Source organism: Flavonifractor sp. An306, assembly GCF_002159455.1.
GTDB lineage: Bacteria > Bacillota > Clostridia > Oscillospirales > Oscillospiraceae > Flavonifractor.
In genome coordinates, this window is sequence record NZ_NFIQ01000002.1 from 1 (window position 1) to 110,464 (window position 110,464).

Genomic DNA, 110,464 nt, shown 5'->3' on the forward strand with positions numbered 1-110,464 from the left:
GAACATGAAGCACCTGGAGGCCGCCGTTGAGGATGCCTCCATTGCTGGCTGACTTCATTCATTCCAGGGTCTGCAAACCAATTTGCGCAAAATCCTTGACACTACCTGACCTTCGGTCGGTCTTGACACGACCGACCTTCATGGTCGATGCATTGAAAACGATTTTAGACGGGCTATTCCGTTTGTTCCGTACCGGTAGTGCCCCTGGGAGTTCAGTTTGATTCCCTATGAGATGGCGTACTCCGATGCTTTCTGCTTTCAATCTTAATTGACTCAAAGGCGAGACTGGCTGAGAGATAAGCGTTTTTAATAATTTCCAATTGGTGGGGAAGTATATCGTGACTACATCAATAAATCCAAATAGGCATCTTGCTTGTTGATAAGCAAAACCACTTAAAGTAGTTCTTTTAAAGCAAGATTAATACGCTTCCTTTCAATATTAATTTCAATTATTTTAACAGAGATTGCTTGCCCTACATGGAATAATGTAGTCAGGTGTTCTCTTGGCAGAAATTCGTGTGATATATTGCTTATGTGAAGTAATCCTTTGTAGTTTCCGCTCTCACCAAAGCTGACAAAAACACCATAAGGAACAACTCCTGAAACAACTACATCTACACAGTCACCAACATGATAATCGTCTGCAATAAACGAATCCCACCAGAGGGGTACATTCGTTTGATTAAGTATGTTGCCCCCATTTTGTGATTCAATTAATTTGATTTTTCTTGTCAACTTCTCATGTGTTTGCTTAGCTTGGATTGCAAAATGTGATATGAATCGTCCAAAAGAGAATTCACAAATTTCTATACCAAAGTTTAGTTTTGCAATGTCTTCTGCATCAAACTCAATACATGCTTTCGATGTCTGAACAAGGCCCATTTGAACAGCATGCTTTACGCCTGGACGCAGTTTCTCAAACTTGTCTTCAATGGCTCCAAACAATTCTTTGCCAAATTCATTTATGGTTTGACTTAATTGCATTTTTCGTTTTGCAACTGAATCATAGCTGCGCAAATTCATGTCATAATATGTACAGTAGCTTGTTCCTAATGCAAAAAATTGCAAATTCTGTGGCGATGTTTTCTTATGACCATTGGCCTTGCTAAAGAATTGTCTAATAAAGTTCACTGCATCAGACTTACGATCCTCTTGTTGCCATAAATATTCAACATATTGATGGGCAATGTGTGCGTCATCTTTAAATAGAGGCAAATATTCGTAAACCAGTTCACTCGCCATCTTAGGATTCAAGTCATGAATAGTGAGATAACTTGCAGCATTCACCAAAGCCTGTCTGCGCAATTTAATAGGACACTTTTTTAGATTTAATACTCGCCTATATTTCCCAATTATTTCCTCTATATTTCCAGTAATTCTGGACTGGTCCGCCTCCTGAAGCATAGCTTCTTCAATTGTCACACTGATTTCTTTTCCACCCAAACTTTCAATTAGTCCTCTTATTGCTTCTTTTTGCGGTTCACCCAAATGGGAATATCTATCCTGCATGATTGACAACAGTTCTTGCGCATATACGCGTCCGTGGGTATCATTATAATGTTCAATAACTAATTGATTTACCAACTCATCTACTGCAGATTCAAATTTGTCATCATCAAGGATTTCCTTTTGTAATACATACCTTAACATGTCAAAGCGGAACAAAAGATCATCATTTACAACAGCAGGAATCGTTGCAAAGACTGTCTTTGCCGTTTCCGTAAGATAGTAAAAAACTCTGCCGTACAAAAAATCTTGGGCATCCGAGCCGCTATGTAGCGAAGAAAATATTGTGTCTTGCATCCCATTTTGCATATACAGATACGCAAACTGATAAATAAAAATGGGGCGTCCATTTGTGGCTGCCAACACCTTCTCTGGAATTCCTCTTTTTGTAAGCTCTTTCTTGAGCGTTCCGCTCAGTTCAGGACACTTCGAATCAATAATCCCTTGTAAGAAAGTACAAGTTGCTGTTATATCAAGTTCACCTGTTGGGATTGGTGTTCCTATGGATAAACGCAAATTCCGTGTAGTAAGAATAACTTTATGGTGATTGATATCTAAGTCTTTTAAGAATTCGCTAATTTTTTTCTTTTCTTCGTCCCGAAACGTTTCATAGTCATCAATTACTATGAGAAGTTTACCTGTATACTCTTTGATTAATTTTTCAGGTTCTTGCAATTTGCCATCTTCAAACTGGAATACTAAATCCGGATAAACGGTATGGATAACAGTTTCAATGATTTCACTATACCGCCGAACATACTTTGAACTGTTCTGTATGATTTTCCCCGTTATCGGGTTATATATACGGTCCTTAGCGGTAACAAAGACGATATATGAGAAGTGCATTTCCTTGCTACAAAAAAGTTGTTGGCAGACATACTGAATGCATGCAGTTTTTCCGACTCCGCCATGCCCCCATAAAGTGGCAGATACGTTCGATTTGTTTTTAAGCAAAAAATTCCAAACGATTTTTGAAAAACCAACATCTTGATACGTCTGATAATTGCACTCGAACCGATTCATCACGGTTCCGTTCATACCTACTTCTCGATACTCATCACACTCGCTATAACGCGCAAATTCGGAATAAATAACATATTCCTCCTGCGTATTACCAAACAGCGGACAGAGTTTAATTTGACCTGTTAATGAGTCGCTCAGAGTACTAAATACATATTCTTGAAAATCCACTCCATTTCGCTTCAGTGTGATGAATGGCGATAGTTTGTGATATTTGTTATCAATTTGAATATAGGTTCTTGGGAACTCCTCCTCATGAGGAAATGCTTCTTTAGGGCATACCCACCGACTCTTCTGCCCGGTTATATCAATGCGAATCCCATAATACTGGTGTTGGTCGCTCTTTTCCACATAAATCAGAGAGTGCTCATCTTTAAGAAGTGAAATTGAATTTATCAATCCATCGTAGAAAGGGGTTAGAACACCAATCAAATCTGAAGATAATGCATACCCATGACCTATCTTTACATTTCGTACTCCAGGGTAATCTGCAATTAACGATCGAGATTTTTTGTTTTGTAATACTTCCTTTTTCTTATCCAGCAATGTAATGGCTGATACAACATCCCCAATCGTCATACGATCAAAACTTGCGGCAATCCGTTTGCGGTCGTCAATTAGCAAACTATCGCCATTTTTATTCCACAAAAGACCAACAAGAAGAAAAAGTGAGTATTCAACACTTTTCCTAAGAGATACAATATACTCGTAACTGTCTTCGTCACAAATTGCGAGATCATTATTTATATGATTAAGAATATAGTCCATGTACCCAACTCCTTACCTCATAAAGTACATTTTCATTATAACCTTATTACAACTCACACGCAAGCAAAGACAACTCATTTCTACAAACGCTCATTTGTGGTTGACAACACATGAGCGACGGAGCAGTTCCTTTTCATGGGCATTAATCAGCACATGGATTATATACAAGAAAAATATTGAGATCAGTTATCTAAGCTACGACACATTATGTTTCCAAGCTCAAAATACTGCGTCCACTTTGGCCAAGCAGCAAATAAACAAGGTTTCCGGAAAACAGGAAAAACTGCAGGGGGTAGCTGCCCATCCAGCATTTTTATCAAACCATACACCGCAGTCCGTGGGCAGAAAACTTACCACCTTGCGAGAGCGTACGGTTCGCATCCGTAAGGTCGTCGGTTCGATCCCGATTAGGTCCACCACACTCGGGAGATCTCAAAACGAGATCTCCCGAGTTTTTTCATGCTTTCAGGATGCACGATAGTACACACTCTTGTCCCCTTCCGGATGCAGGAAGTCGAAGAACTGTGTGACACTGATTTTGAATTCCACTTCGATTTCAAAGTTCCTCCCGATATTCACCCGCTCAATGAGCTGCCGCAGGATCATCTTCTTTCCCTCGATACTACTCCCCGCATACAGGTCGGCCCAGGACATAATCTTGTCATACTCCTTTTGGACGGCAACGGCAGAACTCTTCAGATCAGCCGCTTTTTCCTTGGCCTGTTCCAACTCCTGGGCCAGCGCCGCCAGCTTGCTTCGGGTGTCTTCTATCATCTCGCCGAGGATGTCCGCTCCAAAACTGCCAGTCCCATTGATGGTTTTGATGATCTCTTTCTTGTAGCTCTCCAGCTCTCGTTCTGCGGCAGCATGGAGTTTCTCCAGATTGGCCACCGAACTGTTTGCCAGTTTGAGTTCTTTTTCCCGCTGCTTTTGAATGAGCTGGCTCCTGGGTGCAGTCTTCATACGCTCAAAGAGTTGGATGACGATTTTATCAATAATGCCGTCCAGTTTCTCACCGGAGTATCCGGTCTGACCGTCACAGTCCTGAGGATGGCGAATCTTGTAATGGCAGGCGTAGCGGATATGGGTTTCCCGTTTGGGCTCACCCTTGGCTCTTCTGCCGCTGCTGGTGGTCAGCACCAGTTTGGAACCACAGTGGGCGCAGTAGACCATCCCGGAGAGCAGCGCCTTCCCCTTGGAGTTAAAGGGCACTTCATTGTTCTGGTGCTCATAAATGCAGAGAGAAGATCGACGATCCGATCCTCACGCAGCACGGGTTCTTCTCTGCTGTCCGAAACCAACTCCCACACATTTTCCTCGCTGCGTCGAAGCTCCAGCTCCCGGTATTCGATGTCCCGGCCTACGCAGGTCAGTCTGGCTCTGCCGCTGCCCCGCTTTTCTTCCACCAGAGTGAAGCTGGAATCCACCGCGCCGCTGATGGCGGTGGTGCCGGAGATCCGATGGAACACATCCTCCGCCTTTTCCTTGCGCAGATGGTGGATGAGCAGGATGGCAATAGTTCAGCAGTTTGTCGATATGATCATCCATCTTAAGCTCTCTGAGAACAATCTCTCTGAGCCCTCAATTCCCGGCAACCGTCCCTACAAGAAAGCCGGTGGCGCCGGTCTGGTGCCCAAGCCCACAAAAGAGTGTGTCCGCTGCGGCGTATGCGCGCAGTCCTGTCCCGTTCAGGCGATCGACAAGGAGGATCCGAAAAAGGTGGATGATAAGGCGTGCATCTCCTGTATGCGCTGCATCTGCGTATGTCCCCGCACCGCCCGCAAGGCAAATGCATTATGTCCATCCTCATTGGTCAGCGTCTTATCCGCTCCAAGTTCCAGCAAAAAGCGGCACGCCTCGCTTTTCCCGCACCTAGCGGCATAGATCAGCGGGGTCCTTCCCTCCCGATCCGTCCCGTCCAGCTCAGCGCCCTGGTCGTACAACAGACGGATGATATCCCTGTTCCCTGCCTGACAGGCCATATGCAGCGCCATGCGGCTCTGATTGTCCGCGATGGACGCATCCGCCCCCGCATCCAGCAAAAGCTTTACAATATCCCGGGATCCCTTGGCACTGGCGTAATACAGAGGCGTAGCCCCCTGTGCGTCGCGTTTGTCGAGCTGGATCCCGCCCTTCTTCAAAAACGCCTGCACGACCCCCTTCTGCCCATTCTTGCAGGCGGTCAGCAGCATATTATCAAGATTCACCGGCATGATGATTCCTCCCCTATCTCCTTATTCCATGTACGGAAGCAGCAGCTTGACCAGAGGAGTGTTGTCCCGCTCTACCGCATAGTCCATCGCTGTTTTGCCGGACAGGTTGACCGCGTTGGCGTCCGGTTCTCCAAAGTCCAGCATCAGTTCCGTCATCGCCACTGCGTCATGGAGGGCCTCCTGGCATGCCGCATAGTGCAGCGCCGTATTCCCCTGCACATCCCGCAGCGTCACATCCGCCCCGGCCTCCAGAAGCGCTGTCTGTACCTCTTCCATTGTCCGGAAATTACTTGTGCATGACAACATCAACGGCGTCTGCCCCGCGTCGTTTTTCCGGTTCACGTCCGCCCCCAGACGGATGGCTTCCTCTACTACCATATCAATCACACTGTCTCTGCCCGAGCCTCTGCCATTCTGGGAAGCGCACGCCAGCCCCAGCAGGCAGTCATCCTGGTCGTTCAGGCTGCTGTCCAGGTCAAAGCCGTACTGCACCAGGAGCTCCACCAGCTGTTCTGCCAACCTGTCCCGGTAAAGATTCCGCGGCGCATGTATCATGATCTGCGGGCTGAACAGCGCCACGATGGGCTGCTCCCCCGCTCCATTCTTCTGAGCGGGATCCGCCCCCAGCTCCAGCAACAGCGAGGCCATGGGGATGTCACAGGTCTGACAGGCCACCGCCAGCGGAGAAAGTCCCTCAAAGGATTCCTGCTCGCTGATGGCGTTGAGATCCTCTCCCATAGCCACCAGCGCACGTACCGCCACTTCATCGCTCTTACGCACCGCCTGATGGAGCGTCATGCCACCCGCCGCAATTTTTTCCTCGCCCTCCGAAGAATGCTCCTCATCCGGAGAATAGCTGCCGTCCAGCAGGGCCGCCAGTTTTTTTGCGCCCGCACGCACCGCCAGCTTGTGGGCCGTCTCCAGCATGTCGTTTTCCGCCTCCGGATCCACTCCTGCATCCATGAGAATCACGGCACATCGGAACAAATCTTCCAGCTCTTCCTCAATCCTCTTTTTCCGCCGCTCCAGTTCCTCCATGGAAATCGGGCTGCGCATCTTGACCGGCAGAGAGTCCTCCCTGCCCTTCTCCTCGATCTCCTCGTCTACACGTTCCAGGTCCTGCAGCGGATTGTAGCAGGCCTGTGCAATCAGGTGCAGTCCCGTATCTCCATTTTGGTTGGTCTTGTTCAGCCTCACACCCCGCTCTGCCAGCGCACGCAAAAACTCCTTGTTGCCCGCCTCCGCGGCATAGTGATAGCAGAACATCCCATTAGAATCCCGGCGCAGCGCGCTCCCTCCGCCATCGAGAAGGGCCTGGGCCGTCCGGTAAATGTCCCCCTCCCTTGGAAGATAATTGCACGAAAAACCTTTCTTCGCCAAAAGGAACAGTGGAAGCTCGCCATACCTGGACGCCTGGTTCGGGTTCAGGCCCTGCTCCAGCAGCCAGGCCACCGCCTCCGGGTGGGCATTCTGGCTTGCAATATGTAGCAGATTGACGTCGCCGTAACCCTCCGCCTTTTCATTGAGTTCGCACTCCTGATACATGGGGAAGATGGTCTCAGGATCCGCATCTCTTTGGTAAGCTTTCCATACTTGCATGATATCCATGTTTAAGTCTCCTTTTCTGAGATCTGACGCAATGCCTTTTCTACATTTTCAAAGCGCTTTCCCTGCAGCGAGGCCACCAGAGTCCTGACCCGTGCTCCGTCGTTCAGCTGCGCACAAAGATCAATCATCAGCCGCAGGATTCGCTCCCGCGCATACGCAGGCAAACAGACAGCCTCCGCCTCCCGCATGGGAAAACGATACTGCGCCTGCGCACACTGTCGTTCATATAAAATGCGCAGGACCTCCGCCTCGCCGGAGGGCTTCTCCAGTTCCCTTTTTCCGCTCTTTAGGCAGGAAAGGGCCTTTTCCAGGCAGGAAATCGCCTTCTCCCTCTGACCTGCCTGTTCCAGACAAAGCGCCTGGTTATAGAACAGGGGGGCTGTCCGATTCCCGGCCGCAGACAGGCGCAGCAGCAGACGAAAGCTCTCCGCCCTGGCGCCCTGCTCATACAGAACGCAGGCAAGCGCCATCACAGTTTCTTCTTCCGTTTGGAGTGTTGGGGCCGTCTCAATCAGCATACCATCCACCTCCCCTTCTGTCGTTACATGATCTGCATATTGCGACTTTATTTGATATTATAACCCTGCTGCACCTATATTGTCCATATATGGTGGATTCTTCGTGCATTGGGGATTGGTGAGTTCAAACCGCTCATCTATATTTTTTTCGCCCCACTCACACATCAGTTCCAGAATCGTCTCCAAAGATCGCCCCTTCGGAGTAATGGAATATTCCACCCTCGGGGGTACCTCAGCGTACGCTGTGCGTGCAATCAGGCCGTCGTTTTCCAGCTCCCGGAGCTGATTGGTAAGGGTGCGCTGGGAAATCTGGGTAAGGGTGCGCATCAACTCGCTGAAGCGCTGGGTTCCATTTTCAATCAGGCTTTCCAGGATCAGCGGCTTGCACTTCCCACCAATCACTTTCAAAGTAACTTCCATTTCACAGGTCACTCGTATCTTCTCCATACGTCTCTCCCATAGTGAAATTGATTTCACCTTCTAAGAAAATTGTGCGTACTTGTCCTGCTAAAGTCAAACCGATATAATGCAAGTATACCTAATTTCAATTGTTTTGCAAGATAGCATACTTGACAGGAGGACAAGATGGAATACAGGACATTGGGCCGTACCGGCCTGCGGGTCAGCGAAATCGGTCTGGGCGGCGAGTGGTTCAACGGCCTAACCGCTCAGGAGAGTGCCGCCATTGTAGACGCGGCGCAGGAAAAAGGCATCAACTATATCGATATTTTCATGCCCCAGGCCCCTACCCGCAGTCATCTGGGGCTTGCCCTGGAGGGTCGCCGGGAGCAGTTCATCCTTCAGGGACATCTGTGCACCGTATTTGAGGACGGGCAGTATACCCGCACCCGGGACATCGAAAAAACCAAACGGTCCTTTGAGGACCTGCTGGAACGTCTGCACACCGACTATATTGATGTGGGCATGATTCACTATGTAGACAGCGAGGAGGATTTTCGTACCGTCTTTGAAGGCCCTGTCCTGGCTTACGCCAAGGAACTGAAGCAAATCGGTGTGATCCGCCACATCGGCATGAGCTCCCATAATCCTCATATCGCTCTGAAGGCCGTGGAGAGCGGGATTGTGGATGTGCTGATGTTCAGCATCAACCCCGCTTATGATATGGAAAGCGCCGAGACAGACATCTATGACCTGATGGAATTCAAGGGCATGGAGAAAGGCGGTCTGGTGGTGGATGAGGCGCGGCAGCGGCTGTACTCCGCCTGTGAAGCGGCCGAGGTGGCCATCACCGTTATGAAGCCGCTGGGGGCGGGTACCCTTCTAAAGGCGGAAAGCTCCCCCTTCGGCGTGGCCCTGACAGTCCCCCAGTGTATCCAATACTGCCTGGACCGCAACGGCGTCAAGGTAGTCATTGTGGGCTGCCACACGGTAGAGGAGGTGCTGGAGGCGGCTAAATACTATGACACGCCCGCACCGGAGCGGAGCTATGCTCATGTTTTCAGCGCTGGAAACGCCATCCACATGACCGGCCGCTGTATGTACTGCAACCACTGCCAGCCCTGTCCCGCCCATATTGATATTGCCGCCGTGACCAAATTTCTGGACCTGGCCGCCCAGCAGGATTCCGTGCCCGAGACTGTGGCACAGCACTATTGGTCCCTCTCCGCCACGGCAGACGACTGCCTGATGTGTGGCAAGTGCGAACCAAATTGCCCCTTTGGCGTAAAGATCCGAGACAATATGGCACGGGCCAGAACAATGTTTGCGCATTCCAGGAAAAGATAACCATATATGCCGGAAACGGATTATCCGGCACTTGCGCCTTTCGCTCCATGTTTCCCTTGCATAGAGTCAGTTTCGTGGTATAATAGAGATACCAGTTGAATTGATCTGGAAAGGAGGTGCAGAATATGACTGGTCTATATGGAGTCACTTGGGGCTCATCCAGTGTCTATTGGGGGCAATCGTCTCCTGTTGGACAGCAGGGACGGCTCACAGGCGTGTCCCGTACACAGCCTCAGGCCTCGGACCAGCCGGTGACCCCGGTGACTGCCACTCCTGCCGTGAGCCGGGAGCAGCCCAGCGCCGTTACACTGACCGGCAGTGCTCTCCCCAATTATCGGGAGGGCGCTGATCCCGCCGAGATGGCGGTACGCGGCCGCATTCAGTATCTCAGCCCGGAGGAACTGGACGCTGAAGTGGAGAAATCCAAATCCGCCCAGGAGGTCATGGAGGAGGGCGAGTGCCAGACCTGCAAGGAGCGGAAGTACCAGGACGGCTCCAACGATCCCGGGGTGTCCTTCAAAACTCCCACCAATGTGGCGCCGGAGCAGGCGGCTGCGGCTGTCCGAGGCCACGAGCAAGAGCACGTGGTCCGGGAACAGGCCAAGGCTCAGCGTGAGGGACGTGAGGTGGTGTCCCAGTCCGTTACTTATCACACGGCAATCTGTCCGGAGTGCGGCAAGGCCTATGTGTCCGGCGGCACCACCCGTACCACCACCCGGGCCGCTCAGGAGCAGCCGGTTCTCGACCCCACCCGTCAGGGCAGACAGACTCCCTTCTTTGCCGTCGCTTGAACAAAAATCCCTATCGATTGATAGGGATTTTTGCTTTTTAGTGCGGAACAACATTCCAATATCAGGATTTAATTACATTATTTTTATTTTTTGTGACGCAGACAGGAGCAGACGGGTGCAAATGATAAAACCGATTCACCCCGCTCCATGATATAATGAGACACACATATTTTAGGCGTTTCGGCAGCAGGAGGAATTCTATGTCCCAGATTTATATGGAGCAGCAGAAACGACGCCAGCAGGCCCAGCCCGCCTCCCTGTCCTCGGCGGTTGGACAGTCCTTGGAGCATTCGGCTGAAACCCTTCCGCCGGAGCTGTTGGCCAACGTTGACGCAGTACAGAATGTGAAACCCCACACCGGCAGAGAACTTCACCTGGATGAAAGCATGTCTGCCCGGATGCAGGCTCAGTTCGGCATCCGCATGGACCAGGTAGAACTGCGGGAATCTTCCCAGGCGGCAGAGATGGACGCAAAGGCCTTTGCCAAGGGCAACGTGGTTCAGTTTGCGCCCGGGCAGTTCCGGCCGGATACGCTGGAGGGCCAGCACCTGATCCAGCACGAACTGGCCCACGTCGCCCAGCAGGCCCGGGGCGGTGTCCAGTCCGACGTCCCCGGCCTCAATGTCAATGCGGACGAGGGACTGGAACACCAAGCCGACATGGGCAGCATATCCGCCGGAATGGGCGCTCCCGCCTCCCTCAGCGGGATCAGCGCCGACGCCGCGCCGGTACAGGGTGTATTCGGCGGAATCAAAAGCTGGTTCCAGAAAGCCAAGCGCTCCTACCGGGCTGGCAAGCGGATGGCCCAGAAGGATGCCGAGGTCAAGCAGCTGCTCCAGGAGCAGGAAGGCGAGCAGGATGAAATGGTAGCCGCCATGAAGCGCGGCGGATACAGCGACGAGGAAATTCAGGCCCAGATCATGTTCCAGCGGGTCAACCGATCGGATGAACGTGCGGATCGCTTCCTGAGCTCCCTGAACGAAATGATGGTCTCCCCCGAAATGGAGGCTTTGGAGACAGAGAGTGAATTAGGCAACAAATACGCCCGCCTTGGCCGTGGCGCAATGAGGGAGAGCACCCGCAAACGGCGCTTCCAGCGGGAGGAGCATCTGCGCAACAATGTGCTGGCGGACCACGCCTACACCCAGCAGGCGGAGCAGGTAGCGGACCAGATGGCCTCCGACGCCGTCGTAAAACAGGCGCAGTACGACCCATCGGGCATGAGCACCGTGATAAACGCCATTAAGGGCAGGGCTTACGCAGGCATCAACCAGAATTCGGTGGGCCAGGATGTGGGTTCCGGCAACCGCTTTGTCTTCATGCGGGGAAACGATAAGGGCCTGAAGAACTATTTTGCCATGTTGAAAAAGGCGGGGGCGGGAACCAATCAGTCCATGCTCCAGCCCCTCGCCGCCGGGCTGGAGAGCCTGCCGGATACCAAATACAGCGAAAGCACCGGCGATGAACGAGCGGCCTATAACAACCAAGCACTGGGAGATTTTGACACCTATCTGGCCTCCGCCGCTCAGGACGAACATATGATGGATGCCCTCCGGCAGTCCGCTGACTTTTACTCAGGGCTAGGAGAGTACGATGCGGAGAAAAATCCCGGCGGCATGGTGGGCGGCCGAGAGGAGGCCCTGCACCGTGGTCTGAACGACATGCTGCTACGCAGCTTTTTTCCCGCCGTGATGACTAATCCTGAGGTGAACGCCAATGCCAACAAGGGCAAAGTGCTGAGCCGCGCCAACGCCATGATGAAGCTACAGACCAGCGCTCTGGCCCAGTCCCTGGGAGGCCAGGGGGACTACAGTGAACAGGAGCTAGCCATGCGCAGTAAGCTACAAAAATTCTACCAGGATACCGGGCTGATGCCGGCGCCGCCCACTCAGCAAGCCGCGGCGGCAGTACCGGAGCCTGAACCGGAGATTGCTCCGGAACAGCTGAGTTTTCAGCAGAAACGCCGACTGTACGGCGGCTGAGTAAAGTAAACGCCGCTCTGTGACCCAATCAACTCGGATCACAGAGAGGCGTTTTTTGTTTTTGCTTCATCTGGTATGCCGTATATGACTATGTTTACACATCCAGCCGTATATACTGCGTCTGCCCACTGAGGAGTTCCCTTAATTCAAAAATTGTCCCGGTAAGCAGATCTTTTTTCTGCAGGATGACCACAGAATCATGAAATACCGGCAGAAGCAGCTCCTCCGTCTCCAGTACGAAGTCAAAGGCCGTACAGAGAACCTGACACTTCTCCTCCCCTGCCGGACCGGCAGTCATTCCGTCATTGGAAATATGTACCTGCAGCTGCTCTCGCCCTTGCCATGCCGCTTTTTCCCGCAGCAGCCGCTCCGCCTCCCGGTCAAAGGGATTTACTCTTTCCCGTTTCCGAAACACCAGCGCGGCAAGTCCAATCCCTATGGCGGCAAGTCCCAGAGGCAGCCATCTGCCCAGCTGCTCAGGGCTGCGCGCCGCCCCCAGACAAAGCAGGACGCCCACAATCAAATCCAGAACGCCCAGCAGCATCCGCTTGCTCCGCCAAAGGCCCACCGTGCCTGCCCCGAAGCCCACGGCGCCCACGATCAGAGGAAAGGTCAGCTCTTGCGGCGCCATCAGTCCGGGCATCAGAAGAAACACGCCCAAGCCCCAGTTCATCAGCCCCAGTAATCCTCGGTGCCGCTTTTGTCTCCTCCCCCCTGACTGCGATGAGCTTCCCGCACCATTGAGCTTGTCCGTCAGCTTCCACATCCTGGGACACCGCTGCCGGGATACCAGCTCCACCCGCTTTTCCAGCGCACGGCTCACCTGAGGCCGCAGATGGGCTGCGTCCAAAGGCGTGAACTGAAAGGTAAAGCGCTGTTCCAAGGATTGCACCTCCTTGTTAAAATCATATTCTGCCCTTTGATTGGCTAACAGTATAGCATAACCTTTTGCAGATAATCTATCTTTTTTCTTAAACTTCCGAATGTGTTGCAAACTCCTGGTAGTTCCGATATCATGGGTTCCAGAACGACTTTAAGTTTTGGAGGTACACCATGAAAAAATCCGCGCTTTTTGTCCCGGTGCTTGTCTGCTTTGGTCTGCTGGCCGGCTGCACCGGTCAGCCTCAGGCCAGCAAGCGGGACAGCATCCCATTCACCCAGGGGCAGCTCTATGCCGCAGCCTATCTGGGCTATCAGCAGATAGACGATCTGAATTACTATGTGGAGCAGTATCTGGACAGCGACCAAATTCCGGTACACTATCTTTCGGACGGCGACTACTATCTGGTGATCCCCCGCTACTCCGGCATGAAGCTGGCCCTGTATCACAATGACATAGAGACCCTCGAGCCAACCTTGCTCTATGAGGACCCCGACTGCCAGCCTTTCATCCTCCAGTGTAATGCCAGCGATATTTTTGCCGACGCCACCATTTCCCTCACATATGGAGAGGAGACGGCGGAGTTCTCCCCTTTTATCTCTCTGAAAGACGGTTCGGTGGAAATCGGAGACCAGGGGCTGGATCTGACACGGAGCACCGAGACACAGCAGACAGAGCCATAGCCTACAATCCCCATCACAAAACAGGGACCGGCCACAACGGGCCGGCCCCTGTTTTGCCTATTATGCGCTGGCTTCAAACTGCGCGTTGTACAGTCCGGCGTAAAAACCGCCCTTTTCCAGCAGCTCCTGATGGGTACCCTGCTCCACAATGTCGCCGTCCTTCATCACCAGAATCAGATCGGCCTCCTTGATGGTGGAAAGCTGGTGGGCAATGACGAAGGAGGTACGGCCCTTCATCAGGTTATTCATGGCGGCCTGGATCAGGTGCTCTGTCCGGGTATCCACCGAAGAGGTGGCCTCGTCCAGAATCAAAATCCGGTTGTCTGCCAGTATGGCCCTGGCAATGGTAAGCAGCTGCTTCTGCCCCTGAGACACGTTGGAGGCATCCTCATTCAGCTCCATCTGATAGCCGCCGGGCAAAGTCTGGATAAAGTGATGGACATGGGCCGCCTTGGCGGCGGCGATCACCTCCTCGTCGGTGGCGTCCAGACGGCCATAGCGGATATTCTCCATAATGGTGCCTTTGAACAGCCAGGTATCCTGGAGTACCATGCCGAAGGCCTCCCGCAGCTTGGTACGGTTGAACTCCCGCACGTTGTGGCCATCCACCCGGATGGCCCCGGCGTCCACGTCGTAGAACCGCATCAGCAGCTTGACCATGGTGGTCTTGCCCGCCCCGGTGGGACCCACAATGGCCACCATCTGTCCTGGCTCCACCTTTGCGGAGAAATCATGGATAATCGTCTTTTCCGGCACATAGCCGAATTTCACATGGTCAAACTCCACCGCCCCGGTGAGCTGCTCGGCGGGCACCGGGCAGGTATCGGTCTGTTCCTCTTCCTCTTCTGCCAAAAACTCAAATACACGCTCGGCGGCGGCAGCCATGGACTGGAGCATGTTGGACACCTGGGCAATCTGGGTCACCGGCTGGGTGAACTGCCGCAGATACTGGATAAAGGCCTGAATATCCCCCACGGTGATGGCCCCCGCCACCGCCAGCATGGAACCGGACACCGCTACCGCCACGTAGCCCAGATTGCCTACAAAGGTCATGATGGGCTGCATCATGCCGGAGAGAAACTGACTCAGCCAGGCCGACTTGAAGAGCACAGCATTGGTCTGGTCAAACTCCCGAATCACTTCCTCTTCCCGGTTGAAGGCCCGCACCACGCTGTGGCCGGAGTAGGTCTCCTCCACCTGTCCGTTGATTTTGCCCAGATACTTCTGCTGCGCCACAAAGTATTTCTGGCTGTGCTTCACCACCAGCATCACCAGCCCCGCCGACACCGGCAGGATCACCAGGGCAATCAGGGTCATCAGCGGCGAGATGGTGAGCATCATCACCAGCACACCGATCAGGGTGGTTACCGAGGTGATCAGGGTGGTCACCGAGGTGATCAGGGTGGTCACCGACTGGTTCAGGCTCTGGCCCAGGGTATCCACATCGTTGGTAATGCGGGAGAGCACCTCGCCCACGGTGCGGGACTCAAAGTACTTCATGGGCATCCGGTGGATCTTTTCTGAGATATCCCGCCGCAAACCGTAGCAGGTCTTTTGGGTAACCCCGCTCATGATCCAGCCCTGGAGCAGGGAAAAGCCGGCACTGATGAGATAGAGCACGATCAGCAGCCCCAGAATGCGGCCAATTTTGCCGAAGTCAATGCCTCCAACTCCCTGTACCTTGGACACCAGGCCGGTAAAAATCTCCGTGGTGGCCTGGGAGAGCACCTTTGGCCCCACAATATTGAATATGGTGGAGCACACGGCGAAGATCCCCACCAGGGCCAGCTGGAGCTTGAAGGTTCCCATATGAGACAACAATTTTTTGATAGTGCCTTTGAAATCCTTGGCCTTTTCACCGGGCACCCCGGGTCCCCGGTGGCCCATAGGTCCCCGGGGACCCGGGGCGGTATGACGCTCACTCATGCGCCTGCACCTCCCAATTCCGCTTCTGAAAGCTGGCTTCTGGCGATCTCCTGATAGGTGGGACAGTTGGCCATCAGTTCCTCATGGGTACCGATACCCGCCACCTTGCCCTCGTCCAGCACAATGATCTGCTGGGCGTGGAGGATGGTGGAGATCCGCTGGGCCACAATGATGACGGCAGCATCCTTCACCTGCTGGCTCAGCGCCCGGCGCAGAGCGGCATCGGTCTTGTAGTCCAGGGCGGAGAAGGAGTCGTCAAACAGATATACCTTTGGATTTTTGGCAATAGCTCGGGCGATGGATAACCGCTGCTTCTGACCGCCCGACACGTTGCCCCCTCCCTGTGCAATGGGGGACTGATAGCCCTCCGGCTTGGCCTCGATAAAGTCGCTTGCCTGGGCAATAGCCGCGGCCTGACGCATGGCCTGATCGGTGATGTCCGCCCCGCCGAACTTCAGATTGCTCTCAATGGTGCCCGAGAAGAGCACCCCCTTCTGGGGAACATACCCCAGCAGGCTGTGGAGCTTGTGGAGGGACAGTTCCCGAATATCCACGCCGTCAATGGTGATGCGGCCGTAGCTCACATCAAAGAACCGCGGAATCAGATTGAGGAGGGTGGATTTGCCGCTGCCGGTGGAGCCGATGATGGCGGTGGTCTCCCCTGGCCTGGCGGTGAAGGAGATGTGCTCCAGCACGTCGGCCTGAGCATCAGGGTAGCGGAAGGACACATCCTCAAAGCACACCTGCCCCCGCCACTCCTCGTTGCTCGTATCCCGGTTCTTGCCGGGCTCCGGGTCGTGAATGGTCACCTGGGTATCCAGCACCTCCTGGATCCGCTTGGCGGACACACCCGCCCGGGGCAGCATGATGGATACCACCGAGATCATCAAAAAGGCCATGACAATCTGCATGGTATAGGTGATGAAGGCAATCATATCTCCCACCTGCATGGTACCCAGATCCACCCCGTGGGCCCCCGCCCACACAATGAGCACCGAGATGCCGTTCATAATCAGCATCATCACGGGCATCATCATGGACATGGTGCGGTTGGTAAACAGCTGGGTGCTCATCAGGTCCCGATTGGCCTTGTCAAAGCGTTTTTCCTCGTACGCCTCCCGGCTGAAGGCCCGGATTACGCTCAGGCCAGTGAGAATTTCCCGGGAAACCAGGTTTACCCGGTCAATAAGGTTCTGCATCTTCTTGAACTTAGGCATAGCCACCGCCATCAGCACTACGATAAGCGCCAGAAGCACACCCACCGCCACAGCGATGATCCAGCCCATGCCGGTGCGGGTGGTTGCCACCCGGACAATGCCTCCGATGCCGATAATAGGGGCATAGAGCACCAGCCGCAGCAGCATGACCACCACCATCTGAATCTGCTGGATATCGTTGGTGGACCGGGTGATCAGTGAGGCGGTGGAGAACCGGTCTATCTCCGCATTGGAAAAGGACACCACCTTGCGGAACACCTGGCCCCGCAGCTCCATGCCCACGCTGGCCGCCACCCGGGAGGCCAGCATACCCGCCGTGATGGCGGCGGCCACCATCAGCAGGGTCAGCGCCAGCATTTTGCCGCCGGTGGTCAGCAGATAGTGCTGCTGAAGGGCGTCCAAATCCACGCCCAGCGCCTGGTACTCCTGCCGGACAAACAAAATGGCCATCTGACCGGTCATGGTCTCAGCGGCGGCGCCGTACTGTCCGGTCATTGCCTCCATCTGCGCCATAAGCTGAGATTGAACGGCCTGGCGGCCCGTCTGCTCCGCCTGCTGAACCAAGGCGGCTGGGTCTACCCCCTGCTGCCCCATCTGGTAGAGAGCCACCATGGGCAGGCTCAGCATCTCATCCAGGCGGTCAAGTGTATCCTTGTCCCTCACCGCCAGCGTGTAAACCCCATTTCCGTCAGAGGTGTAAGCCTCCCGGAGGACTGCCTCGTCCTCATCGCTCAAAAACAGCGTCAGAGCCTCCAGAGTGCTCTCCCGCATCTGCTCCGGGGTTACCCGCTCCACACCGCTCTGCTGGATCCCCACATCCACGATGTCCGATGTGTACCGGGGCAGCGTCAGGTCGCAATAGGCCTGTACACACAGCAGCGCCAGAATCAGCACCACCATCCCCACATGTTTTTTCAAATATCGCAGGATATTCAGCATACCCGTTCCTCCTTACTCCAGCGGCATTCTGTCCCGCTCTTCCAAAACGGCCTCCGTCAGCTGGTCCAGCTGAGCCGTCAGCCCGCGCAGGGCGTCCTCCCCCATGCGCTGGGCCACCCGGCGGGCCAGTTCCTCCATCTGTCGCCGGCTGGCCTCCAGCAAGCGTTGTCCGCCCTCTGTCAGTACCACATAGGTGGTACGCCGGTCCCTGGGATTGGTCCTGCGCTGGAGCAGCTCCTTCTCCTCCAATTTCCGCAGGGTGCGGGACACCGCCGGAGGAGATGCATGGGTACACTCCATCAGCGCGGAGACATATACACCCCCAGCTTCCGGTTCCTCCGCCAGCCTGCGCTGAACCAGCTGCAGCATCCAGTATTCCCCCATGGGCAGCCCGCCCATAGGCAGGCTCTGACGGACCTGTGCCAGCCGCCGCAAAGCCCCGCCCAGCTGTTCCACCAGATCTTCTTCCATATTTATTGTCCTCCATCAATTATTAACTTAGTTATCTATTAACGCATTGCACATATTACAACGTCCTTGCCCGGAAGTCAAGGTAATTTTCGCCGTAAAATTGTAAACACTTTGTGAAGGAGGAAAACAGAAAACCTCCGGCAGAGCGCCCATGGGCGCTCTGCCGGAGGTTTTCCGCTGTGTTTTATTCGGTCTTGGTAATGGCGGTGATCACAGGGTAAGTCCCATCCACGCCCAGCTCCCCGGTGTAGGACACGTCCACCCTGTCACCCTCGGTAAAGCCGTCCATTGTAATGCCCTCGCCATACTCCATAGTTTGATACTCCCCGTCATCGGTGAGCAAAACCAGATAGTTGTCAATCCGATTGATCACACCATGGACCACTTTGCTCTCCGTTTTTTCCTCCGTGACAGTGGGCTGACTGCTGGCAGGAGGCTGGTTCGTTCCGCCTCCCTTGGCGCCGCATCCGGTCAGGGACAGGCCCGCCATCATCAGGGCCAGGGCTATACAAGCAATTCGTTTCATGATATGTTACCTTCCTTTTTTCTGATTTATGGCTGTGCTTGCCGCTGGAACTCCTCCGGCGGCTCTATTCCGGCTGTCTGGTAAAAGGCAAATACTCTGTCCCAGTCCACCGTTTCCTCATAGTCCTGAAGCAATCCTGCCAGTCCCCGCAGCATGGTGTCCCGCTCCTCATCGCTGGCATTTGCAAAATGGTGGTCCATAAAGTCCAGTACAGGCTCCACCCGGTCTGACTGAAGCAGCAGCTGATAATACTGGTTCAAAAAGCAGCTGCTCTCATAGGCCTCCATGGTGGGAAAACACACCGGCACATTGTTGCCCGTGCGTGCCTCCACAATCACGTCTCCCTGCAGCGTGAGCCGCCGGGCCTCCGCCTGCTCCATAGTCGCCTCCTGCCCAAACTCCAGGAAAAATTTCCCCTGATCATCCCGCAGAACCCGGGCGCCAGAAGCGTTATAGCGGCTGGCCGCCTGCTGGAACCCATCCGCATCAAAGGACAGGGTCCGCACAGAGTAAACCGTATCCAGCTGGATCTCCGCTGGGGTAAGCGCAATCACCAGGCTGCCGGGGTCCCGGTACTCCTGAATCTGCACGTCGGCATCGCTCTCCAGCTCCAGCTGTATCGACGTGGTATCGCCGGTGCTGGTGGGCAGCTGACAGACAGACTTGATGTATTGGCTGGTATCTCTGGCCCGGGAAATCTCCGAGAGAACCTCAACCCCGTCTGTTCCAGGCATTGTAATGGTGATTGTCTTGGGATAGGAAGCAAACTCCACCTGATACAGTGCCGCGTCCTCCTGCCGGAATTCCAGCCGGATTTGCTCCCTGTCGCCGCTGCGCTCCATGGTCAGCACGGCCATGCCCCCTTCGCCCCGGACGCCGCCCTGAGCCAAGGGCTGGTTCTTCTCAAACGCCCGTACCAGCTGACCCACCACAGGCAGCTCCCGCACCGCTGCAGCAAAGGCTGGAGAAAATCGCACGCCGCCCGCAAAGAGTGTCAGCACCAGCAGAAAAGAGCAGGCTGTGCGTGCAGCCATTCGTCTCCGTCTGGCCCGCCGGGCCGCTATCTCCTTTCCCCGGCACATACCTTGCCGGAGTACCTCTCCCAGATCAGCGGGAATCTCCACCGATATCTCCCAGTCTCTATCCATATACCTGCATCCTTTCCCGCATGGTCCTCAAACCGCGATAATATAGGGATTTTACGCTGTTTTCCGGCTTTTTGAGGATCTGTGCAATTTCCGCAAAGGTCATATTCTCATAGATTTTCAGAATAATGACCATACGGCTCTTTTTCTCCACCCCGGCCAGTGAGTCTCTGACCCAAAGCGCGTCGCCCCAGTGCTCCTCCTGGTCCAGCGGCTCCAGCAGCTCATCATACCAGACAGCCGTCCGTGCATGCCGGCGCAAAAAGGAGGAAGCCGTATGGGCCAGAATCCGATAGAACCAGGGATAGAACTTCTCCCGATCCTTCAGGCTCGCCTTTCCCACGTAGGCTTTGCAGACTGCATCCTGGACAATATCCTTGGCGTCCTCAGCGTTATGTACATATCCATAGGCTACACGATAAAATGAGTCGCTTTTCGCCTCAATCAGCCCGAGGAACTCCTCGTCCGTCAGTTCTCTGTCTGCCCGCAGCTGCATTCTGTTTCGACCTCCTTTCTACATCATAAGACTCCCGCCTTTCCTGGATAGTTGCAAAGAATTTTCTTTTTTCCAACAAATCATTTGGCAAAAAAAGCGTCTCCGCCCAGTGGGCGGAGACGCTTCCAAGATATCGTTTATTCAGCGGGCCCCGCAATAGGCTCCGATGGCCCGGAACTGGCGGGTTACCGCCCCGCACAGCTCGTTATAATAGTTTAGGTAGTCCTTCTTGGCCTGCCGCTCCTTACGCAGCCTGGTCTGAAACTGCCTCCACTCCGCGCAGCTCTTATGGCAGCCCTCGCAATAGGCCGAACAGCTCTTTTGACAGGGAATCACAAGAAAAACCCCTTTCCTCCTATATGGTTTTACAGGCAGCCTTGCCGCCGTCACTTTGAGGATATCAGATTTCAGGCACGCTTTCTATCAAGATATGGTAAAGACTTCCTAAAATCTTTCCCGCTTCTTCGACATCGTTCAGCAAAACACACCTGCCCGCCGGGTTATACTGAACGGCGGAGGTGGACCATGAGACGCTTTTTCTGCCGGGCAGGTATCTGCGCCTCGTTATTCTGTACCAATCCTCTGGCCTTTTTCCGCGCCGCCGTCCGTCCCTACAGTTCCGGCGGCAGGGAGCTGCGCCGCCTGCTCCGGACGTGCGGCCGCTGAAATTCTCTCCGGTTTTGCATGTTTCCGGTTGACATCCTGCAAAACAAGGGGTAAGATAAGGTGCGTTGCAGGACAGAGAGGTCCCGAAGGATATTCGGGGCCTCTCTGTCTATTTTCAGGGGAAGGAGTCTTATTGTGACGAAATATATTTTTGTAACCGGCGGGGTGGTGTCCGGTCTGGGCAAGGGAATCACCGCCGCCTCCCTGGGCCGTCTGCTGAAAGCCAGGGGGCTGAAGGTTGCCGCCCAAAAGCTGGACCCCTATATCAACGTGGACCCGGGCACCATGAGCCCCTATCAGCACGGAGAGGTATTTGTCACCGAGGACGGCGCGGAAACCGACCTGGATCTGGGCCATTACGAGCGGTTTATTGACGAGGACCTGAACCAATACTCCAACCTGACCACCGGCCGGGTATATGCCAACGTCATAGCCAAGGAGCGTCGGGGGGAATATCTGGGCGGCACCGTGCAGACCATTCCCCATATCACCGACGAGATCAAACGCTTTATTTACAGCGTGGGCCGGAAAACCAGCGCCGACGTGGTGATCACCGAGATCGGCGGCACCACCGGTGATATGGAGAGCCAGCCCTTTCTGGAGGCCATCCGTCAGGTGGGCCGTGAGATTGGCCGGGACAACACCCTGTTTATCCATGTGACGCTGGTGCCCTATCTGCGGGCCTCCGGTGAGCACAAATCCAAGCCCACTCAGCACTCGGTAAAAGAGCTTCAGGGCTTTGGCATCTCCCCTGACCTGATCGTGCTGCGGTGCGACGAGCCCATCCGGGATGAGAGTATTTTTGAGAAAATTTCCGGCTTTTGCGGCGTGAGCCGGGACTGTGTCATCGAAAATGTGACCCTGCCCAACCTGTACCAGGCACCTCTTATGCTGGAACAGGCTCACTTTTCCGATGTCGTATGCCGTCAGCTGCGCCTGAATACCCCCGCTCCCGACCTTACCGAGTGGCAGGCGCTGGTGGAGCAGATGGGGCGGCAGGACCGCTCAGTGACCATTGCCCTGGTGGGAAAATACATCCAGCTGCACGACGCCTACCTGTCTGTAGCCGAGGCGCTACGCCACGCGGGCTACGGGCTTCACGGCCGTGTGGACATCCGCTGGATCGACTCTGAAACCCTGACCCCGGAGAACTGCGGACAGATCCTGTCCGGCGCGGACGGGATCCTGGTACCCGGCGGCTTTGGCAGCCGCGGCATTGAGGGTATGGTGCTGGCCGCCCAATATGCCCGGACTCACAGACTCCCCTATCTGGGCATCTGCCTGGGCATGCAGATCGCGGTCATTGAGTTTGCCAGAAACGCCGCCGGCCTCATCGGGGCCACCTCCGGGGAATTCGACCCGGACTGTCCCTATAAGGTCATCGACTTTATGCCCGGCCAGAGCGACAGCATCGACAAGGGCGGTACCCTCCGTCTGGGCAGCTGGCCCTGTCAGGTACAACCGGACACCCTGCTGGAGCGGTGTTACAGCCAACCCCTGATCCAGGAGCGCCACCGCCACCGCTATGAGTTCAACAACGACTACCGCCGCCAGCTGGAGCAGGCCGGACTGGTCCTCAGCGGCACCTCCCCTGACGGCCGCCTGGTGGAGGCGGTGGAGCTGCGGGACCATCCCTTTTTCCTGGGCGTTCAGTTTCACCCGGAATTCAAGAGTCGGCCCAACCGGCCCCATCCCCTGTTTCACGGTTTTGTTTCCGCCGCACTGGAGCAAGAACCCAGAGCAAATTAGTTCGGCAACGGTTACAAACACAGCAGCCTGCCCGAAAAGGCAGGCTGCTTTTCTATATCCGCCCGCCTTGACGGGAGAATGACAGAACCGCTATAATATAGACAAATTAACTAAAAATGCAGCCGCTGGAAGGGGTGGAGCTTGTGTCCGGAGTGCGTTTGGAGCATGTGGTACGGGAATATGTCATGGGCAAAACCACCATTCGGGCGGTAGACGATGTGAGCTTTTCCATCCCGGAGGGGAAATATACCATCATCCTGGGCGCCAGCGGCGCAGGCAAGTCTACGGTGCTCAACATTCTGGGCGGGATGGACTCCCCTACCTCCGGACTGGTAACGGTGAATGATAAAGAGATCTCCAACTTCAACAAGAAACAGCTCACCCAGTACCGGAGGGAGAGCATTGGCTTTGTGTTCCAGTTTTACAACCTGATGCCCAATTTGACGGTACTGGAAAACGTGGAACTGGCCAGCCAGATCTGCAAAAATCCCCTGGACGCCAGACAGGTGCTGGACATGGTGGGGCTGGGCGATCGCATGGGCAACTTCCCCGCCCAGTGTTCTGGTGGCGAACAGCAGCGGGGCGCCATCGCCCGGGCACTGGCCAAAAATCCCGATGTACTGCTGTGCGACGAGCCCACTGGCGCGTTGGACTATGTGACGGGCAAGGCCATTCTGGCCCTGCTCTACGACCTGTGCAAGAAAAGCAAAAAGACAGTAGTGGTGGTCACCCACAACGGAGCCCTGGCCCCCACTGCCGATGTACTCATCCGCATGAAAAGCGGCAAAATTGAGTCCTTTACGGAAAATCCCAATCCGGTACCGGTGCAGGAGCTGGAGTGGTAGCATGATCTGGAAAAATTTTTTCCGGGACCTGCGGCGTACCGCCTCCCGGCTCATTTCCGTCAGCATCATTACCATGATCGCCGTGGTGGTATACACCGGCCTCAACGGAATCATCTATAACGTGGACCGGATCATGGGGCGCTATTATATGGAACACAACGTAGCCGACTACTGGCTCACCGGAGTGGGGCTGGACATGGCGGACTGCCGGGCGCTGGAGGGATTGAACGGGATTACCGGCGTGCAGCCCCAGATTCTGCTGGACGCGGAGGAGCGTCACAACAGCGACATTACCCTCTCCCTCTGCGGAATTCCGGCCGACTGGAGTATCAACACCCCTTACATCACCGAAGGCAGGCTTCCCGCCAACAGCCAGGAGATCTTTCTCAGCGACCAGTTTGCCCAGGCCAGAGGCCTGCAGGTGGGCGACTGGTATGAGCTCACCCTCACCGGCCTGGGCATCCATCTGCGGCTTCAGGTATGCGGTGTGGGGAAGGATCCGGAATACCTCTATCCCGTCAACGCTACCACCCCCTCCCCCGACCTGTCCCGGTATGGCTTTGCCTACGTGCGGGAGGAGACCCTTCAGGACGTCATGGGCCCCCACATCTACAATCAGTTCTGCATTACCACCAGCGAATCCATGTCCATGGCGCAGCTGCGTGCCGCCGTGGACGACGTTTTGGGCAGCAAGGTGGTCAATATTCTGGCGCTGGAGGACAATCAGCAGGCCTATTCCCTAATGGAGGGAAAAAACAACCTGGTTCCCATACTCACCTTCTTCCCCACCCTGTTTTTCCTGTGCGCGGTGCTGATGATGGTAAGTACCATGAACCGGCTCATTGAAAGCGCCCGGTCCGACATCGGCACCTTCAAGGCGTTGGGGTACTCCGACCATACCATCCTGGTCTATTACCTGCTCCATGCGCTGCTGGTGGTGGTGATCGGCTTTCCCATCGGTGCGCTTTTGGGCAAATATATCGCCGCCCTCATTGTGTGGACCATCGCCACCGGCTGCGACCTGCCACCCATGGAGATTGTCCACGACTTCCAGGCCTGGGGCCAGGCGGTGGGCCTTACCGCCCTGTGCTGCATCGGCAGCGCCTGGCTGGTGGCCCGGTCCCTGTTGAAGGAATCTCCCGCCCAATGTATGCGCCCCAAGGCCCCCAAAAGCGGCGGTTCCCTCTTTCTGGAGCACATCCGTCCTCTGTGGCGGCGGCTGGGCTTCAATCAGAAATACATCCTGCGCAACACCTTCCGCAACAAGGTGCGTATGCTCACCTGTGTAGTGGGTATCGCCTTCTGCATGGCGCTGGTATTTATGGCCTTCGCCATTAAGGACTCTATGGACGCCTATTCCAACGCTCTGGCAGGAAATCAGAACCGCTATGATGTGATGGTCAGTCTGAACACCTCGGTAACAGAGCGCCAGTACAGCCGGCTGGTTTCCGCCCCCGGCGTCACCGGAGCAGAGCTGGAAATGACTACCACATGCTGGCTATACAGCAGCAGCCAGCGGGCCACCACCACCCTGACGGTGGCGGAGGACACCGTATCCCTTCACCTGTACGATCCCTATGCCTCCGTTCCCCTGTCTCTTCCCCAGGAGGGGCTGGTATTGGAAAAACAGCTGGCGGACGAGCTGGGGCTGGCGGAGGGAGATTCCGTCACCCTCCGATTCACCGGAGAAAACGGCTATATCACCCTGACGGTGGCGGAAGTGAACCGCTGCGTCAGCGGGGCCTATGTGAGCCGCAGCCTGTGGCGGAGCCTGGGCCGGGCATATACTCCAACGGCGGCCTATCTGACCGCCGCCGACCCTGTCGCCCTGGAAACAGAGCTGGACCACTACGATTTCGTGGACGGTTGGCAGAGCCGGGAAACCGTCACCGCCGCCGTGGTGGAGAAGATGGAGAACACCTCCATGGTGGTATATATCCTCATCGTCTTTGGCGGCGGGCTTGCCTGCATTGTGATCTATAACCTGGGGATCATGAGCTTCTTTGAGCAGCTTCGCAGTTTGGCCACGCTGATGGTGCTGGGCTTTTATGAGCGGGAAATCAAGCGGCTGCAGCTGAGCGAAAACCTGATTTTCGCCGCCGCCGGCATTCTGCTGGGTATTCCTCTGGGTATCGCCCTGGACCGTTTCCTCATCCTCTCCATTACCTCTATGCCTCTGGAGGTGATGGTCACGCCCAAGGCCATCGGCCTGTCCTGCGGCGTGACCATGCTGTTCGCCCTGGGCGTCAATGTGGTAATCGGGCGGAAAATGCGGGAGATCGACATGTTGGGCGCCCTGAAAAGTGTCGAGTAATCCCGAGTTCATGAAACATATCACAGTTTCCTAGTCAAAAGGGGTGGAGCTGATGAAATATGGTAGAAAGGCTGTGGCCTGTACGCTGGGCCTGCTGCTGCTGACCGGCTGTTCCAACGGCGAGGATAAGGACCGCACCACCGTTTTCCCAGACACCGGGCCGGTGGAAAACACCGTGGAGGACACGGGCACGGTTACCTACCGGGACAATTACAACATTGTCCCCCAGGTCAGCGGCACGGTGATCTCCTGTTCTATTGAGGAAGGCGACACCGTAACCGCAGGCCAGACCCTGTATGAGCTGGACGCAGGAGATCTGGAGGACCAGATCGAACAGGCCGCCCTCTCTTTGGACAGCGCCCAGGCCTCCCTCAGTCAGGCGCAGACGGCCTGTGCCGACCTGACTGTGACCTCCTACGCCGCCGGCACCGTTACCGCAGTCAATGTCCACGTGGGAGATTATGTCTCCACGGGCAGTCCCATTGCCCAGGTGGTGGACAGCCAAAACTTAAAACTCACCGTTCCCTTCTGGGTGGAGGACGCCACCTCCTTTACACCGGGGGCCTCCGCGGTGATCTCCTTCCCCAACCGGGCGGAGACGGTAACCGGCACGGTGGAACGGATCTACGACACCCCCAGCGCCCTGTCCGGCGGGCGGACCGGCGTCTATGTGGAGTTCTCCTTCCAAAATCCAGGCACGGTCCTCAGCGGAGACTCCGCCTCCGCCGCTGTGGGTTCCGCTGTCTGCATGGAATCCGGCACCGTATCCAACGCCACCGAGCAGACCATCTACGCCACCCAATCCGGGCAGGTACTTACTCTGCCCATCCAGACCGGCTCCGCTGTCACTGTAGGGCAAACCGTGATGACCATTAAAAACGACAGCCTTACCAACGCGGTGACCAACGCCTCCCTGTCCGTGGAATCAGCCCGTACCTCCCTGGAACAGCTCCAAGCCAAACGGGCGGATTACACCATCCTGGCTCCGGTGGACGGCGTGATCCTCACCCGGTCGGTGAAACTGGGAGACCTGGCGTCGGCGGGGACCCCCATGGCGGTGCTGGCCCAGCCAGAGGAGCTGTGCGTCCATGTCGACATCAACGAGCAGTACATTGAGCGCATCTGGCCCGGCCAGCAGGCCCAGGTGGCCTTTACCGACGATAGCGGGCAGCCCCGGAGCTATACCGCCACCGTGGCGCGCATTGACGACACCGGCATCACCTCAGGCGGCGTGACAGACTATACTGTGGAGCTGACGCTGGACAGCACCGACGGGCTGCGGGACGGGATGAACGTCAATGTAGCCATCATTACCGAGCAAAAAGAGGACTGCCTACGGATTCCATCCCAGGCGGTCAGTGGCGGTACCGTACAGGTTCTGCGGGACGGAAAGGCCGTGGAAGTAGAGGTGGAGACCGGCATCTCCGGCGGCTGGTACACTGAGATTCTGCAAGGTCTGACCACCGAGGACGAGGTACTTCTCCCCTGACAACAAAACATGGGACACAGGCTACCAGCCTGTGTTGCACTTGTAAAATGAAAGTAGACACTCACAAAAGTGTGGGTGTCTACTTTCATTTTACAAGTGCATCTGCCACACAGGCAGACGGCTTGTTTTTTCTCTCTTAGTAGTTCACGCTACGGATTTCAAAATAGGCCTGGGGATGGGCACACACAGGGCAAACCTGGGGAGCCTCCTTGCCAAAGTGGATGTGGCCGCAGTTACGGCACTTCCACATATACTCGTCGCCGCGCTTGAACACCACGCCCTCCTCCAGGTTCTTCAGGAGGGTCAGGTAGCGCTCCTCGTGCTCCTTCTCGATCTTCAGCACGCCTTCAAACAGGAAAGCCAGCTTCTCAAACCCCTCTTCCCGGGCGGTGTCGGCCATCTCCCGGTACATCTGGGTCCACTCCTCATTCTCGCCGGCGGCGGCGGACTTCAGGTTGGCTATGGTATCGCCAATGCCGCCCAGCTCCTTGAACCACAGCTTGGCGTGCTCCTTCTCGTTGCCGGCGGTCTCCTCAAAGATGGCCGCGATCTGCTCGTAGCCCTCCTTCTTGGCCTTGCTGGCAAAATAGGTGTACTTATTGCGGGCCATGCTCTCCCCCGCAAACGCTTTCCACAGATTGGCTTCAGTCTTGCTGCCCTTCAGCTCCATAACATTTCCATCCTTCCTACTTTTATTTATAATGGGCGTTGATCAGCCTTCGCCCTTCCAGAAGCCGTGGAGGTTACACAGCTCATAGGCCGTTACCTTCCCATCCCCATAGACAAAGGTCTTGAGTTCCGGCTTGTCGCCCGGCTTGGGGAACTTCAGCACCACAGTATCCTCGGTCACCGCGGCGATCAGGGGGATATAGTGCTCCGGCAGCATGGGGTGCTCCACGCTGCCCACCTTCACAGTGACAGAGTTGCCGCTGCCATGGGCGGACTTCTCCACCACGGGAACATGCTTCTCCAGCGCGCCGTCGGTGGTGTTGGGCACCACTTCCTCCATCTTCTGCCCGCAGCACATGACGGGCACACCCTTGTCCACGACCTTATAGATAATATTTCCGCAATGCGCACAGCGATACAGCTTGAATTCCATGAGATTAACCAGCCTTTCTTTCTTATTTTATATGTTTTCCCTGTCTTTTGGGGCTTTATACCCTCAGTGAACCCGCTTACAGTTTACACAGGTTCCATGGAAAATGACCTCATGCCCCGTTACATCGTGGCCACTGGCCAGCAGCGCCTGTTCATCCAGTCCGGCGTCATAGGGCAGCTTCAGGTCATAGACCGAACCACAGACCTGACAGCAAAAATGGGGGTGAGCCGTAGTGTCGGCGTCAAACCGTTCCACCGGAAACGCCATGCGGGTAATGCTCCCCTCGTCCGCCAGCAGATTCAGATTGCGATAGACTGTTCCGAGGCTCAGGCTGGGATTCTCCGGTTTCAGCCACTGATACAGCATTTCCGCCGTGGGGTGTTCCCTGCTGTGTTTCAATGTCTCAAAAATCAGTTCCCGCTGCCGGGAATAGCGCTTTCCGTTCATAGGCCACCTCTTTTCTCTTGATTCATAAACAGTAATCATTACTGTTTATGATATGATAGCAGATTCTTCCCGCATACGCAAGGCTTTTTTTAAAAAAACGGAAAATTTTTTGTATACTTTTCTTTGATACGCTCACACTAACTCTTGCAGTCCATTGAACTGACAGGAGGATAGACATGAAACGGATCTGGAGCTTGTTTATGCTGGTGCTGACCCTGACGGTTCCCCTGGCGGCCTGCAGCCCCAATGTGCCGGAGGTCGTGACCCCCACGCCCGCGGTTACCTCCACGCCGGAGGGCGTACTCGACGACATCGGAGAAGCTGGTAAGGATATTGCCGATGACATCGGGGACGCCGCCAGGAACGTAACCGAAGATGTAAAGGACGGCGTCAAGAACGCCATGCGCTGACGGCAAAATTTTCTGCCGGCTGCCGGTATGCCCTTGACAATGGCCTGCCGGCAGCGTATACTTATGCCAGTCAATTGAATAAGATCTTCAGGGCAGGGTGCAAGTCCCTACCGGTGGTATAGCCCACGAGCCGCAAGGCATGATTCGGTGAAACTCCGAAGCCGACAGTATAGTCTGGATGGAAGAAGATCGTTGTCATACAGGATTGCTTGTCCTGTATCTTTGCGATTGCTCTGGTATGTGATGACATTCCAGAGTTTTTTGCTTGTAAAGGATGTTTCCGCATCCCCTTTGATTGCCCTGAACAGATCTGTTCAGGGCAATTTTTCTTTGCGGAGATGATGCTATGGAGGACCGGGAGTATATGGCTCAGGCCCTGGAGCTTGCAAAGCGCGGATTGGGTTGGACCTCCCCAAATCCCATGGTGGGGGCCGTGATCGTCAAGGAAGGGCGGTTTATCGGTCAGGGCTGGCATGAAAAATGCGGCCAGCCCCACGCTGAGCGCAACGCCCTGGCCGCTTGCACCGAGCCCCCCGGAGGAGCTACCATGTACGTTACCCTGGAGCCCTGCTGCCACCAGGGCAGGCAGCCCCCCTGCACCCAGGCCATTCTGGAGTCCGGCATCCGCCGGGTGGTGGTGGGGGCGGGAGACCCTAATCCCCTGGTGGCCGGAAAAGGGATCGCTCTGCTGCGGAAGGCCGGTGTGGAGGTTACCGAGCAGGTGCTGGAAGCGGAGTGCGAAGCGCTCAACCGTATCTTTTTTCACTATATCCGCACCGGACGGCCCTATGTGGCCATGAAATACGCCATGACCCTGGACGGCAAGATCGCCGCCCCCACCGGGGACTCCAAGTGGGTCACCGGTGAGGCAGCCCGGCACCACGTCCAGCAGCTCCGCCATCGGTATACCGGCATCATGGCAGGGGTGGGCACCGTGCTGGCCGACGACCCCCTGCTGACCTGCCGCCTTCCCGGCTGCCGCACCCCAGTGCGGATCATCTGCGACACCCACCTCCGCACGCCCCTCACCGCCCAGGTGGTGACCACCGCCCGGCAAGCCCCCACCCTGCTGGCCACCTGCTGTAACGACGCGGACAAGCGGGCCAACTATGAGGCGGCGGGCTGCCAGGTGCTCACAGGGCCGGAGCGCAACGGACATGTGGACCTGAACTGGCTGATGGACGAGCTGGGACGGCGTGAGGTAGACAGTATTTTGCTGGAGGGTGGGGGTACCCTGAACTGGACCGCTCTGGAGCAGGACATTGTACAAAAAGTTCTGGCCTATATCGCACCCAAGCTGTCGGGCGGCAGAGAGGCCAAGACCCCGGTAGAGGGGGCGGGCGTCGCCCTGATGTCCCAGGCCATTGCGCTGACGCACAGCTCCATCACCCGGCTCGGGGAAGATTTTCTGATCGAAAGCGAGGTGGTCCCCAGTGTTTACGGGGATCGTTGAGGAAATGGGCCAGGTGGAGGGCATCCAGCGGGGCAAACAGTCGGCTGTTCTGACCATCCGGGCCAAAACCGTGCTGGAGGGCACCAAAATCGGAGACAGCATCGCGGTAAACGGGGTGTGTCTGACCGTCACTTCCCTGCTGTCCGACCGGTTTTCCGCCGACGTAATGCACGAGACCCTGGATCGCTCCGCCCTGTCCGGGCTCCGGCGGGGCAGCGTCGTCAATCTGGAGCGGGCCATGGCCGCCGACGGCCGGTTTGGCGGGCATATCGTAGCCGGACACATCGATGGCACCGGCCGGATCACCCGCATCAAACGGGACGACAACGCTGTCTGGTATACCATACAGGCCGCCCCACAGCTGCTGCGGTACATCGTGGAAAAGGGCTCCATCGCCGTAGACGGAATCAGTCTGACGGTGGCCCGGGTAGAAGAAACCGCCTTTTCCATCTCCGCCATTCCCCACACCGTGGCTCAGACGGCGCTGCAGAATCGCAGAGAGGGTGACCTGGTCAATCTGGAGACCGATATCATTGGCAAATACGTGGAAAAGCTGCTCACACCCGCCCCGGAAACCCCGGCGTCCGGCGGACTTACCCGGGACTTTCTGGCGCGGCATGGATTTTAGACGAGGAGGAATCTGATATGGACGAACAATTCTGCACGGTGGAGGAAGCCCTTGAGGAGCTGCGGGCGGGCCGCATTATCATCTCCATCGATGACCCGGACCGGGAAAACGAAGGTGACATGATCTGCGCTGCCCAGTTTGCCACCACCGAAAACGTCAACTTCATGGCGATGCACGCCAAGGGCCTGATCTGCACCCCCATGAGCCAGGAGCTGGCCGACCGGCTTCAGCTGGAGCAGATGGTCAAGGTCAACACCGACAACCATCATACCGCCTTTACCATCTCCATCGACCATGTAAACACCACCACCGGCATTTCCGCTGAGGAGCGGGGCTACACCTGCCGGATGTGCGTGGACCCGTCCACCCGCCCGGAGGACCTGCGCCGTCCGGGCCACGTGTTTCCGCTGGTGGCCCGCCGGGGCGGCGTACTCATCCGCAACGGCCACACGGAGGCCACGGTAGACCTGTGCCGGCTGGCGGGCCTGAAAGAGTGCGGTCTGTGCTGCGAGATCATGCGGGACGACGGCACCATGATGCGCACTTCTGAACTGCTGGAAAAGGCTAGGGAATGGGGGCTGAAAGTTGTTACCATCAAGGCCCTTCAGGACTACTGCCGCCTTCACGACAAGCATGTGGTGCGGGAGGCCGTGGCCAAAATGCCCACCCGCTACGGCGACTTCCAGATCTACGGCTACATCAACGACCTGACCGGCGAGCATCACGTGGCTCTGGTGAAGGGGGATATCAGCGACGGTCAGGACGTGCTCTGCCGGGTTCACTCGGAATGTCTCACCGGCGACGTGTTCGACTCCTGCCGCTGCGACTGCGGCCAGCAGCTGGCCGCCGCCATGATGCAGATTGAGAAAGAGGGCCGGGGCGTGGTGCTCTACATGCGTCAGGAGGGCCGGGGTATCGGCCTGATCAACAAGCTGAAGGCCTATGCCCTCCAGGAAAAAGGCTTTGATACCGTGGACGCCAATGTGGAACTTGGCTTTGCCCCCGACCTTCGGGAGTACTGGACCGGAGCGCAAATCCTGCGGGACCTGGGTGTGCGCACCATGCGGCTGCTCACCAACAACCCGGACAAGGTCTATCAGCTCTCCGAGTTCGGCCTGGAGATCACCCAGCGGGTACCCATCCAGATGGACGCCAACGACTACGACCTGTTCTACCTGAAAACCAAGCAGGAGCGCATGGGACATATTCTGACCTATTAAAAGGAAGAGAGGAGTTTTATCATGAAAACATTTGAGGGAAAGCTGGTATCCAGCAGCATCAAGGTAGGCATCGTGGTGGCCCGGTTCAACGAGTTCATCACTTCCAAGCTGCTCAGCGGCGCTATGGACGGGCTGCTCCGCCACAACGTACAGGAGGAGGACATTCAGGTGGCCTGGGTACCCGGCGCCTTTGAGATCCCCCTTATCGCCTCCAAAATGGCCAAGAGCGGCAAATACGACGCGGTGATCTGCCTGGGCGCGGTGATCCGCGGCTCCACCAGCCACTACGACTATGTCTGCAACGAGGTGTCCAAGGGCATCGCGGCGGTCTCGCTGGAGAGCGGCATCCCGGTAATGTTCGGCGTGCTCACTACCGAGAACATCGAACAGGCCATCGAGCGGGCCGGCTCCAAGGCGGGTAACAAGGGCTCCGAGTGCGCCGAAGGCGCCATCGAAATGGTAAACCTGATCCGGGAGATGGGCTGCTGAGCCCCTCCCTGCCAAATAGAAACCGCGGCATGGAAAAAGACCATGCCGCGGTTTTTGTCATTCAGCCCCGTTTTTTCTTGGGGCGGGTGTTCTTTTTGGGCTTGGCCACCGCCCACCCCGCCTTTTTCACTGGGCGGGATTTCTTTTCCGGACGGGCAGGCCGTTCAGCCGCCTGTTTTTTCTGCCGGGTCTCCCCTTCCGGCTTTCGCCCGGAGGGACGGAGCAGGCAGCCTTTTCCATAGCCGATCAGGTCCTCCCGGTGGGCCGCGTGGAGGGCCTCACGGACCAGTGCCCGCTTTTCCGGCCGCTTCCACTGCATCAAAGCCCGCTGCATGGCCTTCTCATGGGGATCCTTGGGCACATACACCGGCTTCATGGTTCGGGGGTCAAGGCCGGTATAGTACATACAGGTGGACAGGGTGCCAGGCGTGGGATAGAAGTCCTGCACCTGCTCCGGCTGCCGGCCGGATCTGTTCAGCCACTCCGCCAGACGCACCGCGTCGGACATGGTGCAGCCGGGATGGGAGGACATGAGATAGGGCACCAGATACTGCTCCTTGCCGTACTTCTGGTTCAGCCGCTCATATTTCTGCCGGAACTTCTCGTACACCGCGATATGGGGCTTGCCCATATAATCCAGCACGCCATCCACACAATGCTCCGGCGCCACCTTCAGCTGACCGGACACATGGTACTTCACCAGCTCGGCAAAAAACTCCCCGCTCTGATCCTTGAGCATATAGTCAAACCGGATGCCGGAGCGGATAAACACCTTTTTCACGCCGGGCACCGCCCGCACCTTCCGCAGCAGCATCAAATAGTCGGTGTGATCGGCGTCCAGATTGGGACAGGGCTCAGGCGCCAGACAGGCCCGGTTCCGGCACATCCCCGCCTTCAGCTGCTTCTTGCAGGACGGGCGGCGGAAGTTGGCGGTAGGGCCTCCCACATCGTGGATATAACCCTTGAAGCCCGGATGATGGGTCAGCGCCTCCACCTCTCTCAGCACGCTCTCATGGCTTCGGGAGGTGATGATCCGCCCCTGGTGAAAGGCCAGGGAGCAGAAATGACATGCCCCGAAGCAGCCCCGGTTATGGGCCACCGAGAACCGCACCTCCTCAATAGCAGGCACGCCTCCCATGCTGTCATACATAGGATGGGGCTCCCGGACGTAGGGCAGCTCAGCTACCCGGTCCAGCTCCGCCGTGGTCAGGGGCATGGCGGGCGGATTGACGATGAGCAGCTTGTCCCCATGACGCTGCAGGATGGCCTTTCCCCGCACCGGGTCATGCTCCTCATACTGGATCTGATTGGCCATGGCGTACTGCCGCTTGTCGGCGCGCACCTGCTCAAAGGAGGGGCACTCCACCAGGGGATAGGCGCAGTCGGCGGGTGTATTTCCAATAAAGGCAGTTCCCTTTACATCCTTGATCTCCCCCACGGGCGTGCCGGAGGCCAGCCGGGCAGCAATTTCCCGGGTGGCGGTCTCCCCCATGCCGTAGACCAGCAGGTCTGCCTGGCTGTCAAAGAGGACGGAGCGGCGCACCTTGTCCTCCCAGTAGTCGTAGTAGGCAAACCGCCGCAGCGAGGCCTCCAGCCCACCGATCACCAGAGGAATGTCCCCAAATGCCTCCCGCACCTTATTGGAGTAGACAATGGCCGCCCGATCAGGCCGCAGGCCCGCCTTGTTGCCCGGAGAATAGGCGTCGTCATGCCGCCGTTTTTTTGCCACCGTATAGTGGGCCACCATGGAGTCAATATTGCCGGCGGAGAGCATCACACCCAATCTGGGCCGGCCCAAGGCTGTAAAGGCTTCTGCCTTACGCCAATCCGGCTGGGCCAGAATGGCCACCCGGTAGCCCTCCGCCTCCAGCAGGCGGGAAATGATGGCCGGACCGAAGGAGGGGTGGTCCACATAGGCGTCGCCGGTGATGAGCAAAAAGTCATACCAGTCCCAACCCCGCTCCGCCAGATCTTTTTGGGAGACAGGAAGAAATGCGTTCATATTACCTCGATTCATCGGCAGGTTCAAAGCCGATCTCTTTTTCCAACAGATCCAGCGGTACGCCGCCTGCGCCCTGGACCTCGCCCACCTTTACAAATCCGTACTTCTTATAAAACCGCTGGGCTACCCCGTTATCCGGGGCACAGCGCAGCCGCAGTCTGGTCCGGCCCAAGGGGCGGTAGGTGGACACCGCCTGGCCGATCAGCTGAACCCCAAGGCCCTTTTTCCGGTACTCCGGAGCCATGTACACAAAGGGGATATAGCCGATCCCCTCCTCCGCCCAGCGCTCCAGATCCATCTGGAGCACGCCGGCAAATGTTTCGCCCAGCATGGCTGCCATCACGGCCTTTTGGGGGTCCTGGGCCCAGCAGCGCAGCGCATCCTGCTGGAAGGCCTCACTGTCACAGGGAAGGTCAGAGCCGTGGATATCCTGCCAGGCATCGCTGCGGGCTGAGCGGTAGCACTCCCCTTCCGTCTCCATATTCAGGGGACGGAACCACAGGTTGGCGTCAGCCAGACTGCTCTCCCGGGACTTCCACCATTTCTGGCGGGCCAGGGTGGAGATCTCCTCCGGCAGATGGGAGCTGTCATTCTCAAAAATTAGCCGGCAGACGCCATGTTCGTCTACCGTCAAACAGGTAACGCCGGTGTTGTCACTGTGCCCCAATGCGTCCATCTCGCCCGGCTCCAGGCCGCGAATGGCCCCCTGGAGACAGCGGATGGCGGTTCCGTGGGAAAAGGCTGCCACCGTCTGGTCCGGGTGCCGCTGGGCAATGTCCCGCATAGCAGCCAGCATCCGCTTTTGCACCTGGGCAAAGGTCTCGCCGCCCTCTACCTGAAATTCAGGGGAGCTGTGATTGAACCCACGCAGCCGCTGTCCATCCCGGTGGGCCAGCTCCCCCCACGGTTTGTCCTCCCACACGCCCACGCCGATCTCCCGCAGGTCGGGCCGGGTATGCAGCTCCAGCGCATGGGATTCATAAATGGCTTTGGCGGTGGTCATGGTGCGAAACAAATCGCTGGAATACACCGCGTCAATGGGGATATTGTCAAACCGCCCCTTCAGAGCGGCAATCTGGCGATAGCCGTTGTCAGTAATCAAACTGTTATACCAGCCATGAACGCGGCGGTACAGGTTGCCCTCTGCCTCCGCATGGCGGATCAGATAGATTCTTGTCATGCTGTAACTCCTGCTCTATTTTGGTAATCCTACGCCCCGTCTCTTCAGAGCGCATAGGGTCTCAATGCCTCTTCCACCACGTCCTCAAAGGATTCGGCCGCCCCCCAGTCGAAGCGGATCAGACCTCCTCCGCCGCCCCCGCCGATGATGTGGACTCTGGTATGAGCGCTCATATTGTCAATCGTGACCGTGAGGGTCAGGCGGTTACCCACCCGCCAGTAGTGCTTCTCATACACCATAACCGCACACTCCAAGCCGTTGGGCCCTTTCACTGCATAGTGGTCCAGCAGCTCTCCGGTAATGCTGCCATCCACAATGGCGCTGTGGATCAAATCGCCGCACTGTTCCATGGAACAGGACACATAATAGGTATGTTCCATTTTGGCGCTCCTCTCTCACCAGGGCCGCACACCGCCTGTCAGGTCAGATACCTTGCCATGTCCCTGAACACAGGCAATTTCGGCCAGCTCATCCCGTACCTTGATGGGCGCGTAGGGGTCGGCGAAGCAGGCGGTGCCCACTGCCACGGCAGAGGCGCCTGCCAGCATCAGCTGGGCCGCATCCTCCCCTTTGGCCACGCCTCCCATACCCAGAATCGGCAGATTAACCGCGCTGGCCACCTCCCACACCATCCGCACCGCCACCGGCAGCACGGCAGGCCCGGACAGGCCGCCGGTATTCATTTTCAGAATGGGCCGACGAGTATTCACGTCAATGCGCATGCCCCGCAGGGTGTTGATAAGGGACAGGGCGTCCGCTCCGGCGTCAGCCACCGCTCTGGCAATCTCGGTAATATCGGTAACATTGGGGGACAGCTTCACCATCACCGGGACAGTGGCGTGCTCCTTGGCCACTTTGGTAACCTCGGCCGCCAGCTCCGGCTTGGTGCCGTAGGCCAGGCCGCCCGCCTTCACATTGGGGCAGGAGATGTTGACCTCGATCATATCCACCCCGGCCGCCGACAGCTTCTCGCACATGATGCCGTACTCTTCCGGGGTGTTGCCGGAGATATTGGCGATCACCGCCAGGTCGTGCTTGCGCAGCTCGGGCAGCTCCTCAGCGATAAAGGCATCCACCCCCGGATTCTGAAGGCCCACGGAGTTAAGGATCCCCATGGGCGTCTCGGCGATGCGGGGAGGCGGATTGCCCTCCCGGCGGTGCAGGGTCAGACCCTTGGCGCAAATTCCCCCCAACTCACTCAGGTCGTAGAACTGGCCGTATTCCCGGCCGAAGCCAAAGGTCCCGGAGGCCACTACGATGGGGTTTTTCAGTTTCACACCCGCCAGCTCGACGGACAACTCCACCTTAGACATTCCACTCCACCTCCCTGGCGTCAAATACCGGGCCGTCCTTGCACACATGCTTCATAGTGCCGTCGGCCATCTGAATGGCACAGCCCAGGCAGGCTCCCACACCGCAGGCCATCCGCTCCTCCATGGACACCTGGCAGGGCACGCCGTACTCCGCCGCCACCTTGGCCACACTCTTCAGCATGGGCTTGGGCCCGCAGGCCAAAATAGCCGTAAAGTCTTTTTCCTTTTCAAGAATATCCCGCACCTGCGCATCCACAAATCCATGGCGCCCAAGGCTTCCATCATCTGTGCAAAGGTAAACTTCTTTACAGCATTCCCGGAAACGCTCGGCCAGGATCACCCGGTCTGCCGAGCGAAATCCCAGCACAGCGACGGCATTTTTATGGTAGGCCTCGGCATAGCCCAGCAGGGGCGGCACACCGATGCCGCCCCCCACCAGGAGATAGCGGCCTCTCTCTTCCACGGAAAAGCCATTGCCCAGTGGACCTAGCACGTTGACTTGCTCCCCCACCTTGCGCCCGGCAAGCCAGCGGGTGCCTTCCCCCTTCACCTCGAAGATGAGAGCGGCGGTATTCTCCGGCTCGTCAGCCAGGACGCAGGCCACCGAAATGGGCCGGCGGAGGAGGTTGCCCTCCCCGCAGGCCACATGGAGGAACTGACCGGCCCGAAGCCCCTGCTCCTCCACCATTTTCCCCACTTCCAGGGTCATCCACCAGGTGCTGTCGTTCAGAGGGGTCATCTCCACTATCGTACAGCGCTGTTCGATGGGCATGCTCTCTCCTCCTTACTCGATGGTGATAAACCGGCAGATATCATCCCGCATGGCAATGGCGGCATTACGGGCGGCCTCCTGGTAGTCGGCGCCGTCCTTGCCGGTCTTCTGCCAGGCACAGATAATGCCCCGGGAGGAGTTGACGATGGCACCCCGGCCCTTGGCCTGGAAGGCGTACTGCACATCCTCGGCGGTGCCGCCCTGGGCACCGTAGCCGGGCACCAGCAGGAAGGTGTGGGGCATCCGGGCCCGGATCTGCTTGAGTTCATCGGGGTGGGTGGCTCCCGCCACCGCACCGGCCATGGTATAGCCGTATTTGCCCTCGGTGCCGGCTCCCCACTTCTCAATCAGGTCGGCCATCAGGCCATAGACCGTGTCGCCCTCTCCGGCAGTCACATTCTGCAGCTCGCCGGAGCCAGGGTTGGAGGTCTTGACCAGGGAGAAGGTACACTTGTCGGTCTGCTTGCACACCTTCAGGAAGGGATTGACGCTGTCGCCCCCCATATAGCCGTTGAGGGTGACGCAGTCAGCGTCGAACACGCTCAGGTCCTGCTCCCCCACCCTGGTGGTGCCCAGCCAGCCGTCAGCATAGGCCTCGGCGGTGGAGCCGATATCGCCCCGCTTGATGTCGGCGATCACGAAGAAGCCCTTCTCCTTGGCATAGCGGATGGTGCGCTCCAGCGCCTCCATCCCCCGCCAGCCCAGCCGCTCATAATAGGCAGACTGGGGCTTCACAGCGGGCACAAGATCGCACAGCGCATCCATCAGCCCGCAGTTGAACCGGTAGAGGGCCTCGGCCGCGCCCTCCAGGGTCTCGCCGTGCTGCTCATAGCAGGCCTTGCGGATGTGAGGAGGCACATACTCCGGCTTGGGATCCAGCCCCACCACGGTGGGGTTCTTGCAAGCGATGATCTTCTCCTGCAGCGCGTCAAAGGACATAATTCTCAAACTCCTCTTTTTCTATTTCTGGTTGGCATGCGGTCAGGGCTTGTCCTGATAGACCACCTTACCGCCAACAATGGTATATTTGACCTTTCCCTTCAGCTTTTTTCCCGCGAAGGGGGTGTTGCGGCCTTTGGAGGCAAACCGTTCCGGGTCCACCGTCCACTCCTCCGCCGGGTCGAAAATCACCATATCCCCGTCCGCTCCGATGGACAGCCGCCCCTTGGTGGGCAGACGGAGGATGCAGGCGGGATTGATGGTCATTTTCCGCAGGATATCGGACAGAGGCATTTCCTTGGTGTGGTACAGATAGGTCAGGGTCACGCCCAGAGCTGTCTCCAAACCCACCATACCGCTGGGCGCTTCGGTGAGGGCCCTTGCCTTCTCCTCGGCGGAATGGGGCGCGTGATCAGTGGCGATGGCGTCGATGGTTCCGTCCTTCAGGCCCTCAATAATGGCCTCCACGTCCGCCCTGGTCCGCAGAGGCGGGTTCACCCGGGCCATGGTGCCCTGGGTGAGGATCTCGTCCTCCGTGAGGCTGAAGTACTGGGGGCAGGTCTCGCAGGTGATCTGCACCCCCTTGCGCTTATACCGCCGGACGATGGCCACCGACTTGGCGGTGGAGATATGGCAGATATGTACCGCCGCCCCCGTCTCCTCCGCCAGCATGGCGTCCCGGGTCACCATCAGCTCCTCGGCGATGGCAGGCCGGCCGTTGATACGCAGCTGCCGGGAGATCCGCCCCTCGTTCACCGCGTAGTTCTTCACCATGTCCGCGTCCTCGCAGTGGGAGAGAATGGTCAGGTTCTGCCGGTGGGCCAGGATCAGGCCGTCCCGCATCAGGTTGGCATTCTGCACCGGCACTCCGTCGTCGGAGAGCGCCACCGCCCCCGCCCCCTTCAGGGCCTCAAAGTCGGTGAGCTCCTGCCCCTTCTGTCCCTTGGATACCGCGCCGATGGGCCAGACATGGACCCCACAGGCCTGGGCCGCCTTTTGCTTGACCAGGTCGATCCCCTCCGGGCTATCGGTAACAGGGCGGGTATTGGGCATGCAGGCAATAGAGGTAAAACCTCCATGGGCGGCAGCCGCCGCCCCGGTCTCAACGGTCTCCTTATACTCAAAGCCGGGCTCCCGCAGATGCACGTGCATATCCACCAGGCCCGCACATACCGTCAGGCCTCTGGCGTCAATGATCTCCGCGTCCCGCTCCCGGATGTCGCTGCCAATGACGGCCACCTTGCCGTCTTCCAACAAAATGTCCATGACGCCGCCGATGCCCCCTACCGGGTCCACCAGACGTCCCTGGCGTATCAGCAGTTTCACGCAATCACTCCTTTCTCACGCAAAAAAAGGGTCCAGGCTCCTTACGCCGACCCTCCCTACGATGCTGCTCTTCGTTTTTTCATTATAACTTGAATCGCATTTTTTAGCAACGGATTTTTCTGTAATTCGGGCAATAATAGAGACGGACACCAATGCAGAAGGGAGCGTCACACATGACAAAGCACGCATTTTTAGAGGGCATGGGCATGGGGATCATCGCGGGAGCCGCCATCGGCATGGCGGTGGCCGCCAAGGGGATGCAGAGCCCCGACATGCGCCGGATGGCCAAAAAGGCCGCCCGCCGGATGGACCACATGAAGGACGATCTGGCGGATACCCTGGGCTTCTAAAGCGGCAGCGGGCCGTGGACGGGATATCCCGTCCACGGCCCAAAATCTTACATCAGACGCAGAATTTCCCGCTTCAGCCGGGCAATGATTCGTTTCTCCAGCCGGGAAATATAGGATTGGGAGATGCCCAGGCTGTCCGCCACCTCCTTCTGAGTCCGCTCCGGCCGCCCGTCCAGGCCAAAGCGCATAGTGATGATCTGCCGCTCCCGTCCGTCCAGCTTCTCCAGCGCATCCAGCAGCAGTTTCCGGTCCACGTCGTCCTCGATGGGCTTCATCACCAGGTCGTTATCCGTGCCCAGAATATCGGACAGCAGCAGCTCATTTCCGTCCCAGTCGGTATTCAGCGGCTCGTCAAAGGACACCTCGCTTTTCAGATTGGCGGTCTTGCGCAGATGCATCAGAATTTCGTTTTCGATGCAGCGGGAGGCATAGGTGGCCAGTTTAATATTTTTGGCAGGCTGAAAGGTATTGATGGCTTTGATGAGGCCGATGGTGCCGATGGAGATCAGATCCTCAATGCCCACCCCGGTATTCTCAAAGCGGCGGGCAATATACACCACCAGCCGCAGATTACGCTCGATCAGCTTGGCCCGTACATGCTCCTCTCCCTGCTCCAGGCTGGCGATGAGCGCCGCCTCTTCCTCCCGGGACAGAGGCGGCGGGAGCGTATCGCTGCCTCCGATATACATAACCTTGCCCGGCAGGCACAGACCCAGCCGGGCAAGCAGCCTTTGCAGACCTACATACCAACGTACCCTCCAGCCCATCCGCTTTTCCCCTTTCTTCGCAATCCATTATGTACCAATCAGCGCGCAGTAGCCGCCCCCATCGGTCAGCCGAGTGGGAGACAGGGCCAGCAGCAGCCGACCGCAGTCCTCCGTACCCACCCTGGCCCCATCCAGTCGGAGGGTCAACAGCATACCGCACTCCACCCCCACGGCCTGATAGGGCAACAGGCGACACCGTCCCCGCCAGCCCTCCCGATCCAGACGCTCCAGCAGCGCCGCCGGGGCCCGCAATTCCTCTACCGTGGGGGCCCGCCCGGGCGGAAACAGAGGCGCGATTTTTTCCCCCTCCGCCACCATGACTGGGCGGCCGGTGGCAGGGTCCGTCAGGGTATTCCCCGTGTCGATCAGCGCGGTAAGGACCACTTTCCGGCCATCCAGCCGCAGCACCGCCGGTACCAGTTCCCGGGGGGCGCTGTGCCGGGCCGCCCGGCGGAACAACAGGGTGAGCAGCGCATAACACCCCGCCGCCGACAGCAGGATCAGCCGCAGGTCCATGGCCGAGGCCAGCACACCGTTTTTCATGGTCAGGCTCTGGTTCCCCAGAGCCTGGAGGGCAAAAATACCGCCGCCGAAGGCGGCGGATACCACAAAGAAGGTCAGGCTTACCCGCAGCAGGCGGCGGCTGCCGCCATATCCCAGCAGCACCATCAGCACTGCCGAGCACAGCTTGCACAGCGGATGCAGAAGAAAACCGACCCCGGGCAGAAACACCGCCGCCGCATAGGCAGCCCCCAGCAGGGCGCCTAAGGCCAGACGGCTCCTGCAAAGCACCTCCCCCGCCAGCCGCCCGGCTGACAGCAGCAGCAGATAATCCACCACAAAGTTCAGGAGAAACAGCTCATCCAGATAAACCGTCATCCCCGCTCCCCCTCTCGCCTTTGGACCGCAGACCCCATTATAAGAGGTCCCGTCCACAAAAAAGGTCAGAAGCGGTTGGGAATAAAAAAGTTCCGCCTGGACAATCCAGGCGGAACTGTATCTCTATGTACCCTCAAGCGCCCTCTATCATCTGGGTCAGGGCCTGACAGAGGGCCTCCATCTCCTGGTCGGTACCCACAGTAATTCGCAGGTAGTTGGAGATGCGGGGCTTGTCCCACCAGCGCACCAGAATGCCCCGCTCCCGCAGGCCGTCCAGCAGCACCTTGGCCGGAATATCAGGGTGAGAGATAAAGAGGAAATTGGCGGCGGAATCGCTGACCTCAAAGCCCATCCGCTTCAGGCGGTCAGCCGCCCAGTCCCTGGTGCTGGAGATCTTCATGGTGATCGCCCGCAGGTAATCCCCATCCCGCAGGGCCCCCTCCGCTCCCGCCAGGGCCAGCCGGTCCAGGGTATAGGAGTTAAAGGAATTCTTCACACTGTTCAGAGCGGCTATCAGATTCTCGTTGCCCAGGGCAAAGCCCACCCGCAGCCCCGCCAGGGCCCGGGATTTGGACATGGTCTGCACCACCACCAGATTGGGGTAGCTGTCAATCAGGGGCACGGCGGACTGGGCGCCAAAATCCACATAGGCCTCGTCCACGATCACCACCGACTCTGGATTTCCCTCCAGCAGCGTCCGGATATCGCACAGAGAGACCGCCCGGCCGGTGGGCGCGTTGGGATTGGCGATCACCACGCCCCCGTTGTCCCCCACAAAGGACTCCAGCGGCAGGCCAAAGCGTTCATCCAGCGGCACTTCCCGGTAGCTCAGGCCATACAGGTCGGCAAACACCGGATAAAAGCTATAAGTAACATCAGGAAACAGGATGGTGCGCTCGGGGTCGAAAAAGGCCTGAAAGCACAGGGCCAGCACCTCGTCGGAGCCATTGCCCACAAAGACCTGAGCGGGCTTCAGATCAAAGGTGGCGGCCAGCGCCTCCCGCAGAGAGGTGCACTCCGGGTCGGGATAGAGCCGCAGCGTCTCCCCCGCCGCCGCCCGAATGGCGGCCAGCGCTTTCTGAGAGGGCGGATAGGGGTTCTCATTGGTATTGAGCTTGATCCAGTTTCGCTGCCGGGGCTGCTCCCCCGGCGTGTATGGAACCAGGTCCCGCGCCCGCTTACTCCAATATTCCTTCATGTCTGTTGCCCCTCCCCGCTCCGTATGACCTTTTTCACACTCTTTTCCGCCTTGCTCCGGGGCAGCATCAGCTCATGGCCGCACCCCTGGCAGCGCAGACGGAAATCCATACCCACCCGCAGCACCGACCAGCGGCGGCTTCCGCAGGGATGCTCCTTTTTCAGCTCCAGCACATCGCCTACCTGAATATCCATGGGCAGCTCTCCTTCCCGTCCGCTTTATCACTATAAAGTATATTATAATTTCCCCCGTTCCCCCTGTCAATTCAAGGTTGCCCGGCGCATATACTGACCTGGCGAGAAAAAAACGTCCGGAACACAGAAAGGATTGGTTATATTGACGAGCCCATTTTTGCCCGAAGGGCGTCTGCTGCACACACCGGAAAATCAGGCCGCCTGCGCCTCGCCCGAGGGGCTGCGTCAGGCCATGAAGACGGGAGCGATTCTGGAGGGTATTGCCCTGTCCTGCGACGCCAGGCATGATCTCACCGTCTCTCTGGGGCCCTTTACAGGCCGGATCCCCCGGGAGGAGGCCGCCCTGGGCATCGCCGAGGGGGAAACCAGGGATATCGCCATTCTCTCCAGAGTGGGCAAGCCGGTATGCTTTACCGTGGAGGGCCTGGAAGGGCAGGACGGCCGGCTGGTCCCTCTGCTCTCCCGCCGCCGGGCCCAGCAGATGGCCCTGGAGCACATGCTGGCCCACTGGAGGCCCGGACAGATCATCCCCGCGGTGGTGACCCATCTGGAGCCCTTCGGAGCCTTTGTGGATATCGGCTGCGGCGTGGTTTCCCTGATCGGCATTGAGAATATTTCCGTGGCCCGCATCCCCCACCCCCAGGCCCGGTTTTCAGCGGGAGACGCTATTTACGCGGTGGTCCAGGATCTGGACCTGACCCACAGGCGGATTTACCTCACCCACAAGGAGCTGCTGGGCACCTGGCAGGAAAACGCCGGACAGTTTCATGCCGGTATGACTGTGCCCGGCGTGGTCCGGGGTATGAAGGAATACGGCGCGTTTGTGGAACTCACGCCCAACCTGTCCGGTCTGGCGGAGCACAGCCCCCTGCTCCAGGAGGGCGGGCGGGTATCGGTGTACATCAAGGCCATCCTGCCGGAGCGCATGAAGATCAAGCTGCTGGTGATCGACGCCCTGCCCCCTCTTTCCACCCCGGAGCCGCTGCGGTATTTTCTCACCCAGGGGCGGATCGACAAATGGAAATACGCCCCGCCCGGCTGCCGCAAAGTGGGCATGGAGTCCATCTTCTCCGATTGAGAAAGCGGCCGCCGTCCAAATGGACGGCGGCCGCTGTTTGACGCTTCTTATTGAGGATTGAGGGTGTAGTTGGGGGCTTCCTTGGTGATATAGATATCGTGGGGGTGGGACTCCTTCAGGCCGGCGGCGGTGATCTGCATGAACTGCGCCTTGGAGTGCAGCTCCTCCACATTGCGGCAGCCGGTATAGCCCATACCGGCCCGCAGGCCGCCCATCAGCTGGTACACTGTCTCTCCGGTCAGTCCCTTGTAGGGCACGCGGCCCTCCACGCCTTCGGGGACCAGCTTCTTGTTGTTCTCCTGGAAATAGCGGTCCTTGGAACCCTTGCTCATGGCGCCCAGAGAGCCCATGCCCCGGTAGACCTTGAACTGGCGGCCCTGATAGACCTCCGTATCCCCGGGAGACTCCTCACAGCCCGCCAGCAGGGAGCCCAGCATGACCACATTGGCGCCGGCGGCCAGAGCCTTGGCAATATCGCCGGAGTACTTCACGCCGCCGTCGGCGATGATGGGCACACCGTACTGCGCCGCCACGCAGGCGGCGTCATACACAGCGGTGATCTGGGGCACGCCGATGCCCGCCACCACACGGGTGGTACAGATGGAGCCGGGGCCGATGCCGATTTTCACACAGTCAGCGCCCGCCTCGATGAGGGCGCGGGTGCCCTCGGCGGTGGCCACATTGCCGGCGATCAGCTGCACGTCGGGATACAGAGCCTTCACCCGGCGGACACAGTCCAGAATGTTGTGGGAGTGGCCGTGGGCAGAGTCCAGACAGAGCACGTCGGCGCCCGCCTCCACCAAAGCCGCCACCCGGTCCAGCACGTCAGAGGTCACGCCGATGGCGGCGCCCACCAGCAGTCGGCCCTTCTCGTCCCGGGCAGAGTTGGGGTACACGGTGGCCTTCTCGATGTCCTTAATGGTAATCAGGCCCTTCAGGTGGAACTGCTCGTCCACAATAGGCAGCTTCTCCACCTTGTGGCGGCGCAGGATCTCCTTGGCCTCGTCCAGGGTGACCCCCTCATGGGCGGTAACCAGGTTTTCCTTGGTCATCACGTTGTCCACCAGCTGGCTCATATCGGTCTCAAACTTCATGTCCCGGTTGGTGATGATGCCGATGAGCTTGCCGTCCTTGCAGATGGGCACGCCGGAGATGCGGTACTTGGCCATAAGTTCATCCGCCTCCGCCAGCGTGTGGCCGGGCGCCAGCCAGAAGGGGTTGGTGATAACGCCGTTCTCGCTGCGCTTGACCATATCCACCTGCTCGGCCTGGGCCCCGATGGACATATTCTTGTGAATGATGCCGATGCCGCCCTCGCGGGCGATGGCGATGGCCATACGGTACTCGGTTACCGTGTCCATGGCGGCGCTCATCAGAGGAATGTTCAGCTGGATCTTACGGGTAAGCTGGGTATGCAGGTCGATGTCGGCAGGCAGGATGTTGCTCTCCGCGGGAATGAGCAGAACATCGTCAAAGGTCAGGCCCTGCCGGGTGAACTTCTGGCTTTGCTCGGTGTTGACCATAGTGCATCTCCTTTTCCTATCTTAAAAATTTTATCTATTTTACTCGATGGCGGCCGCCGCGTCAAGAGGGGAGCTGAGACAGGGCCACCGTGCCCTCAAACCGGCTCTTCCCCGAGCCGTCCGCGCCGTGGACATACCACAGCCCGTCCTGCTCCGCGGTGTAGAGCTCCAGCGTCTCCCCCGCCTGGCACTCGGCCAGGTATCCGATCTGAAGCGCGGAGACAAACCGCCCTGCCCCCAGCCGCTCCATATGCAGCGCGTCACAGATAAAATCGGCGTAGCGCACGTTATTGACATGGCCGTTGACATCGGTATCGCTGTAGTGCATCGCCCGCCGGTCAGCCAGCTCCATGTGCTGGGGCATCCGCAGATGGGAGATGGTTTTCTCCTTGCACAGCGTGCCGCCGTCCGTGCCCTGAAACTCCTCAATGCCGCTTATCCGGCCCAGGCGGTGGGTTTCGGCGTCGGCCGCCACCCAAACGGACACCGCCTCGCCTACCGGCGTACCGTTTACCAGCAGGTCGAAGTCCCGGTAGGTGGAGGCTCCTTTGCCGCCCCGGTGCCAGGTGCGCACCGACAGCCGTTCCCCCCACTTCAGGGGCCGGTCCAGCCGGTACCACAGCCGGGCCAGCATCCAGAACAGATGATACTTATTCATCATTTCCTCCCGGGAGGCGTGAAGCTCGCAGGCGGCCGCCACCGCAGCCTCCTGGAAGATCCCCAGCAGAGCGGAGGGGCGGCAGGTATACCACTGGTCCACATCCCTGGAGTCCACCCGGTATTCACCCTCGTAAAACACCCTTATCCCTCCCCGGTATTGCCGTGGATCAGCAGCCTGGTCTTGCAGCAGATGTCGTCGATGTCGCTGGAGGTGGCCGCCGGGAGCCGCATGGCTCCGCCGCAGTCGGCGCAGAACAGGTCAATGGAGCTGTAATTCACCTGCAGCTTCCACCGGTGGGAGCCGCAGGTACAGGAGATCCCGTCCCGCTGGGCGATCTCCTTCAGCTCAGAGAGCACCTCATGCATCACCAGCTCGTCCAGAAAGCTCCCCTTCTCGCCGTCGGACTCCAGCTTGCCCACCGCCTCCTCCAGACGACGGAGAGCAGCGAACACGGCTCCCTCCTCTCCAACATAGCAGCAGTCCAGGCCGGACTGGGCGCAGGAGAACGCCAGCACACGCTGGTGGAGAAAGGCCTGGGAAGAGCAGGTCACGGTATGATCCCGGCCACAGAACAGGCAGGGCACGGTAAGCTTGACCCGGTCCCCCATCATCTCCACCCGCAGGCTGGACTTGCCGCAGGGGCAGGACAAGGTATTGGCGGATGCGGCCAGCTGAAACACCGTCCGCTCCACCGCCACGCTCTGGCGGCAGGCGGGACAGAAATAGGCCAGGGTACGCTTGGGCTGCTGCTCCATGGTAGCCCTCCTTTTTTCGGTAAATCTGCGATATATTTATGTATTATAGCGCAATCGCCGCCGTTTGACCAGAGTTCACCCTATAAAATCCGCCCTCATATTTTCCCGGCTTTTCGTTCAAAATAGCACTATATGAGAAAAAAGGGATGAGGCTATGAACAAAAAGCGTCCCGGCGGTCAGACCGCCGAGCTCCCCTCCCGGCCCTGTCTGCTGTCCTGGGCCAGCGTGGTGGGAAAAAAAGAGAGCGAAGGTCCCCTGGCCGACACCTTTGACGTGGTGAGTCAGGACGACACCTTTGGCGAAAAGAGCTGGGAAAAGGCGGAGAGCGCCATGCAGAAGATGGCCCTGTCCACCGCCCTGAAAAAAGCCAACCTGGCCCCCGGCGCGCTGGATTACCTGCTGGCGGGCGATCTGCTCAACCAGTGTATTGGCTCCGCCTTCGCCGCCCGGGATCAGGACGTGCCCTTTCTGGGGCTGTACGGCGCCTGTTCCACCATGGCGGAGAGCCTGTCTCTGGCCGCCCTGCTGCTGGACGGCGGCTTCGGGGCGCATACGGCGGCCATGACCTCCTCCCACTTCTGCTCGGCGGAGCGGCAGTACCGCACCCCTCTGGAGTATGGCAGCCAGCGCACCCCCACCGCCCAGTGGACGGTCACCGGCTCCGGGTGCGTAATCCTGGGCCGGGAGGGACAGGGGCCCCGGATCACCCACGTCACTACCGGAAAAATTGTGGACAAGGGGATCAAGGACGCCAATAACATGGGCGCCGCCATGGCCCCCGCCGCCGCCGACACCATTCTGGCCCACTTCCGGGACACCGGCCGCAAACCCTCGGACTACGATCTGGTGATCACCGGCGATCTGGGCCAGCTGGGCCACCAGCTTCTGGCGGAGCTGCTGAACCAGCAGGGGCTTCAGCTCCCCAACCTGGCGGACTGCGGCACCCTGATCTACGACCTGAACAGCCAGGACGTTCACTGCGGCGGCTCGGGCTGCGGCTGCTCGGGGGCTGTGCTGTGCGGGCTGCTGCTCAACGGCATGCGGGACGGCCGGTGGAAACGCATCCTTTTCTGCGGCACCGGCGCCCTGCTCTCCCCCACCTCCACCCAGCAGGGAGAGAGCATCCCCTCGGTGTGTCACGGGGTGGCCATTGAACAGGAAAGGCAGGGAGCATGATGGAGCTGTTTGGAGAATATGCCCGGGCGTTTCTGTGCGGCGGGGTGCTGTGCCTCATCGGGCAGGTGCTCATCGACAGGACCAAGCTGACCCCCGCCCGCATTCTGGTGACCTACGTGGTGGCCGGGGTGGCGCTGGGCGGGCTGGGATTGTACAAATATATTGCCCAGTTCGGCGGAGCCGGAGCCACCGTACCCCTCACTGGCTTCGGCTGGCTGCTGTCCAAGGGGGTGGCCAGGGCGGTGGCGGAGCAGGGCGTGCTGGGAGCCCTCACCGGCGGCGTCACCGCCGCGGCAGGCGGGATCACTGCCGCGGTATTCTTTGGTCTGGTGGTGGCGCTACTCTTTAAGCCCAAGTCCAAATCGTAAAAAAGAGCGTCCGTGGCACACGGACGCTCTTTTTCCTAGTTCTGTCTGGAGGGCAAAATCAAGCCCAGCACAACGCCTACAGCGGCGGGCAGTACCCAGCCCAGGCCGATCGAGGCCAGGGGCATGAGCTTCAATACCTCCTCCAGGACGGGAAGAAAGCCCTTCAGCGCATCCAGCACGCTGAACACCCCGGCAAAAAGCACCCCCAGAGGATAGACCAGCCGCCTCCCCTCCAGCCAGCGGTGGAAGAAGGACAGCGCGATGAGCACGATGGCCATGGGGTAGAGAATGCCCAGCACCGGAGCGGACACCGAGATGATCTGGGCCAGCCCCGCGTTAGAGATCACCATACTCACCACCGCGAAGAGCACCGCCCAGCCCCGATAGCTCAGTTTGGGACAGATGGAATAAAAGTACTCGCCGCAGGAGCTGATAAGGCCCACGCACACGTTGAAGCAGGCAATAATAAAGATCCCGGCCAGCAGCACATTGCCCACCGGGCCAAAGAGCAGACCCACAATATTGGTGAGAGCCTGGGCTCCATCGGTTGGATTGGGAACTGCCCCGGCGGACAGCGCACCGATATGGGCCAGCATGCAGTAGACCACCAGCAGCATAATGCCGGCAATAACGCCAGCGCGGACGGTGCCCCGGACCACGGCCCCCTCCTCCTTCACTCCTCTGGCGCGGATGTTGACCGCGATGATGATGCCGAAGGCCAGCGCGGCAATGGTGTCCATGGTCTGATAGCCCTCCAGAAAGCCCTGGATCACCGGATGGGTCACATAGTTGCCGGCAGCCGGGCCATACCCCTCCAGCGGATTGACCAGACAGCCCGCAAAGGTAATGACAATCAGGGCCACCAGAATGGGACAGAGGATCTTCCCCAGCCGGTCTGTCAGTTTCTCCGGCCGCAGGGCGATGAGCAGCGCAACGGCAAAAAACACCAGGGAGTAGAGCAGCCGGAACAGAGGGATGGGGGCGTCCGCCCCCACAAAGGGGGGCACCGCCATCTCAAAGGAGGTAGTGGCGGTGCGGGGGATGGCCAGACAGGGGCCGATGGCCAGATAGGCGGCAATGGTAAAAGCCCGGGCAAACAGCGGATGCACCCGGCTGCCCAGGGTATCCATCCCGCCGGAGCGGGCCACCGCAACCACGCCCAGCACCGGCAATCCCACCGCGCTTACCGCCAGGCCCACCACCGCCAGCCAGGTGGCGGTGCCCGCCTGGGCGGCGATGCCCGGCGGGAAGATCAGGTTGCCCGCGCCAAAGAACATGGAAAATAGCGTAAGGCCCACCAAAACCAGGTTTTTCCCTCTCAGCTGCATCTCTCTACCTCCTGATTGGGGTTAAAAACAGCGGCACACCGGAAGGCGTGCCGCTGTTTTCCACTTTTATGCACCAAAATTAGCCCTGGGAAATAGCACCCGTGGGGCAGGTGTCGGCGCAGCTGCCGCAATCGATGCAGGAGCCGGCGTCGATGACGTAGTGATCGTCGCCCTGGGAGATAGCGCCCACGGGGCAAGCGCCCTCGCAAGCACCGCAGCTCACGCAGGAGTCGCTGATGACATAGGCCATTGGAATACACCTCCAAACTCTAAAACTATCGTTATTGTATCATAACTTTTTAAAATTGCAATGCTAAAATGCGCCGGTTATGGGTATATTTTTTCTCGGTGGGAAAAATAGAGGCCAAACGCCAAAGGAGGCGAAAGCATCCATGGAACATTCTTCCCCATTTCATATGGAGGCAGCGGGGAGCTTAACCCCCGATTTGAACGGCGCGCCGCGCAGCGGTACGCACCGGCAGAGAACAAAAGCGAAAGGGCGTGAATCGGCGCATGAAGCCCGTAAAACGGCAGAAAAAGCTCCTCTTTTGGAGCCGGAAAAAGCGAGGGACCGGCATGAATGACACCCGCTTCACCCAGCGGGCCCAGACCGCACTGCGCCTGGCCCAGCAGTGCTCCGCCGAGTTGGGCCACGGCTATGTAGGCAGCGAGCACCTGCTGCTGGGGCTGGCCCGAGAGGGCAGCGGCGTGGCGGCCAAGGTGCTGCTGGCCGCCGGACTGGACCCGGAGACCCTGAAGGGGGCCATTGCCGGGCTGGTGGGCACCGGGGACAAGGGCGCCGCCCCCTCCCAGGGGCTGAGCCCCCGGTGCAAGAAGATCATCGAGCTCTCCCTCACCGAGGCCGCCCGGCTGGGCCACCATTTTGTGGGCACCGAGCACCTGCTGCTGGGTATTCTCCGGGAGGGGGACGGGGTGGCGGTGCGGGTGCTGGCCAACATGGGGGTGGAGCCCCGGCGGCTGCGGGCCGACGTCACCGCCGCCATGGGCGGAGATCCCTCCTCCTCCCCCTTTCGTGGAACCGGGCGGCCCAGGGAGCGGGAATACGGCGGGGACACCAAGCTGCTGGACCAGTTCTGCCGGGATCTGACCCGGCTGGCCGCCAGCGGCGTGCTGGACCCGGTGATCGGCCGGGACCGGGAGATCGGGCGCGCCATCCAAATTCTGGCCCGGCGGCAGAAAAACAACCCCGCCCTGATCGGGGAGCCCGGCGTGGGCAAGACCGCCGTGGCCGAGGGGCTGGCCTGGCGGATTGCCACCGGCCAGGTACCCGACGACCTGCAGGGCAAACGGCTGCTGTCCCTGGACCTGTCCTCCATGGTTGCGGGCACCAAATACCGGGGAGAATTCGAGGAGCGGGTGAAAAACATTCTGGCGGAGGTGCGCCGGGCCGGGGGCATCATCCTGTTCATTGACGAGCTGCATACCATTGTGGGGGCCGGCTCCGCCGAGGGGGCCATCGACGCCGCCAACATCATCAAGCCCGCCCTGGGCCGCGGGGAGCTCCAGGTCATCGGTGCCACCACCACCGACGAGTACCGGCGGTATATCGAAAAGGACGCCGCCCTGGAGCGGCGGTTCCAGCCGGTGGTGGTGAGCGAGCCGGACAACGACACCGCCCGGGCCATCCTGCTGGGCCTGCGGGACCGGTACGAGGCCCACCACAAGCTGACCATTACCGACGGCGCCATTGACGCCGCCATTTCCCTGTCCACCCGCTATATCGGGGACCGGCGGCTGCCCGACAAGGCCATCGACCTGATGGACGAGGCCGCCTCCCGGGTACGGATGGAGCGGCTGGCCACCCCGCCGGACCTGCAGGCGCTGGAGGAGCGCACCTTCCGCACCAGGCGGGAAAAGGAGGAGGCCATCCGGGATCAGGACTTTGAAAAGGCCGCCATGCTCCGGGACGCGGAGGAGGATTTTCAGCGGGAGCTGGAGCAGCAGAAGGCCAAATGGCACTCCGGCCAGAACACCGGTTCGGTGACAGCGGAGGATGTGGCGGCGGTGGTGGCCGGCTGGACCGGCATCCCCGTCACCACCCTGACCCAGGCCGAGAGCGACCGGCTGCTCAGCCTGGAGGAGGTGCTCCACCGGCGGGTGGTGGGGCAGCAGGACGCCGTGCAGGCGGTGGCCCGGGCGGTACGCCGGGGACGGGTGGGGCTGAAGGAACCCGGCCGCCCCACCGGCTGTTTCCTCTTTCTGGGGCCCACCGGCGTGGGCAAGACCGAGCTGTGCAAGGCCCTGGCCCAGGCCATGTTCGGCAGCGAGGAGGCCCTGCTCCGCTTCGACATGTCGGAGTATATGGAAAAGCACGCCGTCTCCCGGCTCATCGGCTCGCCGCCGGGCTACGTAGGGCACGAGGAGGGAGGCCAGCTCACCGAGCAGGTCCGCCGGAGGCCCTACTGCGTGGTGCTCTTTGACGAGGTGGAAAAGGCCCATCCGGATATCTGGGGCATTTTGCTCCAGATGATGGAGGACGGCGTGGTCACCGATGCCCAGGGGCGAAAGGCCGATTTCAAAAACGCCATTGTGGTGCTCACCTCCAACGTGGGCGCCCAGCGGATCACCGCCAGAGGCGGACGGCTGGGCTTCTCCGCCGCCCGGCACACCGACGGCCAGACCCGCTCGCCGGAGGAGCTGAAAGACGCGGTCATGGAGGATCTGAAGCAGACCTTCCGTCCGGAGCTGCTCAACCGCCTGGATGAGACCATTGTCTTTACCCAGTTGGGCCGGGGAGAGATCCGGGCCATCGCCCGGCGGATGCTGGAGCAGGTGGGCCGCCGGCTGGAGGCCCTCGGGGTAACCCTGACCTGGACCGACGAGGCGCTGGATACCCTGGCCAAGCTGGGCTTTGACCCGGACTACGGCGCCCGTCCCCTGCGCCGGGCTATCCGCTCCGGCGTGGAGGACCCCGCCGCCGAGGGCCTGCTCAGCGGCGCGCTCCAGGCGGGCGGCTCGGCTCTGATTTCCTGCGAGGAGGGCAGGCTGGCCCTCCGCTTCTCTCCCCCGCCAGCCATTACAAAGGAGGAATCTGTATGAACACATCCCGTATCGCAACCTTGACATTAACCCTGCTTCTGCTCTCCGGCTGCGGCACCGCCGGAACGCAGCTTGCCCCGGAGCAGCGTACCGAGCTGTACCGCACCGCCATCGAGAACGCCAGAGACCAGGACCTGAACGACGCCATCCCCGTTGTCACCTCCACCGAGGACGATGTGGGCCAGGCTACCTTTGACATCCTGGGCCTGGATCCGGCGGACTGCTCCGCCTGCGCCCTGTCGGTGTCCATGATGAACGTCAAGGCCTATGGCATCGCCGCGGTCTATCCCGTTGACGGGCGGGAGGAGCAGGTCCGGGAGGGTCTGTCCGCCTTTATCGACATGCAGCAGCAGAATTTTCAGATGTATCTGGCCGACCAGTACGACATCGCCCAGGCCGCCCGGCTGGAAACCCTGTCCGACGGAACCATTCTGCTGGTGATGTGCCAGGACCAGGACAAGGTCTTTGAGCACATCCGCTCCGCCATCGAGGAAACGGACTGAGCCTTGCGGTCCGGCAGGGAAAGAGGTATAATGTAAAAGTTCATCAATCTTTTTACAGGAGGCCTGTTTATGCAAGCAAGAGCCAGCGGTATCCTCCTTCCCGTCTTTTCCCTGCCCGGACCCTACGGCATCGGGAGCCTGGGCAAGTCCGCCCGGCAGTTCATCAATTTCCTGTCCGACGGAAAGCAAAAATTCTGGCAGATCCTGCCCCTGGTACCCCCAGGCGGCGGGGACTCCCCCTATATGTCCCCCTCCTCCTTTGCTGGCAATCCCCTGCTGCTGGACCTGGAGCTGCTCCAGGAGGAGGGACTGCTTACCCAGGATGAGCTGAACTCCGCCCGTTGGAACAACCCTGACCGGGTGGACTACGCCTGGCTCCATCAGACCCGGCTCCCCCTGCTCCGAAAGGCCTGGGATCGGGGGCGGGAGGTATACGCCCCCCTGCTGGACAAATTCCTGGAGGACGAGGCGGACTGGCTGCCCGACTACGCCCTGTTTATGGCCCTGCGGGACCGCTTCGGGGGCAAGCCCCTGGCGGAGTGGCCGGACGAGGCCCGGCTGCGCCGGCCGGAGGCCATGGAGCGCTACCGCACGGAGCTTGCGGAGGAGTGCCGGTTCCAGGCCTTCCTGCAGCTGCTCTTCTTCCGCCAGTGGACAGCCATCAAGGCCTACGCCAATTCCAAAGGCATCTCCATCATCGGAGACCTCCCCATCTACGTCTCCCCTGACAGCGCCGAGGTATGGAGCGAGCCGGAGCTGTTCCAGCTGGGCGAGGATATGACCCCGTCCGCTGTGGCGGGCGTGCCGCCGGACGCCTTCTCCGATCTGGGCCAGCACTGGGGCAACCCGCTCTACGACTGGGCATACCACAAAAAGACCGGCTTTGCCTGGTGGAAGCGGCGGGGCACCCACATGGCCCGGCTGTATGATGTGGTACGCATCGACCACTTCCGCGCCTTCCACACCTACTGGTCCATTCCCAGCGGAGCCCCTGACGCCAGGGCGGGCCACTGGGAGCAGGGACCGGGCAACGCGTTGCTGGACACGCTGAAAAATGTGTCCGGCCTGGCCCTTATCGCCGAGGATCTGGGCGCGCTGGACGCCGACGCCCTAGCCTTTATCGCCCAGAGCGGCCTGCCCGGCATGAGGGTTCTGGTATACGCCTTCGCCCCGGTGGGTGAGAGCTCCTATCTGCCCCACAACTGCCCCCGGGACGCCGTGGTCTACACCGGCACCCACGACACCCCCACCTTTGTCCAGTGGCTCTTTTCCGAGGCCAGCCCCGCCGAGCGGGACTACGCCTTCGATTACCTGCGGCTGCGGGAGGACGAGGGCTTCGGCTGGGGCGCGGTGTGCGGCGCCTGGATGTCCCCCTGCCGCCTGGCCATTGCCCCCATGCAGGACCTGCTGGGCCTGGGTGGGGACGCCCGGGTCAACGCCCCCGGCACCACGGGACCCCACAACTGGTCCTGGCGGGTGCGGGGGGAGGCTCTTAATCCCTCTGTATCCGGAAAGCTGGCCAGGATCACCCGTACCTACCGCCGGTAACCGTCAATTTTTACAAAAGCCAGCCCTGGGGGAATGCGGCATCTGCCGTATTCCCCCTTTTCCGGTGGTATTTCCTGTATTTCTCGCTTTGGGCTTGTAAAAATGAAAGTTTTGTTATATTATGATGGGTGCGAAATTCATTATGAAAGATAAACGGGTGAATTTATGAGCCTTCGGATCGGAATTGATATCGGCTCCACCACCGTCAAGGTCGTGGTGCTGGACGAACAGAATAAGCTGCTGTTCCGCTCCTATGAGCGGCATTATTCCAAAGCCCGGGAGCGGGCGGCGGAGACCCTGCGCTCCATTACAAACAAGCTGGCAGGCCAGCAGGTGCGCATGGTCATCACCGGCTCCGCCGGTCTGGGCGTGGCCAAGGCGGCGGACATTGACTTCGTGCAGGAGGTTTACGCCACCGCCGCCGCCGTCAACCAATACATACCAGACACCGACGCGGTGATCGAGTTGGGCGGCGAGGACGCCAAGATCATCTTCTTCGGCGGCGCTCTGGAGGAGCGGATGAACGGCTCCTGCGCCGGAGGCACCGGAGCCTTCATCGACCAGATGGCCACCCTGATGAACGTCACGGTAACCGAGCTGGATCAGCTGAGCCTGAAGCACGAGAAGATCTACCCCATCGCCTCCCGCTGCGGCGTGTTCGCCAAGAGCGATATCCAGCCCATCCTCAACCAGGGCGGCCGGAAGGAAGACGTGGCGGCCTCCATCTTCCAGGCGGTGGTGGACCAGACAGTTGCCGGACTCACCCAGGGCCGGGAGCTGAAGGGCAAGATCGTGTTCCTGGGCGGCCCCCTCCACTTCCTCATGGGCCTGCGCCAGCGGTTTATTGAGACTCTGAAGCTGGACGAGGAGCACGCCATCTTCCCCGAGGACGGGGACTGTTTTGCCGGCATCGGCGCAGCCCTGTGCGCCTCTGACTACGGCGAGCAGCTTTTTGACGACGTGCTGGACCGTCTGGAGCGCAGCGTGGACAACGTGGGTCTGGTGGACACCATGCCCCCCCTCTTTGCCAGCAAGGCCGACTATGAGGCCTTCACCGCCCGGCACAACGCCATGCACCCCCCGGAGGTGGATATCCACACCTACACTGGCGACGCCTGGCTGGGCATCGACGCCGGCTCCACCACCACCAAGATGGCCCTCATTACCGCCGACGGCGGGCTGCTGTACACCTACTACCACTCCAACCTGGGCAACCCGGTGGCGGTGGTGCTGGACCAGCTGAAGGAGATCTATCCCCTGTGCGGCGACCGGATCACCATCCGGGGCGCGGCGGTCACCGGCTACGGGGAGGATCTGGTGAAAAACGCCTTCAGCTGCGACGCGGGCCTGGTGGAGACGGTAGCCCATTACAAGGCCGCCGCCCATTTTAACCCCGACGTGGATTTCATCATCGACATCGGCGGCCAGGACATGAAGTGCTTCAAGATCCGCAACGGCGCGGTGGACTCCATCATGCTCAACGAGGCCTGCTCCTCCGGCTGCGGCTCCTTTATCGAAACCTTTGCCAAGGCGCTGGGCTACTCCATCGCCGACTTCGCCAGACTGGGCCTGTTTGCCCGGCACCCGGTAAATCTGGGCTCCCGCTGCACCGTGTTCATGAACTCCAGCGTGAAGCAGGCCCAGAAGGACGGAGCCAGCGTGGAGGATATCTCCGCCGGCCTGTCCATCTCCATCGTCAAGAACGCGGTATACAAGGTCATCCGGGCCGCCAGCGCCGATGATCTGGGCCGCCACATCGTGGTTCAGGGCGGTACCTTCCACAACGACGCGGTGCTCCGGGCCTTTGAGCTGGAGCTGGGCCGCAACGTGACCCGGCCCACTATCGCGGGCATCATGGGGGCCTTCGGCGCCGCCCTGTACGCCCGGGATCTGCACCTGGAGAAGAGCGCGATGCTGACCATGGAGGACCTGAAGAGTTTCTCCCACACCGCCAAACCCACCACCTGCAACCTGTGCACCAACCACTGCTCCCTCACCGTCAACACCTTTGACGGCGGACGGCGGTTCATCTCGGGCAATCGGTGCTCCCGTCCCCTGGGCAAGGCCAAGGTTGAGAACCCGGACCTGATGGTCTATAAGTACAAAAAACTCCGGGCCCTGGAGGGCAAAGGGACCGGAAACGGGGTCCGGGGAAAAATGGGCATTCCCTTCGGTCTCAACATGTACGAGAATCTGCCCTTCTGGTTCACCTTCTTCACCAAGCTGAACTTTGAGGTGGTCCTCTCCCCCGAGTCCTCCCGGAAGCTCTACCTGAAGGGACAGCACACCATTCCCTCCGATACCGTGTGCTACCCCGCCAAGCTGCTCCACGGCCATGTGGAGGCCCTGGTGGACGCCGGCGTGGACGCCATCTGGTACCCCTGCATGTCCTACAACAACGACGAGGGCATCGGCGACAACCATTACAACTGTCCGGTGGTGGCCTATTACCCCGAGCTGCTGGCCGCCAACGTGCCCATTCTGAAGCAGGTCAAGTATCTGGACCCCTACGTGGGCCTGTGGCGGCACAAGGACTTCGGCAAGCGCATCGCCCTGCTGATGGAGGAGACGTTCGCCATCCCCAAGCGGGAGACCGAGCGGGCGGTAAAGGCCGCCTATGAGGCCTATGACGCCTACCTCCACGACGTGCGGGAGACCGGCAAGCAGTACATCCAGTACGCCCGGGAGCACCACATGCCCATTGTGGTGGCCTGCGGCCGGCCCTACCACATTGACCCGGAGATCAACCACGGCATCAACGACCTCATTACCTCCTTCGGCTTTGTGCTGGTCACCGAGGACGCCCTCAGCTATCTGGAGGGCTACGCCCCCCGGAAGGTGCTCAACCAGTGGACCTTCCAGAGCCGGATGTACAACGCCGCCCGGTATGTGTGTACCCAGAACGACATGCAGGTGGTGCAGCTGGTCAGCTTCGGCTGCGGCACCGACGCCATCACCACCGACGAAATGCGGGACATCCTGGAGAAAGGCGGCAAGCTTTACACCCAGCTGAAGATCGACGATATCAGCAATCTGGGCGCGGTCCGGATCCGGATTCGCTCCCTGATGGCGGCCATGGAGGCCCGCAAAGCGGCTCCAACGTCAGGTAAAGAATCACGTTCCTAAGGAGTGCGTTGCGCGACGCGTTCCGTTGCCCGTTCTCTCACCGACCTGGCGCTCTCCCTCAGTTATAGCCAAAATGAGAATACGCTTTCCCTATATTTCCGCACCAGCAATATAGACGGCGCCTACGACTATCAGGCAGAATACTGGTAATCCCTCCAGCGAAAGGAACGAATCAATGGCACAGTTAGTTTATGATAAAAATGGGCGGCTCCTGTTTACCCAGGAAATGAAAAAGGAGTACACCATCCTCTTCCCCACCATGCTCCCCGTTCATTTCGGTCTGATGGCCCGGATCATCGAGGCCGAGGGCTACAAGGTGGAAATGCTTACTACCAATCACCGCAATATCGTGGACGAGGGGCTGAAATACGTCCACAATGACACCTGCTACCCTGCCCTGCTGGTCATTGGACAGCTTATCGATGCGGTGAAAAGCGGCAAGTATGACCCCCACAAAGTAGCTCTGCTCATTACTCAGACCGGCGGCGGCTGTCGGGCTTCCAACTATATCCATCTGCTGCGCAAAGCCCTGGTAAAGGCCGGGCTGGAGTTCGTGCCTGTCATCTCCCTGAACATGTCCGGTCTGGAGCACAACCCTGGCTTCAAGCTGGGCTTGGGCACCCTGCGGAAGGCAGTGTTCGCCATGATGTATGGCGATATCATCGTTCAGACCGCCAATCAGGTGCGGCCCTATGAGGTAAACCCCGGCCAGACCGACCAGACTATTGAGAAGGTGGAAGAGCATCTGCTGGCCGAGATGAGCCAGGGCAAGGGCCTGTCCTTCAAAAGCATGGTGGCCAATTTCGACCATATTGTGGCCGCCTTTAAGGCCATTCCCGTGGCTGGGGAGCCCAAGGTTCGCGTGGGCGTGGTGGGTGAAATCTACATCAAGTACTCCCCCCTGGGCAACAACAACCTGGAGCAGTTCCTCCTGTCCGAGGGAGCGGAACCGGTGGTACCCGGCCTCACCGACTTTATCATCTTCAAGATCTACAACCGCGAGGTGGATGTGAACATCTACGGCGGCAAGTGGGTGAAGAAGAAGGCCTGCCAGGTGCTGAAGGGCTACGTGGAGAAGTGCCAGCGGGCCATGATCGCCGCCATGAAGAAGGGCGGCTTCCGTGCACCCGGCACCTTTGAGGACCTGCGGCAGCTCATCAAGGGCTACCTGGGCGAGGGCAACAAGATGGGCGAGGGCTGGCTGCTCACCGCCGAGATGCTGGAGCTCATCCACTCCGGCACACCCAATATCGTCTGCACCCAGCCCTTCGGCTGCCTGCCCAACCACATTGTGGGCAAGGGCATGATCCGCAAACTGAAGGACGACTACCCCTACTCCAACATCGTGGCCATCGACTACGACCCCGGCGCCACCAAGATCAACCAGGAAAACCGCATCAAGCTGATGCTGGCCAACGCCCGTGGCCTGGCCAAGCAGGAGGCGGAGCGGCAGCAGGAGGAGGTCAGGGAGGCCGCCCATGCCTGAGCTCCGCTTCGTGGATGCCGCCACGGAGGCGCACTTTGCAGCCATGAGCGCCATCCACTGCCAGGGCTGGCGGGCCGCCTACCCCGGCTTTGTGCCCGACGACTACCTGCGGGATGTGACCACCGAGGACCACTGGCTCCCGTTTTTCCGGGAGGACCACGCCACCGGGCGGTGCCGCGGCCTGCTGCTCTATGACGGCGAAAGGCCGGTGGCCTGCTGCAATTACGGGCCGGTCCGCTCCGGCCCCAGCCCCCGGCAGAGCGAGGAGCTGATCATTGACTCCAGCGCCTACTCCGGCTGGGGTGAGGTGATCTCCCTTTACACCGAGCCCACCCACACAGGCCAGGGCTACGGCTCCCTCCTGCTGGAGGAGGCCCTTTGCCGCCTGCGGGCTGCGGGATATCCCGGCTGCACGCTGTTTGTACTGCGGGAAAACGCAGACGCCCGGCGGTTTTATGAGCGCCACGGCTTTGCCTGGGACGGCACCGTTCAGCTGGTGCCCTTCCCTCACCACATGATCTGTCACGATCTGCGCTACATCCAAACATTTTAACCCCCCACGGGCTGCTACGCCGTGGGAAAAAACGGGTATCGGGGCACGCGGAAGCGTACCCCGATACCCGTTTTGGTGTGACTGGAGGAATTTCCTTGAACGAAAATAAAATGGCTGTGATGCCGGTACGCCGGCTGCTGCTCAATATGTCCTGGCCCATGATGCTGTCCATGCTGATCCAGGGCCTTTACAACCTGGTGGACAGCATGTTTGTCGCCAAGCTCAGCGGGGACAGCTTTGTGGCCCTGTCCCTGGTGTACCCGGTGCAGACCCTGATGATCGCCGTATGCGTAGGCGTGGGAGTGGGCTTCAACGCCCTGCTCTCCCGGAGGCTGGGAGAGGGCCGCCGGGAGGAGGCCGACCGGGTAACCGCCAACGGCTATTTCCTCTATCTGGTCTGCTGGCTGGTCTTTCTGGTTCTGGGGGTCAGCCTGGCCCGGCCCTTCCTGACCCTCTTTTCCGACGTGCCCCAGGTGGTGACCTACGGCAGCCAGTATCTGGCCATCGTCACCGGCGCCTCTCTGGGAATCTGTATGCAATTTGCCGGTGAGCGCACCCTGCAGGCCACCGGAAATACAGTGGGACCCATGGTGATCCAGGGCATCGGCGCGGTGATCAACCTGATCCTGGACCCCCTGCTTATCTTTGGCATAGGCCCCTTCCCCAAGCTGGAGGTGGCGGGCGCCGCCATCGCCACGGTGACGGGGCAGCTGGTAGGCATGGTGGTGGGACTGGTGATGGTGCGGCGCACCCCCTCCGTCACCCTGTCCTTCCGAGCCTTCCGGCCTGTTCCCGCCATTCTGGCCGACATGCTGCGGGTGGGTATCCCGGCGGCCATGGTACAGGCCCTGGCCACGGTAATGAACCTGGGAATGAATCTGATCCTCCCCCTGTTCACCTCCGCCGGCGTCTTTATTCTGGGGGCCTACTTCAAGCTCCAGTCCTTCCTGTTCATGCCGCTGTACGGCATCACCAACGCCCTGGTGCCCATCATCACCTTCAACTACGGGGCCCGATACAAGGCCAGGATCACCGGCACCATCCGTTTCGCCCTGTCCCTGGCCGTAGGCCTGATGGCAGTGGGCACTGTGGTGATGCTGCTGCTGCCCGGGCCGCTGCTGGGCATCTTTGAGGCCGACGCCGCTGTGCTGGCCGAGGGGATTCCCGCCCTGCGGACCATCGCCCTGTCCTTCCTGTGCGCCGGGGTCTCCATTGTGCTGTGCTCCGCCCTCCAGGCTCTGGGCTCCGCCAACGCCAGCCTGGTCATCACCCTGCTGCGGCAGGTGGCCCTTCTCCTCCCCGCCGCCCTGGTCCTGGGCGCCATCCGCACCGGACTGGTATGGGCTTCTTTCCCGGTTGCCGAGCTGCTCTCCTGCGCTGTGGCGCTCCTCCTCTGCCGGAGCGTGCTCCATCGGAGGCTGGATGGGCTGGAAGCCTAGCCCTCCGCGCCCGGAGTCAGCTGAAAGTCCGAAAAGGTGCACTGAATCACCGTATAGCCGTCCTGGGACAGCTCCCCTCGGAGCAGGGCGTGGGTATCCGGGTCAAACCAAAGGGCGCACTCCCGGCCGGTGCCCGGCTGGGCCTCCGGATCCCGGCAGTCCACCCGGAGCACCTCCCGCTCTCCCAGGGTCTCCAGACCGCAGGCGGCGATGTAGCCGGTCTGGGCGTAGTCCAGCAGTACCGGCACTGACGATACCGGACTCAGGCCGGTATCGTCCAGGGGGCCGGTTTCCACCCGCGCTCCGTCATACTCCAAATAGGCCTGGTCCTGCGCCAGCCGGGCCGTAACTCCGGCCACGTTCTCCGGCGCGGTAATGGTGAGCGCACTCTCCCCCTCCCGCTGCCAGGTCAGGTCCACGCCAAAGTCGTACACCCGCTGGCCATAGTCCGCGGTCACCTCCATGGAGGCGGTACAACCCGCCATTTCCAGATACTCCGCCCGGATATCCAGGGCCAGCTGCTCGGCCTGACTCCCCCCTTCCCCGCCGCAGCAGGTCAGGGTCAGACAGAGGGCTATCGTCAAGGTACATACTCCCAACCAGCGGCCCACAGACCACCCTCCTTTTTACTCCATATGCATTCGGATCACCCGGGGCAGGGCGGCCACCAGATCAGAGGGGGTCATGCCGTATTCCCCAATCTCGGCGGCGCACAGGTCGCCGGCGGCGCCGTGGAGCCACACTGCCAGGGGCACCGCCTGCCGGGCGGGCATCCCCTGGCCCAGCAGGGACAGGATGATGCCGGACAGCACGTCCCCGCTGCCACCCTTGGCCATACCAGGATTGCCGGTGGTATTGACGTAGGCGGTGCCGTCGGGGAAGGCGGTAATGGTGCCGTGCCCCTTGAGGACCAGACAGCAGCCATGCTCCATGGCAAAGCGTCGTGCCTCCCCCAGCCGGTCTCCGCCGGACAGGTCGCCTCCCAACCGGGCAAACTCCCCGTCATGGGGGGTCAGAATGGTGTGCAGTCCCTTCCGCTCGTCCAGTACATCTATATGTCTCTCCAGGGCGTTTATGCCGTCGGCGTCCAGCACCACCGGCACATGGATCTCCCGCAGCAGTTGGCGCACCACCGCCGACACCCCGTTGCCCCGGCCCAGTCCGGGACCGATGAGGCAGACGCCGCAGCCGTCCAGGCGGCCATGGACCGCCTCCCCGGCCTCCAGGGAGAGCTGCCCTTCTTTCCCGGCGGGCAGCGGATAGGGCATGGCCTCCTCCAGCTTGGCGGCGGCAACCGGCCAGACGGGGGCGGGCACCCCCACCGTCACCAGTCCCGCGCCGGAGCGCACCGCCGCCTGGGCCGCCAGCACTGGGGCTCCGGAGTAGCCTACGCTGCCTCCCAGAATGTAGCACTTGCCGAAATCACCCTTGTGGGCATCCAAAGGCCGGCGGGGGAAACGGGCCTCTCCCTCTCCCACGCTGCACACCGGGCAGTCCGCTCCATTTACCAGGTCCGCCGGGATCCCGATGTCCGCCACCACCAGCTTGCCGGTGTGCAGGCCGCCCTTACCCACAAAATGGCCCACCTTGGGCAAAGTAAAGGTAACAGTGGCCGCCGCCTCCACCGCCGCTCCCAGTACCCGGCCGGTGTCGGTCTCCACCCCGCTGGGTATGTCGGCGGACACCACCGGAATGTCGCAGGTGTTCATCATATGGATGGCAGTCAGAGCGTCCCCCTCCACCCCACGGCGGAGGCCGGTGCCGAAGATAGCGTCCACCATGGCGCCGCACTCCAGGCACCAGACGGCAAAGGCCCCGTCGTCCGGCTGGAAGGGCTCCAGCTTCCCTCCGGCCGCTGCCAGTTTGGCCTCCATGGCCCGGGTATCCATGGTCATTTTCTCGTGGCTGCCCACCAGAACGCAGCGCACCTCAAATCCAGCCTCCAACAGCAGCCGGGCGCAGGCCACCCCGTCGCCGCCGTTGCTGCCCGGGCCGCAGAAGCACACCACCCGGCCGGGGGTGTCCCCCATCAGGGCCATCACCTCATCGGCTACCGCCGCCGCCGCCCGTTCCATCAGGTCGGTGGAGGGGATCTTTCGCTCCTCTATGGCCACCCGGTCCATCTCCCGACTCTGTTCCGCTGTGACGATCCGCATCCTGTTCACGCTCCCAATTTGTTATACTTGCTGTGGTTCGGCTCCATTATATGCGCACGGCCCTTTCCCGTCAATTTTTATCTTGCACTTTGGAGAAATCTGTGATATATATAGTTTTACATGCGAAGAAGGGAAAAAGATCGGTTCCCGACCCGTCAGAGAGCGTCCGTCACCGGCTGAAAGCGGATGCAGGGTTCGGCCCCCTCGGTTCGTCCCGGAGCGGCCCTGGAGACAGGGACGGCGTGGCCCCACGTTATCGGGGCTGAGAGTGCCCGCCAGAGGCGGGAATTGCGGGTGGTACCGCGGAAGGTTTGCCTTTCGTCCCAGGTTTTGGGAGGAAGGGCTTTTTTCATGTCAAAAAAGCAAAGGAGCTGCGATATATGAAGGAAACATTGGAACAGATCCGCCGGGAGGCGCTCTCCGCCCTGGAGCACGCCCAGAACGCCCAGGAGCTGGACGCTCTGCGGGTCAAGTATCTGGGCAAGAAGGGCGAGCTGACCGCGGTGCTCAAGCAGATGGGCAAGCTGTCCGCCGAGGAGCGGCCCGTCATGGGCCAGCTGGCCAACGAGGTCCGCGCCGCCCTGGAGGGGGCCCTGGACACCCGGAGCAAGGAGCTGGAGGCCAAGGCGCTGGAGGACCGGCTGAAGGCTGAGGCTCTGGATATCACCGTCCCCGGCAAGGCCGTGAAGCGGGGTCACCGGCATCCCATGTATATCGCCCTGGACGAAATCAAGGATATCTTCATCGGCATGGGCTTCACCGTGCTGGACGGCCCCGAGGTGGAGCTGGCCGAGCTCAACTTTGACCGTCTCAACGCCGAGGAGGGCCACCCCTCCCGGGACTGGAGCGACACCTTCTATTTTGATGAGGACAGCCGGGTGATGCTCCGCTCCCAGACCTCCCCCATGCAGGTGCGGGCCATGGACACCATGGAGCTGCCCATCCGGATCATCGCCCCCGGCCGGGTGTACCGCAAGGACGAGGTGGACGCCACCCACTCCCCCATGTTCCACCAGGTGGAGGGCATGGTCATCGACAAGGGCGTTACCATGGCCGACCTGAAGGGCACCCTGAACACCGTCGTGGAGCAGCTCTATGGCAAAGGTACCAAGACCCGGTTCCGCCCCCACCACTTCCCCTTCACCGAGCCCTCCTGCGAAATGGACGTGCAGTGCCACAAGTGCGGCGGCGTGGGCTGCCCCACCTGTAAGGGCGAGGGCTGGATCGAGCTGCTGGGCGCCGGGATGATCCATCCCCGGGTGCTGGAGATGAGCGGCATCGACCCCAACGTGTACTCCGGCTGGGCCTTCGGCATCGGTCTGGAGCGCACCGCCATGCGCCGGTTCAAGATCGCCGACCTGCGGCTGATCTTTGAAAACGACGTGCGGTTCCTGGAGCAGTTCTGAGAAAGAGGTGGAGAAACCATGAATCTGAGCAGAAAATGGCTGAATGAATTTGTAACTGTAACTGCCTCTGACAAGGAATTTGCCGAGGCGATGACCCTCTCCGGCTCCAAGGTGGAGCTGACCCACGACCTGGGGGAGGAGATCTCCAACGTGGTGGTGGGCCGGCTGCTGTCCATGGAGCGCCACCCCGATTCCGACCACATGTGGATCTGTCAGGTGGATGCTGGCCAGGCCGAGCCCATCCAGATCGTCACCGGCGCATGGAACATCCACCCCGGGGACCTGATGCCGGTGGCGCTCCACAAGTCCACTCTCCCCGGCGGCGTGAAGATCCAGAAGGGCAAGCTGCGGGGCGTGGTGTCCAACGGCATGTTCTGCGGTCTTAGCGAGCTGGGCCTGGACGAGCGGGACTTCCCCTATGCTGCCATCGTCCCCGCCGCCATTCTCAACGACTATCACCCCCTGGACAAGGACAAGCCCTCCATCCCCGCTGACGTCCAGCCCGGCCACAAGATCTATGGCCCCGTGGTGGCCGCCAAGGTGCTGGAGTGCGCCAGGCAGCCCGACGGCTCCTTCCACACCTGCCTGGACCTGGGCGGCGCCACCGCCGCCCCCGACACCGTCTGTCCAAACCTCCACGAGGGGGATCTGGTGGCCTACAACACCAAGTCCGATTCCATCTGCACCCTGGAGGATCTCCACGCTCAGCAGGCTGAGTTCCCCCACTGTATCCCCGACGGCATCTTTGTGCTGAGAGAGGACTGCAAGCCCGGCGATGACATCAAGCCCATCATCGGCATGGACGACCATGTGGTGGAGTTTGAGATCACCCCCAACCGGCCTGACTGCCTCTCCGTCATCGGCCTGGCCCGGGAGGCCGCCGCTACCTTTGACGCTCCCCTCTCCCTCCACCAGCCGGTGGTGAAAGGCGGCGCCGAGGGCAGCCTGGCAGAGCTGCTGGATGTGGAGACCCCCGCCGCCGATCTGTGCCCCCGGTACACCGCCCGGATGGTGCGCAACGTGAAGATCGCCCCCTCCCCCAAGTGGATGCGGGAGCGGCTGCGGGCCATGGGCGTGCGGCCCATCAACAACATCGTGGACATCACCAACTATGTGATGCTGGAGTACGGCCAGCCCATGCACGCCTTCGACTACCGCTACGTGAAGGGCGGCAAGATCATCGTCCGCCGGGCGGAGGAAGGTGAGAAGCTCACCACCCTGGACGGCAAGGAGCACACCCTCAACGCCAACCATCTGGTCATCGCCGACGAGCACCGGGCCGTGGGCCTGGCGGGCATCATGGGCGGCGAGAACAGCGAAATCGTGGCCGACACCACCGACGTGGTGTTTGAGTCCGCCTGCTTCGACGGCACCTGCATCCGCAAGGGCGCGCTGGCCCTGGGCATGCGCACCGAGGCCTCCGCGAAATTCGAGAAGGGCCTGGACCCCATGAACACCCTGCCCGCCGTGGAGCGGGCCTGCGAGCTGGTGGAACTGCTGGGGGCCGGCGAGGTGGTGGACGGCACCATTGACATCCTCAACTACGTGCCCCATCCCCGTGTCCTCAAGCTGGAGCCGGAGCGGATCAACGGCCTGCTGGGCACCGACGTGGCCGAGGATGAGATGGTGTCCATCCTGAAGAAGCTGGACTTCCAGGTGGAGGGCGACCAGGTGACCGTCCCCTCCTGGCGGGCCGACGTCATCGGCATGGCCGACCTGGCGGAGGAAGTGGCCCGGTTCCACGGCTACAACAACATCCCCTCCACCCTGATGCGGGGCCAGACCACCCTGGGCGGCTTCGGCGAGGAGGAGACGCTGGAGCGTCAGCTGGGCTCCATGTGCCGGGCTATGGGGTACGACGAGATCATCACCTACTCCTTCATCTCCCCCACCTGCTATGACAAGATCAACTGGCCCGCCGACTACCACAGGCGCAATTCCCTGAAAATCCTCAATCCCCTGGGCGAGGACACCTCCATCATGCGCACCACCACCCTCCCCTCCATGCTGGAGATCCTGACCCGGAACTACAACTACCGCAACCAGAATGTAAAGCTGTATGAGGTGGGACGGGTCTACCAGCCCGGCGGCAAGGACGGCCTCGCTCTGGAGTCCAAGGTCCTCACCCTGGGCGCCTACGGCAGCGACATGGACTTCTACACCATGAAGGGGGCTGTGGAGGCCATTCTGGAGGACCTGCGGGCGGAGGATGTCACCTTCCGCACCGGCACCGGCATTCCTGAGCTGGTGTCCTACCACCCCGGCCGTGTGGCGGAGGTGTGGGCAGGCAGCAACTGCGTGGGCTATTTTGGCCAGATCCACCCCCTGGTGGCCCAGAATTACGGTGTGGACGGCGAGCTGTACTGCGCCGAGCTGGCCCTGGGCGAGCTGGCCAACGCCAAGGGGGCCGACCCCGAGTACGTCCCCCTGCCCAAGTTCCCCTCGGTCACCCGGGATATCGCCGTGGTGTGCGAGGAGAAGATCACCGTGGGTCAGCTGGAGGACTGCATCCGCTCCGCCGGTGGCAAGCTGATCCAGCAGGTGTCCCTGTTTGACATCTACCGGGGTAAAGGCGTGGATGAGGGCAAGAAGTCCGTGGCCTTCAACCTGGTACTTCGGGCCGACGACCGCTCCCTCACCGGCGAGGAGGCCGACGCCGACGTGAAGAAGGTGCTGGAGGCTCTGGCCAGCCAGCTGGGCGCCGTCCTGCGGTAACAAAAGTTATAGAAAAAGCCCCGTCGGCCGACGGGGCTTTTTCTGTTCCTTTATACCTGTTCCACCACACCTACAAAGAGGATGGCGCTGCCGTCCCGGATGATAAAGAGGAAGGGGCGGTCCAGATCCATAACGCAGATTGTGGGATCCTCCGGCAGGGCGGCGGCGCCATCGGTGGCCAGCAGCGTGACGGCGGCGGCCTCCACCCCCTTCTCGTCCACCTTCACCCGTGCAATCTGCTTAGCCTGGTCCAGCCACACCGGCTCCAAGTCGGTGAGCGGGGTAAAATCGGAGACATCGGGGTCAAAAACGTCTGTGATCCCCAGTCCCTCTATGGTGGGCTTCAGGTCCAGGTCGGACTTTACGTCAAACTTGGGTACGGACCACTGGACCTCCCCAAAGATGCCATGCTCAAAGTTGCTGACCTCTTCCAAAAAGTTCGGGTCAGCCAGCAGATCGGCGGGGGTGACCCCCTCATCGGGGAGTACAAAGATCATCTCTCCGCTGGTAGTGGACAGAGATGCGGCCTGATAGCCGTTCTGCCGCAGAAAGGTGGCGTCCTGGGTCCTGTGCATGAACTCAACACAGATCTCAGTACCGTCTGCGGCGGTAAAGATGTCCTCCTCGGTCAGGTTTTCCATAAACTCGTCCCTCCACCCCGCCTTGTAGTAAAGGGTGGAGGCCAGTATATTCAGAGTGTCCGCCTTGGTATGCAGCACGTCGCCGTCAGAGCCAATGAGCCCCTTCGTCTGTTCCGCCACCCAGTCGGACAGGGCCTGATCCGCCTCATCCGTACCCATGGTCACCTGATAAGAACCGGCATAGTAGTGCTCTGCCAGGGCCTCCAGCACGTCCTGGTGGAAGGTGACGTTCTCATTGAGCCAGATGGAATTTCCCAGCAGGGTCGTTGCGGTGCCGTCATCCACGTAGATGGCGTGCCACAGAATATCCGCCCAATCCCGGAGCTGGTCCAGATCCTCCGCCCCCAGGGCATCCAGAACCTGCTGCCGGTTCTCTCCTCCGGTGGTCTCAGCCAGCATGGCCAGGGCAAACCACAGGGACACAGGGGAATAAACCCGGTTGTCCTCCCCTGACAGGGCCAGGGCGGTGCTTTTTCCCGAAAAATCCGCCAGCGCGGCCTTCAGTTCCGGGGTATCATACAGGGCGGGAACCTCATCCCGGTAGTCCCGCCAGGCGTTCCAGTAGGCGTCATAGTCCTCATTGAACTGCTCCCAGGCCGTCTGGCTGCCCCCTGCGGGCTCTGCCGGACATTGGGGCAGGTCGGGGTACACCGGCTGGGCAATGGCGTGGGCATTGGCGACCAGCGGCCCGCCTTCACCCCCGCCTGGAACACCGGTAACCAGCAGAGCAGCTGCCACTACTGCCGCCACACCTGCCGGAACCAGGGCCTTCAGCGGTTTTCTCTTTCGCCGGGGCCTCTCCCCCGTCACTGCCCGCTCTACCGCCCGGGGCGTGGGATGGAGGGAATCGTTTGCTCGTCTATACTGGTCCATCATGGAAGCTCTTCTCCTTTCAGCGCCTGCGCCAGCTTCTCCCGGCCCCTGGACAGCCAGCTCTTCACCGTGCCCTCCTTCGCGCCGGTCAGGGCGGCGATCTCGGCCACGGAGTAGCCCTCATAGTAGTGGAGATGGATGGCGGTGCGGTAGGCCTTTGGCAGCTCCAGCACCGCCCGGTACACCGCCCGGTCCTCCGGCTCCATCGTCCGGGTCACCGCCTCCTCCAGAGGCAGCCAGCTCCGCCAGCGGGCGGACAACAGGGTATTGGTACAGTTCAGCGTGCAGCGGATCAGCCAGGCCTTCCGGTGCTGGTCGCTGTCCAGCTCCCTCTCGTGCCGGAAGAAGCGGGCAAACACCTCCTGGAACACATCCTCGCTGTCCTGGATATGCCGGGTGCGGGCCAGGGCCAGCCGCCACACCATGTCCCCCCAGCGCTCCACCTGAGCCCGGGCGGTCCTCTCGTCTGTCATGTGCCTCACCTCTCTTTTGGGCATCCAGCGCGCCCGGCTCCCTCCCCCGCCCATGCCCCGGAGCGGCGGACCGGAACGCTTCTGGCACCTATCATACCATGGAGGCCGGCAAATGGTTGCGCCGGACTTCTTAAAGAATCATAAAATTTTGGTCTGGCTCTTTACATCATGAAAATTTTCCGCTAAAATGGGAAACAGATTGATACAGGGAGGTGTATCAGGCATGGAGATGGATTACACCCGTAAATTCAGCCTGCAGAACGATAAAGACCCGGAGATCAAGCAGATTCTCTCCTCGGTCTATCAGTCCCTGCAGGAAAAGGGTTATAACCCCATCAACCAGATTGTGGGATACATCCTCTCAGAGGACCCCACTTATATTACCAACTACAACAACGCCCGGGCTCTGATCCGCAAGCTGGACCGGGACGAGCTGCTTCAGGAGTTGGTAAAGCAGTATCTCCGCGACTGAGTTCCACCCGGACCGCCCCATAGGGGCGGTCCGTTTTTTTGCGCCCGCTCCCGCCCATCTTCACAAGGAGGAATCCGTACATTCCCCTAAAAGTTGTATAAGCAGACAAAATTCTGTCCACCCCTTGCAAACACCGTAAAAATCCGATATAGTTTACGTATCTTGGCACAAGGAGGTACGGGGATGACGCCGGTGCACGTTCAGCGCGCAGGAATTTGGCTCATTCACGGCACCAACCTGTCCACTATCAGGGAGTAACCAACGCAGGGCGTCCGTGTATCGGACGCCCTGATTTATTTTTTTCTTTCCCTGAAAAATTTTTAGCTACACAGGAGGGTCCTATGGTCAAAAAAGTTGCCGTTGTCATGGGTTCCGATTCGGATCTGGACACCATGCGCCCCTGCATCAGCCGGCTGAAAGCCTTTGGCATCCCCGCGGAGGTGCGGATCATCTCCGCCCACCGCACACCCGCCGCCGCCGAGCAGCTGGCCGCCCACGCCGCGGAGAACGGCTTTGGGGTCATCATCGCCGCCGCCGGCAAGGCCGCCCATCTGGCTGGAGTTCTGGCTGCCTACACCACCCTGCCCGTCATCGGAGTGCCCATTAAAACCTCCATGATGGGAGGACTGGACTCCCTGCTGTCCATGGTTCAGATGCCCAAGGGCATCCCGGTGGCCTGCGTGGCGGTGGACGGAGCCGACAACGCCGCCATTCTGGCCGCCCAGATGCTGGCCCTGTCCGACGAGGCTCTGTCCGCCAAGCTGGCCCAGTTCAAGGCTGATATGGCCGCGGAAGTCGCCAAAAAAGATGAAAAAATCCGAATGGAGGAGTTTTGAGATGTCTTACGAGAAGAAAGAGCAGATGTACGAGGGCAAGGCCAAGAAGGTATTCGCCACCAACGACCCTGAGGTGGTCATCGTGTCCTATAAGGACGACGCCACCGCCTTCAACGGCCTGAAGAAGGGCACCATCACCGGCAAGGGCGCCATCAACAACCGCATGACCAACAACCTGATGCGCCGCCTGGAGGAAAAGGGCGTGCCCACCCACTATGTGGAGGAGCTCTCCGACCGGGAGACCGCCGTGAAGAAGGTGTCCATCGTCCCCCTGGAGGTCATCATCCGCAACATCTCCGCCGGCTCCTTCGCCAAGCGCTACGGCGTGGAGGAGGGCATTGTGTTCGACCAGCCCACCATCGAGTTCTCCTACAAGAACGACGATCTGGGCGATCCTCTGCTCAACAGCTACCACGCTCTGGCCCTCAAGCTGGCCACCCCCGAAGAGATCGAGCTCATCAAGAAGTACGCCTTCGCCGTCAACGACCTGCTGAAGGGCTTCATGAAGGAGATCGGCATTGATCTGGTGGACTTCAAGCTGGAGTTCGGCAAGACCAGCGACGGCACCATCGTGCTGGCCGACGAGATCTCCCCCGATACCTGCCGCCTGTGGGATGAAAAGACCCACGAGAAGCTGGACAAGGACCGGTTCCGCCGGGATATGGGCGGCGCTGAGGAGGCCTACGAAGAAGTGATGCGCCGTCTCATGGGGGACAAGTAAGGTATGGGAGGCTTTTTCGGCACCATTTCCAAGCGTGACTGTGTGATGGACGTGTTTTTCGGCACCGACTACCACTCCCACCTGGGCACCAAACGGGGCGGCATGGCGGTTTACGACGCTGAGACCGGGTTTCAGCGCCAGATCCACAACATCGAGAACACCCCGTTCCGCACCAAGTTTGACAAGGATCTCTCCGACTTCCACGGCTGCGCCGGTATCGGCTGCATCAGCGACACCGACCCCCAGCCCCTGATCGTGCGCTCCCATCTGGGGCTGTACGCCATTATCACCGTGGGCATCATTACCAACACCGACGAGCTGGTGGAGCGGTACTTCTCTGAGCGGGGCCACCAGTTCATGGCCATGAGCTCCGGCAAGGTCAACGCCACCGAGCTGGCCGCCGCCCTCATCAATCAGAAAGAGGACCTGGTCAGCGGCATCCGCCACGCCCAGGAGGAGATTGACGGCTCCTGCACCATGCTGATCCTCACCTCCGACGCCATTATCGCCGCCCGGGACAGGCTGGGCCGCCTGCCGGTACTCATCGGAAAGAATGAGGAGGGCTGCTGCGTCTCCTTCGAGTCCTTCGCCTACCACAAGCTGGGCTATACCGACGCCTACGAGCTGGGACCCGGTGAGATCGTCCGGCTCACCGCCGAGGGCTGGCAGACCCTGGCCCCCGCCGGGGAAAACATGCGCATCTGCGCCTTCCTGTGGACCTATTACGGCTACCCCAACTCCAACTATGAGGGGGTAAACGTAGAGGTCATGCGCTACCGCAACGGGGAGATCATGGCCCGGGACGAGGTGCAGAAGGGCCAGCTGCCCAAGGTGGACTATGTGGCCGGCGTGCCCGACTCCGGCGTGCCCCACGCCATCGGCTTTGCCAACCGCAGCGGCAAGCCCTTTGCCCGCCCCTTTGTCAAATACACCCCCACCTGGCCCCGTTCCTTCATGCCCGCCAACCAGGAGGCCCGCAACCAGGTGGCCAAGATGAAGCAGATCCCCGTCCCCGAGCTCATCGAGGGCAAGAAACTTTTGTTCGTGGACGACTCCATTGTCCGGGGCACCCAGCTGCGGGAGACGGTGGAATTTCTCTACGAGTCGGGAGCCGAGGAGGTCCACATGCGCTCGGCCTGTCCTCCCATCATGTACGGCTGCAAGTACCTGAACTTCTCCCGCAGCAACTCCGACATGGAGCTGCTCTCCCGCCGCACCATCCAGGAGCTGGAGGGGGACGAGGGCCAGCTGCATCTGGACGAGTACGCCGACGCCTCCACCCAGCGGGGCCAGTGTATGCTCAAGTCCATCTGTGAGAAGCTGGGCTTTGACTCCCTGGGCTACCAGTCCCTGAACGGCCTGCTGGAGGCCATCGGCATTGACCGCGACAAGATCTGCACCTATTGCTGGACCGGAAAGGAATGACCGATATGAAAAACTCTCACTCCGAATCCTACGCCGCCGCCGGTGTGGACGTAACCGCCGGGTATGAATCGGTAGAGCGCATCAAGCCCATGGTGGAGTCCACCTACATCCCCGGCGTCATGGGTACTCTGGGCGGCTTCGGCGGCCTGTTCGCTCCCAATGTGTCCGGCATGAAAAAGCCGGTGCTGGTTTCGGGCACCGACGGCGTGGGCACCAAGCTGCGGCTGGCCCAGCTGATGGACAAGCACAACACCATCGGCATCGACTGTGTGGCCATGTGCGTCAACGACATTATCTGTGGCGGCGCCACTCCCCTGTTCTTCCTGGACTACATTGCCTGCGGCAAGAACAACCCCGCCCGCATTGCCGAAATCGTGGCCGGCATCACCGAGGGCTGCCGCCAGGCGAGCTGCGCCCTGGTGGGCGGCGAGACCGCCGAGCACCCCGGCCTGATGGCCGAGGACGACTATGATGTGGCCGGTTTCTCCGTGGGTATCGTGGACGAGGAGAAGATCATCGACGGCAAGGACCTGACCGCTGGCGATGTACTCATTGGCCTGGGCTCCAGCGGCGTCCACTCCAACGGCTTTTCTCTGGCGCGCAAGGTCCTGGACGTGGAGCACGCCGACCTGACCACCCCCATGGAGGAGCTGGAGGGCAAGAGCCTGGGCGAGACCCTGCTCACCCCCACCCGCATCTACGTCAAGACCATCCAGTGCCTGCTGAACAACGGCGTTTCCATCAAGGCCATCAGCCACATCACCGGCGGCGGTCTCTATGAAAACGTGCCCCGGATGATGAAGCAGGGACTTACCGCACAGATCGAGACCGCCTCCTTCCCAGTCCCCCCCATCTTTACCCTCATCGCCCAAAAAGGCAATATCCCCATGCGTGATATGTACAACACCTTCAACATGGGCGTGGGCATGATCCTGGCCATTCCCAAAGAGGAGGCGGGCCACGCCAAAGATATTCTCTGCCGCTCCGGCGAGCGGGCCTATATCATCGGCTCGGTGGTAAACGGCGACGCCGGGGTGGAACTGGTATGACCCGGATTGCCGTGCTGGTCTCCGGCGGCGGGACCAATCTCCAGGCCCTCATCGACGCCCAGGCCCGGGGTGAGCTGAAAAACGGTACCATTGCCGCTGTTCTCTCCTCCAAAGCCGGCGCCTACGCCCTGGAACGGGCGGAAAAAGCCAGCATCCCGGGCTATGTGGTGGCCCGAAAGGAATTCGCCTCCAACCGGGAGATGACCCAGGCTCTGGTGGCCAAGCTGAAGGAGCTGGACATCGGGCTGGTGGTGCTGGCGGGCTTTATGCACATCCTTACCGAGGAGATGGTGCAGGCCTATCCCAACGCCATTCTCAACGTCCACCCCGCCCTGATCCCCTCCTTCTGCGGCGCGGGATACTACGGCCTCCACGTCCACGAAAAGGCCCTGGCCTACGGAGTGAAGGTCACCGGCGCCACCGTCCATTTCGTCAATGAGGAGCCGGACGGCGGACCCATCATCCTCCAGAAGGCGGTGGATATCCTCCCCGGCGACACGCCGGAGAGCCTCCAGCGCCGGGTGATGGAGCAGGCCGAGTGGGTAATCCTGCCCCGGGCCGTCTCCCTGTTCTGTCAAGGCCGCCTCTCAGTGGACGGGCGGATTGTATCCATCAAAAAAGAGGAATGATACTATGAAAACGCTGGATCTCACCGCGCTGCTGCGCACCAATCCCTACCCCGGCCGGGGCATTGTGCTGGGCCGCTCCCTAGACGACACCAAGGCGGTTATCGCCTATTTCATCATGGGCCGCAGCGAAAATTCCCGCAATCGGGTCTTTGTGGAGACCCCCGACGGTATCCGCACCCAGGCCCACGACCCCTCCAAGATGACCGACCCCTCTCTCATCATCTACAGTCCCGTCCGGGTATTCGGGGCCTCCACCATCGTCACCAACGGCGATCAGACCGACACCATCCGGGAGGGGCTGGCGGCGGGCAAGACCTTCGCCCAGGCTCTTCACACCCGTACCTTTGAGCCCGACAGCCCCAACTACACCCCCCGGATCTCCGGCCTGCTGAAAAAAGATGGGGACTACACCCTGTCCATTCTGAAGAGCGCCGGCAGGGATCCGGCCTCCTGCCGCCGTTACTTCTTCGCCTATGAAAAGCCTCTGGCGGGCCAGGGCCACTTCATCCACACCTATATGGGGGACGGCAATCCCCTACCCTCCTTTGAAGGGGAGCCGGAGCAGGTGGCCATTACCAGCCAGACGCCCCAGGAGTTTGCCCAGCTGATCTGGGACAACCTGAACGAGGAAAACAAGGTCTCCCTGTTTGTGCGGTACGTGGACCTGATGACCGGCAGCTGGGAGAGCGTCATTATCAACAAGCACGCATAAGGGGGAAAAGGACATATCATGACCGAACTGGAACTGAAATACGGCTGCAACCCCAATCAAAAGCCCGCCCGCATCTTCATGCAGTCCGGTGAGCTGCCCATCCAGGTGCTCAACGGCAAGCCGGGCTACATCAATTTCCTGGACGCCCTCAACTCCTGGCAGCTGGTGAAGGAGCTGAAGGAGGCCACCGGCCTGCCCGCCGCCGCCTCCTTCAAGCATGTCTCCCCCGCCGGCGCCGCCGTGGGCACTCCGCTCACTGAGGTGGAAAAGAAGATCTATTTCGCCGAGGATATGGACCTCTCCCCCATCGCCTGCGCCTACATCCGGGCCCGGGGGGCCGACCGGCTGTGCTCCTACGGCGACTGGGCCGCCCTGTCCGACGTGTGCGACGTACAGACCGCCCGCTATCTGGCCCTGGAGGTGTCCGACGGCGTGATCGCCCCCGGCTACACCGACGAGGCCCTGGAGGTCCTCAAGACCAAGCGTAAGGGCGGCTACAACGTGGTGCAGATCGACCCCAACTACGTCCCCAAGGCCATCGAGCACAAGGACGTGTTCGGCATCACCTTTGAGCAGGGCCGGAATAACTACGCCATCAACGCCGAGCTGCTGAACAACATCGTCACCAACAACAAGGACCTGCCCGAGAACGCCAAGCGGGATATGGTGCTGGCCCTGATCACCCTGAAGTACACCCAGTCCAACTCGGTCTGCTATGTGAAGGACGGCCAGGCCATCGGCGTGGGCGCCGGCCAGCAGAGCCGCATCCACTGCACCCGGCTGGCGGGCAACAAGGCGGACAACTGGCTGCTGCGCCAGCACCCCAAGGTGCTGGGCCTCCAGTTCGTGGACGGCATCCGCCGCCCCGACCGGGACAACGCCATCGACGTGTACCTCTCCGACGAGTACGAGGATGTGCTGGCCGAGGGCGTATGGCAGAACACCTTCAAGGTCAAGCCCGAGGTGCTGACCGTGGAGGAGAAAAAGGCCTGGATCGCCACCCAGTCCGGCCTCACCGTGGGCTCCGACGCCTTCTTCCCCTTCGGCGACAACGTGGAACGAGCCCACAAGTCCGGCGTACAGTATATCGTCCAGCCCGGCGGCTCCATCCGGGACGACCATGTGATCGCCACCTGCAACAAGTACGGCATGGTCATGGCCTTTACCGGCATGCGGCTGTTCCACCACTAAGATGGAGCAGCGCTACGGCCTCAGCGCCGCTGCCCTCAAATATCTGGCCGCGCTGTGTATGCTGGTGGACCACATGGGGGTGGTCTTTCCCACCATGCTGGCCGACGTGGGCCTGCCCGGCTGGGCGGACCTGCTGCCCCGGCTGATCGGCCGGCTGGCCTTTCCCATTTTTGCCTACTTCGTGGCGGAGGGGTGCCGCAGAACCCGGTTTTTCTCCCGCTACCTGCTCCGGCTGGGGCTGTTCGCCCTGGTATCCCAGGTGCCCTTTACCCTGGTCACCGGTGTGTGGGGCGGCAACGTGATCTTCACCTTTTTCCTGGCCGCCGGAGCGGTGTGGGGCTTTGAGCGGCTCAGCGGACAGGGCCGCTCTCCGGCGGTAGCCTGGCTGCCTCTGCTGGCAGGGTGCGTGCTGGCCCTGGGACTGAACTGCGACTACAGTTTCCCTGCCGTACTGCTGGTATTTGCCCTTTACCTCCAGGGGGAAAACCGGAAGCGGCTGTTGCTCTGCCTGGGGGTAGGGCTGGCCTTGATCTACCTGATTTACCAGCCCCTGGTGGGCCTGCTCTCCCTGCCCTGGCTGTCGGCATCCATGGTGGTACGCTATCTGGCCTCTGCCTTCCCCTTCCAGATCCTCTGCTGGCTGTTCAGCTCGGCCTCCCTGCTGCTGCTGGCCGGATACCGTGGGCAGCTGGGTATCCAGAACAAATGGTTCTTCTATGTATTCTATCCGGCCCATCTGCTGGGACTGTGGGCCCTGCGCATGGTGCTGAAATGAGGTGCTTTGCATGAATGTACTGATCGTAGGCGGCGGCGGGCGGGAGCACGCCATCGCCTGGGCCCTGTCCAAGAGCGACAAGGTAGACCACCTCTACTGCGCCCCGGGCAACGGCGGCATCGCCGCCATTGCCCAGTGCGTGCCCATCGCCGCCACCGATGTGAAGGCCATGGTGGACTGGGCCGTGGACAACCACATGGATTTTGTGGTGGTGGCTCCCGATGATCCCCTGGCTCTTGGCATGGTGGACGAGCTGGACAAAGCGGGCATCCCCGCCTTCGGCCCCAACGCCGCTGCCGCCATCATCGAGGCCAGCAAGAGCTTTTCCAAGACTCTGATGGAAAAGTACCACATCCCCACCGCCAGGCACAAGACCTTCACCGACATGGACCAAGCCCTGGCCTATGTGGCCCAGCAGGGCGCCCCCATTGTGGTGAAGGCCGACGGCCTGGCGCTTGGCAAGGGCGTGGTGGTGGCCCAGACTGTGGACGAGGCCCAAAAGGCTGTCCGGGCCATGATGGGCGACCACAAATTCGGCGACGCGGGAACCAAAGTGGTCATCGAGGAGTGTATGACCGGGCCGGAGGTGACAGTGCTGGCCTTCTGCGACGGGGAGCATATCCTCCCCATGCCCTCCTCTCAGGATCACAAGCGGGCCTATGACGGCAACCAGGGGCCCAACACCGGCGGCATGGGGGCCATCTCCCCCTCCCCCAACTACACCCCGGAGATCGCCAAGCGGTGCATGGAGGAGATCTTCCTGCCCACGGTGGCCGCCCTCAAGGCGGAGGGCCGCCCCTTCCATGGGGTGATCTACTTTGGCCTGATGCTCACCCCCGACGGCCCCAAGGTGGTGGAGTACAACGCCCGCTTCGGGGACCCAGAGTGCCAGGCGGTACTCTCTCTGCTGGACTCCGACCTGATGGACCTGTTCCTGGCCTGCCGAAACGGCACCCTGGACCAGGTAGACGTGCGCTGGAAGGAGGGCGCGGCCTGCTGCCTGGTGCTGGCCAGCGGCGGTTACCCCGGCAGCTATGCAAAGGGATATCCCATTACAGGTCTGGAGGAGGCGTCCCAGACCGCTACCGTGTTCCACGCCGGCACCAAGCTGGGCAAGGATGGAGCGGTGCTCACCAACGGCGGCCGGGTGTTGGGTGTTACCGCCACCGGCCCTGATCTGGAGGCGGCCATCCAGGGTGCTTACATTTCTGCCAAGCACATTCACTTTACAGATATGCATTATCGCACCGATATCGGGCGGGTGTAAAACCGGTCTTTTTCGGGGACGCAACCCCTGGTTGTCAGATTGGACGCCCCGGTTGGTTGCCAAAAAACGGGTCTGCCTGGTAAGATGGCCCCGAAAAAGGAGGTCATCACCATGGAGTTTCAGGAACGGCTTTACTCTCTGCGCAAGGGTCGAGGTATCTCTCAGGAGGAGCTGGCCAACGTGGTGGGGGTGTCCCGCCAGGCAGTCCAGAAATGGGAGTCAGGCATCTCCACACCGGATATCCAAAACCTGTCTGCCCTGGCGGATTACTTCGGCGTAAGCCTGGACTATCTGGTGCGAGGCATCGAGCCCCAAACCGAGTCCCAGCCCACCGTGGTCCATAACTATTACAGCTGGGGCTACCGGTACGAATTTCGCAGCAAAACCACCCTCTTCGGCCTCCCGCTGGTCCATATCAACCTGGGCCCCGGCTTTCAGCGCGCCAAAGGGGTCATCGCCATCGGCAACTTTGCCTCCGGCGTGGTGGCAGTCGGCGGCCTCTCCGCCGGCCTGTTCTCTGTCGGCGCCGGCTCCCTGGGGCTGCTGGCCCTGGGCGGCACGGCTGTGGGAGGGGTAGCTCTGGGCGGGCTGGCTCTGGGCCTGCTGGCCGCAGTGGGCGGCTTTGCGTTCAGTCTGGGCTTTGCCATGGGAGGCGGGGCTGTCAGCCGGTATATCGCTCTGGGCGGAGCTGCCTTCGGACAGTATGCCGCCGGCGGCATGGCCTCCGGCTCTGTCCTGGCCATTGGGGACTCCGCCCGTTCCACCCAGGGTCTGGCCCTCACCTGGGCGCAGGTGGATGTCTTGGGCGACGGAGTTCTGCCCTATCTCCAGGCACAGCTGCCCCATACTCCTCAGTGGCTGCTGCGGCTGCTACTGGCTGCCAATGCTTGAAAAACCCGGCGCATCGTTGATGCGCCGGGCTTTCTCTTTATTTTTTTCTTTCCAGAGGCAGAGGGCTCATACTGCGCAGGCTGACCCCCAGCGTGGAGAGATTGTGCAGGGTAGCAGACATGGCTGGGGGCAGAATACCCACCACGCCCAGCGCGATCAGCGCTCCGTTGAAACCAATCACAAAGCGGTAATTGGAGCGAATACGCCTCATCAGCTCCATAGCCAGCCGCCGCAGTTCCACCAGCTCCCACAGGCTTTCGGCGGAAATGGTAATGTCCGCGATTTCCCGGGCAATGGCGGCCCCGTCGCTGACGGCGAGCCCGGCATCCGCCTCAGAGAGAGCGGGGGAATCGTTGATCCCATCCCCCACCATCAGCACGGTATGTCCCGCTTGCCGCAGCCGGGCCACATAGCGGGCCTTGTCCTCAGGCAGTACCTCGGCCTGGAACTCGTCCACCCCCACCTGGGCGGCAATGGCGGCGGCGGTACGAGCGCTGTCTCCGGTCAGCATCACCGTCCGGGTGATCCCCTGGCTTCGCAAGGCGGCAAGCACCTGTCCCGCTTCCTCCCGCACAGGGTCGGCGATACACAGCACCGCCGCCAGCCGTCCCCCTATAGCCAGGTACAGATGGGAATACTGGGACGGCAGGGCGTCAAATCGCTCCTGCTCCCCCTGAGGAACGGTACAGCCCTCGTCCTCAAAGATAAAGTGAGCGCTGCCGATCAGCACACGGGCCCCGTTGACCGTGCTGGCAATGCCATGGGCCACCAGATACTCCACCCTGGAGTGGAACTCCTCATGGGTCAGTCCCTGGCGTCTGGCCTCCTCCACTACGGCATTTGCCATGGAGTGGGGAAAGTGTTCCTCCAGGCAGGCGGCCAGACGGAGCATCTCCCTCTCCTCCCTGCCGTCAAAGGGCACCACCTGAACCACCCGGGGGCAGGCATGGGTGAGGGTGCCTGTCTTGTCAAAGACAATGACATCGGCCCGGGCCACGGCCTCCAGGAATTTTCCGCCCTTGACAGTAATGTGCGCCTCTCCTGCCTGCCGCATGGCGGAGAGCACCGCCAGAGGCATGGCCAGCTTCAGCGCGCAGGAGAAGTCCACCATCAGCACCGACAGGGCCCGCGCCGGATTGCGGGTGAGGAGCAGGCTCAGCAGGCTGCCGACAAGCGTATAGGGCACCAGCCGGTCCGCCAGCTCCGCCGCCTTGCTCTCCGTTGCGGATTTCATCTGCTCCGACTGCTGGATCATCGCCACAATCTGATCATAGCGGCTCTGGCCGGAGGCCTGCTTCACCTCCAGCACGCACTCCCCTTCCTCTACCACGGTACCGGCATAGACCATGCCGCCGGGCCGCTTGACCACCGGAATGGATTCTCCGGTGAGGGAGGCCTGATTGACGGCTGCCTCCCCCTCCAGCACCAGACCGTCCAGCGGGACCACGCCGCCGGCACGGACCACCGCCACGTCCCCAGGACGGACCTGGCTGATGGGAACCAGGTGTTCTCCCTCCGGTCCCCGCAGCCACACCCGATCCACGTTCAGCGACATACATTGCGCCAGATCCGCCACCGATTTCTTCCGGGTCCACTCCTCCAGCAGCTCGCCCAACTCCAGCAGGAACATCACCGAACCGGCGGTGCCGAAATCCCCACGGGCCACCGAAATCCCAATGGAAAGAGCGTCCAAAAGCTCCACCTTGATCCGGCGTTGCCGCAGGCAGCTTAGTCCCCGTCTCATAAAGGGAAGCATATGCCACAGCACCCGGGCCGCCCGCAGCGGCGGCGGGAGAAACAGCGTGCTGGCCGCCTTCAGCAGTACCTTGCCCGTCAGCTTTTCCTCAAACTCCCGGCGCAGCGCCCTGGTACTGTGGCTGGGCAGGGTCACGCACGCCTCCGCCGCCTGCCAGGAAAATGCCCGCAGGGCGGCAAAGACCGTCTCCCGCTCTCCGCTATAGGCCAGGATCACACAGCGGGTCCGCTCATGTACCGCCGTAGACCGCACCCAAGGCTGGCGCTGAAGCCAAGTCTCCAGCAGGTCGGCCTGTCTGAGGGTCAGCCGCTGCTGGCAGAGCCGGAACCGGACCCGGCCCCGGCTCTCATGCAGAATCGTCGCTTTCATACCCGTTTCCTCCATGGAAAGGGGGAGCCGTTTTGACGGCTCCCCCTTCGGCTTTTCTCAGGCCTCCTGGCCATCCAGCAGGGTGTCCTCCTCCGCCTCAACGGCAGCCCGGGACTCGTTCAGATCCTTGGCGGAGGCCATGATATCGGCGGCGTTTTCCTGCACGGTGGTCACCGTCTCCATCACCGCGTCCTTCATCCGCAGACCGGCCGCCGTCACATGGACGTAGGCCTTTTTGGCATCCTTGCTGGTAAGCAGCTTGACACCCACCGAACCAAACAGCGCGCCGCCCACAAAACAGGCCAGCTTGGTATACACATTCATTGTTCTGACTTCCTTTCCGTTATTTCCGTCTGTAGCCCGTCACCATGACCATCAACATGCAGATCACCGCGCCCCAGGCCCAAAACCGATGCTGCTTCAAAGGAATCCCTCCCTATCAAGCAATTTCTTTTTCAGATATCCCATTATAGCGGCCCTACGGCCGCCCGTCTTGCGGAAGCGGATGCAAACCGCCGGATTTAGACATTTTTCTGTATTGGGTGGGCGTGCAGCCGTACTGCCGCCGGAACGCCGGGTTAAATTGACTTACCCCGTCGTATCCCACCGCCTGGGCCACCTGAAGCACGGTCATGGCCGTGGCGGCCAGCAGCTCCGCCGCCCGCTCCAGCCGCCGCCGCTGAAGCCAGGTGTGGATCGGCTGACCATAGATCTGGCGAAAGCGGAGCTTCAGCGCGGTAGGTGAAAGACAGAACCGCCGGCTGAGGACCTCAATGGTGAGCTTTTCTTCCAGATGGGCCTCCAGATAGGCCCCCAGAGGCTCCTCCTCTCCCCCGAAGGACCGCTCGTTATCCAGCCAGCCGCTGCGCTGGCACAGCAGATAGAGCAGCTCCACCGCTTTCCAGACACAATAACGGCTCTGTTCCAGCCCGTCCAGTTCGTCCAGCGCCCCAAACACCGCCCGGGACCAGGGGACATCCGCCAGCAGGCCGCACCCTTCCCTCTGCTCCATCCACCGTTTGACCGCACCGGTGTCCAGCCTGAGCTCCCCCATCAGTCCGCACAGCGCCGCCAGACTCTCCCGGGCCGCCGGGGCGTTCACCGCCACCAGCACCCCCCGCAGGCCACCGTCCAGCCGCACGCCCCGCAGGGCCTGGCCGTGGGAGAGCAGCAGGATCCCGCCCCCTTCCACCCGGAGACGGCGGCCGTCCTTCCGCTCCAGGGTCAGGCCTCCGCCCCGGCAGAACAGGGTCTCAAACCGCTGGGGCTCCACCACCGGGTCCGGCCTCTCCATCGGCTCTCCCTTCAGGGCGAAGCTGCACGCCGTAACCCCCTCCATCACCGGATACCATCGGGTATCCGCCCCTTCTCTTTCCCGCAGAAATTCCTCCAACATACCGCCTCACCCTGCGTTTCCTTCCACTCAGATAGTTAGCTCTAACTAACCACAGGATACAACATTTTTTTGGAAATGGCAAGGGGAAATCTCCCCGGCCGGCAAAAGAAACAGCCGGCGGCACCTGACGGTGCCTGCCGGCTGTTATAGCTTATCCTTTCTTTTTCTGCTGCTTTTCCTCCAGCGGCAGCGGCTCGGGCGCCTTGCGCTCCCCCACACAGGCCTGAACCATCTTGTCCAGCCGCTCATCCTGGGCGCAGAACTGGTTGGTTATGGACTCCAGAGCGGCCTGTACCCGCTCCAGCTCTCCGGCGGTGTGGGAGATGGTGGCGTCCATGTCGGTGCGCAGTTCCTCGTAGCTGCGCTGCACCTTGTGCAGCCACTGCTCCAGATCCTGCCGGGCCTTCTCCACCCGCTCCTCCGCCTCTTCCTCCACCGCTTGGGCCCGGCAATGGGCCTCCAGTTCGATGCTGGCGGTGCGGTCCTTCACCTTTTCATAGGCCTGAGCCGCCGGCTCAGCCTGAGCCAGCCGGCTCTCCGCCCCGGCCAACGCCTCCCGCACCCGGGTCAGCTCCGCCCCTGTCTCGTCAAGGCGCCCCTTCAGCTCCTCCGCCTGGCTCCGGGCCTCCTCCAGCTCGCCCTCCAGGCGCTGGACCGTCTCCGCGGTCTCCTCCGCCTGACGGCGCAGTCCGGCGGCCTCTTCCTCCAGGCTAGCGCCGGTCTTTTTGGCCTCCTCCAGCTCCCGGTTCAGCTCGTCCAGCTTGTCCCGGTGGGTCTGGTTGGATGCCTCGATATAGTTCAGTACATCCTGCTTCTGGAATCCGCCAAAGGCCGCTGTGCGGAACTGAAGCTCCGTGTCGCTCATATGGGACACCTCATTTCTTCTGGTTCATTCCCCCAGGCGGTGCTCCACAGGGGAATTTCGATCTATGGCGCTATTTTAACACAAGTTCTCCCATAACACAATTCTTTCTTCACATTGACGGGGCCAAAGGCAAATGATATAATGGGATGATTATGACAAGAAGTGGCGAGGTTGGAAGCTATGTGGATCTCGGACGGTTGGAAGGACTATGAATTACTGGACTGCGGCGGCGGAGAGCGGCTGGAACGCTGGGGGAAATATACCCTGGTGCGGCCGGATCCTCAGGCCATCTGGCGGCCGGAGGGCAAGCACCCCGGCTGGCGCAGGCAGGACGCCCGCTATCAGCGCTCCTCCACCGGCGGCGGCCAGTGGGTCAAAAAGGAGCTGCCGGAGCGGTGGACGTTGGGCTACAAGGGCCTTACCTTTAACATCAAGCCCATGAATTTCAAGCACACCGGCCTGTTCCCCGAGCAGGCCGCCAACTGGGACTTCGCCATGGCCCGTATTCGTGCCGCCGGGCGGCCCATCAGCGTGCTGAATCTGTTCGCCTACACCGGCGGAGCCAGCGTGGCCTGCGCCGCGGCGGGAGCCAGCGTGTGCCATGTGGACGCCGCCCGGGGCATGGTGAGCTGGGCCAGGGAGAACGCCAAAAGCTCCGGGCTGGAGGACGCCCCCATCCGCTGGATCGTGGACGACTGCGGCAAATTTGTGGAGCGGGAAATCCGCCGGGGCCGCCGGTATGACGCGGTGATCATGGACCCACCCTCCTACGGGCGGGGTCCCTCCGGGGAGATCTGGAAGCTGGAGGAGAACCTGTTTCCCTTTGTGGAGCTGGTAACCCAGGTACTCAGCGACCAGCCCCTGTTCTTCCTCATCAATTCCTATACCACCGGGCTGTCTCCTTCCGTGCTCACCTATCTGCTGGAGACTCTGGTAGCCCGGCATCACGGCGGACACACCGACAGCCAGGAGCTGGGCCTGCCGGTGACCGCCACCGGTCTGGCTCTGCCCTGCGGGGCCACCGGCCGGTGGATTGCCGAATAAAGGGAGATCATCTGCCATGAGCGATACCATTTTAAAAACAGAGGGGCTGCGCTTCTCCTATCAGGAGGAGACCATTCCCGCCCCCGTGGTGCTGGATGGAGTGGATCTGGAGATTCAGGCCGGCTCCTTTGTTGCCGTGCTGGGCCACAACGGCTCGGGCAAATCCACCCTGGCCAAGCACCTCAACGCCATCCTCCTGCCCACCGGCGGGAAGGTGTACGTGGACGGCATCGACACCGCCGATGAGGACAGGCTGCTGGACATCCGCCGCACCATCGGCATGGTGTTCCAGAACCCGGACAATCAGATTGTAGCCAACGTGGTGGAGGAGGATGTGGCCTTCGCCCCGGAGAACCTGGGCGTACCCCCGGAGGAGATCCGCCGCCGGGTGGACGACGCGCTGAAGGCTGTGGGGATGTACGAGTACCGGGAACACGCCCCCCACCTGCTCTCCGGCGGACAGAAGCAGCGCATCGCCATCGCCGGCGTCATCGCCATGCAGCCCCGGTGTATCGTGCTGGACGAGCCCACCGCCATGCTAGACCCCATCGGCCGCTCGGAGGTACTGAAAACCATCAAGGAGCTCAACCGCGCCTCCGGGGTGACAGTGGTGCTCATCACCCACCACATGGACGAGGCCGCCCAGGCCGACCGGCTGGTGGTCATGGCCAAGGGCAAGGTCGTCGCCGACGGCGCCCCCAAGGACGTGTTCCAGCGGGTGGAGGAGCTGAAGGCGGTGGGCCTCACCGTACCTGAGACCACGCAGCTGCTGTGGGAGCTGCGCCAGGCGGGGGTAGACGTGCCGCTGGACGCCCTCAGCGACCAGGAGTGCGCCGCCGTTCTGGCAGGGCTTTTGAACAAGGACGTGACCCCAGCCTGAGGGCATGTACCACCAAGATAAAGGAATGAGGCATTTGGAACCGATTATTGAGACCCGGCGGCTGAGCCACATCTACTCCGCCGGCACCCCCTTTGAGCACGGGGCCCTGGTGGACGTGGACTTTACCGCCTACCGCGGAGAGTACCTGGGCATCATCGGCCACACCGGGTCGGGCAAATCCACCCTGATCCAGCACCTCAACGGACTGCTGAAGCCCACCTCAGGGCAGGTTTTGTTTGAGGGCAAGGATATCTGGGAGACCAAGGAGCGCACCCGCCAGACCCGCTTTCAGGTGGGGCTGGTGTTCCAGTACCCGGAGTATCAGCTTTTTGAGGAGACCGTATATAAGGATATCTCCTTCGGCCCCCGCAACATGGGGCTGGATGAGGGAGAGATCGACCGCCGGGTGCGGCAGGCCGCCCAGTTTGTGGGCCTGAAGGAGGAGACCCTGGAGAAGTCCCCCTTTGAGCTCTCCGGCGGTCAGAAGCGCCGGGTGGCCATCGCCGGCGTCATCGCCATGGAGCCCTCGGTGCTCATTCTGGACGAGCCCACCGCCGGACTGGATCCGGTGGGCGTGGAGTCCATTCTGGGCAATATCCACGACTACCACCAGGCCAAAAACGCCACCATCATTATCGTCTCCCACTCCATGGAGGAGATGGCCCGGACTGTGGACCGGATTGTGGTGGTCAACGACGGCAAGATCCCCTTCTCCGGCGTGCCTCGGGAGGTCTTTGCCCATGGGGATGAGCTGGAGCAGATGGGGCTGGGCGTGCCCGCCATGACCCGGGTGTTCCACCGGCTGCGGGCCATGGGGGTGGACATCGACCCCTCGGTGTATACCATTGAGCAGGCCAGAGACACCATTCTGGCTGCCCTGGCCCGAAAGGAGGGGAAGTGAAATGGCGCTGAAAGATATTACCCTCGGCCAGTACTTCCCCGGCACCACCATCATCCACCGGCTGGACCCCCGGGTCAAGATTATCGGCACCATCGCCTATATCGTGGCCCTGTTCCTGGCCAAGTGGCTGGTGAGTTACGCCATTATGCTGGTGCTGCTGGCCGCCCTGATCGCCGTGTCCAAGATCGGTTTGAAGAGCATCCTGCGGGGCATGAAGCCCATCTTCATCATCGTGCTCATCACCGGCCTGCTCAATCTGTTTTACACCCCCGGCCAGGGGGAGCCGCTGGTCTCCTTCTGGGTGTTTACCATCTACCGGGAGGGTGTGTGGGCGGCCTGCGCCATGGTGCTGCGCATTGCCATGCTCATCACCTGCACCTTCCTGCTGACCTATACCACCTCCCCCATCCAGCTCACCGACGCCCTGGAGCGGCTGATGAACCCGCTGAAGGCTATCAAAGTGCCCGTCCATGAGCTGTCCATGATGATGTCCATTGCCCTGCGGTTTATCCCCACCCTGATCGAGGAGACCGACAAGATCATGTCCGCCCAGAAGGCCCGGGGAGCCGACTTTGACTCAGGCAACCTCCTGCAGAAGGCCAAGGCCCTGGTCCCCCTGCTGGTACCTCTGTTTATTTCCGCCTTCCGCCGGGCGGACGAGCTGGCGGTGGCTATGGAATGCCGCTGCTACCACGGCGGCGAGGGCCGCACCCGCCTGCGGCAGCTGAGGCTGACCGGTGTGGACTACGCCGCTCTGGTGCTGGCGGTGGCCCTGTGTGTGGCCATCGGCGTGCTGGGACGGTTCGGTTGGTGAGACATAATGAGAAATATCGCGCTGAGATTGATGTATGTGGGCACCGCCTACCACGGCTGGCAGGTACAGAAAAACGCCGTCACGGTGGCGGAGACCCTGGAAAAGGCCCTGGCCTCCGTAGTAGGGCACCCGGTCAAGTGTACCGGAGCGGGCCGCACCGACGCTGGGGTCCATGCGGAGACCTATGTGGCCAACTTCCGCACCTCCTCCCGGATCCCCTGCGACCGGCTTCCCCTGGCGGTGAACACCCGCCTGCCGGACGACATTGTGGTGGTGAAGGCCACCGAAGTACCGGAGGAATTCAACGCCATCGGCTCCTGTCTGAAAAAGGAGTACACCTACCGCATTTATAACTCCCACATCCGCAACGCCTTTTATGTGGACCGTGCCTGGTTCTACCCCAAGCGGCTGGACGAGCAGGTGATGCAGCGGGCGGCCTCTCATTTTGTCGGCACCCACGACTTTGCCGCCGTCCGTTCCGTAGGTACCGAGACCCGCACCACGGTGCGGACGGTACACTACTTTGAGATCTCCCGCAACGGGGATATGATTGCATGCAAGGTATGCGCCGACGGTTTCCTTTACAATATGGTACGGGCCATGGTGGGCACCTGCGTCTATGCCGCCGACGGGAAATTCTCCCCCGACGACGTACCCGCCATTCTGGAGGGGCGCAACCGCACAGCCGCCGGACCCACTGTCCCCCCCGGCGGGCTGTACATGACCAGGCTGTGGTACCAGGAGGACGTGCTGTAGCCCTCCGCATAATTCCCGGTGAGGAGCATACAATGGACGAGATGAACCCGGGCCGAAAGGCCCCGCCAGACAAGAAACCACCCAACCTGTTCGTCCGCTTTCTGGCCTTTCTGGTCACACTGGCGCTGATGGTCGGCGCGGTGGCGCTGGTGGTCAATTATGATAAATTGAATTTTGATTCCCTCAAGCGCTGGTTTACCTATCGCAATCTGGAGCGCAGCGAAAGCGGCCAGAGCGAATCCTTTGTGTTTGAGGGCGGAGAGTCCAGCCAGTTCGCAGTGTTGGACCACGAGCTGCTGGTCTGCTCCGGAAAAGATGTCCGCCTCTATTCCGGCAGCGAACAGGTCAGTCTGGACCAGGCGGTATCCATCCAGAATCCCGTGGTGGATACCGTGGGAAACGCCGCTCTGGTCTACGACGCCGGAGGTCAGTCCCTGTTCGTATACCGAGACCGGGCGGAGGTCTTTTCCCTGTCTCTGGAAGATGGGCAGCAGCTGCTGGCAGCCTCCATGAACAGCCAGGGCTGGCTGGTGGTGGTCAGCCAGGAGAGCGGATACAAGGGCATTGTCACGGTATATGACAACACCTTCTCTCCCCAGATCCAGCTCCACCTGTCCAGCCGGTTCGTGATGGACGCGGTGCTCTCCCCCGACAGCAAGTCCCTGGCCCTGCTCACCCTGGGGCTGAACGACAATGCCTTTGAGAGCCGGGTGGACTTCTACCAGCTGAACCGCACCGAGGAGGAGACCGAACCGGACTGGACCTGTCCGGTGGGCGGGGACGTAATCCTCGCCATGCGCTGGGACAACAGCGGCATCTGGGCGTTGGGAGAGACTTCCCTCTCCATCCTCTCCACCGACGGGACGGTGACAGGCAGCTGCAATTACGGCGACCTCTATCTCAAAGGCTTTTCCCTGGACGGGGACGGCACCGCAGTACTGCTGCTTGGCAAATTCCGGGCGGGCACCTCTGCGGAGCTGTGGGTGGTGAACGCTGACGGGGAAACCCAGGCCCTCCTGTCCATTGAGGAGCAGGTGCTCTCCCTCTCTGCCGCCGGCCGCTATGTGGCGTTGCTCACCGCCGACCGGCTGGACATCTATAATCAGGACCTGGAGGTCTACAGCACGCTGGAGGGCACCCAGGGGGCGCAAACCGTGCTCCAGCAGTCCGACGGCAGCGCTATGCTCATTGACAGTACCACCGCCCGTCTTTACGTACCCTGATTTTCGGGAGGCATTCCATGACAGCTTATCTTATTTTTGACCTGATCATTGTGGCAATCCTGATCCTCTTCGCCGCTCTGGGCGCGCACAGGGGGTTGATCCTCTCCCTGTGCGGTCTGCTGGCAGTGGTGGTGGCCTTTGTGGGCGCCAGCTTCGTGGCCCGCACCCTCTCTCCCATGGTGGCCGACGCATTGGAACCCCGGTTTGCCGCCGCTATTGAGGAACAGCTGAACCAGCAAATTCAGGACAGCCAGCTCCATACCGACCTCACTTCCGATGGGGAAAATGTCTCCCCTGATTCCCTCCCCCTCCAGGACGTACTGGACGCTCTGCGGGACATGGGCTTTTATGAGACCCTGGTCAACCGTGTGGACCAGGCGGTGGAGGATGGCATGACCGAAGTGGCCGCCAGCGCTGCCGCTCAGGTAGCCGCCGCCATTGCCCAATCAGCCGCCTACCTTGTTCTGTTCCTGATCTGTTTCGTGCTGATTCTGATTATCTGGAAGCTGATCAGCCATGGACTGGACCTGGTGGCCAAGCTGCCCGGCCTCCATTTCCTCAACAAGGGCCTGGGCGCCCTGTTCGGCCTGCTCAAGGCCTGCATCATCCTGTTTATCGCCGTCTGGCTGCTCCAGTTCTTTGGGGGAATCCTCCCCCGGGAGGCGGCGGAACACACCTACCTGCTGCGCTTCTTCATGTCCGCCGATCCCGCCGCGCTGCTGAGCGGACTGTCATAATATTTCAGAAATCGGGAAGGATTCATACCCAGTTCACAATTTCGGGTTAGAATCAATCCTCCGGGGGAATTTGTCCCCCAAAAGGAGCTGACACACATGCAACCTACACTCTGTTCCAGATGCCACAAAAATGTAGCCGTTATTTTTATCCAGAAGCTGGAGGGCGGAACCACCAAAAGCGAGGGGCTCTGTCTGAAATGCGCCAAAGAAATGGGCATCAAGCCTGTGGAAGATATGATGCAGAAAATGGGCATCACCGACGAGGACCTGGAGGGTCTGACCAATGAGATGATGTCCGCCTTTGGCGGCGCCGAGGGCATGGAAGGTCTGGTCCCCAACGAGGACGGGGAGCAGGATGAGGAGGACGAGGGCAAAACCGCCACCTTCCCTTTCCTGAATAAGCTGTTTGGCGCGGCTCAGAGTCCCCAGTCCCAGCCCCCGGAGCGGGATTCCGCCCGTCAGGAGCGGGGCGACAAGGAGAAAAAGGGCGACAAGCCCCCCAAGCGAAAGTTCCTGGAGAATTACTGTATTTCTCTGAGCCAGAAGGCCGCCGACGGCAAGCTGGACCGGATCATCGGCCGGGACGAGGAGATTCAGCGCACCATCCAGATCCTCAACCGCCGCCAGAAGAACAACCCCTGCCTTATCGGCGAGCCCGGCGTGGGCAAGACCGCCATTGCCGAGGGTCTGGCCCAGAAGATCTACCAGCGGGACGTACCCTACAAGCTGCTGGACAAGGAGGTCTATCTGCTGGACCTGACCGCCCTGGTGGCAGGCACCCAGTTCCGCGGCCAGTTTGAAAGCCGGATGAAGGGTCTCATTGAGGAGATCAAGAAGCTGGGCAATATCATTCTGGTTATTGACGAGGTCCACAACATCGTGGGTGCCGGCGATGCCGAGGGCTCCATGAACGCCGCCAACATCCTCAAGCCCGCCCTCAGCCGGGGGGAGATCCAGGTGATCGGCGCCACCACCCTCACCGAGTACCGGAAATACATTGAGAAGGATTCCGCTCTGGAGCGCCGGTTCCAGCCGGTGATCGTGGAGGAGCCCTCCATTGAGGACAGCGCGAAGATCCTGCAGGGCATCGCCCCCTACTATGAGAAGTACCACTTCGTCTCCATCTCCCCTGAGATGTGCCGCCTGGCGGTGACCATGAGCGAGCGGTACATCACCGACCGTTTCCTCCCCGACAAGGCCATCGACCTGATCGACGAGGCCTGCTCCGACGTCAACCTTCACAACAAGGCTCTGGCCCGTGAGGTGGAGGTGAAAAAGGAGCTGGAAAGCCTGGGGCAGGAGCGGGAGAATCTGATGGTAGAGGCCAACGACCGGGACTACAAACGTCAGACCGCTCTGAAGAACAACGAGAGCCGGCAGAGCGAGCTGCGCCGGGAGCTGAGCAAGCTCACCGCGGAGCACGACACCCTCACCGGAAATCCCGCCACCACCGAGGCGCTGGACGCCAATGAGCGGCGGCAGGCCACCTTCCGCAAGGAACTGGACAACCTCTCCCAGGAGCGGGACAAGCTGCTGGCCGACCAGGGCAGCAGCCGGGACTATGAGCGGCTGGCCACCATCAAGAGCCGGGAGATTCAGCTCCAGGATGAGCTGAGCAAGCTGGACGCTCAAAGCGCCCCTCCCCTGACGGTGGAGCACCTGGCCAAGGTCATTGAGCTGTGGACCAAGATCCCCGCCAGCCAGATTCAGGAGGCCGAGTACGAGCGGCTGGCCCATCTGGAGGACCGGCTGAAGGAGCACCTGATCGGACAGGACGAGGCGGTTCACGCCGTGGCCGCAGCCGTGCGCCGGGGCCGGGTGGGCATCGCCTCCAAGCGCAAGCCGGTTTCCTTTATCTTTGTAGGCTCCACCGGCGTGGGCAAGACCGAGCTGGTAAAGCGGCTGGCCATGGATATGTTCCACTCTCCGGAGTCCCTGATCCGCCTGGATATGTCGGAGTTTATGGAGAAGTTCGCCGTTTCCCGGATCATCGGCTCTCCCCCGGGCTATGTGGGTTATGACGAGGCGGGACAGCTCACTGAAAAGGTGCGCCGCAAACCCTACTGCGTCATCCTGTTCGACGAGATCGAAAAGGCCCATCCTGACGTGCTTAACATCCTGCTGCAGATTTTGGACGACGGCCATATCACCGACGCCCAGGGCCGCAATGTAAACTTTGAGAACACCGTGATCGTCATGACCTCCAACGCGGGCAGCGACGCCCGCACCTCTGCCGGCTCTGTGGGCTTCGGCCGTACAGCCGACCAGCAGGGCAAAGAGCGGGCTATGAAGGCGCTGGAGTCCTTCCTGCGGCCGGAGTTCATCAACCGGGTAGACGAGATTGTGTATTTCAACAAGCTCTCCGAAGACAGCTTCAAGGCCATTGCCGGCATCATGCTGGGCGAGCTGCGGGATACCCTGAAAGAAAAAGGGATTGTCTTTACCTGGGACGAGGCTCTGCTGGATCACCTGGTCAAGCAGTCCTACTCTCAGACCTATGGCGCCCGCAATCTGCGCCGCCAGATTCAAAAGGATCTGGAGGACGATATCGCCACCAAGCTCATCGACAGCTACCTCCATCCGCTTACCGCCATTCACGCCTCCGCAGATGGGGAACACGCCGTCATTACCGCAGAGTAAACAGCAGAAAGAAAGCGGCCGCCTCTTCAGGCGGCCGCTTCTCTCTTTCTTTATTGTCCGGTCTTTACCAAAGCGTCCAGCAGGAGGCGGGCGCCATGGACCAAATACTCTTCCCGGGAGAGGCCCAGCGTTTTTTGCAGGAAATCCTCCCGATACTCTGCCATATGAATAATCCCGGACAAAGCCGACCAAAACAGCAACACGGTCTCCATAGGCGGCAGCTTGGTACGTACCACGCCCTCCTCCATGCCCCGCACCAGGAAGGCAGACATCTCCTCGTCAATCTCCCCCGTTACCCGGAGGATATCCGCCTGGCCCTTCTGCATCTCTTCAGAGGTCTGGGCCAGGGGCATCACCCCTGTGGCGGCGTCATAGGCGGTTGGATTTTCATCGTAAAAGCGCACGATCACCCGGCACACCGCATCATAGGCCTGGTACCAATCCTTGTGGCTCTCAATGGCCTCATGCAGCTTCCGTTTCAGCAGCACGATGCCGCTGAGCAGAATGGCGTTAATAATCTCTTCCTTGCTCTGGAAATAGACATACAGCGTGGCTTTGCTGTACTCCGCTTCCCGGGCAATGTCATCCATCGTGGTCTTTTCCGTACCCTTTTCCGCAAACAGCCGCTCCGCAGCCGCCAGGATGGAGCCGCGATGAAATTCTGTCAGCGCCTGCTTCTTGCTCATCGTAATTCCAGCCTTTCCAATTCAATAATCGAACCTGCAGTTTAGTTATTATAATACCATGTCTCCTCCATTTTTGCAAGGGATTCCGCATGATACATTTTATCCGTATGACAAAAAAACTCTTGCAAAACAGCCGCTGCTATGCTATACTTTATCAGTCGGCTACCATAAGCAGGTATAGTTCAGTGGTAGAACGTCAGCTTCCCAAGTTTCACATCTGTCGGGAGAAAAATCTTGATTTTTCAAGGGGCTGCGGTTATAATGAGCAATATCAGCCGCTCATTGGAACGCTAAAAGGAACGCTATGAAAATTTGATATGCAGGGTTAGTACATCGGTAGTGCGTCGGCTTCCCAAGCCGAATAGGCGGGTTCGACTCCCGTACCCTGCTCCAAAAAGTTGCAAAATCATTTGATTTTGCAACTCTTTATTTCTGTTTCGATGCAAAATGTTACGATTTCTGATTTTGGATTTTTGCGCTGCAAAAATAGCGTATAACAGCAGAAAGAGGTTGCCTACTTCGGCAGGCAACCTCTTAAAATATTTTTCTGTTCCTGTTTGACTTCATGATCCCACCACTTTACAAAATCATCTGCCCGAACACGGTACTGCCTGCCGTTGACCTTGGCCGCTGGAATCCTGCCGGTTTTCAGCAGGCGGTCAGCGACAGGCCGGGAGACTTTCAGCAAGTCCATAATATCGTAGATCGTCAGGAACAGTCCCCGCTCACTGATCAGTGTCGCGGTATCAAATTTGCTTTCTTGTGCCATGGTCAGTACCTCGCTATAGGCCGTCCTGATCGAACAGGTAGCCCTGGAACACGGTGCCGTCGCCGGTGATAAAGCGGCCACGCGCATCCTTTGGGATTTGCTCGTCTGCGGCGGCGTTGCCCAGGATAATGCCGGAAAGGATGTTGTCAGCCCTGCCACAGACCCGGAAATCCATATTGCTGCGGATTTGGCCGGGGATCACGTTGGTGTCTGGCCGCTGGGTGGCGAGGATCAGATGGATGCCAAAGGCACGGCCTAACCGCGCCAGTGTCGCCAGCCGGTTTTCGATTTGGGACACCATCTCTCTGCCCTCCTTGCTCCGTCCTGTCCTGTCCAGCACCTCCGCCACCTCGTCGCAGGCGAAGATCAGCCGGGGGAGGGGGCGGGCCGCCGCCTTGTTGTAGGTGCTCAACTTGTCGCAGCCAGTATTGGAAAACAGCGCAGACCGTTCCTTTTGGATCGCCACAAGTTGGTCGAGGGTCTGGAGCAGGTCGCTTTCCGTAAAACACATCCTGCACCTTTCACGCCATGCCCTTGGGAAATCCACGCCGCCCTTGAAGTCGGCGACGTAGACCTCTGCCCCTTTCTGGAGTGCCTGCATGAGCAATAACTTCAACAAAAGGCTCTTGCCGCTCCCCGTGGAGCCGCCCAGCAGGATATGAGGGATCTTGTCCAGATCGACGGTCACCGGCCCCAGCAGGCTTTCCCCCAGGGCCAGGACAAAATCATCCCTGGGCAGATATTTGTCCTTCCAGTCGATGCGTTCCGGCAGGCCGCCCCTTGCGGGTACGGCATACAGCAGGACGCGTCGCTTGCCCTTTCCATACTTCACCTTTGCTATGGTAAGATCCAGGGCCGCCTCGATCCGGCCCTGCTTGTCCTCCCACTCTTTCAGGGGGATGCCTCGGTTATCGAACTCCCATATCGTGACGTTGGGGTGTTCCATGTCCCGCCGCTTGCGGAGCAGGCGGGGTGCCTCCCCAGCGTGGTTGACCAGCCCCACCCGCTGCAAGTCATCTTCCGCCGCTTTCCTGCCCATGGGGTACAGCATGAGCACCACCAGCGCCAACGCGCCAAGGAGCAGGTAGGCCGGGAAGATGTTTCGCAGCAGAGCGTCCATGACCGGGCTGACCAGTGGGGCGCTCTCCAGCAGCCCCAGGGCGTCCTTTCGTTTGCCCCATATCCAAACAGCCCCCACCAGATAAACGCCCACCCAGGGCGCCTTCAGCGGCAGATCAGACAGATCCACAAGGCCCAGCGGAAAACTCCGCCAGAAGTCGCGGCGGCCTGTCCGTGTCCGCCTATTCCGTTTTTCGTTTCGCATGATAGATCGCCTCCTGGATCGTGCCGTCACGCAGATACTCCCGAACCACATGGATGCGGCGCACAAAAGCCCGCCACGTTTCTGGCTTTCGTTTCTGTATTTCCTGATACTGTTCTTCCAGTGGAATGTTGGATGTGATATAAACCGTCGTATAGCAGGCCACCCGGTCACTGTACCGGGCCGGGAGCATCAAGGGGTAGACGTCCAAGTAGTTCAACATACTTTCAATGGGGATCTGTGAATGAAATTCCTCGAATACCAAAACCGGCTGCCCATGGTATGCGTCAAAGCGGACGCCGTTCTTCCCGCCATAGTCTGTAATGCGGCATATCTCGTCGGCGAGGTGGTCGTTGTATATGCCTCTCGTCTTTCCTGCGCCAGTTGCGCCAAATAAGTAATAGACCGTCAAATCCCTGTTCTGTCTGCGGTACTTCGCCGCTGTGACTGCCTCGCGCAGTGCTTCAATGTCCCTGACCTTGAAGGCAAAGCCTGGCGTTTCCTCAATGATCTCCAGGGTGGATCGCCCGTCCTTCACGCTCTGGAGCAGTTTTGTCATGGCGGGGGAGCGTTCCTCCTGTTCTGTCGGAGGGGTGCCCCATTCATAAAAACTGCCCTCTACCTGTGTCTCCGCTTTGTCTGTATCAGCCCATTTTCCAGTCTTTGCAATATAGTCCCGGTTTTGCTGCACGGTCCCCAGCGCCCTTTCGATGTGTGCTGTAGGAATCCTGTTGTGGATCGTGGAGAACCGTAGATTGGAGTGCGCGTACAAAAACACATGGGTATGGGGTGTGCCAGTAGACGCGATCTCGTCGCTGAGTGCGAAGTAGTCCAGGGAGAACCGGCTTAAAATGTCCAGCAGGCGTTCCCTGTCAAGGCCGCAGTCCTGGGGATTGTTGATGGTCAACTGCCATTTCCTGGATTGCGGGTCTGCTGCCGCCATCGTTGATCCTCCGTTCTCTGCGTATTTTGCGATTGCGATGTGCGATGGATAAAGGTGGGCAATGCTTACCCACCTTTATCCCCCGGCGGCGCTGCGCTTGCCGGAGGGGGATGCTTTCCCTAAGAGGAAATCATCTGATCCCCTCCGGCAGTTCCGCGCCGCCGCTGTCTTAGACGGGCTTCTTACCCTGGCTTACCAGCGACACGCCGGTGGCTTTCGCCGTGATCTGAGTGTGGCCCTGGCTCTCATAGGCGCTCACTTCCAGGCCGTCAAACTCCACTTCCACGAAGTTCTCCGGCTTGTCCAAGAGCTGCCTGCCTTCAATCTTGACGCCGATCTTCTCCAGACGCAGTTCGGGCAGAGCGACGATGTAGCGGTACGCCACAACCGTATCTGTGCGTTTGTTGTCGCGGTACTCATATACGGGCACAATATCCACCAGCAGTTTCTTCTGCCCCAGGCAGGCCGGATCGATGCGCATATCTCGGATATTCAGCATAGGGATGTTCTCCTTTCTTTCGTGATAGCCAGCAGGATGGGAGGCCACTCCATCCACTCACACCGGCCGCTATTGCAATTCGCATATTCATTAAACTAAAAATAGTCTTGACTTGTCAACGAATACGGGTTATCATTAACAGGAGAAAACCAGAAGATTTACAAAATTCGCATAAAGCAGAAAGAGGGTTTATGCGCTATGCCGTTCTTTCAGAGAAAACCAGAAAATTCGCATACGGTTTCCTGCAACATTCCACGCACAGAGCATTGCGCCATGGCCCTGTCGCTGGACATGGCGTACCAGACGGAGCGGATCATCATTGGGGAGATGAAAGAAATTGCCCGGTATTTCGAGGGCTGCGTCAACCCGGAGCCTGTGATCCTGGTGGACGAGGTGCGGCCCATGGGAACCATGATCTCCGAACTGTTTGAAACCCGCCCCTTGGATTCCATAGATGCTGCCACCGGCTTTCGGCCTGACACGGTACACCACAGGCCCGACCTGCTGGAAAAAGCCATGCGGGTGACGGCGGAACTCTACGCATCAAGCAACCTGGTATGGCGCTTTGTGGCCCTGCGGCTCTGGCAGGAGTATCAGGCCGTCAAGGATCTGCCGGAGACAAGTGAGATCAACGACAGGTTGGATCAGATCATCTGTCCTGTCCGCATCAGCCACGAGCAGCAGATCAAAAGTTGGCACATGGTCTACACCTACTCCGACCTCTACCGCTTTTTGGGCGGGGAATATTTCGACTTCCCGGCCTGGGTGATGTACCAGGCGGGCAGGCCCATGACGGTCTACCATGTAACCGACTTCTCCATCCTGCCGCTCTATGTCCACTATCTGAACACGGTCTACACCAAGCAGGCGTTCTTTCAATACTGCAAACGCTGCGGACGGCTGTATGTGGCCCAGACAGCCAAGGTCAAGGGCTTTTGCAGCGAGGGATGCCGCAAGGCCCAGCAGAGGGACAACCGAAAGAGGTACGACGACAGCGTGAAAGGCGACGCGGCGGAGAGCAACTACCGGGCCGCCTATATGTACTGGTACAACCGCATGAAAAAACTCCGCCGCGATTCCGACGTGGATGCCGGGCGCATGGCGGAGTTGGAAACAGCGTTCAAGGCGTTCCGGGACGAGGCGACGGAAAGAAAAAGGGATGTCCAGCGTAAAAAAGCGGACGTGGGCGCATTCATGGCCTGGCTGGATGAGCAGCGGGGTCGGTTCGACGAACTGGCGGAGGGCTTGCCCCTCTGATGGCGCAAAGAATGGGCGGGAGATCATCTCCCGCCCATTTCCAGATTGCCCCCAAATCACGCCCGCTCTGATACAGTAGATTTTCCTGCCTGGGTCGGGAACCGAGATATAGAAGCCTTTCCTGAACGCCAAATTCCGTTCCGGGCTTCCAAAGTTGATGTTCAGCCCCCTGTAGGAGCGGGAACACACAAAGGAACTGACTGAAAAACTGGCGCATTGCGGAAAGATCTTAGTCTTAGGTCGTCTATTCTTCTATCTTCCCATATGCAAGAAGGGCGTCTTCTGCTGCCACGCCCAAGGAAACAGTATGGTACAGCACTATGCCATCCCAGCGCGCATGGACCGTCTGGAGAATGTGCCCTTCCAGATCCTCGATCCTCCCCAGCATCTGTCCAGCAGAAATCAACCGTTCAGGCTTAACCTCGGGAAACCATAGGCCCGAGAAGTCCGCCTCCGCGTAACACATTTCCATCGTTTCCTTCTGACGGATATTTTTGACGGGAGCAGGTCCCATATCAAGATATCCCATCAGGCTTTGTATGCTGCGCAGTTCCATCTCCACCTGTTTTTCCGTCCAGAGGCCCATGCCGCCCACCTCCATCAGTAGAGAGGGAATACCGCACTGGGCTGCATAACTGTACAAGCCGTTTTGTACGGTGGATGGGATGCGGTACATCACTTCAAGATGCTGTGCGGCTGCCTTGGCTTGTGCAGTCACATCCGGCGCGGCCGTGGCCGGGTAAAACACCAGGGGCGTCATTGCCTCATTCACATCACCGCCGTGGAGATCAAGAAGGAAATCAGCATTCGGATAGATCTGCTCCACCACAGTGCGGGCGATCTCCTGGGCCATCGTACCTTCCGCCGGAGGCGGAAAGACCCGGTTGATATTCTTTCCATCACTTGGCACCACCTGCTTGCTGCCGGCATAAAAGCCCTCGCCATTGACCAGCGGCATTAGGATTACCCGTCCCCGGATCTGCGCCGGAGACAGAGTGGCAAAGAGCTGCCGCAGCGTCACGATGCCTACATATTCGCAGCCATGGACGCCTGCGGTCAGCACCAGAGTTGGGCCGTCTGACGCGCCGCAAAGCATCCAGACCGGCAGACCCGGACCGCCCCGCACGGGCAGTATGCCGGTGATTCGACCGGTATCCAACGCTTTCCTATCTATTATCTGCATTATGGTGCCTCCTGCGCAGGATGACTGTACTGATGGCAGGCTACCCAATGCTCCGGCCCCACGACGGTCATTTGCGGCATCTGGGTGCGGCAAAGCTCCGTACAGTGGGGGCAGCGGGTGTGGAAGGGGCAGCCGGCAGGGCGGTCAATGGGACTGGGTACCTCTCCGCTGAGAGGAACAATGGGTTTTTCGTGACTATCATGCAGGGAAAAGACAGACCCCAGAAGGGCCCGTGCATAAGGGTGGAGCGCATCTTCGGCAAGACGGCTGCTGGGGAGCGACTCCACCACTACGCCGAGATACATCACCATGATCCGGTGAGAAAGGGACTGGACCAGGGCCAGATCGTGGCAGACAAACAGGATGGCAAGTTCCCGCTGCCGCTGGAGAGCCACAAGCAGCTCCACCAACTGGTCCTGGGTGGAGACATCCAAGGCAGAGGTAGCCTCGTCACACAAAAGCACCTCGGGTTCCAGCGCCAAGGCGCGGGCAATCCCAAGCCGTTGGCGCTGACCCCCACTCATGGAGTGGGGATACCGATCCAGAAACTCCTGTGGGAGTTCCACCATTTCCAATAACTGCCTGGCTTTTTCCCGCAACTCCTCTCTGGAGCAGGGGGAGAAGTTGCGCAGCGGCTCCGTCACGGCATCCCACACCCGCATGCGTGGGAAAAAGGCGGCCGCGGGATCCTGAAAGACCATCTGGATATGTCTGCGGTGCCGGCGCAGGTTTTCGCCCTTCCAGCGAGTCACATCTTCCCCCTGAAACAAGAGATATCCCTCATCAGGCCGCTCTAACTGGGCCAACATCCGCAGCAGTGTGCTTTTCCCACAGCCGCTTTCCCCCACGATTCCCAGCGTCTCCCCAGAATAAAGACTCAGATCGATCTGCTGGCAGGCCGTTAGGGTTCTCCCATCTGATCGCCGGTAGCGGCGGGTAAGCCCCCGCCCCTCCAAAATACATTCAGACATAGCGTTTTCCTCCCAGATCCGGAACTGCCTGGAGCAGTTGGCAGGTGTATGGCTCCTGACTTTGCAGAAGGCTCTCCCGGTCACCTTGTTCCACAGTGCTGCCGTTTCGCATGACCAGGATGCGGCTGGCCATGTAGGCGGCCACCGCCAAATTATGGGTCACCAGAAGAATGGCCGTGCCATAGGTGTCCCGCAGCTCCAGCATCTGCCGGACAATCTGTGCCTGGGTGGTTACGTCCAGGGCGCTGGTGGGTTCGTCTGCCAGCAGAAGTTTGGGCTGGAAAGTCATAGCCATGGCAATGCCCACACGCTGGCGCTGGCCTCCGCTGAGTTGAAAGGGATAGCCGCCCAATATGCTCTCCGGGTCAGAAAGCCCCATGCGTTCCAGCATTTCCTTGCTCAGCGCCCCCGCCTCCTTTTTGGACAGGTCACTGTGGGTGCGGATATATTCCCGGAACTGGGAGCCTATGGTATGGATGGGGTTGAGCATAGCACCGGAATCCTGAAAAATCATGGAGATTTTTTTGCCCCGCAGGAAACCCCAGTCCTTCGGCGAAAGCCCTTGCAGCCGCTGGCCTTCAAAAGAGATCGTTCCTGCGGTCACGGCACCCCCTGGCGGCAAAAGCCCCAGAATGGAGCGGATAGCGGTGGTTTTGCCGCTGCCGCTCTCACCAACCAAGGCTGTGATTTCCCCCTCCTTCATGCGGAGGGAAAAGTCCCGCAAAACAGGGCGTTCGTCATAGGCAACCGTCAGCTGATTGATCTCAAGCATCGCCGCTTTCCTCCACCACAGGCGCGATCTCACTGGTGAGCCAATAGTAGTCGATGGTGGCGATCTCCGCGCCGGTGACCCGATCCACCCAGCTGATCATCCGGCTATTATAATAGCCATGGATGATGGTGGCCGCATCGTCGATGAGGATCTGCTGCATCTGGGTGATCAGTTCCAGTCTCCGGTCCTGGTCGGTGGTCACCTCCAACTCCTCAAAGCAGGCGTCATATTGCTCGTTATGGTAGTAGCCATAACTTCCCGAATTGCCGGAATACCAGTAGCTGAGGAAATCCTGGGGATCGCCGGTTCCCACAGTGGTGGTGTTGGCGGTAACCAGATCGAACTCTCCAGCGTTCTGGAGTGCGGTGATGGTGTCATAGTCGCTGACATTCAGCGTGACGCCGATGCCGATCTCCTCCAGCTGGAGGGCAATGGCCTGGGCAAAATCGTTGAGATTGCGGCTGGTATAGGCCAGATAAACCAGATCGATGTTCTCACCGTCCAGCTCCCGGATGCCGTCCCCATCGGTGTCCACAATCCCAGCCTCATCTAAAGTCTCTTTGGCTTTCTCAACATCGTAGGGATAAGGATTGGTAAGCTGATCGTAGTTGTAGGCCAAAGAGGACGGCAGCGCTGCAAAGCCCGGAGTATACATACCTGCCACTGTTACATTGCACATGGTCTCATGATCGAGGGCCATAAGAATTGCCTGCCGCAGGGCAGCATTGCCCAGAGGGCCGTTGAAGTTCATATAAGAATTGCCGGTGCGGACGCCTGCGGCGGTGGAGACATAAAAGCGGTTGTCCGCTTCCAGCTTCTCCAGATCACTGGCGGTGGTGATGTTTTCTACCAAATCTACATCCCCGCTCTGGAGGGCCATGGCTTTGGTAGAGCTGTCCTCGATGAAAAGAATAGAAACGGTATCGTAGGGAACTTCTCCGTTCCAGTAATACTCGTTACGGGATAGCTCAGCGCCTACACCGGCCTGCATGCTGTCCAGCTTATAGGGGCCGGTGCTGACGATGCTCTGCTCCACCACCGACACATCGATCACCGAGAAATAGGGGTAGGCCAGAATACCGGGCAGATTTCCCGTGGGACGCTGGCAGACCACGGTCAGGGTACCCGCTTCATCATCCGCCGTTAGAGCAGGCTCAGGCAGGTAGATTTCCGGATTGGAGTTGCCGGTGCCGCCCCGGTCGGCGTCTGTCTCAGCGTACAGCCGCTCAAATGCAGCCTGAACGGCGGAGGGGGTCACAGGATTTCCGTTGGAGAACTGGACGCCCTCACGAATATGCAGAGTCCATGTGGTGTAGTCATCCGAGTGTTCATAGGTGTCGCAGAGCCAGGGCTGAGCTACCACCTGGCTGTCAAATCGGAACAGGCACTCCAGGATGCCGTACCGCATTCCCGCCCAGCTGGAATTCACCGTGGTGATGGGGTCCAGAGAGTCGGAATAACTGTAACAGCCAAAATTCAGGTGGGTCGGCTCTTCTCCATTGGAAGAAGGCAGTCCGCCGCAGCCAGAGAGCACGCCGGAGAGCAGCATCGCCCCAGCCAGAAGGGCGGCAACCTTTGTGTGTGCATGTTTCAAACGCTTCATTTTGTCTCCTCTTTTCTTTGATTTTGAATGGGGCTGCGCCTCATTCTCTCTGGGGTCCAGAATATCTCGCAGGCTGTCTCCCAGCAGATTGAAGATCACCACCGTCAGAAAGATGGCAAGCCCAGGAAACACCATCAGCCACGGCGCCGATTCCATGTAGGCCCGTCCCTCATTGAGCATGTACCCCCACTCGATAGAGGTGGATTGAGCGCCCAGGCCTAAGAAGGAGAAGCCGGCCAACTCCAGCATCATCCCTCCAACATCGGTGGCAGCGGTAATGACCAGTGTGGGGAGGGCCGACGGCACCATATAGCGCAGCAGGATGTCCCGCTCCCGGGTCCCGGAGATCCGAGCGGCCAGCACATAGTCCTGGTGCTTGACCTTCAGCACCAAGCTGCGGGCCAGACGGGCATATTTCGTCCAGCTTACCGCCATAATGGCCAGGATGGCGCTGGTCATACTGCCCCCCAACATACCGGCCAGGGCAATGGCAAGAGCCATACCGGGAAAGGAGACCATCATGTCGGCAACGCGCATGATGATGGTTTCCACTATGCCGCCGACATAACCGGCCACGATGCCCAGGGCGCCGCCCAAAAGCAGAATGCTGAGCACCAGCACCATGGTGGATAAAATGGAGGTTCTGGTACCATAAATGACACGGGAGAACAGATCCCGCCCCATTTTATCCGTACCAAACCAGTGTTCCCCGCTGGGGGGCTGCACCGCATCCGCCAGAACGGAGCTGTTGGGATCATGGGTGGCAATGACAGGGGCCAGAATGGCCACCAAAAGAATGGCCAGGGCCATCAGACCAAACACCAAAAAACGCTTTTTCGCAGCGGTCATGCCTGCAACTCCTTTCTCAGCCGGGGATCCAGCCGGTTATAAGAGAGATCCACCACCAGATTGACCGCCATATAGATCAGAGCAATCCACAGTACATAGCCCTGGATCAGCGGATAGTCTCTGGAGGTAATGGCGGAGATCGCCAGGCTGCCCAGCGCCGGATAGGAGAAGATCACTTCCACCACGGCGGTGCCGCCCAGCAGAGAGCCCAAAGACAGCCCCAGCATGGTGATGAGGGGCAAAACAGCGTTTGGAAGCACGTGGCACCAGAGCACGCATCGTTCCGATAGCCCCCGGGCCCTAGCGCCTGCCACATAGTCCTGACGCAGTTCCTCCAAAATAGCCGCCCGAACCTGTCGGGCGTATTTGCCCGCCATGGCAATGGCAAGCGTCACAGCGGGCAGGATCAGCCGCTGGAAGTTCATTTGGTTGGACACCACCGGAAGCCATCCCAGTTTCATGGCTACCACATAGAGCAGCAGCAATCCCACCCAGAAATTTGGCATGGAAATGCTGATAAATGTGGTGCCTCGCAGGATATAGTCCAGTATGGTGTTCTGACGGAGGGCGGAACACACGCCGATAGGCACCGCCAAAACGACCATGATCACCAGCGACAGCAGCGCCAACTGGATCGTGGGCAGGACACGCTCTGACAAAAGCACTGAAACTGCCTCACCCTTCGAGTAGGATGTGCCAAAGTCCCCTCGTAGGCAGTTGGAAACCCAGCGTCCGTACTGGACAAAAAAGGGGTCATTGAGTCCCAGTTCCTCCCGAGTCTGCTCCAGGATCTCTTCCGAGGGGATGCTTCCGCTGACAGCGTACATGGCCCGGACCGGATCACCGGGCGAAATATGCATCAGCAAAAAACTGAGGAAACTGACACCCAGCAGCACCAGCAGGATGTGGGCGATCCGAATACCTAATTTCCGTTTCATCTGAATACCTCGCCAAAAAATAAGTCAGTAGCGCCTGGAAAATCAGGGATTTTCCTGCAACCCCAGTTGAAATAGGGCATTTGACCAGGAGCCGCAAGCCTTTTGCAGCCGCTTTCGGATCTCTGGCGGTACTTCTTGCCGGTTAGGCGGTCGGCCCAACTGCTGCATCAGTTTTCGCACCAGTTCCAGATCCTCCGCCGTCTGCGGATCTAACTTCAGCAGCCGGTAGTGGCAATCGTATAACTCCTGCCGATGTGCTGCTCTCTTGTGCCCTTTTCCCCTTTGCAGCGGCGCGTTCACAAAGGGCGTGATGCGCTGAACTGGTTCCAGATCTATCTGATAAAGGACATTCCGCCAGGATCCGAACCGCCGGAGCAGGGACTCTCGCAGAACTTGCTCCATTTCACTCCGAAGAGGCGAGCGGTTCAACCTTTTCGCAAGGGCTCTCAATTCTTGGAGCATACGCAGTTCATCATCCTTCAGATTTTCTTCTTTCTGCAGATGGACCGCCATCGCTTCCTCCACTCCGGCAGCAGCTAAAACCTCGCCCCAGGTCCGATAGCGTTTTTTCAGTTTCCGACATATCTCAGGCAGTTCGGACGGGTGCGGGATTCGGCCCAGTTGTTCCGCCATGCTCCGCACCTGATCGAGCATGTGCTGATATTCCTCGTTCTTCTGCGCCGTCTGTTCTAGGAACATCCCGCCCCGGCCTGCCGAACGACTCAGCCCTGCAGCACGCAATGCCCCCGGCCAATTTTTGAAACGAGTTTTGAGATATGTCCGCAGAATCCAGTGCACCTCTCCCTGAGAGGGCGAATACCCCAGTCGCTGGGCGCTTTCCCGCAGAAGGTCCAACAGCTCCTCATCGGAAAAAGATGCGTAGATCTGCGCACCTTCCTCTGTGTCAACAGAGTAGCGAGAGTCGTCTTTATCAAAGACCTCCCCATGGGACTTGGAACCTTCCGCTATCATGTTGAGAATCATTTTTTTCTGTTCCTGCAGTTGATTCTTGTTGTTATCTCCCATCATTCCTGTCCCCCCTAAAAAAACGGCTGCGGATCTCAGGATCCGCAGCCGTTCTTCCTGCGCAACAAATGCCAAGTGCGGCGTCCCGCACCTGGTTTGTCACTTTTTGTAGGTCTTCTGACTTGCGCTTGGGGCAGGTTTCCCTGCCTTCGCCGGTCTGCTCTGCCTTCTCAGGGCACGTCCCCAATGGCGAACTTTCGTTGACGAGCAGCGGACATCACGCATACAGCGGCGGTTACCGTCCGGGATTCTCACCCGGTTCCCTTGTTCAGCCGCCCGGATTCTCCGGAACGGCCACAAAAAGTTAAATTGTTTTTAGTATAAAAAAGCGGCCTTCCCTACTTGGAAAGACCGCATGGATACAAAACAGCCTACGACTCCCAAGAAGTGCTCCCTAATGTACGATCACGGCCGGCTGACATTTTTCAACGAACACGGCCCCTTGCGCCGGATTCTCACCGGCTTATGATAAAGAGCACCTGCGTTACACAAGTTTCTCATCGTATCTGTCTGCTATTCACTTTGTTGATTCAGTCTACCACAAAATCTCGCTGATTGCAACCATATAAATTATGCCCCGGAGCAACGCTTGAAATTACCCCGTTTCAGCCAGAAGATAGTCAAAACTCCTTCAGGTCATCCACCGAGCGGGGGACATAGCGGTTTTGGGTCATATCCAGGTGGGCGTAGATCTCCATGGTGGTGCGGATGCTGGAATGGCCGATGGACTTGGAAAATGTGGCGAGGTCAAAATCGGGATCGTTCTTGTGCTTGATGTAGTAGTGCGTCACATAGGTGTGGCGCAGGCCGTGGACGGTGACTTTGTGGGACAGGCCGATGGCCTTGCAGATCTTGTCGTGGGTCTGTTTGGTGCTGCTGTGGCCGCTGCTCCCATAAGGGAAGGTGGACGAGCTGCAGATATACTTGTGTTCCCGCTCGATGGCGGAATATTGCTCCCGGACTTTCTGCTTCGCGATCTTCTGCTCTGTGCCGGAGAATTGCAGTTCGGCCTGCCGCAGCGCCTCTTTTTTGCGCTGTTCGATCAGGGCGGACTGCTCCTCAAACTGTTCGCGGAGCATTTTCAGATCGTCCGCCGCCTGCCGGTTGAGAATGATGACACGCTCTCCCGCTTCGGTTTTGGGGGTCTGCGTCACCTTGCCGTCCTTGGTGTAGACCACGTTCTTGTCGATGATGACCGTCTTACTGTACTCGTCGTAGTCCGCCCAGGTGAGGGCCAGGGCCTCCCCCAGCCGTAAGCCGGTGTGGAGGATGAACAGCAGTTTGTAACCGGCAGGGTGTACCATCAGCGTCTCCCCGGCGTATTTGGTGTACTTCTGGGGGACATAGGTGCGTCTGCACTCCGTCTCATAGGCCGCGATCTCCGCATCCTTTAGCCAGTTGTTCTTCGCCAGTTTCTCCGTGTCTTGTTTTTTCTGCGTGGGTATGGTAATATCCAGAACAGGCACCATCTCTAAAAAGTGCTTGGATGCGGCCATTTTCAAAATGCTGTTCACGGCGATTTTGGACTTGCTCATGACGCTTTCCGAGTAGCCCTCTTTCGCCAGGTCAAAGATCATCTGCTGCACCATGTCACTGTCAATGTCCCGCAGCATGACTTTTCCCAGGTAGCCGTTGACGCGCTCCACGTTCTGCCGCAGGGTTTCATAGGCGGTGACTTTCAGATTGCTTTTTTGCTTTTCCTCAAGGAACACCTGGGAGAAGGCCGCGAAGGTGACGCCGCTCTCCATCAGGGCCTTTAATTTGTTGGCGTCCGCGTTCACATCGCGCAAAAACGCCTTGGCCTCTTTCTCTGTCTTAAAGTAGCGGGTTTTCTGCTTGCCCCGGCTGTCCAGGACGGTGGCCTTCCATTTCGACTTCCTGCTCGGCTCGTCCACATAGGTGATCTGGCCGCTGCCCTTCTTCCTGCGCTCCATGTCATGCACCTCTTTTCCTTGCCCCTATTGTACCTCGGTGGGGATGGAAAGTCAACGGAAGTGGAACACTATTGGAACGCTAAATGAGTGAAAAAAAGTATAAAATAGTTAATGCGAATTAAAATAGTGATTTTCAGTATAGACTTATATACACTGAAAATACAACATTTTTTAATTATGCGAATTGTATAGAAGATTTAGCCTATATGTTTCCCAAGCTGAATATGAGGGTTCGATTCCCTTTACCTGCTCCAAACCAAAAACCGCTGGATTCCTTGGGATACAAGGAATCCAGCGGTTTCTTTTTGCAGGTCGCTTCCCTTTATTTAGGTAAAATCAAGCTACTTCCCGTTTGTTGAGTGGTGTAAATGGTGGTGGTAAAGCTTTAAGCCTTTACCCCACTCCAAACCGGGCCAGCAGATACCCCACCACGCCGGTGAGAAGAGCGGCCACCACCGCCTCCCACCGCTTGCCAGGCTTCTCCTTGATGGCGTTCAGGTCTGCTGAGATGGTGGCCAGCTGGGAGGCAATGTTGGTGTACTGGGTGGTGACGGTGGCCATGCCCCGCTCCAGCTCTCCCAGCCGGTCATAGATCTTCTCATGGGCCCGGGAGCGGGCTTCTTTTTCGCTCTCCAGAGCCCGCTCCAAGGCCTCCACCCGGGTGATGGACACGCAATTGATGCCGTTGATGGGACAATCATTGTCAGGCATGGATCAGCTCTCCTTGGGTTTGTCGTAAGTAAGGGCCTGGGTGCTGTCGCTCATGCCCTTGGTGGTAGGATCGGCCACCACGCCCAGGATGGCCAGTACCGCAAAGAGGGCGTTAACCACCGCCAGCAGCCTGTTGCCCAGGTCGCCCAGCTCCAGGGTGTACCCAAACACCGCAGCCACCACCTGGACCAGCAGCAGCACAGCGGGGATTAGAGACAGCCAAAACGCCTTGTTGGCAAAGCGCACCTTCCAGTTGATCATGTGCTCACCTTTCCTTTCTGGACCGCCCGCTTGGCCATGATCGCCGCCTGATAGCGGGGGATCAAACCCATGGGGTCGGTGCCGTCGGTAATGCCCATGGCCACCGCTTCCTCCAGCTCCTTCTTCGCCCAGCCGGGCAGAGGGAGGGATGCGGTATAGGCCGTCAGCTCCTTGTAGATTTCCTCTCCGTTCATTGTATCACCTTCCAATTTTGCATTGACCTGCTTGGCGATGTCCCCCATACGGCTGTACAGATGGTCCCCGGGACAGGCCTTGTTGGCAAACCACCGGTGGACGGTCAGGTTCTGCCTGTCCACCTGGCCCACCAGGGACTTGTCCCCCTGCCACAGCAGCTT

General features: G+C 59.6%; 104 protein-coding genes, 1 tRNA gene, 2 pseudogenes and 2 riboswitches. Of the genes and pseudogenes, 50 read left to right on the forward strand and 57 right to left on the reverse strand.

Annotated features, from left to right (window positions below; translation table 11 throughout):
* Positions 1–393 precede the first annotated feature (393 nt).
* From B5F88_RS00605 to B5F88_RS20565, 3 genes are all read right to left on the reverse strand, one after another.
* Positions 394–3,294, reverse strand: a complete 2,901-nt coding sequence (locus B5F88_RS00605; protein WP_087341066.1) for a S1 RNA-binding domain-containing protein — start codon at positions 3,292–3,294, stop codon at positions 394–396.
* Positions 3,295–3,759: 465 nt separating this feature from the next.
* Positions 3,760–4,467 carry a recombinase zinc beta ribbon domain-containing protein gene (locus B5F88_RS00615; RefSeq protein WP_242959575.1) on the reverse strand — a complete coding sequence of 236 codons (708 nt, stop codon included), beginning with the start codon at positions 4,465–4,467 and terminating at the stop codon, positions 3,760–3,762.
* Complete coding sequence (locus B5F88_RS20565; protein WP_162612085.1) at positions 4,428–4,763, reverse strand: hypothetical protein; 336 nt, start codon at positions 4,761–4,763, stop codon at positions 4,428–4,430. The genes B5F88_RS00615 and B5F88_RS20565 overlap by 40 nt, the downstream gene beginning before the upstream one ends.
* A 67-nt stretch (positions 4,764–4,830) precedes the next feature.
* Here B5F88_RS20565 and B5F88_RS21240 point away from each other — a divergent pair.
* Positions 4,831–4,970, forward strand: a pseudogene (locus B5F88_RS21240) (4Fe-4S ferredoxin); the annotation flags it as partial.
* Between the two features lie 12 nt (positions 4,971–4,982).
* Here the strand turns inward: B5F88_RS21240 and B5F88_RS00625 are convergent.
* The 4 genes from B5F88_RS00625 to B5F88_RS00640 are packed head-to-tail and all read right to left on the reverse strand — an operon-like array spanning position 4,983 to position 8,080.
* A complete protein-coding gene (locus B5F88_RS00625) occupies positions 4,983–5,507 on the reverse strand; it encodes an ankyrin repeat domain-containing protein (protein WP_087341067.1) in 525 nt (174 codons plus the stop codon).
* A 21-nt stretch (positions 5,508–5,528) separates the two neighbouring features.
* Positions 5,529–7,115 carry an ankyrin repeat domain-containing protein gene (locus B5F88_RS00630; RefSeq protein ID WP_087341068.1) on the reverse strand — a complete coding sequence of 529 codons (1,587 nt, stop codon included), beginning with the start codon at positions 7,113–7,115 and terminating at the stop codon, positions 5,529–5,531.
* A gap of 2 nt (positions 7,116–7,117) precedes the next feature.
* A complete protein-coding gene (locus tag B5F88_RS00635; protein ID WP_087341069.1) occupies positions 7,118–7,633 on the reverse strand; it encodes a hypothetical protein in 516 nt (171 codons plus the stop codon).
* Between the two features lie 57 nt (positions 7,634–7,690).
* On the reverse strand, positions 7,691–8,080 hold the full coding sequence (locus B5F88_RS00640; protein ID WP_087341070.1) for a helix-turn-helix domain-containing protein: 390 nt from the start codon (positions 8,078–8,080) through the stop codon (positions 7,691–7,693).
* Positions 8,081–8,218: 138 nt separating this feature from the next.
* Between B5F88_RS00640 and B5F88_RS00645 the strand changes: the two genes are divergently transcribed.
* The 3 genes from B5F88_RS00645 (at position 8,219) to B5F88_RS00655 (ending at position 12,152) form a co-directional block, all read left to right on the forward strand.
* Positions 8,219–9,379, forward strand: coding sequence for an aldo/keto reductase (locus tag B5F88_RS00645; protein ID WP_087341071.1), 1,161 nt, complete (start codon positions 8,219–8,221; stop codon positions 9,377–9,379).
* A 215-nt stretch (positions 9,380–9,594) separates the two neighbouring features.
* Complete coding sequence (locus tag B5F88_RS00650) at positions 9,595–10,170, forward strand: hypothetical protein (RefSeq protein WP_087341072.1); 576 nt, start codon at positions 9,595–9,597, stop codon at positions 10,168–10,170.
* Positions 10,171–10,370: 200 nt separating this feature from the next.
* Positions 10,371–12,152, forward strand: coding sequence for a DUF4157 domain-containing protein (locus B5F88_RS00655; protein WP_204246177.1), 1,782 nt, complete (start codon positions 10,371–10,373; stop codon positions 12,150–12,152).
* Positions 12,153–12,246: 94 nt separating this feature from the next.
* Here the strand turns inward: B5F88_RS00655 and B5F88_RS00660 are convergent, their stop codons facing one another.
* Positions 12,247–13,035, reverse strand: coding sequence for a hypothetical protein (locus tag B5F88_RS00660; RefSeq protein ID WP_087341074.1), 789 nt, complete (start codon positions 13,033–13,035; stop codon positions 12,247–12,249).
* A gap of 170 nt (positions 13,036–13,205) precedes the next feature.
* On the opposite strand from B5F88_RS00660, the gene B5F88_RS00665 reads away from it, so the two are divergent.
* A complete protein-coding gene (locus B5F88_RS00665; RefSeq protein ID WP_087341075.1) occupies positions 13,206–13,715 on the forward strand; it encodes a hypothetical protein in 510 nt (169 codons plus the stop codon).
* Positions 13,716–13,775: 60 nt separating this feature from the next.
* On the opposite strand, the gene B5F88_RS00670 is transcribed toward B5F88_RS00665, so the two are convergent.
* From B5F88_RS00670 to B5F88_RS00700, 7 genes are all read right to left on the reverse strand, one after another.
* A complete protein-coding gene (locus B5F88_RS00670; RefSeq protein ID WP_087341076.1) occupies positions 13,776–15,641 on the reverse strand; it encodes an ABC transporter ATP-binding protein in 1,866 nt (621 codons plus the stop codon).
* Positions 15,638–17,797, reverse strand: coding sequence for an ABC transporter ATP-binding protein (locus tag B5F88_RS00675; RefSeq protein ID WP_087341077.1), 2,160 nt, complete (start codon positions 17,795–17,797; stop codon positions 15,638–15,640). The genes B5F88_RS00670 and B5F88_RS00675 overlap by 4 nt, the downstream gene beginning before the upstream one ends.
* A 12-nt stretch (positions 17,798–17,809) precedes the next feature.
* A complete protein-coding gene (locus B5F88_RS00680; RefSeq protein ID WP_087341078.1) occupies positions 17,810–18,268 on the reverse strand; it encodes a MarR family transcriptional regulator in 459 nt (152 codons plus the stop codon).
* Positions 18,269–18,452: 184 nt separating this feature from the next.
* Positions 18,453–18,794: a hypothetical protein gene (locus B5F88_RS00685; RefSeq protein ID WP_087341079.1), complete on the reverse strand. Its 342-nt coding sequence runs from the start codon at positions 18,792–18,794 to the stop codon at positions 18,453–18,455.
* A gap of 26 nt (positions 18,795–18,820) precedes the next feature.
* Entirely contained in the window at positions 18,821–19,942 is a 1,122-nt protein-coding gene (locus tag B5F88_RS00690; RefSeq protein WP_087341080.1) for a hypothetical protein, read from the reverse strand.
* Positions 19,935–20,435 (reverse strand): sigma-70 family RNA polymerase sigma factor, encoded by a 501-nt coding sequence (locus tag B5F88_RS00695; RefSeq protein ID WP_087341081.1) that lies wholly within the window; start codon positions 20,433–20,435, stop codon positions 19,935–19,937. The genes B5F88_RS00690 and B5F88_RS00695 overlap by 8 nt, the downstream gene beginning before the upstream one ends.
* A 141-nt stretch (positions 20,436–20,576) precedes the next feature.
* Positions 20,577–20,771, reverse strand: coding sequence for a hypothetical protein (locus tag B5F88_RS00700; protein WP_087341082.1), 195 nt, complete (start codon positions 20,769–20,771; stop codon positions 20,577–20,579).
* Positions 20,772–20,960: 189 nt separating this feature from the next.
* Between B5F88_RS00700 and B5F88_RS20570 the strand changes: the two genes are divergently transcribed.
* The 5 genes from B5F88_RS20570 (at position 20,961) to B5F88_RS00720 (ending at position 27,498) form a co-directional block, all read left to right on the forward strand.
* The gene (locus tag B5F88_RS20570) at positions 20,961–21,101 is read left to right on the forward strand and encodes a hypothetical protein (RefSeq protein WP_162612086.1); all 141 of its coding nucleotides are present in this window, start codon (positions 20,961–20,963) and stop codon (positions 21,099–21,101) included.
* A 135-nt stretch (positions 21,102–21,236) separates the two neighbouring features.
* Positions 21,237–22,850 carry a CTP synthase gene (locus B5F88_RS00705; RefSeq protein ID WP_087341083.1) on the forward strand — a complete coding sequence of 538 codons (1,614 nt, stop codon included), beginning with the start codon at positions 21,237–21,239 and terminating at the stop codon, positions 22,848–22,850.
* Between the two features lie 116 nt (positions 22,851–22,966).
* Complete coding sequence (locus B5F88_RS00710; protein ID WP_087341084.1) at positions 22,967–23,695, forward strand: ABC transporter ATP-binding protein; 729 nt, start codon at positions 22,967–22,969, stop codon at positions 23,693–23,695.
* Between the two features lies 1 nt (position 23,696).
* Positions 23,697–26,009, forward strand: a complete 2,313-nt coding sequence (locus B5F88_RS00715) for an ABC transporter permease (protein ID WP_087341085.1) — start codon at positions 23,697–23,699, stop codon at positions 26,007–26,009.
* Positions 26,010–26,061: 52 nt separating this feature from the next.
* Positions 26,062–27,498: an efflux RND transporter periplasmic adaptor subunit gene (locus B5F88_RS00720; protein WP_242959577.1), complete on the forward strand. Its 1,437-nt coding sequence runs from the start codon at positions 26,062–26,064 to the stop codon at positions 27,496–27,498.
* Positions 27,499–27,634: 136 nt separating this feature from the next.
* On the opposite strand, the gene rbr is transcribed toward B5F88_RS00720, so the two are convergent.
* The 3 genes from rbr to B5F88_RS00735 all read right to left on the reverse strand — a co-directional run bounded on the left by rbr (position 27,635) and on the right by B5F88_RS00735 (position 29,047).
* Positions 27,635–28,168, reverse strand: a complete 534-nt coding sequence (rbr, locus tag B5F88_RS00725; protein ID WP_087341087.1) for a rubrerythrin — start codon at positions 28,166–28,168, stop codon at positions 27,635–27,637.
* A gap of 42 nt (positions 28,169–28,210) precedes the next feature.
* A complete protein-coding gene (locus B5F88_RS00730) occupies positions 28,211–28,600 on the reverse strand; it encodes a desulfoferrodoxin family protein (RefSeq protein ID WP_087341088.1) in 390 nt (129 codons plus the stop codon).
* 63 nt (positions 28,601–28,663) lie between these two features.
* Positions 28,664–29,047, reverse strand: a complete 384-nt coding sequence (locus tag B5F88_RS00735; protein ID WP_087341089.1) for a transcriptional repressor — start codon at positions 29,045–29,047, stop codon at positions 28,664–28,666.
* Between the two features lie 176 nt (positions 29,048–29,223).
* On the opposite strand from B5F88_RS00735, the gene B5F88_RS00740 reads away from it, so the two are divergent.
* From B5F88_RS00740 to ribE, 5 genes are all read left to right on the forward strand, one after another.
* Positions 29,224–29,457, forward strand: a complete 234-nt coding sequence (locus tag B5F88_RS00740; RefSeq protein ID WP_087341090.1) for a hypothetical protein — start codon at positions 29,224–29,226, stop codon at positions 29,455–29,457.
* Positions 29,458–29,536: 79 nt separating this feature from the next.
* Positions 29,537–29,651, forward strand: a riboswitch (FMN riboswitch).
* Between the two features lie 152 nt (positions 29,652–29,803).
* Positions 29,804–30,910 carry a bifunctional diaminohydroxyphosphoribosylaminopyrimidine deaminase/5-amino-6-(5-phosphoribosylamino)uracil reductase RibD gene (ribD, locus tag B5F88_RS00745; protein WP_087341091.1) on the forward strand — a complete coding sequence of 369 codons (1,107 nt, stop codon included), beginning with the start codon at positions 29,804–29,806 and terminating at the stop codon, positions 30,908–30,910.
* Complete coding sequence (locus B5F88_RS00750; protein WP_087341092.1) at positions 30,891–31,538, forward strand: riboflavin synthase; 648 nt, start codon at positions 30,891–30,893, stop codon at positions 31,536–31,538. Before ribD ends, B5F88_RS00750 begins: the two co-directional genes overlap by 20 nt.
* A gap of 17 nt (positions 31,539–31,555) precedes the next feature.
* Positions 31,556–32,758 carry a bifunctional 3,4-dihydroxy-2-butanone-4-phosphate synthase/GTP cyclohydrolase II gene (locus tag B5F88_RS00755; RefSeq protein WP_087341093.1) on the forward strand — a complete coding sequence of 401 codons (1,203 nt, stop codon included), beginning with the start codon at positions 31,556–31,558 and terminating at the stop codon, positions 32,756–32,758.
* Positions 32,759–32,779: 21 nt separating this feature from the next.
* A complete protein-coding gene (gene ribE, locus B5F88_RS00760; protein ID WP_087341094.1) occupies positions 32,780–33,247 on the forward strand; it encodes a 6,7-dimethyl-8-ribityllumazine synthase in 468 nt (155 codons plus the stop codon).
* A 61-nt stretch (positions 33,248–33,308) separates the two neighbouring features.
* On the opposite strand, the gene B5F88_RS00765 is transcribed toward ribE, so the two are convergent.
* From B5F88_RS00765 to B5F88_RS00795, 7 genes are read right to left on the reverse strand one after another with little or no spacing between them, the layout of a single operon-like run.
* Positions 33,309–35,249, reverse strand: coding sequence for a YgiQ family radical SAM protein (locus tag B5F88_RS00765; protein WP_087341095.1), 1,941 nt, complete (start codon positions 35,247–35,249; stop codon positions 33,309–33,311).
* 1 nt (position 35,250) lies between these two features.
* Positions 35,251–36,429: a bifunctional histidine phosphatase family protein/GNAT family N-acetyltransferase gene (locus tag B5F88_RS00770; protein WP_087341096.1), complete on the reverse strand. Its 1,179-nt coding sequence runs from the start codon at positions 36,427–36,429 to the stop codon at positions 35,251–35,253.
* Between the two features lie 44 nt (positions 36,430–36,473).
* Positions 36,474–36,809: a DUF6054 family protein gene (locus B5F88_RS00775; protein WP_087341097.1), complete on the reverse strand. Its 336-nt coding sequence runs from the start codon at positions 36,807–36,809 to the stop codon at positions 36,474–36,476.
* A gap of 15 nt (positions 36,810–36,824) precedes the next feature.
* Positions 36,825–37,742 carry a dihydroorotate dehydrogenase gene (locus B5F88_RS00780; RefSeq protein WP_087341098.1) on the reverse strand — a complete coding sequence of 306 codons (918 nt, stop codon included), beginning with the start codon at positions 37,740–37,742 and terminating at the stop codon, positions 36,825–36,827.
* Entirely contained in the window at positions 37,735–38,514 is a 780-nt protein-coding gene (locus B5F88_RS00785) for a dihydroorotate dehydrogenase electron transfer subunit (RefSeq protein ID WP_087341099.1), read from the reverse strand. Before B5F88_RS00785 ends, B5F88_RS00780 begins: the two co-directional genes overlap by 8 nt.
* 12 nt (positions 38,515–38,526) lie before the next feature.
* Positions 38,527–39,453, reverse strand: coding sequence for an orotidine-5'-phosphate decarboxylase (gene pyrF / locus B5F88_RS00790; protein WP_087341100.1), 927 nt, complete (start codon positions 39,451–39,453; stop codon positions 38,527–38,529).
* Between the two features lie 42 nt (positions 39,454–39,495).
* Positions 39,496–40,779, reverse strand: a complete 1,284-nt coding sequence (locus B5F88_RS00795; RefSeq protein ID WP_087341101.1) for a dihydroorotase — start codon at positions 40,777–40,779, stop codon at positions 39,496–39,498.
* A gap of 173 nt (positions 40,780–40,952) precedes the next feature.
* Between B5F88_RS00795 and B5F88_RS20995 the strand changes: the two genes are divergently transcribed.
* Positions 40,953–41,129: a hypothetical protein gene (locus B5F88_RS20995; protein ID WP_191398332.1), complete on the forward strand. Its 177-nt coding sequence runs from the start codon at positions 40,953–40,955 to the stop codon at positions 41,127–41,129.
* Positions 41,130–41,176: 47 nt separating this feature from the next.
* Here B5F88_RS20995 and sigE read toward each other — a convergent pair whose 3' ends face one another.
* The 4 genes from sigE to B5F88_RS00815 form a co-directional block, all read right to left on the reverse strand.
* Positions 41,177–41,896, reverse strand: coding sequence for an RNA polymerase sporulation sigma factor SigE (gene sigE, locus B5F88_RS00800; RefSeq protein ID WP_087341102.1), 720 nt, complete (start codon positions 41,894–41,896; stop codon positions 41,177–41,179).
* A gap of 27 nt (positions 41,897–41,923) precedes the next feature.
* Positions 41,924–42,775 carry a sigma-E processing peptidase SpoIIGA gene (locus B5F88_RS00805; protein ID WP_087341103.1) on the reverse strand — a complete coding sequence of 284 codons (852 nt, stop codon included), beginning with the start codon at positions 42,773–42,775 and terminating at the stop codon, positions 41,924–41,926.
* 133 nt (positions 42,776–42,908) lie between these two features.
* The gene (gene hisC, locus B5F88_RS00810; RefSeq protein ID WP_087341104.1) at positions 42,909–43,973 is read right to left on the reverse strand and encodes a histidinol-phosphate transaminase; all 1,065 of its coding nucleotides are present in this window, start codon (positions 43,971–43,973) and stop codon (positions 42,909–42,911) included.
* Complete coding sequence (locus B5F88_RS00815; RefSeq protein WP_087341105.1) at positions 43,970–44,167, reverse strand: DUF951 domain-containing protein; 198 nt, start codon at positions 44,165–44,167, stop codon at positions 43,970–43,972. Before B5F88_RS00815 ends, hisC begins: the two co-directional genes overlap by 4 nt.
* A gap of 157 nt (positions 44,168–44,324) precedes the next feature.
* Between B5F88_RS00815 and B5F88_RS00820 the strand changes: the two genes are divergently transcribed.
* Positions 44,325–45,245, forward strand: a complete 921-nt coding sequence (locus B5F88_RS00820) for a S1 RNA-binding domain-containing protein (RefSeq protein WP_242959578.1) — start codon at positions 44,325–44,327, stop codon at positions 45,243–45,245.
* Between the two features lie 47 nt (positions 45,246–45,292).
* Here the strand turns inward: B5F88_RS00820 and guaB are convergent, their stop codons facing one another.
* The 3 genes from guaB to B5F88_RS00835 all read right to left on the reverse strand — a co-directional run bounded on the left by guaB (position 45,293) and on the right by B5F88_RS00835 (position 48,184).
* Positions 45,293–46,768 carry an IMP dehydrogenase gene (guaB, locus tag B5F88_RS00825; RefSeq protein ID WP_087341106.1) on the reverse strand — a complete coding sequence of 492 codons (1,476 nt, stop codon included), beginning with the start codon at positions 46,766–46,768 and terminating at the stop codon, positions 45,293–45,295.
* 61 nt (positions 46,769–46,829) lie between these two features.
* A complete protein-coding gene (locus B5F88_RS00830; protein WP_242959579.1) occupies positions 46,830–47,567 on the reverse strand; it encodes an acyl-ACP thioesterase domain-containing protein in 738 nt (245 codons plus the stop codon).
* A 2-nt stretch (positions 47,568–47,569) separates the two neighbouring features.
* Positions 47,570–48,184, reverse strand: coding sequence for a hypothetical protein (locus B5F88_RS00835; protein ID WP_087341108.1), 615 nt, complete (start codon positions 48,182–48,184; stop codon positions 47,570–47,572).
* Between the two features lie 154 nt (positions 48,185–48,338).
* Here B5F88_RS00835 and spoVAD point away from each other — a divergent pair, with 154 nt between their 5' ends.
* Both spoVAD and spoVAE read left to right on the forward strand, forming a co-directional pair.
* Positions 48,339–49,361: a stage V sporulation protein AD gene (gene spoVAD, locus B5F88_RS00840; RefSeq protein WP_087341109.1), complete on the forward strand. Its 1,023-nt coding sequence runs from the start codon at positions 48,339–48,341 to the stop codon at positions 49,359–49,361.
* Positions 49,361–49,729, forward strand: coding sequence for a stage V sporulation protein AE (gene spoVAE, locus B5F88_RS00845; RefSeq protein ID WP_087341161.1), 369 nt, complete (start codon positions 49,361–49,363; stop codon positions 49,727–49,729). The genes spoVAD and spoVAE overlap by 1 nt, the downstream gene beginning before the upstream one ends.
* Before the next feature lie 35 nt (positions 49,730–49,764).
* Here spoVAE and brnQ read toward each other — a convergent pair whose 3' ends face one another.
* Together brnQ and B5F88_RS00855 are read right to left on the reverse strand one after the other, a co-directional pair.
* Positions 49,765–51,057, reverse strand: a complete 1,293-nt coding sequence (gene brnQ, locus B5F88_RS00850) for a branched-chain amino acid transport system II carrier protein (RefSeq protein ID WP_087341110.1) — start codon at positions 51,055–51,057, stop codon at positions 49,765–49,767.
* 79 nt (positions 51,058–51,136) lie between these two features.
* A complete protein-coding gene (locus B5F88_RS00855) occupies positions 51,137–51,307 on the reverse strand; it encodes a 4Fe-4S binding protein (RefSeq protein ID WP_087341111.1) in 171 nt (56 codons plus the stop codon).
* Positions 51,308–51,449: 142 nt separating this feature from the next.
* Here B5F88_RS00855 and B5F88_RS20130 point away from each other — a divergent pair, with 142 nt between their 5' ends.
* From B5F88_RS20130 to B5F88_RS00890, 8 genes are all read left to right on the forward strand, one after another.
* Entirely contained in the window at positions 51,450–51,641 is a 192-nt protein-coding gene (locus tag B5F88_RS20130; RefSeq protein ID WP_140402033.1) for a hypothetical protein, read from the forward strand.
* Entirely contained in the window at positions 51,634–54,117 is a 2,484-nt protein-coding gene (locus tag B5F88_RS00860) for an ATP-dependent Clp protease ATP-binding subunit (protein ID WP_087341162.1), read from the forward strand. The genes B5F88_RS20130 and B5F88_RS00860 overlap by 8 nt, the downstream gene beginning before the upstream one ends.
* Entirely contained in the window at positions 54,114–54,620 is a 507-nt protein-coding gene (locus B5F88_RS00865; RefSeq protein WP_087341112.1) for a DUF4358 domain-containing protein, read from the forward strand. Before B5F88_RS00860 ends, B5F88_RS00865 begins: the two co-directional genes overlap by 4 nt.
* Before the next feature lie 69 nt (positions 54,621–54,689).
* Positions 54,690–56,168, forward strand: coding sequence for a 4-alpha-glucanotransferase (gene malQ, locus B5F88_RS00870; RefSeq protein ID WP_087341113.1), 1,479 nt, complete (start codon positions 54,690–54,692; stop codon positions 56,166–56,168).
* Between the two features lie 165 nt (positions 56,169–56,333).
* Positions 56,334–59,294: an acyl-CoA dehydratase activase gene (locus tag B5F88_RS00875; protein WP_087341114.1), complete on the forward strand. Its 2,961-nt coding sequence runs from the start codon at positions 56,334–56,336 to the stop codon at positions 59,292–59,294.
* Positions 59,295–59,469: 175 nt separating this feature from the next.
* Positions 59,470–60,780: a 2-hydroxyacyl-CoA dehydratase gene (locus B5F88_RS00880; protein WP_087341115.1), complete on the forward strand. Its 1,311-nt coding sequence runs from the start codon at positions 59,470–59,472 to the stop codon at positions 60,778–60,780.
* Positions 60,773–61,333 carry a GNAT family N-acetyltransferase gene (locus B5F88_RS00885; RefSeq protein WP_087341116.1) on the forward strand — a complete coding sequence of 187 codons (561 nt, stop codon included), beginning with the start codon at positions 60,773–60,775 and terminating at the stop codon, positions 61,331–61,333. Before B5F88_RS00880 ends, B5F88_RS00885 begins: the two co-directional genes overlap by 8 nt.
* Positions 61,334–61,428: 95 nt before the next feature.
* Positions 61,429–62,772 (forward strand): MATE family efflux transporter, encoded by a 1,344-nt coding sequence (locus tag B5F88_RS00890; protein ID WP_087341117.1) that lies wholly within the window; start codon positions 61,429–61,431, stop codon positions 62,770–62,772.
* On the opposite strand, the gene B5F88_RS00895 is transcribed toward B5F88_RS00890, so the two are convergent.
* Both B5F88_RS00895 and B5F88_RS00900 read right to left on the reverse strand, forming a co-directional pair.
* Positions 62,769–63,383: a hypothetical protein gene (locus B5F88_RS00895; RefSeq protein ID WP_242959580.1), complete on the reverse strand. Its 615-nt coding sequence runs from the start codon at positions 63,381–63,383 to the stop codon at positions 62,769–62,771. The two genes, B5F88_RS00890 and B5F88_RS00895, sit on opposite strands and share 4 nt — an antisense overlap.
* 15 nt (positions 63,384–63,398) lie before the next feature.
* Positions 63,399–64,928, reverse strand: coding sequence for an NAD(P)H-hydrate dehydratase (locus tag B5F88_RS00900; protein ID WP_087341118.1), 1,530 nt, complete (start codon positions 64,926–64,928; stop codon positions 63,399–63,401).
* A gap of 380 nt (positions 64,929–65,308) precedes the next feature.
* Here B5F88_RS00900 and pheS point away from each other — a divergent pair, with 380 nt between their 5' ends.
* Together pheS and pheT are read left to right on the forward strand one after the other, a co-directional pair.
* Complete coding sequence (gene pheS / locus B5F88_RS00905) at positions 65,309–66,334, forward strand: phenylalanine--tRNA ligase subunit alpha (protein WP_087341119.1); 1,026 nt, start codon at positions 65,309–65,311, stop codon at positions 66,332–66,334.
* An 18-nt stretch (positions 66,335–66,352) separates the two neighbouring features.
* Positions 66,353–69,049 (forward strand): phenylalanine--tRNA ligase subunit beta, encoded by a 2,697-nt coding sequence (gene pheT / locus B5F88_RS00910; protein WP_087341120.1) that lies wholly within the window; start codon positions 66,353–66,355, stop codon positions 69,047–69,049.
* A gap of 50 nt (positions 69,050–69,099) precedes the next feature.
* Here pheT and B5F88_RS00915 read toward each other — a convergent pair whose 3' ends face one another.
* Together B5F88_RS00915 and B5F88_RS00920 are read right to left on the reverse strand one after the other, a co-directional pair.
* Complete coding sequence (locus B5F88_RS00915; RefSeq protein ID WP_087341121.1) at positions 69,100–70,566, reverse strand: serpin family protein; 1,467 nt, start codon at positions 70,564–70,566, stop codon at positions 69,100–69,102.
* Positions 70,563–71,036, reverse strand: coding sequence for an RNA polymerase sigma factor (locus B5F88_RS00920; RefSeq protein WP_162612087.1), 474 nt, complete (start codon positions 71,034–71,036; stop codon positions 70,563–70,565). The genes B5F88_RS00915 and B5F88_RS00920 overlap by 4 nt, the downstream gene beginning before the upstream one ends.
* A gap of 223 nt (positions 71,037–71,259) precedes the next feature.
* On the opposite strand from B5F88_RS00920, the gene B5F88_RS00925 reads away from it, so the two are divergent.
* From B5F88_RS00925 to B5F88_RS00975, 11 genes are all read left to right on the forward strand, one after another.
* Positions 71,260–71,508, forward strand: a complete 249-nt coding sequence (locus B5F88_RS00925) for an IreB family regulatory phosphoprotein (protein WP_087341123.1) — start codon at positions 71,260–71,262, stop codon at positions 71,506–71,508.
* A 341-nt stretch (positions 71,509–71,849) separates the two neighbouring features.
* Positions 71,850–72,344 carry a 5-(carboxyamino)imidazole ribonucleotide mutase gene (gene purE / locus B5F88_RS00930; RefSeq protein ID WP_087341124.1) on the forward strand — a complete coding sequence of 165 codons (495 nt, stop codon included), beginning with the start codon at positions 71,850–71,852 and terminating at the stop codon, positions 72,342–72,344.
* Position 72,345: 1 nt separating this feature from the next.
* Positions 72,346–73,065, forward strand: coding sequence for a phosphoribosylaminoimidazolesuccinocarboxamide synthase (purC, locus tag B5F88_RS00935; RefSeq protein WP_087341125.1), 720 nt, complete (start codon positions 72,346–72,348; stop codon positions 73,063–73,065).
* A 3-nt stretch (positions 73,066–73,068) separates the two neighbouring features.
* Positions 73,069–74,490, forward strand: a complete 1,422-nt coding sequence (locus tag B5F88_RS00940; RefSeq protein ID WP_087341126.1) for an amidophosphoribosyltransferase — start codon at positions 73,069–73,071, stop codon at positions 74,488–74,490.
* A 5-nt stretch (positions 74,491–74,495) separates the two neighbouring features.
* On the forward strand, positions 74,496–75,539 hold the full coding sequence (purM, locus tag B5F88_RS00945; protein WP_087341127.1) for a phosphoribosylformylglycinamidine cyclo-ligase: 1,044 nt from the start codon (positions 74,496–74,498) through the stop codon (positions 75,537–75,539).
* Complete coding sequence (gene purN, locus B5F88_RS00950) at positions 75,536–76,168, forward strand: phosphoribosylglycinamide formyltransferase (RefSeq protein WP_087341128.1); 633 nt, start codon at positions 75,536–75,538, stop codon at positions 76,166–76,168. Before purM ends, purN begins: the two co-directional genes overlap by 4 nt.
* A gap of 4 nt (positions 76,169–76,172) precedes the next feature.
* Positions 76,173–76,880: an IMP cyclohydrolase gene (locus B5F88_RS00955; protein ID WP_087341129.1), complete on the forward strand. Its 708-nt coding sequence runs from the start codon at positions 76,173–76,175 to the stop codon at positions 76,878–76,880.
* Positions 76,881–76,898: 18 nt separating this feature from the next.
* Complete coding sequence (locus tag B5F88_RS00960) at positions 76,899–78,071, forward strand: phosphoribosylaminoimidazolecarboxamide formyltransferase (RefSeq protein ID WP_087341130.1); 1,173 nt, start codon at positions 76,899–76,901, stop codon at positions 78,069–78,071.
* Position 78,072: 1 nt separating this feature from the next.
* Positions 78,073–78,846 (forward strand): TraX family protein, encoded by a 774-nt coding sequence (locus B5F88_RS00965; RefSeq protein WP_087341131.1) that lies wholly within the window; start codon positions 78,073–78,075, stop codon positions 78,844–78,846.
* 10 nt (positions 78,847–78,856) lie between these two features.
* On the forward strand, positions 78,857–80,113 hold the full coding sequence (purD, locus tag B5F88_RS00970; protein ID WP_087341132.1) for a phosphoribosylamine--glycine ligase: 1,257 nt from the start codon (positions 78,857–78,859) through the stop codon (positions 80,111–80,113).
* Positions 80,114–80,224: 111 nt separating this feature from the next.
* Positions 80,225–81,004 (forward strand): helix-turn-helix transcriptional regulator, encoded by a 780-nt coding sequence (locus tag B5F88_RS00975; protein WP_087341133.1) that lies wholly within the window; start codon positions 80,225–80,227, stop codon positions 81,002–81,004.
* Between the two features lie 37 nt (positions 81,005–81,041).
* Here B5F88_RS00975 and B5F88_RS00980 read toward each other — a convergent pair whose 3' ends face one another.
* The 4 genes from B5F88_RS00980 to B5F88_RS00995 all read right to left on the reverse strand — a co-directional run bounded on the left by B5F88_RS00980 (position 81,042) and on the right by B5F88_RS00995 (position 85,390).
* Entirely contained in the window at positions 81,042–83,129 is a 2,088-nt protein-coding gene (locus B5F88_RS00980) for a heavy metal translocating P-type ATPase (protein WP_087341134.1), read from the reverse strand.
* A 57-nt stretch (positions 83,130–83,186) separates the two neighbouring features.
* The gene (locus B5F88_RS00985) at positions 83,187–83,453 is read right to left on the reverse strand and encodes a DUF6110 family protein (RefSeq protein WP_087341135.1); all 267 of its coding nucleotides are present in this window, start codon (positions 83,451–83,453) and stop codon (positions 83,187–83,189) included.
* 154 nt (positions 83,454–83,607) lie between these two features.
* Complete coding sequence (locus tag B5F88_RS21695) at positions 83,608–84,525, reverse strand: AraC family transcriptional regulator (protein ID WP_087341136.1); 918 nt, start codon at positions 84,523–84,525, stop codon at positions 83,608–83,610.
* A 151-nt stretch (positions 84,526–84,676) separates the two neighbouring features.
* A complete protein-coding gene (locus tag B5F88_RS00995) occupies positions 84,677–85,390 on the reverse strand; it encodes a hypothetical protein (RefSeq protein ID WP_087341137.1) in 714 nt (237 codons plus the stop codon).
* A 180-nt stretch (positions 85,391–85,570) separates the two neighbouring features.
* Here B5F88_RS00995 and B5F88_RS01000 point away from each other — a divergent pair, with 180 nt between their 5' ends.
* The 8 genes from B5F88_RS01000 to B5F88_RS01035 all read left to right on the forward strand — a co-directional run bounded on the left by B5F88_RS01000 (position 85,571) and on the right by B5F88_RS01035 (position 94,385).
* Positions 85,571–86,434 carry a class I SAM-dependent methyltransferase gene (locus B5F88_RS01000; protein ID WP_087341138.1) on the forward strand — a complete coding sequence of 288 codons (864 nt, stop codon included), beginning with the start codon at positions 85,571–85,573 and terminating at the stop codon, positions 86,432–86,434.
* Between the two features lie 16 nt (positions 86,435–86,450).
* Positions 86,451–87,314 (forward strand): energy-coupling factor transporter ATPase, encoded by an 864-nt coding sequence (locus tag B5F88_RS01005; protein ID WP_087341139.1) that lies wholly within the window; start codon positions 86,451–86,453, stop codon positions 87,312–87,314.
* Positions 87,315–87,339: 25 nt separating this feature from the next.
* Positions 87,340–88,215 (forward strand): energy-coupling factor transporter ATPase, encoded by an 876-nt coding sequence (locus B5F88_RS01010; protein ID WP_087341140.1) that lies wholly within the window; start codon positions 87,340–87,342, stop codon positions 88,213–88,215.
* Between the two features lies 1 nt (position 88,216).
* Positions 88,217–89,029, forward strand: a complete 813-nt coding sequence (locus B5F88_RS01015) for an energy-coupling factor transporter transmembrane component T (protein ID WP_087341141.1) — start codon at positions 88,217–88,219, stop codon at positions 89,027–89,029.
* Between the two features lie 6 nt (positions 89,030–89,035).
* The gene (gene truA / locus B5F88_RS01020; RefSeq protein WP_087341142.1) at positions 89,036–89,785 is read left to right on the forward strand and encodes a tRNA pseudouridine(38-40) synthase TruA; all 750 of its coding nucleotides are present in this window, start codon (positions 89,036–89,038) and stop codon (positions 89,783–89,785) included.
* 32 nt (positions 89,786–89,817) lie between these two features.
* Positions 89,818–91,008 (forward strand): DUF5711 family protein, encoded by a 1,191-nt coding sequence (locus tag B5F88_RS01025; RefSeq protein WP_087341143.1) that lies wholly within the window; start codon positions 89,818–89,820, stop codon positions 91,006–91,008.
* Positions 91,009–91,025: 17 nt separating this feature from the next.
* Positions 91,026–91,745 carry a CvpA family protein gene (locus B5F88_RS01030; RefSeq protein WP_087341144.1) on the forward strand — a complete coding sequence of 240 codons (720 nt, stop codon included), beginning with the start codon at positions 91,026–91,028 and terminating at the stop codon, positions 91,743–91,745.
* Positions 91,746–91,841: 96 nt separating this feature from the next.
* Positions 91,842–94,385 carry an ATP-dependent Clp protease ATP-binding subunit gene (locus tag B5F88_RS01035; protein ID WP_087341145.1) on the forward strand — a complete coding sequence of 848 codons (2,544 nt, stop codon included), beginning with the start codon at positions 91,842–91,844 and terminating at the stop codon, positions 94,383–94,385.
* 50 nt (positions 94,386–94,435) lie between these two features.
* On the opposite strand, the gene B5F88_RS01040 is transcribed toward B5F88_RS01035, so the two are convergent.
* Complete coding sequence (locus B5F88_RS01040) at positions 94,436–95,071, reverse strand: TetR/AcrR family transcriptional regulator (RefSeq protein ID WP_087341146.1); 636 nt, start codon at positions 95,069–95,071, stop codon at positions 94,436–94,438.
* 319 nt (positions 95,072–95,390) lie between these two features.
* Here B5F88_RS01040 and B5F88_RS01045 point away from each other — a divergent pair.
* Positions 95,391–95,464: transfer RNA gene (locus tag B5F88_RS01045), tRNA-Gly, on the forward strand.
* A 121-nt stretch (positions 95,465–95,585) separates the two neighbouring features.
* Here the strand turns inward: B5F88_RS01045 and B5F88_RS01050 are convergent.
* The 4 genes from B5F88_RS01050 to B5F88_RS01065 form a co-directional block, all read right to left on the reverse strand.
* Positions 95,586–95,840: a helix-turn-helix domain-containing protein gene (locus B5F88_RS01050; protein WP_162612088.1), complete on the reverse strand. Its 255-nt coding sequence runs from the start codon at positions 95,838–95,840 to the stop codon at positions 95,586–95,588.
* A gap of 13 nt (positions 95,841–95,853) precedes the next feature.
* Positions 95,854–97,164: an FtsK/SpoIIIE domain-containing protein gene (locus B5F88_RS01055; protein WP_162612089.1), complete on the reverse strand. Its 1,311-nt coding sequence runs from the start codon at positions 97,162–97,164 to the stop codon at positions 95,854–95,856.
* Entirely contained in the window at positions 97,142–98,104 is a 963-nt protein-coding gene (locus tag B5F88_RS01060) for a viral replication protein (RefSeq protein ID WP_087341149.1), read from the reverse strand. The genes B5F88_RS01055 and B5F88_RS01060 overlap by 23 nt, the downstream gene beginning before the upstream one ends.
* Positions 98,105–98,273: 169 nt before the next feature.
* A complete protein-coding gene (locus B5F88_RS01065) occupies positions 98,274–98,603 on the reverse strand; it encodes a hypothetical protein (protein WP_087341150.1) in 330 nt (109 codons plus the stop codon).
* A 273-nt stretch (positions 98,604–98,876) separates the two neighbouring features.
* Between B5F88_RS01065 and B5F88_RS01070 the strand changes: the two genes are divergently transcribed.
* Positions 98,877–99,860 carry a hypothetical protein gene (locus B5F88_RS01070; RefSeq protein WP_087341151.1) on the forward strand — a complete coding sequence of 328 codons (984 nt, stop codon included), beginning with the start codon at positions 98,877–98,879 and terminating at the stop codon, positions 99,858–99,860.
* A 244-nt stretch (positions 99,861–100,104) separates the two neighbouring features.
* On the opposite strand, the gene B5F88_RS01075 is transcribed toward B5F88_RS01070, so the two are convergent.
* The 10 genes and pseudogenes from B5F88_RS01075 to B5F88_RS01125 all read right to left on the reverse strand — a co-directional run.
* Positions 100,105–101,043, reverse strand: a complete 939-nt coding sequence (locus B5F88_RS01075) for a M14 family metallopeptidase (protein WP_087341152.1) — start codon at positions 101,041–101,043, stop codon at positions 100,105–100,107.
* On the reverse strand, positions 101,043–102,014 hold the full coding sequence (locus B5F88_RS01080) for an ABC transporter ATP-binding protein (protein WP_087341153.1): 972 nt from the start codon (positions 102,012–102,014) through the stop codon (positions 101,043–101,045). The genes B5F88_RS01075 and B5F88_RS01080 overlap by 1 nt, the downstream gene beginning before the upstream one ends.
* The gene (locus B5F88_RS01085) at positions 102,007–102,786 is read right to left on the reverse strand and encodes an ABC transporter ATP-binding protein (RefSeq protein WP_087341154.1); all 780 of its coding nucleotides are present in this window, start codon (positions 102,784–102,786) and stop codon (positions 102,007–102,009) included. The genes B5F88_RS01080 and B5F88_RS01085 overlap by 8 nt, the downstream gene beginning before the upstream one ends.
* On the reverse strand, positions 102,779–105,238 hold the full coding sequence (gene nikC / locus B5F88_RS01090) for a nickel transporter permease (protein ID WP_242959581.1): 2,460 nt from the start codon (positions 105,236–105,238) through the stop codon (positions 102,779–102,781). The genes B5F88_RS01085 and nikC overlap by 8 nt, the downstream gene beginning before the upstream one ends.
* Positions 105,235–106,176: a nickel ABC transporter permease gene (gene nikB / locus B5F88_RS01100; protein ID WP_087341155.1), complete on the reverse strand. Its 942-nt coding sequence runs from the start codon at positions 106,174–106,176 to the stop codon at positions 105,235–105,237. Before nikB ends, nikC begins: the two co-directional genes overlap by 4 nt.
* A 42-nt stretch (positions 106,177–106,218) precedes the next feature.
* The gene (locus B5F88_RS01105) at positions 106,219–107,205 is read right to left on the reverse strand and encodes a hypothetical protein (protein WP_087341156.1); all 987 of its coding nucleotides are present in this window, start codon (positions 107,203–107,205) and stop codon (positions 106,219–106,221) included.
* Between the two features lie 86 nt (positions 107,206–107,291).
* Positions 107,292–107,519: riboswitch (cobalamin riboswitch) on the reverse strand.
* Between the two features lie 303 nt (positions 107,520–107,822).
* Positions 107,823–109,136, reverse strand: coding sequence for a tyrosine-type recombinase/integrase (locus tag B5F88_RS01110; protein WP_087341157.1), 1,314 nt, complete (start codon positions 109,134–109,136; stop codon positions 107,823–107,825).
* A 393-nt stretch (positions 109,137–109,529) separates the two neighbouring features.
* Positions 109,530–109,847 (reverse strand): hypothetical protein, encoded by a 318-nt coding sequence (locus B5F88_RS01115; protein ID WP_087341158.1) that lies wholly within the window; start codon positions 109,845–109,847, stop codon positions 109,530–109,532.
* A gap of 3 nt (positions 109,848–109,850) precedes the next feature.
* Positions 109,851–110,108, reverse strand: a complete 258-nt coding sequence (locus B5F88_RS01120; RefSeq protein WP_087341159.1) for a phage holin — start codon at positions 110,106–110,108, stop codon at positions 109,851–109,853.
* A pseudogene (locus tag B5F88_RS01125) lies at positions 110,105–110,464 on the reverse strand (hypothetical protein); the annotation flags it as partial. The gene B5F88_RS01120 and the pseudogene B5F88_RS01125, both read right to left, overlap by 4 nt.

Excerpts from the sequence above, each read along its gene's own strand:
- B5F88_RS00955 (WP_087341129.1), top strand. The coding sequence starts at position 76,173 with ATGAAAACGCTGGATCTCACCGCGCTGCTGCGCACCAATCCCTACCCC.
- B5F88_RS00920 (WP_162612087.1), bottom strand. The coding sequence starts at position 71,036 with ATGACAGACGAGAGGACCGCCCGGGCTCAGGTGGAGCGCTGGGGGGAC.
- B5F88_RS00785 (WP_087341099.1), bottom strand. The coding sequence starts at position 38,514 with ATGCCCATCGAACAGCGCTGTACGATAGTGGAGATGACCCCTCTGAAC.
- purD (WP_087341132.1), top strand. The coding sequence starts at position 78,857 with ATGAATGTACTGATCGTAGGCGGCGGCGGGCGGGAGCACGCCATCGCC.
- B5F88_RS00770 (WP_087341096.1), bottom strand. The coding sequence starts at position 36,429 with ATGACAAGAATCTATCTGATCCGCCATGCGGAGGCAGAGGGCAACCTG.
- B5F88_RS00635 (WP_087341069.1), bottom strand. The coding sequence starts at position 7,633 with ATGCTGATTGAGACGGCCCCAACACTCCAAACGGAAGAAGAAACTGTG.
- B5F88_RS00880 (WP_087341115.1), top strand. The coding sequence starts at position 59,470 with ATGGCACAGTTAGTTTATGATAAAAATGGGCGGCTCCTGTTTACCCAG.
- B5F88_RS01015 (WP_087341141.1), top strand. The coding sequence starts at position 88,217 with ATGGCGCTGAAAGATATTACCCTCGGCCAGTACTTCCCCGGCACCACC.
- B5F88_RS00805 (WP_087341103.1), bottom strand. The coding sequence starts at position 42,775 with ATGACGGTTTATCTGGATGAGCTGTTTCTCCTGAACTTTGTGGTGGAT.
- B5F88_RS00995 (WP_087341137.1), bottom strand. The coding sequence starts at position 85,390 with ATGAGCGACACGGAGCTTCAGTTCCGCACAGCGGCCTTTGGCGGATTC.
- truA (WP_087341142.1), top strand. The coding sequence starts at position 89,036 with ATGAGAAATATCGCGCTGAGATTGATGTATGTGGGCACCGCCTACCAC.
- B5F88_RS00980 (WP_087341134.1), bottom strand. The coding sequence starts at position 83,129 with ATGAAAGCGACGATTCTGCATGAGAGCCGGGGCCGGGTCCGGTTCCGG.
- ribE (WP_087341094.1), top strand. The coding sequence starts at position 32,780 with ATGAAAACATTTGAGGGAAAGCTGGTATCCAGCAGCATCAAGGTAGGC.
- B5F88_RS00835 (WP_087341108.1), bottom strand. The coding sequence starts at position 48,184 with ATGGAGCAGCAGCCCAAGCGTACCCTGGCCTATTTCTGTCCCGCCTGC.
- B5F88_RS01060 (WP_087341149.1), bottom strand. The coding sequence starts at position 98,104 with ATGGCGGCAGCAGACCCGCAATCCAGGAAATGGCAGTTGACCATCAAC.
- malQ (WP_087341113.1), top strand. The coding sequence starts at position 54,690 with ATGCAAGCAAGAGCCAGCGGTATCCTCCTTCCCGTCTTTTCCCTGCCC.
- B5F88_RS00615 (WP_242959575.1), bottom strand. The coding sequence starts at position 4,467 with ATGGTCTACTGCGCCCACTGTGGTTCCAAACTGGTGCTGACCACCAGC.
- B5F88_RS00735 (WP_087341089.1), bottom strand. The coding sequence starts at position 29,047 with ATGAACGGAAAGCGCTATTCCCGGCAGCGGGAACTGATTTTTGAGACA.
- B5F88_RS00975 (WP_087341133.1), top strand. The coding sequence starts at position 80,225 with ATGGAGTTTCAGGAACGGCTTTACTCTCTGCGCAAGGGTCGAGGTATC.
- B5F88_RS01105 (WP_087341156.1), bottom strand. The coding sequence starts at position 107,205 with ATGATGGGAGATAACAACAAGAATCAACTGCAGGAACAGAAAAAAATG.
- B5F88_RS00665 (WP_087341075.1), top strand. The coding sequence starts at position 13,206 with ATGAAAAAATCCGCGCTTTTTGTCCCGGTGCTTGTCTGCTTTGGTCTG.
- B5F88_RS00875 (WP_087341114.1), top strand. The coding sequence starts at position 56,334 with ATGAGCCTTCGGATCGGAATTGATATCGGCTCCACCACCGTCAAGGTC.
- hisC (WP_087341104.1), bottom strand. The coding sequence starts at position 43,973 with ATGAAGGAATATTGGAGTAAGCGGGCGCGGGACCTGGTTCCATACACG.
- pheT (WP_087341120.1), top strand. The coding sequence starts at position 66,353 with ATGAATCTGAGCAGAAAATGGCTGAATGAATTTGTAACTGTAACTGCC.
- B5F88_RS00965 (WP_087341131.1), top strand. The coding sequence starts at position 78,073 with ATGGAGCAGCGCTACGGCCTCAGCGCCGCTGCCCTCAAATATCTGGCC.
- spoVAD (WP_087341109.1), top strand. The coding sequence starts at position 48,339 with ATGAACAAAAAGCGTCCCGGCGGTCAGACCGCCGAGCTCCCCTCCCGG.
- B5F88_RS20570 (WP_162612086.1), top strand. The coding sequence starts at position 20,961 with ATGAGACGCTTTTTCTGCCGGGCAGGTATCTGCGCCTCGTTATTCTGT.
- B5F88_RS00915 (WP_087341121.1), bottom strand. The coding sequence starts at position 70,566 with ATGATGGACCAGTATAGACGAGCAAACGATTCCCTCCATCCCACGCCC.
- B5F88_RS00645 (WP_087341071.1), top strand. The coding sequence starts at position 8,219 with ATGGAATACAGGACATTGGGCCGTACCGGCCTGCGGGTCAGCGAAATC.
- B5F88_RS00690 (WP_087341080.1), bottom strand. The coding sequence starts at position 19,942 with ATGGATAGAGACTGGGAGATATCGGTGGAGATTCCCGCTGATCTGGGA.
- purC (WP_087341125.1), top strand. The coding sequence starts at position 72,346 with ATGTCTTACGAGAAGAAAGAGCAGATGTACGAGGGCAAGGCCAAGAAG.
- purM (WP_087341127.1), top strand. The coding sequence starts at position 74,496 with ATGAAAAACTCTCACTCCGAATCCTACGCCGCCGCCGGTGTGGACGTA.
- B5F88_RS01005 (WP_087341139.1), top strand. The coding sequence starts at position 86,451 with ATGAGCGATACCATTTTAAAAACAGAGGGGCTGCGCTTCTCCTATCAG.
- ribD (WP_087341091.1), top strand. The coding sequence starts at position 29,804 with ATGGAGGACCGGGAGTATATGGCTCAGGCCCTGGAGCTTGCAAAGCGC.
- B5F88_RS01000 (WP_087341138.1), top strand. The coding sequence starts at position 85,571 with ATGTGGATCTCGGACGGTTGGAAGGACTATGAATTACTGGACTGCGGC.
- B5F88_RS00670 (WP_087341076.1), bottom strand. The coding sequence starts at position 15,641 with ATGAGTGAGCGTCATACCGCCCCGGGTCCCCGGGGACCTATGGGCCAC.
- purE (WP_087341124.1), top strand. The coding sequence starts at position 71,850 with ATGGTCAAAAAAGTTGCCGTTGTCATGGGTTCCGATTCGGATCTGGAC.
- sigE (WP_087341102.1), bottom strand. The coding sequence starts at position 41,896 with ATGGGCTGGAGGGTACGTTGGTATGTAGGTCTGCAAAGGCTGCTTGCC.
- B5F88_RS00755 (WP_087341093.1), top strand. The coding sequence starts at position 31,556 with ATGGACGAACAATTCTGCACGGTGGAGGAAGCCCTTGAGGAGCTGCGG.
- purN (WP_087341128.1), top strand. The coding sequence starts at position 75,536 with ATGACCCGGATTGCCGTGCTGGTCTCCGGCGGCGGGACCAATCTCCAG.
- B5F88_RS00940 (WP_087341126.1), top strand. The coding sequence starts at position 73,069 with ATGGGAGGCTTTTTCGGCACCATTTCCAAGCGTGACTGTGTGATGGAC.
- B5F88_RS00885 (WP_087341116.1), top strand. The coding sequence starts at position 60,773 with ATGCCTGAGCTCCGCTTCGTGGATGCCGCCACGGAGGCGCACTTTGCA.
- nikB (WP_087341155.1), bottom strand. The coding sequence starts at position 106,176 with ATGAAACGGAAATTAGGTATTCGGATCGCCCACATCCTGCTGGTGCTG.
- B5F88_RS01075 (WP_087341152.1), bottom strand. The coding sequence starts at position 101,043 with ATGCAGATAATAGATAGGAAAGCGTTGGATACCGGTCGAATCACCGGC.
- B5F88_RS00865 (WP_087341112.1), top strand. The coding sequence starts at position 54,114 with ATGAACACATCCCGTATCGCAACCTTGACATTAACCCTGCTTCTGCTC.
- B5F88_RS00765 (WP_087341095.1), bottom strand. The coding sequence starts at position 35,249 with ATGAACGCATTTCTTCCTGTCTCCCAAAAAGATCTGGCGGAGCGGGGT.
- B5F88_RS00775 (WP_087341097.1), bottom strand. The coding sequence starts at position 36,809 with ATGGAACATACCTATTATGTGTCCTGTTCCATGGAACAGTGCGGCGAT.
- B5F88_RS00960 (WP_087341130.1), top strand. The coding sequence starts at position 76,899 with ATGACCGAACTGGAACTGAAATACGGCTGCAACCCCAATCAAAAGCCC.
- B5F88_RS00715 (WP_087341085.1), top strand. The coding sequence starts at position 23,697 with ATGATCTGGAAAAATTTTTTCCGGGACCTGCGGCGTACCGCCTCCCGG.
- B5F88_RS00695 (WP_087341081.1), bottom strand. The coding sequence starts at position 20,435 with ATGCAGCTGCGGGCAGACAGAGAACTGACGGACGAGGAGTTCCTCGGG.
- B5F88_RS00605 (WP_087341066.1), bottom strand. The coding sequence starts at position 3,294 with ATGGACTATATTCTTAATCATATAAATAATGATCTCGCAATTTGTGAC.
- B5F88_RS01085 (WP_087341154.1), bottom strand. The coding sequence starts at position 102,786 with ATGCTTGAGATCAATCAGCTGACGGTTGCCTATGACGAACGCCCTGTT.
- B5F88_RS01080 (WP_087341153.1), bottom strand. The coding sequence starts at position 102,014 with ATGTCTGAATGTATTTTGGAGGGGCGGGGGCTTACCCGCCGCTACCGG.
- B5F88_RS00680 (WP_087341078.1), bottom strand. The coding sequence starts at position 18,268 with ATGGAAGAAGATCTGGTGGAACAGCTGGGCGGGGCTTTGCGGCGGCTG.
- B5F88_RS00985 (WP_087341135.1), bottom strand. The coding sequence starts at position 83,453 with ATGAATGTGTATACCAAGCTGGCCTGTTTTGTGGGCGGCGCGCTGTTT.
- B5F88_RS00780 (WP_087341098.1), bottom strand. The coding sequence starts at position 37,742 with ATGTCTAAGGTGGAGTTGTCCGTCGAGCTGGCGGGTGTGAAACTGAAA.
- B5F88_RS01120 (WP_087341159.1), bottom strand. The coding sequence starts at position 110,108 with ATGATCAACTGGAAGGTGCGCTTTGCCAACAAGGCGTTTTGGCTGTCT.
- pheS (WP_087341119.1), top strand. The coding sequence starts at position 65,309 with ATGAAGGAAACATTGGAACAGATCCGCCGGGAGGCGCTCTCCGCCCTG.
- B5F88_RS00625 (WP_087341067.1), bottom strand. The coding sequence starts at position 5,507 with ATGCCGGTGAATCTTGATAATATGCTGCTGACCGCCTGCAAGAATGGG.
- B5F88_RS01115 (WP_087341158.1), bottom strand. The coding sequence starts at position 109,847 with ATGCCTGACAATGATTGTCCCATCAACGGCATCAATTGCGTGTCCATC.
- B5F88_RS01010 (WP_087341140.1), top strand. The coding sequence starts at position 87,340 with ATGAGGCATTTGGAACCGATTATTGAGACCCGGCGGCTGAGCCACATC.
- nikC (WP_242959581.1), bottom strand. The coding sequence starts at position 105,238 with ATGACCGCTGCGAAAAAGCGTTTTTTGGTGTTTGGTCTGATGGCCCTG.
- B5F88_RS01025 (WP_087341143.1), top strand. The coding sequence starts at position 89,818 with ATGGACGAGATGAACCCGGGCCGAAAGGCCCCGCCAGACAAGAAACCA.
- brnQ (WP_087341110.1), bottom strand. The coding sequence starts at position 51,057 with ATGCAGCTGAGAGGGAAAAACCTGGTTTTGGTGGGCCTTACGCTATTT.
- pyrF (WP_087341100.1), bottom strand. The coding sequence starts at position 39,453 with ATGTCCTTTGACGCGCTGCAGGAGAAGATCATCGCTTGCAAGAACCCC.
- B5F88_RS00720 (WP_242959577.1), top strand. The coding sequence starts at position 26,062 with ATGAAATATGGTAGAAAGGCTGTGGCCTGTACGCTGGGCCTGCTGCTG.
- B5F88_RS00630 (WP_087341068.1), bottom strand. The coding sequence starts at position 7,115 with ATGGATATCATGCAAGTATGGAAAGCTTACCAAAGAGATGCGGATCCT.
- B5F88_RS00655 (WP_204246177.1), top strand. The coding sequence starts at position 10,371 with ATGTCCCAGATTTATATGGAGCAGCAGAAACGACGCCAGCAGGCCCAG.
- B5F88_RS00675 (WP_087341077.1), bottom strand. The coding sequence starts at position 17,797 with ATGCTGAATATCCTGCGATATTTGAAAAAACATGTGGGGATGGTGGTG.
- B5F88_RS00860 (WP_087341162.1), top strand. The coding sequence starts at position 51,634 with ATGAATGACACCCGCTTCACCCAGCGGGCCCAGACCGCACTGCGCCTG.
- B5F88_RS21695 (WP_087341136.1), bottom strand. The coding sequence starts at position 84,525 with ATGTTGGAGGAATTTCTGCGGGAAAGAGAAGGGGCGGATACCCGATGG.
- B5F88_RS01070 (WP_087341151.1), top strand. The coding sequence starts at position 98,877 with ATGGCCCTGTCGCTGGACATGGCGTACCAGACGGAGCGGATCATCATT.
- B5F88_RS00640 (WP_087341070.1), bottom strand. The coding sequence starts at position 8,080 with ATGGAGAAGATACGAGTGACCTGTGAAATGGAAGTTACTTTGAAAGTG.
- B5F88_RS01030 (WP_087341144.1), top strand. The coding sequence starts at position 91,026 with ATGACAGCTTATCTTATTTTTGACCTGATCATTGTGGCAATCCTGATC.
- B5F88_RS00925 (WP_087341123.1), top strand. The coding sequence starts at position 71,260 with ATGGAGATGGATTACACCCGTAAATTCAGCCTGCAGAACGATAAAGAC.
- B5F88_RS01055 (WP_162612089.1), bottom strand. The coding sequence starts at position 97,164 with ATGCGAAACGAAAAACGGAATAGGCGGACACGGACAGGCCGCCGCGAC.
- B5F88_RS20130 (WP_140402033.1), top strand. The coding sequence starts at position 51,450 with ATGGAACATTCTTCCCCATTTCATATGGAGGCAGCGGGGAGCTTAACC.
- B5F88_RS00900 (WP_087341118.1), bottom strand. The coding sequence starts at position 64,928 with ATGCGGATCGTCACAGCGGAACAGAGTCGGGAGATGGACCGGGTGGCC.
- B5F88_RS01065 (WP_087341150.1), bottom strand. The coding sequence starts at position 98,603 with ATGCTGAATATCCGAGATATGCGCATCGATCCGGCCTGCCTGGGGCAG.
- spoVAE (WP_087341161.1), top strand. The coding sequence starts at position 49,361 with ATGGAGCTGTTTGGAGAATATGCCCGGGCGTTTCTGTGCGGCGGGGTG.
- B5F88_RS00740 (WP_087341090.1), top strand. The coding sequence starts at position 29,224 with ATGAAACGGATCTGGAGCTTGTTTATGCTGGTGCTGACCCTGACGGTT.
- guaB (WP_087341106.1), bottom strand. The coding sequence starts at position 46,768 with ATGGTCAACACCGAGCAAAGCCAGAAGTTCACCCGGCAGGGCCTGACC.
- B5F88_RS01050 (WP_162612088.1), bottom strand. The coding sequence starts at position 95,840 with ATGGCACAAGAAAGCAAATTTGATACCGCGACACTGATCAGTGAGCGG.
- B5F88_RS01040 (WP_087341146.1), bottom strand. The coding sequence starts at position 95,071 with ATGAGCAAGAAGCAGGCGCTGACAGAATTTCATCGCGGCTCCATCCTG.
- B5F88_RS00685 (WP_087341079.1), bottom strand. The coding sequence starts at position 18,794 with ATGAAACGAATTGCTTGTATAGCCCTGGCCCTGATGATGGCGGGCCTG.
- B5F88_RS00710 (WP_087341084.1), top strand. The coding sequence starts at position 22,967 with ATGCAGCCGCTGGAAGGGGTGGAGCTTGTGTCCGGAGTGCGTTTGGAG.
- B5F88_RS00730 (WP_087341088.1), bottom strand. The coding sequence starts at position 28,600 with ATGGAATTCAAGCTGTATCGCTGTGCGCATTGCGGAAATATTATCTAT.
- B5F88_RS00815 (WP_087341105.1), bottom strand. The coding sequence starts at position 44,167 with ATGGATATTCAGGTAGGCGATGTGCTGGAGCTGAAAAAGGAGCATCCC.
- B5F88_RS20995 (WP_191398332.1), top strand. The coding sequence starts at position 40,953 with ATGACAAAGCACGCATTTTTAGAGGGCATGGGCATGGGGATCATCGCG.
- rbr (WP_087341087.1), bottom strand. The coding sequence starts at position 28,168 with ATGGAGCTGAAGGGCAGCAAGACTGAAGCCAATCTGTGGAAAGCGTTT.
- B5F88_RS01035 (WP_087341145.1), top strand. The coding sequence starts at position 91,842 with ATGCAACCTACACTCTGTTCCAGATGCCACAAAAATGTAGCCGTTATT.
- B5F88_RS00855 (WP_087341111.1), bottom strand. The coding sequence starts at position 51,307 with ATGGCCTATGTCATCAGCGACTCCTGCGTGAGCTGCGGTGCTTGCGAG.
- B5F88_RS01110 (WP_087341157.1), bottom strand. The coding sequence starts at position 109,136 with ATGGAGCGCAGGAAGAAGGGCAGCGGCCAGATCACCTATGTGGACGAG.